The organism is Chitinophaga varians (assembly GCF_012641275.1).
GTDB lineage: Bacteria > Bacteroidota > Bacteroidia > Chitinophagales > Chitinophagaceae > Chitinophaga > Chitinophaga varians_A.
Genome location: NZ_JABAIA010000002.1, coordinates 2074366 through 2184126, shown reverse-complemented (window position 1 = coordinate 2184126; position 109761 = coordinate 2074366). Strand labels below are relative to the sequence as shown.

Annotated in this window: 117 protein-coding genes, 1 tRNA gene and 1 pseudogene (1 of these 119 only partly in view); 54 read left to right on the top strand and 65 right to left on the bottom strand. The window is 47.8% G+C overall.

Features of this window, described 5'->3' with window-relative positions; genetic code table 11:
• Nucleotides 1–303: 303 nt before the first annotated feature.
• Nucleotides 304–537, bottom strand: a complete 234-nt coding sequence (locus HGH92_RS23680) for a helix-turn-helix domain-containing protein (RefSeq protein ID WP_168873206.1) — start codon at nucleotides 535–537, stop codon at nucleotides 304–306.
• 235 nt (nucleotides 538–772) lie between these two features.
• Here HGH92_RS23680 and HGH92_RS23675 point away from each other — a divergent pair, with 235 nt between their 5' ends.
• Nucleotides 773–1567 (top strand): sensor histidine kinase, encoded by a 795-nt coding sequence (locus HGH92_RS23675; RefSeq protein ID WP_168873205.1) that lies wholly within the window; start codon nucleotides 773–775, stop codon nucleotides 1565–1567.
• Nucleotides 1568–1572: 5 nt separating this feature from the next.
• Nucleotides 1573–1872: a helix-turn-helix domain-containing protein gene (locus HGH92_RS23670; RefSeq protein WP_168873204.1), complete on the top strand. Its 300-nt coding sequence runs from the start codon at nucleotides 1573–1575 to the stop codon at nucleotides 1870–1872.
• Nucleotides 1873–2641: 769 nt separating this feature from the next.
• On the opposite strand, the gene HGH92_RS23665 is transcribed toward HGH92_RS23670, so the two are convergent.
• The 14 genes from HGH92_RS23665 to HGH92_RS23600 all read right to left on the bottom strand — a co-directional run bounded on the left by HGH92_RS23665 (nucleotide 2642) and on the right by HGH92_RS23600 (nucleotide 16211).
• The gene (locus tag HGH92_RS23665; protein ID WP_168873203.1) at nucleotides 2642–3511 is read right to left on the bottom strand and encodes a hypothetical protein; all 870 of its coding nucleotides are present in this window, start codon (nucleotides 3509–3511) and stop codon (nucleotides 2642–2644) included.
• Between the two features lie 53 nt (nucleotides 3512–3564).
• On the bottom strand, nucleotides 3565–4461 hold the full coding sequence (locus HGH92_RS23660) for a hypothetical protein (RefSeq protein ID WP_168873202.1): 897 nt from the start codon (nucleotides 4459–4461) through the stop codon (nucleotides 3565–3567).
• Between the two features lie 42 nt (nucleotides 4462–4503).
• On the bottom strand, nucleotides 4504–5346 hold the full coding sequence (traN, locus tag HGH92_RS23655) for a conjugative transposon protein TraN (protein WP_168873201.1): 843 nt from the start codon (nucleotides 5344–5346) through the stop codon (nucleotides 4504–4506).
• Nucleotides 5347–5371: 25 nt separating this feature from the next.
• Nucleotides 5372–6679, bottom strand: coding sequence for a conjugative transposon protein TraM (traM, locus tag HGH92_RS23650; RefSeq protein WP_168873200.1), 1308 nt, complete (start codon nucleotides 6677–6679; stop codon nucleotides 5372–5374).
• A gap of 477 nt (nucleotides 6680–7156) precedes the next feature.
• Nucleotides 7157–7762: a conjugative transposon protein TraK gene (gene traK / locus HGH92_RS23645; protein ID WP_247655004.1), complete on the bottom strand. Its 606-nt coding sequence runs from the start codon at nucleotides 7760–7762 to the stop codon at nucleotides 7157–7159.
• 71 nt (nucleotides 7763–7833) lie between these two features.
• On the bottom strand, nucleotides 7834–9123 hold the full coding sequence (gene traJ, locus HGH92_RS23640) for a conjugative transposon protein TraJ (protein ID WP_168873198.1): 1290 nt from the start codon (nucleotides 9121–9123) through the stop codon (nucleotides 7834–7836).
• Between the two features lie 28 nt (nucleotides 9124–9151).
• A complete protein-coding gene (locus HGH92_RS23635; RefSeq protein WP_247655003.1) occupies nucleotides 9152–9802 on the bottom strand; it encodes a TerB family tellurite resistance protein in 651 nt (216 codons plus the stop codon).
• Between the two features lie 4 nt (nucleotides 9803–9806).
• Entirely contained in the window at nucleotides 9807–10424 is a 618-nt protein-coding gene (locus tag HGH92_RS23630) for a hypothetical protein (RefSeq protein WP_168873197.1), read from the bottom strand.
• Nucleotides 10425–10430: 6 nt separating this feature from the next.
• Entirely contained in the window at nucleotides 10431–11102 is a 672-nt protein-coding gene (locus HGH92_RS23625) for a conjugal transfer protein TraI (protein WP_168873196.1), read from the bottom strand.
• Between the two features lie 27 nt (nucleotides 11103–11129).
• Nucleotides 11130–13562: a TraG family conjugative transposon ATPase gene (locus tag HGH92_RS23620; RefSeq protein ID WP_168873195.1), complete on the bottom strand. Its 2433-nt coding sequence runs from the start codon at nucleotides 13560–13562 to the stop codon at nucleotides 11130–11132.
• A gap of 41 nt (nucleotides 13563–13603) precedes the next feature.
• On the bottom strand, nucleotides 13604–13936 hold the full coding sequence (locus tag HGH92_RS23615; protein ID WP_168873194.1) for a DUF4133 domain-containing protein: 333 nt from the start codon (nucleotides 13934–13936) through the stop codon (nucleotides 13604–13606).
• Between the two features lie 12 nt (nucleotides 13937–13948).
• A complete protein-coding gene (locus tag HGH92_RS23610; protein WP_168873193.1) occupies nucleotides 13949–14281 on the bottom strand; it encodes a DUF4134 domain-containing protein in 333 nt (110 codons plus the stop codon).
• A 216-nt stretch (nucleotides 14282–14497) separates the two neighbouring features.
• A complete protein-coding gene (locus HGH92_RS23605) occupies nucleotides 14498–14929 on the bottom strand; it encodes a hypothetical protein (RefSeq protein ID WP_168873192.1) in 432 nt (143 codons plus the stop codon).
• Nucleotides 14930–15341: 412 nt separating this feature from the next.
• A complete protein-coding gene (locus tag HGH92_RS23600) occupies nucleotides 15342–16211 on the bottom strand; it encodes an RteC domain-containing protein (RefSeq protein WP_168873191.1) in 870 nt (289 codons plus the stop codon).
• A 246-nt stretch (nucleotides 16212–16457) separates the two neighbouring features.
• Between HGH92_RS23600 and HGH92_RS23595 the strand changes: the two genes are divergently transcribed.
• A complete protein-coding gene (locus HGH92_RS23595; RefSeq protein WP_168873190.1) occupies nucleotides 16458–16895 on the top strand; it encodes a hypothetical protein in 438 nt (145 codons plus the stop codon).
• Here HGH92_RS23595 and HGH92_RS23590 read toward each other — a convergent pair.
• The 5 genes from HGH92_RS23590 to HGH92_RS23570 all read right to left on the bottom strand — a co-directional run bounded on the left by HGH92_RS23590 (nucleotide 16886) and on the right by HGH92_RS23570 (nucleotide 21028).
• Complete coding sequence (locus HGH92_RS23590) at nucleotides 16886–17413, bottom strand: hypothetical protein (RefSeq protein WP_168873189.1); 528 nt, start codon at nucleotides 17411–17413, stop codon at nucleotides 16886–16888. The two genes, HGH92_RS23595 and HGH92_RS23590, sit on opposite strands and share 10 nt — an antisense overlap.
• Nucleotides 17414–17434: 21 nt before the next feature.
• On the bottom strand, nucleotides 17435–18235 hold the full coding sequence (locus HGH92_RS34225) for a HEPN domain-containing protein (RefSeq protein ID WP_168873188.1): 801 nt from the start codon (nucleotides 18233–18235) through the stop codon (nucleotides 17435–17437).
• 118 nt (nucleotides 18236–18353) lie between these two features.
• A complete protein-coding gene (locus HGH92_RS23580) occupies nucleotides 18354–19592 on the bottom strand; it encodes a hypothetical protein (protein WP_168873187.1) in 1239 nt (412 codons plus the stop codon).
• 459 nt (nucleotides 19593–20051) lie between these two features.
• Complete coding sequence (locus tag HGH92_RS23575; RefSeq protein WP_168873186.1) at nucleotides 20052–20477, bottom strand: helix-turn-helix domain-containing protein; 426 nt, start codon at nucleotides 20475–20477, stop codon at nucleotides 20052–20054.
• A gap of 17 nt (nucleotides 20478–20494) precedes the next feature.
• Nucleotides 20495–21028 (bottom strand): hypothetical protein, encoded by a 534-nt coding sequence (locus tag HGH92_RS23570; protein ID WP_168873185.1) that lies wholly within the window; start codon nucleotides 21026–21028, stop codon nucleotides 20495–20497.
• 238 nt (nucleotides 21029–21266) lie between these two features.
• Between HGH92_RS23570 and HGH92_RS23565 the strand changes: the two genes are divergently transcribed.
• From HGH92_RS23565 to HGH92_RS23555, 3 genes are read left to right on the top strand one after another with little or no spacing between them, the layout of a single operon-like run.
• Complete coding sequence (locus HGH92_RS23565; protein WP_168873184.1) at nucleotides 21267–21845, top strand: TlpA family protein disulfide reductase; 579 nt, start codon at nucleotides 21267–21269, stop codon at nucleotides 21843–21845.
• Nucleotides 21846–21879: 34 nt separating this feature from the next.
• Nucleotides 21880–25089 carry a SusC/RagA family TonB-linked outer membrane protein gene (locus tag HGH92_RS23560; RefSeq protein ID WP_168873183.1) on the top strand — a complete coding sequence of 1070 codons (3210 nt, stop codon included), beginning with the start codon at nucleotides 21880–21882 and terminating at the stop codon, nucleotides 25087–25089.
• A 15-nt stretch (nucleotides 25090–25104) separates the two neighbouring features.
• Nucleotides 25105–26469: a RagB/SusD family nutrient uptake outer membrane protein gene (locus HGH92_RS23555; protein WP_168873182.1), complete on the top strand. Its 1365-nt coding sequence runs from the start codon at nucleotides 25105–25107 to the stop codon at nucleotides 26467–26469.
• A gap of 59 nt (nucleotides 26470–26528) precedes the next feature.
• Here HGH92_RS23555 and HGH92_RS23550 read toward each other — a convergent pair whose 3' ends face one another.
• The 7 genes from HGH92_RS23550 to HGH92_RS23520 form a co-directional block, all read right to left on the bottom strand.
• Complete coding sequence (locus tag HGH92_RS23550) at nucleotides 26529–26774, bottom strand: hypothetical protein (protein ID WP_168873181.1); 246 nt, start codon at nucleotides 26772–26774, stop codon at nucleotides 26529–26531.
• 21 nt (nucleotides 26775–26795) lie between these two features.
• Complete coding sequence (locus HGH92_RS23545; RefSeq protein ID WP_168873180.1) at nucleotides 26796–27548, bottom strand: hypothetical protein; 753 nt, start codon at nucleotides 27546–27548, stop codon at nucleotides 26796–26798.
• 23 nt (nucleotides 27549–27571) lie between these two features.
• Nucleotides 27572–28408 carry a hypothetical protein gene (locus tag HGH92_RS23540; protein ID WP_168873179.1) on the bottom strand — a complete coding sequence of 279 codons (837 nt, stop codon included), beginning with the start codon at nucleotides 28406–28408 and terminating at the stop codon, nucleotides 27572–27574.
• A gap of 95 nt (nucleotides 28409–28503) precedes the next feature.
• On the bottom strand, nucleotides 28504–29019 hold the full coding sequence (locus tag HGH92_RS23535) for a hypothetical protein (protein ID WP_168873178.1): 516 nt from the start codon (nucleotides 29017–29019) through the stop codon (nucleotides 28504–28506).
• Between the two features lie 146 nt (nucleotides 29020–29165).
• Nucleotides 29166–29534 carry a hypothetical protein gene (locus HGH92_RS23530; protein ID WP_168873177.1) on the bottom strand — a complete coding sequence of 123 codons (369 nt, stop codon included), beginning with the start codon at nucleotides 29532–29534 and terminating at the stop codon, nucleotides 29166–29168.
• Nucleotides 29535–29594: 60 nt separating this feature from the next.
• Nucleotides 29595–30074 carry a MauE/DoxX family redox-associated membrane protein gene (locus tag HGH92_RS23525; protein WP_168873176.1) on the bottom strand — a complete coding sequence of 160 codons (480 nt, stop codon included), beginning with the start codon at nucleotides 30072–30074 and terminating at the stop codon, nucleotides 29595–29597.
• A 233-nt stretch (nucleotides 30075–30307) separates the two neighbouring features.
• On the bottom strand, nucleotides 30308–31312 hold the full coding sequence (locus HGH92_RS23520) for a helix-turn-helix domain-containing protein (protein WP_168873175.1): 1005 nt from the start codon (nucleotides 31310–31312) through the stop codon (nucleotides 30308–30310).
• Nucleotides 31313–31962: 650 nt separating this feature from the next.
• Between HGH92_RS23520 and HGH92_RS23515 the strand changes: the two genes are divergently transcribed.
• The 8 genes from HGH92_RS23515 (at nucleotide 31963) to HGH92_RS23480 (ending at nucleotide 35687) form a co-directional block, all read left to right on the top strand.
• Nucleotides 31963–32211, top strand: coding sequence for a hypothetical protein (locus HGH92_RS23515; RefSeq protein ID WP_168873174.1), 249 nt, complete (start codon nucleotides 31963–31965; stop codon nucleotides 32209–32211).
• 54 nt (nucleotides 32212–32265) lie between these two features.
• On the top strand, nucleotides 32266–32469 hold the full coding sequence (locus HGH92_RS23510; RefSeq protein WP_168873173.1) for a hypothetical protein: 204 nt from the start codon (nucleotides 32266–32268) through the stop codon (nucleotides 32467–32469).
• A gap of 11 nt (nucleotides 32470–32480) precedes the next feature.
• Nucleotides 32481–32957 carry a J domain-containing protein gene (locus HGH92_RS23505; RefSeq protein ID WP_168873172.1) on the top strand — a complete coding sequence of 159 codons (477 nt, stop codon included), beginning with the start codon at nucleotides 32481–32483 and terminating at the stop codon, nucleotides 32955–32957.
• A gap of 64 nt (nucleotides 32958–33021) precedes the next feature.
• The gene (locus HGH92_RS23500) at nucleotides 33022–33456 is read left to right on the top strand and encodes a DUF6908 domain-containing protein (protein ID WP_168873171.1); all 435 of its coding nucleotides are present in this window, start codon (nucleotides 33022–33024) and stop codon (nucleotides 33454–33456) included.
• A gap of 51 nt (nucleotides 33457–33507) precedes the next feature.
• Entirely contained in the window at nucleotides 33508–33879 is a 372-nt protein-coding gene (locus HGH92_RS23495; protein WP_168873170.1) for a hypothetical protein, read from the top strand.
• A 268-nt stretch (nucleotides 33880–34147) separates the two neighbouring features.
• Complete coding sequence (locus tag HGH92_RS23490; protein ID WP_168873169.1) at nucleotides 34148–34459, top strand: J domain-containing protein; 312 nt, start codon at nucleotides 34148–34150, stop codon at nucleotides 34457–34459.
• Nucleotides 34460–34538: 79 nt separating this feature from the next.
• Complete coding sequence (locus HGH92_RS23485) at nucleotides 34539–35336, top strand: DUF3560 domain-containing protein (protein WP_168873168.1); 798 nt, start codon at nucleotides 34539–34541, stop codon at nucleotides 35334–35336.
• A gap of 57 nt (nucleotides 35337–35393) precedes the next feature.
• Nucleotides 35394–35687, top strand: coding sequence for a hypothetical protein (locus HGH92_RS23480; RefSeq protein WP_168873167.1), 294 nt, complete (start codon nucleotides 35394–35396; stop codon nucleotides 35685–35687).
• Between the two features lie 87 nt (nucleotides 35688–35774).
• On the opposite strand, the gene HGH92_RS23475 is transcribed toward HGH92_RS23480, so the two are convergent.
• A complete protein-coding gene (locus tag HGH92_RS23475) occupies nucleotides 35775–36116 on the bottom strand; it encodes a hypothetical protein (RefSeq protein ID WP_168873166.1) in 342 nt (113 codons plus the stop codon).
• 7 nt (nucleotides 36117–36123) lie between these two features.
• A complete protein-coding gene (locus HGH92_RS23470) occupies nucleotides 36124–36399 on the bottom strand; it encodes a hypothetical protein (protein ID WP_168873165.1) in 276 nt (91 codons plus the stop codon).
• A 168-nt stretch (nucleotides 36400–36567) separates the two neighbouring features.
• Between HGH92_RS23470 and HGH92_RS23465 the strand changes: the two genes are divergently transcribed.
• The 4 genes from HGH92_RS23465 (at nucleotide 36568) to mobC (ending at nucleotide 41420) form a co-directional block, all read left to right on the top strand.
• Entirely contained in the window at nucleotides 36568–37464 is an 897-nt protein-coding gene (locus HGH92_RS23465) for a toprim domain-containing protein (RefSeq protein ID WP_168873164.1), read from the top strand.
• A gap of 253 nt (nucleotides 37465–37717) precedes the next feature.
• Complete coding sequence (locus HGH92_RS23460; RefSeq protein WP_168873163.1) at nucleotides 37718–38110, top strand: plasmid mobilization protein; 393 nt, start codon at nucleotides 37718–37720, stop codon at nucleotides 38108–38110.
• On the top strand, nucleotides 38095–39345 hold the full coding sequence (locus HGH92_RS23455) for a relaxase/mobilization nuclease domain-containing protein (RefSeq protein WP_168873162.1): 1251 nt from the start codon (nucleotides 38095–38097) through the stop codon (nucleotides 39343–39345). The genes HGH92_RS23460 and HGH92_RS23455 overlap by 16 nt, the downstream gene beginning before the upstream one ends.
• Nucleotides 39346–39431: 86 nt before the next feature.
• Complete coding sequence (gene mobC, locus HGH92_RS23450) at nucleotides 39432–41420, top strand: conjugal transfer protein MobC (RefSeq protein WP_168873161.1); 1989 nt, start codon at nucleotides 39432–39434, stop codon at nucleotides 41418–41420.
• 14 nt (nucleotides 41421–41434) lie between these two features.
• On the opposite strand, the gene HGH92_RS23445 is transcribed toward mobC, so the two are convergent.
• Nucleotides 41435–42592 (bottom strand): AAA family ATPase, encoded by a 1158-nt coding sequence (locus HGH92_RS23445; protein ID WP_168873160.1) that lies wholly within the window; start codon nucleotides 42590–42592, stop codon nucleotides 41435–41437.
• 344 nt (nucleotides 42593–42936) lie between these two features.
• Here HGH92_RS23445 and HGH92_RS23440 point away from each other — a divergent pair, with 344 nt between their 5' ends.
• From HGH92_RS23440 to HGH92_RS34370, 4 genes and pseudogenes are all read left to right on the top strand, one after another.
• Nucleotides 42937–43305: a hypothetical protein gene (locus tag HGH92_RS23440; protein ID WP_168873159.1), complete on the top strand. Its 369-nt coding sequence runs from the start codon at nucleotides 42937–42939 to the stop codon at nucleotides 43303–43305.
• A gap of 211 nt (nucleotides 43306–43516) precedes the next feature.
• Entirely contained in the window at nucleotides 43517–43669 is a 153-nt protein-coding gene (locus tag HGH92_RS23435; protein WP_168873158.1) for a hypothetical protein, read from the top strand.
• Complete coding sequence (locus HGH92_RS23430; protein WP_168873157.1) at nucleotides 43656–44066, top strand: recombinase family protein; 411 nt, start codon at nucleotides 43656–43658, stop codon at nucleotides 44064–44066. The genes HGH92_RS23435 and HGH92_RS23430 overlap by 14 nt, the downstream gene beginning before the upstream one ends.
• A gap of 10 nt (nucleotides 44067–44076) precedes the next feature.
• Nucleotides 44077–45015: pseudogene (locus tag HGH92_RS34370) on the top strand (recombinase family protein); the annotation flags it as partial.
• Nucleotides 45016–45592: 577 nt separating this feature from the next.
• Here the strand turns inward: HGH92_RS34370 and HGH92_RS23420 are convergent.
• Both HGH92_RS23420 and HGH92_RS23415 read right to left on the bottom strand, forming a co-directional pair.
• Nucleotides 45593–45665 (bottom strand) — tRNA-Lys (locus tag HGH92_RS23420).
• A gap of 58 nt (nucleotides 45666–45723) precedes the next feature.
• On the bottom strand, nucleotides 45724–47109 hold the full coding sequence (locus HGH92_RS23415) for a phytoene desaturase family protein (protein ID WP_168873156.1): 1386 nt from the start codon (nucleotides 47107–47109) through the stop codon (nucleotides 45724–45726).
• A gap of 104 nt (nucleotides 47110–47213) precedes the next feature.
• On the opposite strand from HGH92_RS23415, the gene HGH92_RS23410 reads away from it, so the two are divergent.
• From HGH92_RS23410 to HGH92_RS23400, 3 genes are all read left to right on the top strand, one after another.
• On the top strand, nucleotides 47214–48278 hold the full coding sequence (locus HGH92_RS23410; RefSeq protein ID WP_168873155.1) for a winged helix DNA-binding domain-containing protein: 1065 nt from the start codon (nucleotides 47214–47216) through the stop codon (nucleotides 48276–48278).
• Nucleotides 48279–48354: 76 nt separating this feature from the next.
• Complete coding sequence (locus HGH92_RS23405) at nucleotides 48355–48726, top strand: VOC family protein (protein ID WP_168873154.1); 372 nt, start codon at nucleotides 48355–48357, stop codon at nucleotides 48724–48726.
• Between the two features lies 1 nt (nucleotide 48727).
• Complete coding sequence (locus HGH92_RS23400) at nucleotides 48728–49153, top strand: MarR family winged helix-turn-helix transcriptional regulator (protein ID WP_168873153.1); 426 nt, start codon at nucleotides 48728–48730, stop codon at nucleotides 49151–49153.
• Here the strand turns inward: HGH92_RS23400 and HGH92_RS23395 are convergent.
• Entirely contained in the window at nucleotides 49124–49510 is a 387-nt protein-coding gene (locus HGH92_RS23395) for a DUF4440 domain-containing protein (protein ID WP_168873152.1), read from the bottom strand. The genes HGH92_RS23400 and HGH92_RS23395 overlap by 30 nt on opposite strands.
• Nucleotides 49497–50903 carry an MFS transporter gene (locus HGH92_RS23390; RefSeq protein WP_168873151.1) on the bottom strand — a complete coding sequence of 469 codons (1407 nt, stop codon included), beginning with the start codon at nucleotides 50901–50903 and terminating at the stop codon, nucleotides 49497–49499. The genes HGH92_RS23395 and HGH92_RS23390 overlap by 14 nt, the downstream gene beginning before the upstream one ends.
• A gap of 89 nt (nucleotides 50904–50992) precedes the next feature.
• Between HGH92_RS23390 and HGH92_RS23385 the strand changes: the two genes are divergently transcribed.
• From HGH92_RS23385 to HGH92_RS23375, 3 genes are all read left to right on the top strand, one after another.
• A complete protein-coding gene (locus HGH92_RS23385) occupies nucleotides 50993–51868 on the top strand; it encodes an AraC family transcriptional regulator (RefSeq protein ID WP_168873150.1) in 876 nt (291 codons plus the stop codon).
• Between the two features lie 51 nt (nucleotides 51869–51919).
• Nucleotides 51920–52579: a DUF2306 domain-containing protein gene (locus HGH92_RS23380; protein ID WP_211092699.1), complete on the top strand. Its 660-nt coding sequence runs from the start codon at nucleotides 51920–51922 to the stop codon at nucleotides 52577–52579.
• Nucleotides 52580–52734: 155 nt separating this feature from the next.
• Nucleotides 52735–53217, top strand: a complete 483-nt coding sequence (locus tag HGH92_RS23375; protein ID WP_168873149.1) for a YMGG-like glycine zipper-containing protein — start codon at nucleotides 52735–52737, stop codon at nucleotides 53215–53217.
• Nucleotides 53218–53343: 126 nt separating this feature from the next.
• Here the strand turns inward: HGH92_RS23375 and HGH92_RS23370 are convergent, their stop codons facing one another.
• Nucleotides 53344–53856, bottom strand: a complete 513-nt coding sequence (locus HGH92_RS23370) for a 2'-5' RNA ligase family protein (RefSeq protein WP_168873148.1) — start codon at nucleotides 53854–53856, stop codon at nucleotides 53344–53346.
• Nucleotides 53857–53904: 48 nt separating this feature from the next.
• Here HGH92_RS23370 and HGH92_RS23365 point away from each other — a divergent pair, with 48 nt between their 5' ends.
• The 3 genes from HGH92_RS23365 (at nucleotide 53905) to HGH92_RS23355 (ending at nucleotide 55608) form a co-directional block, all read left to right on the top strand.
• Entirely contained in the window at nucleotides 53905–54420 is a 516-nt protein-coding gene (locus HGH92_RS23365) for a hypothetical protein (RefSeq protein ID WP_168873147.1), read from the top strand.
• A 173-nt stretch (nucleotides 54421–54593) separates the two neighbouring features.
• Complete coding sequence (locus HGH92_RS23360; RefSeq protein WP_168873146.1) at nucleotides 54594–55010, top strand: hypothetical protein; 417 nt, start codon at nucleotides 54594–54596, stop codon at nucleotides 55008–55010.
• Nucleotides 55011–55068: 58 nt separating this feature from the next.
• Nucleotides 55069–55608, top strand: coding sequence for a hypothetical protein (locus tag HGH92_RS23355; protein ID WP_168873145.1), 540 nt, complete (start codon nucleotides 55069–55071; stop codon nucleotides 55606–55608).
• Here HGH92_RS23355 and HGH92_RS23350 read toward each other — a convergent pair.
• Genes HGH92_RS23350 through HGH92_RS23330 form a run of 5 tightly spaced genes read right to left on the bottom strand, consistent with a single transcriptional unit; the run spans nucleotide 55595 to nucleotide 59750 of the window.
• Nucleotides 55595–56281 (bottom strand): LytR/AlgR family response regulator transcription factor, encoded by a 687-nt coding sequence (locus tag HGH92_RS23350; RefSeq protein ID WP_168873144.1) that lies wholly within the window; start codon nucleotides 56279–56281, stop codon nucleotides 55595–55597. The two genes, HGH92_RS23355 and HGH92_RS23350, sit on opposite strands and share 14 nt — an antisense overlap.
• On the bottom strand, nucleotides 56278–57300 hold the full coding sequence (locus HGH92_RS23345) for a sensor histidine kinase (RefSeq protein WP_168873143.1): 1023 nt from the start codon (nucleotides 57298–57300) through the stop codon (nucleotides 56278–56280). The genes HGH92_RS23350 and HGH92_RS23345 overlap by 4 nt, the downstream gene beginning before the upstream one ends.
• Nucleotides 57300–58061, bottom strand: coding sequence for an ABC transporter permease (locus HGH92_RS23340; RefSeq protein WP_168873142.1), 762 nt, complete (start codon nucleotides 58059–58061; stop codon nucleotides 57300–57302). The genes HGH92_RS23345 and HGH92_RS23340 overlap by 1 nt, the downstream gene beginning before the upstream one ends.
• A gap of 3 nt (nucleotides 58062–58064) precedes the next feature.
• Nucleotides 58065–58838 (bottom strand): ABC transporter permease, encoded by a 774-nt coding sequence (locus HGH92_RS23335; protein WP_168873141.1) that lies wholly within the window; start codon nucleotides 58836–58838, stop codon nucleotides 58065–58067.
• A 3-nt stretch (nucleotides 58839–58841) separates the two neighbouring features.
• Nucleotides 58842–59750, bottom strand: a complete 909-nt coding sequence (locus tag HGH92_RS23330) for an ABC transporter ATP-binding protein (protein WP_168873140.1) — start codon at nucleotides 59748–59750, stop codon at nucleotides 58842–58844.
• Between the two features lie 167 nt (nucleotides 59751–59917).
• Here HGH92_RS23330 and HGH92_RS23325 point away from each other — a divergent pair, with 167 nt between their 5' ends.
• Complete coding sequence (locus HGH92_RS23325; RefSeq protein ID WP_168873139.1) at nucleotides 59918–61240, top strand: amidohydrolase family protein; 1323 nt, start codon at nucleotides 59918–59920, stop codon at nucleotides 61238–61240.
• A gap of 32 nt (nucleotides 61241–61272) precedes the next feature.
• Nucleotides 61273–62091: an SDR family oxidoreductase gene (locus tag HGH92_RS23320; protein WP_168873138.1), complete on the top strand. Its 819-nt coding sequence runs from the start codon at nucleotides 61273–61275 to the stop codon at nucleotides 62089–62091.
• A 365-nt stretch (nucleotides 62092–62456) separates the two neighbouring features.
• Here the strand turns inward: HGH92_RS23320 and HGH92_RS23315 are convergent, their stop codons facing one another.
• On the bottom strand, nucleotides 62457–63332 hold the full coding sequence (locus HGH92_RS23315; protein WP_168873137.1) for a protease complex subunit PrcB family protein: 876 nt from the start codon (nucleotides 63330–63332) through the stop codon (nucleotides 62457–62459).
• Nucleotides 63333–63677: 345 nt separating this feature from the next.
• On the opposite strand from HGH92_RS23315, the gene HGH92_RS23310 reads away from it, so the two are divergent.
• From HGH92_RS23310 to HGH92_RS23300, 3 genes are all read left to right on the top strand, one after another.
• Nucleotides 63678–64151 (top strand): response regulator transcription factor, encoded by a 474-nt coding sequence (locus HGH92_RS23310; protein ID WP_168873136.1) that lies wholly within the window; start codon nucleotides 63678–63680, stop codon nucleotides 64149–64151.
• A gap of 113 nt (nucleotides 64152–64264) precedes the next feature.
• The gene (locus HGH92_RS23305) at nucleotides 64265–64813 is read left to right on the top strand and encodes a DUF4199 domain-containing protein (RefSeq protein ID WP_168873135.1); all 549 of its coding nucleotides are present in this window, start codon (nucleotides 64265–64267) and stop codon (nucleotides 64811–64813) included.
• A gap of 12 nt (nucleotides 64814–64825) precedes the next feature.
• On the top strand, nucleotides 64826–65206 hold the full coding sequence (locus tag HGH92_RS23300; RefSeq protein ID WP_168873134.1) for a VOC family protein: 381 nt from the start codon (nucleotides 64826–64828) through the stop codon (nucleotides 65204–65206).
• A 264-nt stretch (nucleotides 65207–65470) separates the two neighbouring features.
• Here the strand turns inward: HGH92_RS23300 and HGH92_RS23295 are convergent, their stop codons facing one another.
• The 3 genes from HGH92_RS23295 to HGH92_RS23285 are packed head-to-tail and all read right to left on the bottom strand — an operon-like array spanning nucleotide 65471 to nucleotide 68018.
• The gene (locus HGH92_RS23295; protein ID WP_168873133.1) at nucleotides 65471–65884 is read right to left on the bottom strand and encodes a VOC family protein; all 414 of its coding nucleotides are present in this window, start codon (nucleotides 65882–65884) and stop codon (nucleotides 65471–65473) included.
• Nucleotides 65885–65921: 37 nt separating this feature from the next.
• A complete protein-coding gene (locus HGH92_RS23290) occupies nucleotides 65922–66761 on the bottom strand; it encodes a helix-turn-helix domain-containing protein (protein ID WP_168873132.1) in 840 nt (279 codons plus the stop codon).
• Between the two features lie 45 nt (nucleotides 66762–66806).
• Entirely contained in the window at nucleotides 66807–68018 is a 1212-nt protein-coding gene (locus HGH92_RS23285; RefSeq protein WP_168873131.1) for an START domain-containing protein, read from the bottom strand.
• A 247-nt stretch (nucleotides 68019–68265) separates the two neighbouring features.
• Here HGH92_RS23285 and HGH92_RS23280 point away from each other — a divergent pair, with 247 nt between their 5' ends.
• Nucleotides 68266–70677, top strand: a complete 2412-nt coding sequence (locus HGH92_RS23280) for a TonB-dependent receptor (RefSeq protein ID WP_247655001.1) — start codon at nucleotides 68266–68268, stop codon at nucleotides 70675–70677.
• A gap of 51 nt (nucleotides 70678–70728) precedes the next feature.
• Here the strand turns inward: HGH92_RS23280 and HGH92_RS23275 are convergent, their stop codons facing one another.
• On the bottom strand, nucleotides 70729–71100 hold the full coding sequence (locus tag HGH92_RS23275) for a DUF4260 domain-containing protein (protein WP_168873129.1): 372 nt from the start codon (nucleotides 71098–71100) through the stop codon (nucleotides 70729–70731).
• A 52-nt stretch (nucleotides 71101–71152) separates the two neighbouring features.
• Here HGH92_RS23275 and HGH92_RS23270 point away from each other — a divergent pair, with 52 nt between their 5' ends.
• The gene (locus tag HGH92_RS23270) at nucleotides 71153–71878 is read left to right on the top strand and encodes a DUF92 domain-containing protein (protein WP_247655000.1); all 726 of its coding nucleotides are present in this window, start codon (nucleotides 71153–71155) and stop codon (nucleotides 71876–71878) included.
• Nucleotides 71879–71912: 34 nt separating this feature from the next.
• Here HGH92_RS23270 and HGH92_RS23265 read toward each other — a convergent pair whose 3' ends face one another.
• Nucleotides 71913–72995, bottom strand: coding sequence for a Gfo/Idh/MocA family protein (locus HGH92_RS23265; protein WP_168873128.1), 1083 nt, complete (start codon nucleotides 72993–72995; stop codon nucleotides 71913–71915).
• 123 nt (nucleotides 72996–73118) lie between these two features.
• Between HGH92_RS23265 and HGH92_RS23260 the strand changes: the two genes are divergently transcribed.
• On the top strand, nucleotides 73119–73544 hold the full coding sequence (locus HGH92_RS23260; protein WP_410493982.1) for a secondary thiamine-phosphate synthase enzyme YjbQ: 426 nt from the start codon (nucleotides 73119–73121) through the stop codon (nucleotides 73542–73544).
• A gap of 4 nt (nucleotides 73545–73548) precedes the next feature.
• Here the strand turns inward: HGH92_RS23260 and HGH92_RS23255 are convergent, their stop codons facing one another.
• The 3 genes from HGH92_RS23255 to HGH92_RS23245 form a co-directional block, all read right to left on the bottom strand.
• Nucleotides 73549–74049: an SRPBCC family protein gene (locus HGH92_RS23255; protein ID WP_168873126.1), complete on the bottom strand. Its 501-nt coding sequence runs from the start codon at nucleotides 74047–74049 to the stop codon at nucleotides 73549–73551.
• A 93-nt stretch (nucleotides 74050–74142) separates the two neighbouring features.
• Nucleotides 74143–74586 (bottom strand): hypothetical protein, encoded by a 444-nt coding sequence (locus HGH92_RS23250; protein ID WP_168873125.1) that lies wholly within the window; start codon nucleotides 74584–74586, stop codon nucleotides 74143–74145.
• A 69-nt stretch (nucleotides 74587–74655) separates the two neighbouring features.
• Complete coding sequence (locus tag HGH92_RS23245; RefSeq protein WP_168873124.1) at nucleotides 74656–75435, bottom strand: alpha/beta fold hydrolase; 780 nt, start codon at nucleotides 75433–75435, stop codon at nucleotides 74656–74658.
• Between the two features lie 83 nt (nucleotides 75436–75518).
• Between HGH92_RS23245 and HGH92_RS23240 the strand changes: the two genes are divergently transcribed.
• Entirely contained in the window at nucleotides 75519–75902 is a 384-nt protein-coding gene (locus tag HGH92_RS23240; RefSeq protein WP_168873123.1) for a winged helix-turn-helix transcriptional regulator, read from the top strand.
• A gap of 3 nt (nucleotides 75903–75905) precedes the next feature.
• On the opposite strand, the gene HGH92_RS23235 is transcribed toward HGH92_RS23240, so the two are convergent.
• Entirely contained in the window at nucleotides 75906–76220 is a 315-nt protein-coding gene (locus tag HGH92_RS23235; RefSeq protein WP_168873122.1) for a hypothetical protein, read from the bottom strand.
• Between the two features lie 75 nt (nucleotides 76221–76295).
• On the bottom strand, nucleotides 76296–77285 hold the full coding sequence (locus HGH92_RS23230; protein ID WP_168873121.1) for a sigma-54 interaction domain-containing protein: 990 nt from the start codon (nucleotides 77283–77285) through the stop codon (nucleotides 76296–76298).
• A 465-nt stretch (nucleotides 77286–77750) separates the two neighbouring features.
• On the opposite strand from HGH92_RS23230, the gene HGH92_RS23225 reads away from it, so the two are divergent.
• Together HGH92_RS23225 and HGH92_RS23220 are read left to right on the top strand one after the other, a co-directional pair.
• Complete coding sequence (locus HGH92_RS23225) at nucleotides 77751–78782, top strand: GNAT family N-acetyltransferase (protein WP_168873120.1); 1032 nt, start codon at nucleotides 77751–77753, stop codon at nucleotides 78780–78782.
• A 52-nt stretch (nucleotides 78783–78834) separates the two neighbouring features.
• Nucleotides 78835–79269 (top strand): hypothetical protein, encoded by a 435-nt coding sequence (locus tag HGH92_RS23220; protein ID WP_211092698.1) that lies wholly within the window; start codon nucleotides 78835–78837, stop codon nucleotides 79267–79269.
• 49 nt (nucleotides 79270–79318) lie between these two features.
• On the opposite strand, the gene HGH92_RS23215 is transcribed toward HGH92_RS23220, so the two are convergent.
• A complete protein-coding gene (locus HGH92_RS23215) occupies nucleotides 79319–79750 on the bottom strand; it encodes an acetyltransferase (protein ID WP_168873119.1) in 432 nt (143 codons plus the stop codon).
• Between the two features lie 118 nt (nucleotides 79751–79868).
• Here HGH92_RS23215 and HGH92_RS23210 point away from each other — a divergent pair, with 118 nt between their 5' ends.
• Nucleotides 79869–80507 (top strand): transposase, encoded by a 639-nt coding sequence (locus HGH92_RS23210; RefSeq protein ID WP_168873118.1) that lies wholly within the window; start codon nucleotides 79869–79871, stop codon nucleotides 80505–80507.
• Between the two features lie 108 nt (nucleotides 80508–80615).
• On the opposite strand, the gene HGH92_RS23205 is transcribed toward HGH92_RS23210, so the two are convergent.
• Entirely contained in the window at nucleotides 80616–82253 is a 1638-nt protein-coding gene (locus tag HGH92_RS23205; RefSeq protein ID WP_168873117.1) for an FAD-dependent monooxygenase, read from the bottom strand.
• Between the two features lie 101 nt (nucleotides 82254–82354).
• On the opposite strand from HGH92_RS23205, the gene HGH92_RS23200 reads away from it, so the two are divergent.
• Nucleotides 82355–83320, top strand: coding sequence for a helix-turn-helix domain-containing protein (locus tag HGH92_RS23200; RefSeq protein ID WP_168873116.1), 966 nt, complete (start codon nucleotides 82355–82357; stop codon nucleotides 83318–83320).
• Between the two features lie 156 nt (nucleotides 83321–83476).
• Here HGH92_RS23200 and HGH92_RS33630 read toward each other — a convergent pair whose 3' ends face one another.
• Nucleotides 83477–84511, bottom strand: a complete 1035-nt coding sequence (locus tag HGH92_RS33630; protein WP_211092697.1) for an ATP-binding protein — start codon at nucleotides 84509–84511, stop codon at nucleotides 83477–83479.
• Between the two features lie 193 nt (nucleotides 84512–84704).
• On the opposite strand from HGH92_RS33630, the gene HGH92_RS23190 reads away from it, so the two are divergent.
• Entirely contained in the window at nucleotides 84705–85373 is a 669-nt protein-coding gene (locus tag HGH92_RS23190; protein WP_168873115.1) for a dihydrofolate reductase family protein, read from the top strand.
• Here the strand turns inward: HGH92_RS23190 and HGH92_RS23185 are convergent.
• The 3 genes from HGH92_RS23185 to HGH92_RS23175 form a co-directional block, all read right to left on the bottom strand.
• Nucleotides 85368–86300 (bottom strand): helix-turn-helix domain-containing protein, encoded by a 933-nt coding sequence (locus HGH92_RS23185; RefSeq protein ID WP_168873114.1) that lies wholly within the window; start codon nucleotides 86298–86300, stop codon nucleotides 85368–85370. The two genes, HGH92_RS23190 and HGH92_RS23185, sit on opposite strands and share 6 nt — an antisense overlap.
• A 24-nt stretch (nucleotides 86301–86324) precedes the next feature.
• Nucleotides 86325–87404, bottom strand: coding sequence for an aldo/keto reductase (locus HGH92_RS23180; protein ID WP_168873113.1), 1080 nt, complete (start codon nucleotides 87402–87404; stop codon nucleotides 86325–86327).
• A gap of 124 nt (nucleotides 87405–87528) precedes the next feature.
• Nucleotides 87529–87996: a DinB family protein gene (locus tag HGH92_RS23175; RefSeq protein ID WP_168873112.1), complete on the bottom strand. Its 468-nt coding sequence runs from the start codon at nucleotides 87994–87996 to the stop codon at nucleotides 87529–87531.
• Between the two features lie 88 nt (nucleotides 87997–88084).
• Between HGH92_RS23175 and HGH92_RS23170 the strand changes: the two genes are divergently transcribed.
• The 4 genes from HGH92_RS23170 (at nucleotide 88085) to HGH92_RS23155 (ending at nucleotide 96907) form a co-directional block, all read left to right on the top strand.
• The gene (locus HGH92_RS23170; protein ID WP_211092696.1) at nucleotides 88085–89164 is read left to right on the top strand and encodes an acyltransferase family protein; all 1080 of its coding nucleotides are present in this window, start codon (nucleotides 88085–88087) and stop codon (nucleotides 89162–89164) included.
• Between the two features lie 379 nt (nucleotides 89165–89543).
• Complete coding sequence (locus HGH92_RS23165; RefSeq protein WP_168873110.1) at nucleotides 89544–92168, top strand: ROK family protein; 2625 nt, start codon at nucleotides 89544–89546, stop codon at nucleotides 92166–92168.
• Nucleotides 92162–93583 carry a sugar porter family MFS transporter gene (locus tag HGH92_RS23160; RefSeq protein WP_262888796.1) on the top strand — a complete coding sequence of 474 codons (1422 nt, stop codon included), beginning with the start codon at nucleotides 92162–92164 and terminating at the stop codon, nucleotides 93581–93583. The genes HGH92_RS23165 and HGH92_RS23160 overlap by 7 nt, the downstream gene beginning before the upstream one ends.
• Nucleotides 93584–93592: 9 nt before the next feature.
• Complete coding sequence (locus tag HGH92_RS23155) at nucleotides 93593–96907, top strand: glycoside hydrolase family 38 C-terminal domain-containing protein (protein ID WP_168873108.1); 3315 nt, start codon at nucleotides 93593–93595, stop codon at nucleotides 96905–96907.
• Nucleotides 96908–96959: 52 nt separating this feature from the next.
• Here HGH92_RS23155 and HGH92_RS23150 read toward each other — a convergent pair whose 3' ends face one another.
• From HGH92_RS23150 to HGH92_RS23140, 3 genes are all read right to left on the bottom strand, one after another.
• Nucleotides 96960–97703, bottom strand: coding sequence for a GntR family transcriptional regulator (locus HGH92_RS23150; RefSeq protein WP_168873107.1), 744 nt, complete (start codon nucleotides 97701–97703; stop codon nucleotides 96960–96962).
• 70 nt (nucleotides 97704–97773) lie between these two features.
• Nucleotides 97774–98931 carry a hypothetical protein gene (locus tag HGH92_RS23145; protein WP_168873106.1) on the bottom strand — a complete coding sequence of 386 codons (1158 nt, stop codon included), beginning with the start codon at nucleotides 98929–98931 and terminating at the stop codon, nucleotides 97774–97776.
• A complete protein-coding gene (locus HGH92_RS23140; protein ID WP_317166441.1) occupies nucleotides 98915–103036 on the bottom strand; it encodes an RHS repeat-associated core domain-containing protein in 4122 nt (1373 codons plus the stop codon). The genes HGH92_RS23145 and HGH92_RS23140 overlap by 17 nt, the downstream gene beginning before the upstream one ends.
• Nucleotides 103037–103237: 201 nt before the next feature.
• On the opposite strand from HGH92_RS23140, the gene HGH92_RS33625 reads away from it, so the two are divergent.
• The 4 genes from HGH92_RS33625 to HGH92_RS23125 all read left to right on the top strand — a co-directional run bounded on the left by HGH92_RS33625 (nucleotide 103238) and on the right by HGH92_RS23125 (nucleotide 105990).
• Nucleotides 103238–103735, top strand: a complete 498-nt coding sequence (locus HGH92_RS33625; protein WP_211092695.1) for an NAD-dependent epimerase/dehydratase family protein — start codon at nucleotides 103238–103240, stop codon at nucleotides 103733–103735.
• 53 nt (nucleotides 103736–103788) lie between these two features.
• Nucleotides 103789–104265 carry a hypothetical protein gene (locus HGH92_RS33620; RefSeq protein WP_211092694.1) on the top strand — a complete coding sequence of 159 codons (477 nt, stop codon included), beginning with the start codon at nucleotides 103789–103791 and terminating at the stop codon, nucleotides 104263–104265.
• Entirely contained in the window at nucleotides 104266–104835 is a 570-nt protein-coding gene (locus HGH92_RS23130) for a Crp/Fnr family transcriptional regulator (RefSeq protein ID WP_168873105.1), read from the top strand. It begins immediately after the preceding gene.
• A gap of 243 nt (nucleotides 104836–105078) precedes the next feature.
• Nucleotides 105079–105990 carry a terpene synthase family protein gene (locus HGH92_RS23125; protein ID WP_211092693.1) on the top strand — a complete coding sequence of 304 codons (912 nt, stop codon included), beginning with the start codon at nucleotides 105079–105081 and terminating at the stop codon, nucleotides 105988–105990.
• Between the two features lie 6 nt (nucleotides 105991–105996).
• Here the strand turns inward: HGH92_RS23125 and HGH92_RS23120 are convergent, their stop codons facing one another.
• Complete coding sequence (locus tag HGH92_RS23120; RefSeq protein WP_168873103.1) at nucleotides 105997–106773, bottom strand: nuclear transport factor 2 family protein; 777 nt, start codon at nucleotides 106771–106773, stop codon at nucleotides 105997–105999.
• A 141-nt stretch (nucleotides 106774–106914) separates the two neighbouring features.
• Here HGH92_RS23120 and HGH92_RS23115 point away from each other — a divergent pair, with 141 nt between their 5' ends.
• Complete coding sequence (locus HGH92_RS23115) at nucleotides 106915–107250, top strand: winged helix-turn-helix transcriptional regulator (protein WP_168873102.1); 336 nt, start codon at nucleotides 106915–106917, stop codon at nucleotides 107248–107250.
• 7 nt (nucleotides 107251–107257) lie between these two features.
• Here HGH92_RS23115 and HGH92_RS23110 read toward each other — a convergent pair whose 3' ends face one another.
• The 4 genes in view from HGH92_RS23110 to HGH92_RS23095 are tightly spaced (at most 20 nt apart) and all read right to left on the bottom strand, a layout consistent with a single transcriptional unit that may run on beyond the window.
• Complete coding sequence (locus tag HGH92_RS23110; RefSeq protein WP_168873101.1) at nucleotides 107258–107668, bottom strand: DUF3592 domain-containing protein; 411 nt, start codon at nucleotides 107666–107668, stop codon at nucleotides 107258–107260.
• A gap of 10 nt (nucleotides 107669–107678) precedes the next feature.
• Complete coding sequence (locus tag HGH92_RS23105; RefSeq protein WP_410493977.1) at nucleotides 107679–108080, bottom strand: DUF3592 domain-containing protein; 402 nt, start codon at nucleotides 108078–108080, stop codon at nucleotides 107679–107681.
• Nucleotides 108077–108388: a hypothetical protein gene (locus HGH92_RS23100; RefSeq protein ID WP_168873099.1), complete on the bottom strand. Its 312-nt coding sequence runs from the start codon at nucleotides 108386–108388 to the stop codon at nucleotides 108077–108079. Before HGH92_RS23100 ends, HGH92_RS23105 begins: the two co-directional genes overlap by 4 nt.
• A gap of 20 nt (nucleotides 108389–108408) precedes the next feature.
• Nucleotides 108409–109761: the 3' end of an RHS repeat-associated core domain-containing protein gene (locus HGH92_RS23095; protein WP_168873098.1), read on the bottom strand. 2814 nt of this gene lie beyond the right edge of the window; only the last 1353 of its 4167 coding nucleotides appear in the window; its start codon lies off the right edge, out of view; the stop codon is at nucleotides 108409–108411.

Genomic DNA, 109761 nt, shown 5'->3' with positions numbered 1-109761 from the left:
TTCATGCTGCTTTAAAATAGATACAATCTGTGTTTCTGTGAATCTGGTCTTTTTCATGATACTAATTCAGTTTAAATTTAGCGATTTTTTCTAAGTTTAAACTGTCACCACAATAGGGGTACTTACATACAAAACTCGAACTTATTTGTGTTTGATTTACGAAAATTAGCAGAAATTGCCTGACAGACGCCCAAAAACGTCAAAATAACATCACTCACCATTCTTTCGCTAATATTCTGCACAATCGCAATTATTCTTATTTACAATTGTAAAGGTCGCCAGTTCGAACTGGTGACCTTTACTTTATAGCGGCTGATCCGGCCAGAAATCTTTGGGTGAACATTCCAGGGCTTTCGCCAACTCATTAAGCATTTTTGTATTATAATGTTTCCCGCGCTTAGGGCTTTCGACATTACCAATATACCCCTCTGCCTTACCAACTAATAAAGAAAGATGCTCTTGGCTATACTTCTTTGCCTCTCTAAACTCCCTTACCTTATCTATTATATATCGATCAATAGCCGATAGTTCTGCCATACATTCTTTTGACACGGAAAATCACAAACCCCTGAACAATAAATACATGCCTATAGGCATGTATTTATTTAGTATATTTACCATAAACGAAAAATCAAAAAAGGTAGACTTTTTATATTATTCATTGATTATCAGTCAAAACCTTTTGTGCAGCAAATTCGTTTATTTAAGATCAGCCCGCGCAAACTCCCAGCCGTTCTCATTTCATCAATGACATTAAAAAAACTCTATTCTAATGAATCAAACCTTTCCTCTTCTACCTGCTGAGCATAAAGATAGGATGCAGAATGACGAAACTCACCAGCGGGAAATAGAATCCCTCAACAAGACCAATCAGTATCTCCAGATCGAGCTGCGTAAAATGAAAGACTTTATGAAAGCCGTCAACCATGATCTCGGCGCGCCTTTAAATGGGATAGAATATCTACTGGATAATTTCTCCCTTCCGGCATTTACTGAAAATTGGGTTGAGTACTACCAAATGCTTCAGCTCGTTTGTATAGCAATAAAAGATTTAAGGGAAAACACCTTTCACTTCTTAAACACCGGCGACAATAGCCCGGTAATTCAAGAAGTAGATCCCATTACATTAATGGAATCTGTAATATTATTCTTAAAACCAGCAGCTTTAGCTCGTGACATAGTATTAAAACTTTCAATATCAGATAAAACCCCTGACAAAATAACCAGTGACCCTACCCGACTAAACCGAATTGTTACCAACCTTACATCAAATGCCATCAAATTTAGCCATAGGGGTACAACCGTCTTACTCTCTGCAACTGAAAACGATGGCAACTGCGTACTTTCTGTAAAGGATGAAGGCATAGGAATACCAGAAGATAAACTACAAACAATTTTTGAGGCAGGTGTACGCTTAGACAAGGATGCACCGGGCCTTGGCGTTGGCTTGCATATTTCCAGAACGTTCGCTGAGCAACTAACGGGAACGCTCACTGTTAAAAGCCAACTCAACTGTGGTAGCACTTTTACCCTCACACTGCCTAAAGAATACGCAGCTCAACATTGATTCGGATGGGAGTAGGACATGCAATACGTATTATTAGAGAGCATTACAAAATGGATCAACGAACATTTTCATATACAGTTGGTATTAGCCAAACATCGTTGTGCCTTTTAGAAACAGGGAAAACCATTCCAAAGGACGCGACGATTGAGCAAATTGCAGTCGCGTTCAACACAGATGCAGCGCTTATAAAACTAGCAGGTGTTGGCCTCCAATTAGCCAATCAGAAGTCTTTTAATAGAGCTTTTCCGAATTTTAATGAAATAGTCTTTTCCATGATTTTTAAGGAAGCGAATAATGTTTTTTAATCCGTTCTTTATATGAGTTCAGATGTATTGCAGGCCTTAGCTATAATTACCGGGTGCTTACTCTTAATACTCATTATAGGTAAACTGCTCGAAACCTTGGCAAGAAAACTAAGGTTACGGCTATTAATTTTGGATGATTTTGAGGGCAGCGGTAAGTTAATGGCACTTACTTTCGCACTCATGTGCATAATTAACATTAGTTCATATCGGACAGTCAACATCGCCTCATTTTGCATACTCGCAATATTAATATCAATAATATTGATCCGGGCCATTAGTCATGCAATTAAAAGATGGCGATCAGAGCATGGCAACCGGGAGTAGTTGTTGACCCTATACAATGCAATAAACGTGGCTATCTGAAAGTCGGATAGTTGGCTTGTAAGATTAGGGCCGAACTACCATGGCCTCCAATTTATTCATGTGTGGTTCGACTGCAAAAGGAGCAGGCACGTGCCTGCTCCTTCACACTACCCCTTCCGGCCTATTTCCCTCAAAGTAACAAGACTGCCAACGCCTGGCTTATATGACGGATTCAATTTTATATAGCCCCATTCTTTCAAATCCTTCATACAATAGTAGTAAACCCGCTCTGATCGTATTTTTGCCTGCTCCCGCAGTTGGCTGGAAAATACCATTACTGGATTAATACAGCCTTGCCGGTAGAAAAAATATAAGATAGCGAGCATTAGGCTAACGTGCGTCGGCCCCATCTTCGGATCTTCCCCTACCATATCCATAAAGTCAGCGATATAATTCTCAAAGACCATCATCCCGCTCCCTGTTTTTGGCTTTTTCTTCTAGGTTTTGTTACCCCATCGCCTTGCTGCTGGCTTTTCTTCGCAGATTGTTTCTTTCCGACCTCCTGCTTCTCGGACTGGTTCTGTGTTTCCTTATTTTCCACTTTTGTCTTTTGCTGTTGCTCCTGTTGCCTCTGTTTCAGCTTTTCGCCCAAATCCTCACTGATATAGCCCATCTGTATCTGTTTTTCAAGTGGAATTGGTTTCTTGTCCAGATCATAAAGAATGAGGCTGCCTGATCTCAACGCTGGTGAAACATACAATTCATCCTGCTTCCCATCTTTATTAAGGAACTTTTCTTTTTGCAGATTTCCACGTTCAAGTGATTCTTTCAACGAAGATTTATATACCACGGAATATTCATCAATAACCTTACTCAGATTGTAGCCGTACGCTCTATCAAAGCGCTCTGACGCATAGTTCCCATTTTCCAGTTTCTCCTTCGGTTTAATTCGCTCCCAGGATTCACTTTTAGAATGATAAACAGGTCGCCCTTGCAGGAAATTATATGCCATCTTATAGGTGAAATTGTCTTTTATCTTCCGGCCATCATCTTCATTCTTTTTGTGATCCAAATAGAAAGTATGCGTACGAATTTCACCACTACCTTCCCTCTGGGCTGACATTGTATACTTATTAAGGAAATAATCACCGGTTGTTGCTGATTTTCGCAGATGAAATACAGTATCACTTTTCCCATCAGGATACTCTTTCCTAAAGGGGTGTTCAATAACCGAATGCCCTTCCTTCATCTTAGCGATGAGATTGGGATCGTAGGCTTCCTTCATGCCTATCAGCATAAAATGCTTTTGCGTTATATTGTTATCATTTCCTTCCATAAAATATTTTTTTGCTGGTGGAACCTCCATACCGCATATTCGTCCTATACTAATTATCTTTTTCCCAGTAGTTTTTTCAGCGGTTTAATCTTTTCCAATATCTTTTGCTTGATCGGTTCACTTTCTTTTCCATGCATTTGCTGTTTTTCAGAAAGTTCATTTCGCACCGTATCTTGTATCATTTTTTGCTTCATTTTTTCCGTATAAACTTCAAATCGAGCTGCCTGCTTCTGAATTTTTTCTTCTTGCTTCTTGCTAATCAACCCAAGGTAAACCTGCTCCTTTATTGGAACTGGTTTCCTGTTCATATCAAACAAATCAAGACTACGAGATGTAATTGCAGGAGAAATATAGAAATCACGCTGACTACCATCTTTAGTTGTGAAAGTTTGTTTTTCCAAATTTCCTTTTTGCAATGAATCCATTATAAATGGCTTATTGTGAATATTAGCAAGGCCATACTCGGCAAGGACTCTTTCAAGATTGAATCCGTATTCTTTGGAAATGTTCTGCATGGCATAAACACCTTCAACGCGCATATAGGGAACTAAACGCCACCATGTTTCAATATTTGGCTTGTATATAGGTCTACCTTGAAGAAAGTTATATGCCTCCTTAAAGTTCCAAAGGCCGACATTTTCACTTGGTGGATACTTTCTATGATTAAAATAAAATACCTCCGACCTTTTAATATCTGTGTTCGTCATTATCGTGGACATTTTCATTTTGCTCACGAAGTGGTCATCCGTAGAAGCAGACTTCTTCAAATGAAAAATCGCATGTGCTATACCATCCGGATACTCCTTAATGTATTCATGTTTGATTAAAGGTTCCCGCGCTTTCAATTTATCTACCAAAATATCTGTGAGTGCGTCTTCTGCTCCAATATTGATTAGCTGATTCTTTACAAATTCCAACCGTCTTTCTAAATCAAGATCTCTCTTTTCCATAAAACCAAATTAAACCATCAGAAAAGCTACTTCAAACAACTCTCACAAATTCAGATTTCGAGCCTTCAGCAGAACTTTGTGCTTAATCCTTAGCAACAGCGCTCTTCCTCCATTCATTTCACCAATCTGAATAAGCAGCTCCTGATTTCTTGGAATGGTAAAAGAAGGAAAGGCCAGCACAATAACACCTGAACTATCGCCAGTAATACTCTCTTGATCGGTAACGTATACAGGCGTAAGCACCTTCTCCTGTATAGCTGTCTTCTTTGCTTTTTTCCTATCTTTTACGATAAACTTTATAAAATCCGGTGTGTAATTAATCGAGGAATTATTGCGGACAGCAAGTTTAAAGAACATAGTATTCTCGCGCATGTAGATGCTTTCAAGCGATAAGGTTATCATCTGTTCAGTTACACGCTTTCGTAAAAAGCTACGATTATCACGAACCTCCGAACTCGACAACTCGTAAAACTCCTTACCGTGTGCTGCCCCCTTTATCAGCACATTCCTATCTTCATCACCCATCTTGTAAAAGCGGAGGTTTAATATGTTGGGTTCTTCCGCATACCTCAGCAGAAACGAATACAATCGACCATCAGCCGTAATTACGGAAAGATTCGTTTCTGGAAAATCAACGCTGGCAGCCTTCACCTGCAATACATTTTCCGCTCCCTTCGCTTTTTGGGCGAGTATAGCACCGCTTCCACGATCAACACTTTTTATCTCATAAGGAAATACAAGGTTGCTCGTTTTGTTGAGGCTCACCTTTAAATAATATGGCTCAATATTCTCAGCCTTTACTTCTGGACGATCACTAACTCTTTGTCCAAAGGCAGTTACAAAAAGAATACAGCTCACAAGCCAAGTCACACATAACCTTTTCATATTCTCTTATTTTAGTATGTTATAATTATCGATTCTTCACATTGTTATCTACCAGCAACACATCGTAACCACTACGAATATTAACCTTAACCACCTTCAGCTTGCGGCCTACTAAAGACTTCGCCGCCTGAATCCCTGCGCTTGCGGCTTGCGCCCCTATACTCGGATCAAGGCTCGCTATACTTAAACTTTGGATTGCCTGATCGGTGGTATGCTTGGTAACTTCAGTCGCCATGTTTGCGTTCACATCTATGCCCATGATCCCATCCATATCGTATACACTGAGATCCACAGGCAAGATATTATTCCCATACTGGATGGAGGTAACGTTGATAATAAACCGGCCATCGGCCAATTTCCCTTTTCCCCAGATAAATGCGTTCTTTGGTACACGAACACCTGCAACAAAAATGTCTTCCAACAGGCGAATCTGAACCTTAGAGCCATCCATTACCTCCTTCGATTCTGCAACCACCGCACGAACAGTGTTCTGCTTCATCTCGGACTGATCGTCTTCGAGGGAGAAAAACCGATTAGATAAACCTTGTCGCGCAGTCCTCAATGAATCCAGGAACGAAGTCTTTCTTCCAGTATCGGCTACCATCAAGGTAACTACATCATCACCCCGCGAAGGTTTCACAGCAAATACCTGATTCCTGTTTGCCTCAGACATTTCCTGCACTCGATCCCTCACCCTGTCAGGATGCTGTATATCGAGTATCTTTTCTAAAACTCCTGAAATTTGCTCCATCTGCTTATCTGGCTTATCCTCACTCATTTCCTTCATCATCGCTTCCAACCGATCTATACCCTGCATATCCACTTTGCCCTTCTCACTTTCAAGAGTGGATGGCACTGGCTGCTCTTTAGCGGAGCTGCGATTTAGTTCATCATTGATGGCTGCAATCTTACGGTATACCTTTTCTTCGTTCTCATCTCTGGACGGGTAACCGTAGCTATTCGCCCGGTACTTCATCCCCATATCGCCAGTATAACCAGAAGTGTCCACACTGAAAATGCGAGCGGACATATCAGGAGAACTATAAAAAGGGTCTTTCTCCTTTAGCGTGCGCATTTTAGCAGAATCCTTATCAGCCATTTCATAATACATGAGCTTATTCCAACTGCTATCACCAGCGGCTTTAGCACCTGGTAAATCTGTATTGATCCCCTGCTTCTTAATTTCCACGATTTTCCTCGTTCCGTCTCCGCCAACTACACCGAACGAAGACAGCAGGATAGTAATAAAAGGAATCACCAAAACGGGAACCACCATCAGGAACTGCTTCTGTTTCCGCAGCTTTTCATTTACTGCACTTTCCTCATTTTTCATACAACATCATTTTCTGTTTTCCAATGTTTCCAATTGCGTAAGACTGTCAATCAACCCCGGCCTCTTCATCAAAATGCTATCATAAATCCGTCGGCCCACCTCATCCTTTTTCAAACTGTCGAGATATAACCGGAACTGTCTGAGCCTATTTGTCATATAAACAGGACTTTCACTACTTACGTTATGATCGGGTATTATTACGTTTCGGGGCTGATAAATAGGTTGAATCCGTAAGTGGCTGTCAGTACTGCTCCCGGCAGATAGTAGGACGAAGGCTGTTACAATAACGTAGCAAAAAATGAATACTATCAACACAACCTTAACTCTGAAAGCAGACCAGCTCGACACCTTCGCATTCAAGGAATCCGCAATCCGTCGCTGAATACCTTCTACTCTGCCTGAGTAACGATCAAACACAGCATGAACCAATGATGTGCGCCCTGTCTTACGTCTGAAAAATTTCCACATAAAAAAAGTTTAACGTATCACTGTATTCAAATCTTTATTCTCCAACGTAGCCCACCGTTCAATCAAAAAGCCATGCGAATTATTATCACTCCTGCTCACATTTCGGATATACCCCTCCGTTGTAAGGCTACGGGTAACAATGCTGGTAGCTCGAATTATGCTTTGGCGTGCGTAACAACGGAAGTAGTATGGGTACTGGTCGATATTTACAGAAATACTATCTACTTCAATCTTCTGCGAAATATTGCCAGAAATAACGTTGTTATAATATCCACTTTCCTTTAGGTTTTCGTACTGCCTTTTAGCGGAAATATCCGCCAAATACAAGGCCCGCACAATGTTGTTCTTTATCACCGTTTCGTCCGGATCTAACGTAAAAAAATAGAAATGGAACATCTTCACATGATCCCGCATCTCCACTGCGACGTTATCTTTCTTTTCGCTCGCAAATGCCTCAATGGCTTTTCCGTTGGCAAGAACGTAAATCCTATCTTGTGTCTTTGAGGCAAGTAGCATAGATTTATAAATGGTAAATGCACACAAACCAAAAGCTAATACGACAATAACCAACGTGAACAACCGCACATGCGCAAACGCACTTTGAATACTCTTCATTTTTTGAAACATACAAACTCACTTTTTCGTCCAACACATCGTTTCAAACCTTCAACAAACCACCGTCGCTATCAAGAAGTATCGCCTCCTTTCAGTTTATTCGCCATATGACCAAATGCACGTCCCGCACTGGCTGCAATACCTTTTCCAGTACTACCAGAATCGTAGCCTTCTTTGATATTGTCAGGGGCATTGTATAAATTCTTCAAACCCGCCTCTACAGAATTATTATCGGCAAACATCATGTGTCCGAAACCATCCGCAGCAGCACCAGCAGCTTTTCCCGCCATACCAGCAGCACCCATCGCAGCCCCGCCGGCAGCACCTGCAACTCCGCCCATTGCGGAAGTCATCTTACCGGTAAGTGCATCGCCGCCGACGAACATAATATGGTTAGCAATACTGGGAATAGTCGTATAACCATATATGCCGATTATCAGAAATACCATATAGCCCAAATCTGTCCTGCTGAAAAAAGTATCACCAGTCTGCCCAATTTGCGTCAAATCAATTTTTAGCATTTCGGCCTGAATGGTAGCAATCACGGCACCGAAAATCTGCGCTATTGGCAACCAGAGGAAAACATTTATATATCGGGCCAACCAATGCTTTATAGTATGTTGAAATCCGTCGAACACCGAGAGGCCGAAAACAAGTGGGCCTAAAATCGCAAGGATAATGAGGTTAAACGTTCGCATGGTATTGATACACAGTGACACTGCTGCGAACAATAATTGTAACACTTCCGCGATCACCTCCTTGATTGCATTTCTAAAATTGTAGGATGCTTTCGCGAACGCGAATCGAATATCATTACCGACACTCGCAAAGAACCCCTCGTCGTCGCTGGATTGACCATCATGGGTATACTTATACCATCGTTCTCTATCTCCCTCACCGGTCGGCCCAACATACATTTGCCAAACGTCCGTTTTCTTGATTGCCTCTTCCTTCTGCTTTAACAGTGCAGCCACCGATTCGTCCGCCTTATCCACCATTCTCGCCGTACCAGTCACCGTCGGCTGCATCACCCCATTTATCAGTGCAATAACTGACGGGAAAATGAGGATCGCAAAACCGAGAATAAACGGCCTAAACAAAGGATAAAAATCAATTGGCTCTGCCCTGGACAAATGCCCCCACACTCTCGCTGCTATATACCATAATGCAGCAAATCCAGCAATAGCCCTGCCTACACTCACTAACTCCTTACACAGAGGCATTAACTTACTATATAACTCATCAAGAACAGAATGCAGGCTTTTAATATCATCTGCAACACCTCCTGATCCCGCCTGCAATAGACATGGCACTCCTAATAGCACCAAGGCTACCAACAAGGATTTTAACCACACTTTCATACACCACGTTTTCTGAAATCCTTAAATATTATTTCATTCCCTCCATAGCCTTCATCCGTTCTACCTCCTTCAGCTCTTTCATCCGTTGCACAGCCATGACGGTATTCGAGCTATTGAAATGTCGTAAGAAGGTTAATTTATCCAGCATCTCTGAATGGATTTTATCAATCGCATCCAACCGTTCTTCATCCGACATGCGCAGATTACTTGCCGTAATCACCGTGAACAGATCATCCAGATTTTGCAACGAAGCATCAAACAAGCGACCGTAAACCCTGCCCATGTATTCAATCTCCGCAATCGTAAAGCTGCCCGAGGATTTTGCATACTGAAAGGCTTTCTTGTATTCCTTCACCAGCGCAATCTGATACTCTACAATATCCGCGACGCGACTGTACTTCTTTATCGCCGGGTTCACCTCCATCAGCCCATCCAGAAAGACCTTGTGAAGCTGAAAGTTTCCCTGACTGATATTCTTGATTGTGTTATACCCCCCAGATAGAATTTCATATCCCTTTTTCAAATCAGACAATATTTGACGGAACTGAGCCAACTTTTCGATATTCAGTGCCAATTGAGCAAGCTCCTTAGCCTGAGCATTGCTTCTAATGGGGGACATTGAAATCGCAACGCACATAACGCAGCACATAACAACAAAACGCAACACACCTCTTTTCATAACATCACTTTTTATCAGTTACCTTTTTCATGACTTGTACATCTCTCAACTCACGCTGCCGTTGTAATACCTGTACTTTGGTGGACGTACAGAAATTCTTTGTAAAAAGATAACAGTCCTCCATGTCAGCATGTAACGCATCAATCCGCTTAATTCTCTCATCGTCGCTTAGCTCCATTTGTCCTGGCGTTATCAACGGCACAAGATCCATCAGTATATTTTCGCAGTTTGTCAGAAGGGTTGTCCGAACTCCTCCTACATAATCCAATTCTGAACCAGCGAACACCTGACTTTCCCGCATCGCCCTCAATACACTCTTGAAATCAGATGAAATCGCCAACCCATAATTAACAATCTCAGGTATCCTTGAATAGTTGCGGATTCTTGGGTTGATAGATTCCAGCGAAAGAAAAAAATCCTTATCAATTTTGAAGTGCCCATCCTTTACGTTACCTATGAACGTTAGCCCCTGCCGCGCTATCTTATACCCTTTTTGCAGGTATTCTAAATAAACCTTATTCGCTGCGATCTGCTGTATGTACAGCTTTATCTGATTGTTCTGTGAAAGAGCCGGAAGACAGAATGAAACAATTGCGAAACACAACAACAGCATTTTTTTCATAACCAACTATTTTATTCCGTACATCAACTTTATTTGCTCCACATCTTTCTGATCTCTTGCCCGCTGCAACACCAGTTTTTTATTCTCATTATTGAATGACCGCAGGTCGTTCAGGTTCACATCAATACTTTCAGCAACACTGTTAAGGATTTCAATCCGTTTCCCGTCTGTCATTTTCGTTGTGAACGAGTTAATGACTAGAAATAGATTGTCGATGTTTTTCACGCTTTCGTCAATAATTCCGGTATACACTTTCGTCATGTAATCGATCTCCTGCGGCGTGAAGTGTTTATCTCGCCGGAACAGTTGAAACGCTTTGTTGTACTCATCAACGATTGCTATCTGCTTATTAATAATCTCCTTCACACGCTTATAGCCACTGATCGCCTGCTTCACCTTGTTCAGCTCATCGAAATATTGCTGGTACTGCTCCTTATGCTTCTTCGTCCAGTCGGATATTTCATCCAGCTTTAGCTTAGTTAGAATGTTCTCAACCTCCTTTTGAGCATTTTGTAGCCAAATGGTTTTATTCTGTAACCGTTGAACAGCCAGGTCAGCCGCCTTTATGGCGGCAATTAAAGCCTGCCGCGCAACTTCCCATATTATCGCGTGGCTCTTTTTCGTTGGCGCAAGCACCAGACAAATACAAAGACCCAACCCCACAAAAAACTTGTTCATACACACTGGTATTTTCTGTTACACAATTTATTTTCTCTCCAGTACCATCTGCTCAATTGCTTTCTCCATACTTCCGAGCCTTTCAGCATACTCCAACACTTTCACCCGTTCCTTTCCTTCCGTTGTAAATGCGAAATACTCATGCGGACACAGATCATTTTTATACACCTTCGCAACCTGGCCGCCGATCTCCATAAATATCTCGCGGTTGTCCTTATTGACACTCAGCAGAATCGACTTTGCTTTCTCAGACAGGCCTAGCGCAGCCTGCAACTGATCGAACTTGTTCATGAACTTTCGCATGTCCATCAGAATCTTCACGTCCGCATTGGCGATAATGGCATCTTTAATGATCGGCGAGGAAATCAGGTCATCCAATTCCTGCGTAATCACAATAGGAACCCCGTTAAACTTTCTGAATGTTTTGAATCCGTACTTCGTAAACTCAGCCATAGATGGCTTCGCGATGGCCTTCCATGCTTCATCGATGACAAAGACCTTCCGGATACCTGCGAGCTTGCGAACCTTGGAAATGAACAACTCCATACAGATCAGGGTCACGACACTGAAGAGGACGGGATGCTCCTTGATATTGTCCATCTCTATAACTGTGAACCGCTGATTCAGCAGGTCTTGTTTGCCTTCAGCATTCAGCAAATAGTCAAACTCGCCCGACTTATAAAAGGGACGCAACACATACAAAAAGTTGTCAATATCAAAGTCGCGATCCTTCAGGCGATGGACTTTCAGTTCATCGATGAAGTAATTTTGCAGATACTCATAGAAGGTATTGAAGCAGGGGAATATGTTACTGTCATCGGCTAGATGTTTATAGTAACCAGTGAGTGCGTTAGATAGGGCGACGTATTCCGACCGATTAAAGGATTCACTTTCTTGCTTCCAAAGGGCGACCAGTAGAGATTTCAAGCTCTCTTTCTTTTCTGTATCGAGTGTCTGCCCATCTGGAATATAGAATGGATTGAACCGAATGGGGTTCGTTTCAGTATATGTGAAATAGTAGCCACCAACAAGATCGCACAGCCCCCGGTAACTGCCTCCAATGTCGAGAATTACACAGTGCGCGCCTTGCTCATACATCGAATTAAGCATGTGGTTTACAGTCATGCTCTTACCGCCACCAGATGTACCACACACAAGCGTACCCATATTTGAGCTGATGCCCTTCATACGCGGCGCTGTGTATGGATCGACAAACACCGGCCTACCAGTCAACCGATCACAGAAACGAATGCTCTCTCTTGGATCATCAGACCGGTAGTTGCTTTCGAGATTCAAAAAACAACACGCTTGTTCGGCGAACGTATCGAACGTATCATTCGCGGGAAAGTCGGCTGCGTTCCCCGGAATACCACTCCAAAAAATCTGTGGCGCACCGATCGTCTCCTGCTTCGCTATGGCATCCATTTGCGCTAACGCGGATGTGATAAGGTTCCGAATATCCTTTTCCTCGTCTGCACTCTCAGACCACGCCAACACATTGAAATGCGCCTTTACAGGTAACCGCTGCTGGCTGATTGCTTCGTTCAGGAAGTCATTAACAGCATCGCGACTGATGGCATTCTCCCGGCTGTATGCGGCCAGTGATTGCAGGCGCAATCGCTTACCCTCAAATTTTTTCAACGTTTGCTGCGCATCATCAATGATGATGTACTGATTGTAGATGTGATTACAGGGTAACAACAAACCGAGGTGTGAAGCGAACCCAATAGAGAACTTCGTGCGGTCGGTGCTATACTTATCATAGTTAATCCGCGAGCCACAGAACGAAGGCAGGCTATCGGTGCCGGATATAGTGAACAACTGACATCGTTTATTGCCAACCTTCACATGATCCCGTAGCTCAATATCCTGCACCATCAACTCATCCTCTTTGTCCAGGAGAAAAAGGTATTTTTCCGCAAGTCCGGCGCGCCGGTCATGGCTCTTTAAATCATCGTCCTTCAACCTACTGAGAACAATTCCTACATCACTCAACACCTTCTGGAACTGGCCTGCCACATCTTCAAACTCCTGCAAAGCCACCTCACTGAGCGTTTGAGGCGGGACGATATTCGGCCTGATGAGGTTCGACATTAAAGAAGTAGATCCCTTCCGAGCGGGTGAGCGTTTCGTAATCATAATGTAGCACCGGTGATCGAGAAACGGACGATTGTTGAAGTATTCCTGACTACGTTTTTTTAGAAAACTGTCAGACTCCGAAACCTCACCTTTGTACCGGTTCTTTACAAACCAATCCTGTTTGTGAAATACGGTATTCTTCGGAAGTAACTTAATAGCTTTAATCAAGCCCTGATGCCACGTTTCAAAGTCTTCCGAATGCCCGGTAAAAATTTCCGGCAGGTCAACGCTAAACGCGATTGTTATATCACCCTGTTTGCTGAGTATGCAATTATGCTCAATGTCAGCTATGGGGAAAATTTCATTCAGCCTCTTTTCCATCTTCACAATTAATTTTAACCACCACAACAGAAAAAACGCGACTAATTCCTGCCGGAACTTCGTCGGCCCTTAAATACACTCCGGCCACTGCTCTTCACCACCTTCGGGATTCCTCTGCTGGCGATCTTCTTCATCATGCCATGCTCACCATATTTGTTACTGAGCTTATAGACGTGCATGAACAGAAAAATCGTAAGCCCTGCCACCAACACAATGCAGATATAGGAATTAACACCGGCTAAATACAGTATGGCAAACAGGAGTAAGGCCAAAACCAATCCACCACCGAGATACCATATATACTGAGCCTTCAAGCCTTTGAACTCTATGGCCTTGTTTACGCCTTTGTTGATTTTGTACACACTGTTTGCCATACCTGTAATTGTTTATATGCCGAAAAACGAACGCAAGACGGTCGCAACGATAACCAGAAATACACAGCTCCCGAACCAAGCGGCAGCAGTACTCCCGGTATCGGGATGCCCGTTGCTCCACTTTTGATATACCCGAATAGCTCCGATCAAGCCAAGAATGGCCCCCACCGCGTACATCAAATCACAACCAACATCAAAATACCCGCGCACTTTTGTGTTAGCCTCCTGAATACCAGCTTTACCGTCTTGTGCATACACACAAACCGTCATCATTAATGACACTGCTGTCAGCGCCGTACAAACCAGCAGCCGCTTTCCAAAGCGATCAATCAACTTCATTTCCATACACACTTCGCTTTTATTGTTATCAAAAAAGTAAGGACATAAAAAGGCCCTGCGCACTACCTGACCCGATTTCACAGAACCATTCAACACTATCAGGTAACGGCAGGGCCGAAACGCAGACCACTCACTGCGCATTTTTAAAGAAACACTCCGTACCAACCCCTCGCACTTGGTTTTCCTGCATCACGGTACTGACGAGTGTTTCTAATGTGGCGTTCATTCATCCCATAAAGCACTCAATTCACCCGCACTCAAATGAATGCCACACTGACTTTCTGCAATAACTTCGACCAGATTGGTGATACCGTTTTGGTAAATACTCCCTTTTGTTCGGGGGTACTTCTTTAGGAGCATCTTGATACCCGTAAGCAGCTCCGCTTTCTCCATGCCCTCTTTTCCCGCCTGAGCGACGAAGGCTTGTAGCTCATCAACAAGGGAGTGAACTGGTGCCATCGTCGCGGCATTCTGATCCCCTCCATCTCCGTCCGGCTCTTTGAAAAGAACGCTATCTGCTGCCTTCTTTTCTTCAACCCTTCTTTTCCTCTTCAGGATAGAACCACCTTTTACGCGAAAGAAAAGATGTACAACGCCATAGTAGATTACCAGCAGCAAGCCAAGCCACAACAGGTAAGTAGTCCATGTAATCATAGTGCATCGTTTTATTGCAGTACAAAAATGGCACACTTCAAATCCTGCTTTTCACACTATGCACCGAAGTGGTTGAAATAATTTTTCGGAAAGGAAAGTTCATCGGTCGAATCAACGTATAAAAGGCGATTGATGCGCGCATACGTATATTTATATATATGCCCACATGCACGCATACATACATTATTAACTGAAGTGGTACGCCATCATTCGGAAATTAGGAAACTAGAGAATGCGTGCGTCCATCCTCTTATATATACATATGGTACACGCATACATCCACAGGTAAGGTGGAAACAAAAATCCCACTTCGGGCCGAAGTGGGATTTTGAGCTTGTGACACAAAAAATGCCGTACTATATACGGCACTCGTTTTTAGTAGGGTTAGGTAGAAATGGCTACACCTGGTCAATTATTGTTTTGGATTTTCATCCCAATAGTTCATCCGATCCTCCAGTCGGTCAATCAACTGATTTAAAAAAGACACCCGATCCTTCTTGCGCAAGCGGATTTCTTGAAATGTTCGGTAGAAGTTGCCTAAGTCGATATTAAAGGTTTGCGATAGGTCAGCCACTATATCCTTCACATCGGCGTTCCCATCATTCAAAACACCCGCACTATACAGGGCGTATATCAATTCCGTAAGAGCCGTTTTTGAACCCGTCCAGCGCAGCCCTTTACTTGGCTGCTTCTCCATGAATCCAATTGTTTGCTGGATGGTATCAACCAAAGCTAACTGTCTGTACAGATATTCACAGTATGATTCGTCAGCAATAAATTCAGCTAAAGTACTATCATATAAGGTTTGAAAAGAGCTATCGACTATCAAGTAAGAATCGCCAGAGTACAATAGACCACCCGGCTTTCTGGTAAAATACACTTTGTCCAACATTGTCTCTCCCGACTTATAATAGGAATACAGATCACCGAATTTTTTATAGTGCTTTTTCACCTTGCGGATCTCACGCCTGAAGTACTTACCCGCATTTATCCTGTCTATTTTCAATGGCCTGTTTACTTCCAGATCATACAATTTCTGAAAGAAAATGAGTTTACTCATAAACTGCGGCTTCACCTCTTTGAAAAAAACTATTTCGTGTTCTTCATCGGTAAATCCGTTGTCAATAACGTGCTGCCTTAAACGCTCCAAAGCTGCTTTTGCTGTATCAATTCCACGGCGTGCGTATTCAATGGGGTTGAGTCCTTCTTTCTCCAACTGTTCCAGCTCATTTACCATTTCGCTATGGAGCGATACAAAAATTGAATATCGCTGTTTCTGCATAGGGAATAGTTTTTTAACTTTATGTAACAATAGTATTCACCGCAAATGCTGTGCAAAAAGGAATTTGGGATTACAGCAAAAAGGAAGTTAGAAACAGCAAATCGGAAATTTTTTTTACTGCTATTTACCCTTACCTCTGTTTCATTAAATTTCGGCAGGATATAAACTTCAGATAAATTACCATCGGATTGATGGCTATAAGCATAGTTTTTGTATACGGGTAGGTATACCATAAATTTTCCCGATATGGATATAAACAATAATGATCTTCCTGAAGGAGCAATTTTGTGGAGAGGGAGCAAAGAGGAATTTATAGAATTTGTACTTATAGTTACCGACTATAGTATATGCGCCAACGACGACCTAAGTGGGTTAAACAGAATGCGATTCCTGGAATTGTCTGATGCGCTGGGAGATGTGCTGGTAAAATTTTTTAAAGTGGACATTTCGCCTCATACAAACTTTAAGACAATACGTGAAAACACAAAATTAAGTAACCGCTTCACAAAACGAATAATTCGCATCATGAAGCGGTTGAAGGAAGACGAAAAGTTCTTACAGCTACTTGAACAGAGAGGCATTATGCCATCAGCAGAGTTCGTTACCGAAGAAGTAGTAAAATGGAGTAACGCTGAAAAAATTGCATCCTTCTTGTGGCTGTACTTAGATAAATTTCACAAATAAAGCAAGCTCAGTAGGGCATCTACACACATAAAGAAAGAAACTGCTCCATTTAAATGACCACGATCACCTTTTTCCAATGTAATGACACATTCAAACATCTCAACCAGTTCAGCCTTTGCATAGAGCCTTTTATACTTTTTCGAGAACAGTTTTAATACTGCGTCTGGATTTTTCTTTTCATCCTTAGACAAAACAGAACACTTATTGCACTTCTTCCATATCTTTTTATGTTCGGAAGGTATGCGCTCTAATTGTTTTTTCTTATGCTTACTTAGTACGTAAAATGCCTCTAGTACTTTCTCCAAATCCTCACAAAAACCAATCAGCATTCGGCGCTCTTTGCCACAATCATACAGGCTAATATTATTTCCTAATGCCGCATACTTCCAATACTCGAAATGGTGCTTCAGGCCATCAAGGTCATAGTCCCCGAAAACCGTTTGTAGGATTTTCTTCGGTGACCCTGACAGACCATAGACCAATGAATATTCCTTGATATTATAATCTTCTTTGTTCATGTGGGAACCGAATTTACAATTTTATCGAATTTCAGGTGCATCCAGCAGGCCAGATGTACCCGCTTCGATTAGTATACTCAATGCCAATTGGGCTTTTTCCCTCAACTTCACTACACAGGTGAATGGAGGGCTGAAGTCATAGGCATACCTTGCGCCGATATATGCCTTCTGTAGTGTTTCGAGCAGCTTCCTGTTGTCCGCCTGGTCAACAGGGAACAGGTCGAGCATACGGCATGTCACTAACCCGGCATATCTGAGCAAACGATCAATATTATGCGTATCTACGACAAAACCGCTTCCTATCAGCACCAGCGTTTTAAGACATTGCTCAAACGCTTGATGTATCATGAAACTAGCCATCTCACTTTCTTCTCGGGCAATATACAGGTCTGCACCTGCCAGAAATTCCTTAACGCGGTGAACAGTTTTCTTGTATTCCTTTTGACCATCCCTCGGCACTTTCATGTTTATCTCATTTAATTCTGGCAACACCACATTTCCTGCATCATAGAAAACAGTACCCGAGCTATAAACCGAAGTTGCAAATATGTTGCCGTCACTATATTTTTCTACAAAGGGAGACAGCTCTGTTACGATAATGGTAGTTCTCGCGATATGACCACACCGCTGTTCCAAAATATCCTCCCATTCGCCCATTCTCCGGCCTTCAGCATCCCTTATGACTACCAGCAAAAAATAATCCCCGGTATAATGTGATGCAGGCGACTTACTGTTGAAGATCGTTTCCGTCCGACGCTGGTATAATGATGAACCCAATAAATAAATTAATTCTGCGGAAACCGATCCGGTGATGATCCTCACAAGTTCGGGCTGTATATTCTGGAATAAGCTATTATGAGTAGTGTATAAATTAAACGGTCGCATTTGTGAGTATAATTTAATGGTGATTGACGGGCATTTGACCAATCAGAGAGGTAGGCTAAACGATGGTATATTTTTCTGATAGCGGCTTCAAAAGAGATTCTCTTAGCTCTTTAAAATGTTCTTTATAAGTAGTAATACAACCCGCTGATGCCAGCCACTGTACGATCGCAGCATCCCTATAACTATCGAACATATACATAGTTCCTTGATGGAGCAACAGAAATGGACATTGCACATCATAGTTCTTTATCAGCCTTCCGTTTATTTTTATCTCCATAGATACCTGACAAGTCTCTTTTGTATTGGTGGTTTTAAAGTACACTTCGGGCTTATCCATAGAAACAACAATTTTTCTAGCGCGGCTCTTTGATGGCCTTCTTTTAAACTCGCGGAAACCATAGTACCTGTACGCATAAACGAACACTTCATTATTTAATAATGGGAATATTCCTTTCCATTCATTAAATGCTGCCTCCATACTATTATTCCACTTGACCCAATGACAATAATTATTATCCTTTGCGAACGTTTCCGATTTCTCATGTAATAATCTGCTTCTAATTATCAATTCATGTTGAAATACACTAATAGACTTCTCTGTATTTTCATCAAGGGAATGCAGAAACTTCGTCCACGACATGATCTTATCGTTTCCCTTTGTTGATTTTCCGGAAGCCAAATAAACAAAAGGAGGTTGTTTCCCTGAATGCGGCAACATCAATAGAAAGGCGATTGCGTCCCGCTTTTGTACCTGTTCAGGCTTCCTTCGTTCAGGTGGTCTTTTCAATGTCAGTATATCATCCAGCGTCATAGGAAAAACGGGACTATCGAAAGGGAAGAGTGTCATAAGCTCTTTTCGTTTCACTAATTGAATACCTCGCTCGCTCTCTATTTTATCAAATCCCTGTTGGTATTTAAAAGCTAGATCAAATTGGCAATTCGGCAGCAGTTGCGAAAAATACTTTTCACCATACCAACTGGTGATTACCTCAACCGTTTTGCAGATATGAACACAAACACCTGGTCGCGCCTCTTTGCAACTACAATTCGCACGCAATTCGTCGCCTGCTGCACGAAATCCTACATGATACTGGCCCTCCCGAAATGCACACCTCAACAGGAGCTGATGATTTTTGTACTGAACAAATTTTAGTGCAGGAGAATAAAGTGCTTTTACTTGTTCAGGATCGACGCAGACCTTCATCAGTTGACTAAAGGATATAGCCTTTTCTCGGGTAAAAGGTATTGCCACCTCCTTCATCGTGGCTTTTGATAGTGATTTTGATGTAACCATAATTTCGATTTATCACAAATCACGGAGTTCTCAGACTGAAAGCCGAATTTTCATCTTTGCTTTTTACCGGTTTACAGTTGACTTTTACGCACAATGGATTATACTGGCTTAGATGAGAGCAGAACGTTTTCGGTTATTAAGATCAGTTAGGAAACTTAATCAGAAATAGATTACTTGAATTAATCGATAGAAAATGGCGCCAACAAAGGCTGGCCTATTGAGAGAATCTGCGAAAATTTCGAGGGAAAATTTTAAAGGAATTTTCAACTGTAATCGGAGTGCCTATACAGGCACTAAGCAAGTCGATTCAGGAACAAAGAAAATAATAAAGCCGGTGAAACAGAATACATACACACTTAACGACGAAACCTAAATTCATAGAAAGATTGATGAGCTAAATCACCGACTTTATACTAGGCAAATTAAACTTTAGCAAATGCGTCGATCAATAAAATAATGCTACTTCGAGGTATTTTTTGCTTTACCAGCCTTCTCAGCATTCTTTTGCAGCACCTTCTCATAGATAGACGCATGTTCCGCCGCCAGCTTTGGATCATAACCGTAGTTGTGATTCACTGTTTGTGTGCAATGACTTCCAAATGTCGCATTCTGCGCACTATTGTCATAGAAATTGTAACTGATCTGCATAATAGACTCCCTTGATAACGACCTAAGCCCCTCCAGCGTAAAACCGAGAGCTTCTGCTATTTCAGCCATTTTCTTATCATCTACTTTTTCCTTCTTTTCAAGTCTTGAAATCAACTGTTTACTCACACCAATCAAATTCCCTAATTCTGTCTGGTTTTTGTTTCGCATGGCTCGTGCCATTTGTATGCGGACACCATCTGTCATTGGCTTGGTTGTATCAAAAAGTTCTTTTTCCATATCGATTTATTAAAATACTATTTGGTAGAAATTTTTTCTAACAGCGTTTGCAATTTATTCATAAGCTCAAGGTTGTTCTCTACAAGACGTGTATTGTGCTTTGCAAGCTCATCATACTTGCGCATCAACTCTTCGTGCAACTTCTTCAGCTCGGTATTCCCATCATTCAGGATTGTGTACTTTTCTTTTTCACTTGCTACAAGACGCTCGTAAACATCAACCATCCTTTCACCAGCATTCACTATCTGCTGCCCAATTGAATAGGACTGATCGGTAAATGTGTTCTCTTTTACAACACAGATATTTCGTATTGCAGTATCAGCATCAAACTCCTTTATTAACCTGACATCAATATTGAGAGCTTTCGCTACTAATGTCAAAATATCATCCTCGATGACTTCCATTTGTTCGAGCCTGGAAACATCCTGTTGCCTTGCTCCCAGGTCCGAAAGCCTCTTTGCAAGTACATCCTGTTTCATGTCAATAGTTTTTCGGAACATCCGAATGTTCCTGCCATGATGAATTGCCGGGGTATCTTCTGTTATATTCATGATATAAATTATTTTTCGTTGATTATTAATGGTTTACCCAAAAGTAGTAAAAGTCAACAGTTTTGTAGTAAAAGTCAACCTAAAAATAAGAAATATACTGTTTACTTCCTATAATTTGCCTTACTCCGGGAGGAAAAGTGGCAAAATCTAACACACATAATAGAATACCGGAATATACCAAGTGGATTGATAGCCTCCCGGTTACTTTAAATCACTTTATAATACAATAGACACACGCATGAAGTACATTTTCTTCATCGCGCTGGCCGCCGTCTGGCCGGCACGTTATTCTTTTGCTCAGGATCTCCGCCCAACAGTGACACATCGGCTATCTGTAGGCGATACTGTACCGGACATTTCATTTACCCGTTGGAATGACAACAAAATTATCAAGCTCAGTGATTTTACCGGGCAGGTGGTGATCCTCGATTTTTGGGCGACATGGTGCGGAAGTTGCATCCGAATGTTTCCCAAAAACGATTCACTGGAAACCCAGTATGCCGGGCGAGTAAAATTTCTGTTAGTTAATAGCATCCGCTCTACCCAGGACAGCGCCCGCCACCTGAACAACTTTTTCCACCGGTGGCAAAAACAAAGGGGCCAGCCGTTCTCCCTTACTACTGTACCCTATGACACAACAGCTTTCCAACTGTTCCCCCACATATTTCTGCCGCATTATGTATGGATTTCGCCTAACCGCAAAGTAATAGGCATCACGGATTCCGAGGCTGTAACGGCAGCAAACATAAGAAAGGCACTACAAGGAATGATTCTAACCGCACCGATTAAAGGCGACCGATACGATACGGACAATTGACCCATACCATTTTTCACCAAAACACCTTTTCTAAATGAAATTGATCTTAGCAGTTTTTTTCTTTTTCCTCAGTGCCGCAGCTTTGGCACAACCCACCATCCGCGTGGAGATCAAGGGACGTGTATACTCAACTGAGCAGATGCCGCTGGCTGGCATTTCAGTATCAGCACAAAAAAACAACTCCCGGACCACTACACGAAACGATGGCACCTTCAGCCTGTCTTTATCACAGGTTCCCGATACCCTGTTGTTTACCCATATTGGCTATAGCCCCCTCCGGATACCGATTACAAAACCGGAGGAAGCCATAGAGGCTGTAATGAGTGTTATTGCTACAGAGCTTGCGCAGGTCACCATCAGTACTGGTTACCAGCGATTGAAGCCAAACCAAGTCAACGGAGCATTTGCTGTTATCGACAACAAGGTGCTGAACCAGCAGACCGGCACCAACATCCTCCACCGCCTGCAAAATGTTACGCCGGGCCTCAGCTTCAATCCCGGCTATGGCAATGCCAATAGCACCAACAACAAAACAGGTATAAACATCCGCGGACTGAGCACCATAAACGGCTCGCTAGATCCGCTGGTGGTACTCGACAACTTCGTATTTCAGGGTGACATTTCAAACATCAACCCAAACGACATTGAGAGCATCACTGTTTTAAAAGACGCGGCGGCAGCCTCCATATGGGGTGCCCGCGCCGGTAACGGCGTTATCGTCATTACTACAAAGAAGGGCCGTTATAATCAAAAACCAACCATTTCCATTTCTTCCGGTTTGATCTTGCAGGGAAAGCCTGACCTTTCCACTCTTCAAGACATGAGTGTAACGGACTACATGGGCCTTGAAACCTTTTTGTATGGCAAAAACTACTTCAACAGTGCGTTGAACCGCCGCTACGTATCTGTTCCGCAGTTGATCGAAGTACTGCAAAAGCGAAAGAATGGTTTGATTTCCGCAGCCGACAGCGCCGCACAAGTAACAGCATTACAGGCAAACGATAGCAAAGCGCAGTACGAAAAACACTTTTACCGGCCAGCCGTTACGCAGCAATACTCCTTGAACGTGTCAGGTGGCAGCAGTAATATGACGTGGTTGATGGCGGGAGCCTATGACCGCAACATTGATAACCTTAGCGCAACCTTTGACAAGATAAACCTGCGCCTGTCCAATTCCTTCAAACTATCCAAAAAACTACAGATTGATGTGAACGCATATTACACCAACAGCAAGGCTATGACCGGAAAGGAAAGTTTCAGCACAGTAGCCAGTATAAACGGCAGATACGCTCCAAATCTTGCGTTTGCTGACGCAGCGGGCAACCCGCTTTCTGTACCTAAGTATTACCGGGATGGTTACGTAGATACCGCCGGAGCTGGTCATTTATTAGATTGGAAATACTACCCGCTGGACGAATACCAGCAGCGGAGGGCCACCACCAAAACCGACGAGATAATCGCCAACATAACGGCCACCTACAAAATTCTACCATTTCTGCAGGGCAGCATCCTGTATCAATACCAGCGGCAGCGCACCGACCTGCAAAGCCTTTCAGGAATGAATAGTTTTGATGCCCGCAATACCATTAACCTGTTTAGCCAGGTCAACCGATCTACCGGTGAAGTAACCCGAATTGTTCCATTGGGAGATATTCTCCGTACAACGCTTACAAACAGGAGCAGCCAAAACCTGCGCGGTCAGCTTGATTTTAACCGGAGCTGGCAAGACCACAGCATAGTCGCACTCGCCGGTGCAGAGATACAGGAGATTGAAGCGGATAGCTACAAGAACATCTACTATGGTTATAATGCACAGCCGTTGGCTTACGCAAAAATGGACTTCATCAATCCGTACCCTACTTTTATTACTGGCCGCAACCAGATCATTGCGGATGCCGGGCTGCCGAGTAGCACCACGAACCGCTTTGTTTCTCTTTTCACCAACCTGAACTATACGTACAAAGCGAAATACAGTCTTTCCGCCAGCGCGCGGCGCGACGGCAGTAACGCTTTTGGCGTTAGAACAAATGACAGGTGGAAGCCGCTGTGGTCTGCTGGTATCGGATGGGATATTTCGCAGGAACGCTTTTATAACATACAGTGGCTCCCGCAAGTAAAGCTCCGGGCCACATATGGAACCTCGGGCAATGTAGACCTTTCTCGCACGGCCCTGCCGGTGGCGGTGTATTCTGTAGATCCTGTAACAAACCTGCCAATTGCGACCATCGCCACGCTCAACAATCCGCACCTGCGTTGGGAAACAGTTAAGCAACTGAATATCGGCCTGCAATTCTCGAATAGCTTCATTTCCGGCAGTATCGACTATTACCGCAAACAAGGCGCTGATCTATACGGGCCGATGCCCTATGATTATACGGCGTGGGGAGCGTCCAACGTTTTCATCGCCAACGTCGCAGACATGCGCGGCAATGGGATCGATGTAATGCTGAACAGCAAAAACCTTTCAGGAAAGCTGAAATGGACTACCACCGCTATTTACAACTATGTAAGCAATAAGACTACGAAGTACTTCGATGAATCTGCCCAAACAATCAACACGTTGTTAAGTGGGGGCCGGAGCATCACTCCGGTGATTGGAAAGCCCCTGTATTCACTTGCTGCCTTCCAGTGGGCCGGCCTTGATGGAGAAGGTAACCCACAGGGATATTTGAACGGGGCCAAAAGCACAGATTACGCTGCGATGCTGGCTTCCACTTCCGGAAAAGGAGAGCATCAACCGAGTATCATATATGTTGGCTCGTCCATCCCAACGTCTACCGGCAGCCTGATAAACACGTTTGCCTATGCAAATTTTGAACTGACGGTGAACATCGCATACAAACTTGGTTATTATTTCCGTAAACCGGTTATTTCGTACTCTGGCATCATCTCCGGAACAATGGGCAACAAAGAGTATGCAGATCGATGGCAGCAACCCGGTGATGAAAATCGCACCACTGTTCCTGCCTTCAAATATCCCGCAGACGGCACCCGCGATATGTTCTACGCCTACAGTACGATCAATGCCCTAAAAGGCGATCATGTCAGGTTACAGTATATCAACCTGACATATACACCGGTGCGCCCGTTCGGTATCGAATCGTTGAAGCATATACAGCTATACATCAACGTTGCTAACCTGGGCATCCTGTGGCGGGCCAACGACCGATGCCTTGACCCGGACTTTCCGAATGGTCTACCTACACCAAAAACCTTTTCCGCGGGCATCCGCGCATCACTTTAAACACACAATCGAATTATGAAAAACACCGCATTTATACTACTCATTGGCTTATTGGGCGGCCTTCTCGGAGGCTGCAACAAATACTTAGAGGTGCAACCTGACGATACGATGGTTGTTCCCAAAACCCTGTCTGATCTTCAGGCGCTGCTGGACAACACCAACCGCATGAATCTGCAACGGACACCGAATTTTTCAGAAGCATCGGCTGATGATTATTTTTTGCCGGGCAACCAGTTCGATAACATCGAAGTAGAACTACAGCGGATTTACACATGGCAGGTCAAAGACTATTTATTTCAAAATGACTGGTCAATAGCCTACGAGCCAATTTTCATCGCGAACCTTTGTCTGGAGCAGCTACAGGAAATTCCTGCCTCCAGTAACTTGTCAACATGGAATCAAATTAAAGGAGCATCGCTATTTTTTAGAAGTTACTATTACCAACAGTTACTATGGACATATGCGCCTGCATACGATCCCGCTACGGCTGCGAAAGATTGGGGTATCGTGTTGCGTAATACCTCGGATTTTAACGAACCAAGCCAGCGGGCCACCGTACAGCAGTCATATGACCGGGTGTTACACGACGCAAAGGAAGCAGCCGCCTTGCTGCCCGATTTACCTGCCCTTCCCATGCGGCCCTCGAAAGCGGCAGCATACGGCCTACTCGCACGGACTTTTCTTTCCATGCGCATGTATGATAGCGCGTATCAATATGCAGATGCGGCGTTACGGATAAAAAATGACCTTATGAATTTCAACGGTGACGCAGACATAAACGGCAGCATTACCGAACAAGTGCCGTTCCGCATGTTCAATAAGGAGATACTTTTCTATACAGAAATGGCAACAACCAATTACATAATAAATCCTTCCACCGTTGCCGTGGATTCAAACATAATAAAGCAATACAGCCCGCAGGATCTCCGGCTTATTGCGCTGTATACTCCTGTGGACAACGCCTACCACTTTAAAGGTAGTTATACTGGTAACGAGTGGCAGTATTTTACGGGCATCGCCACCGACGAACTGTTTCTGATCCGGGCCGAAGGTGCCGCCAGAACAGGTAAGCTGGAACAGGCAAAATCTGATCTACGGGCCTTGTTGATCTCCCGGTGGGATAAAACCTGCGCCCCTCCTGTGGTCGAACCAGCCAGCGCCATAGAAGCCATAGACCTGATTCTCGATGAACGTCGTAAAGAGCTTTACATGCGGGGACTTCGGTGGATGGACATAAAGCGCCTGAATAAAGAGGGCCGCAATATCACCCTACAGCGTAGTGTAGCAGGTAAGCTCTATAAGCTCCAACCCAACGACAAATATTTCGCATTGCCACTGCCAAAAGATATTGTGAGCAGCAATGTTCCACAGAACCCGTAAGACAATCCGTTAGAACAGGGAACATTCTTTAACTGACATAGACCTACAACAAGGGCGGCTCAATGGCCGCCCTCTTTTTCTTCTTTACGTTCATTGTCTTCAACCCACTTCACCAGTGCATCCCAATATGCTTTTGGCAGGTCATTGCTGTTCGGATATGCGATCCACTGCCCTCCGTTAACCCTCACGATCTGTCCATAGTGAAATCTATTTACATTTACATGGTAGGAAGTGCCACCCGCGCCGTAAGGTTTTGACACCTCAACATTGCGCCCTTTTCTATCAATGAATTTTATCCCATCCATACACAATAATTTCTACAACTGTTATTTTTCATTGTACGGGATATGGACTGATGTAGTCGGGTATCTGTCACCCTTGAACATCGCCACTACCTCATCTCGGGACTGCCCCCATTTATCGGATATATAGTGGAAATGAGGTTGGCCCCCTCGCCAGCTTTCTTCTCCCCTCAAACTTCTATATACTACGAAAAAACAATGCCACTCATTCCCTTTGTCCAGGAACTTCGCTACTACCACCCGCCTAAAATTCACGACTGCCCTTAATTGTCCTTCACTCATCGTCGTTTCCCCTGCTTTTTCAACAGTCCCATCTTCTTTAACATGAATAAACAATGGGAGTTCATCCTGATCAACATTTTTCGGTAGTTGTTCTGTGACATAATTGCTGAAAGTATAACCATGTTGGTCATGCGCAGCAAAAAGGAACGCGCAAAGCTGGAAAGCGTCAAATTCCGTTTTCTTCATCAATTGCTCCTGCTCTTTCTTAGATTTTGATCCCAAAACCTGTAGCAACGTAGGTGGTATATCCGTTTTCAAAATCTTCTCATGAATTTCTTTCCAGTTTTCTTCCGCATGTTTCTCGTAAAAGGCTTCCGATATATCCTTGGCCAGTAAGGGATTCTTATGAAACAGCAATGCTTTATACAAGGCAATTGTCTTCTTCTTTTGCCAACCAGAATAATAATCCACCGGGTTTATAAACTCTACATCGCCACCCTCAAACCCTAAAACGAATCCTTTCCCGTCATCATCTGGAATAATTGTTTCTTGCATATTAAGATACTTTTTTTACAATATTATCGTGTACACATATCACTAACAAACACCAGCAGGGAAAACGCCTTTAGCGAATTTATTTCTGTCCCGTAGTCAGTCGTTTCACCATGTAGTATACTGTGTCTGGTAAATGAAATCAGGTTAGGATTGCTCCGGTGCTTTTGAAATGCACCTTTATCGAGTAGCACCGAAAGGTATGCTACCTCTAAACTACTGACACTTGCGTGTGCATTCACCCATTTTGCAATCTGTGGCTCGAAATTCCTTGTCTTATCGTTGTCGAAGAACTTATACCCGGTCAATTCACACGACAGGCCATCAACCTGCGCAAATACTACCGGCATGGAAGCGTAGTAAAAGCCCGCATTATGCGCCTTGAATGCCTGTTCAATGGCTTCAGATCTATTCGGGTGTCTATGACATAAACGCGCTACATCGCCTGTCAATTCCCGTTGTAGCACTTCAGCCATATAAACGTTCAGTTGGTTTTCATCACCAGATGCCAAAACTCGCTTCGCCCCCGCAACATCTGCCACGTTCATTCCCAAATTCAGATACCAGCCATATTGGGAAAGCTCTTGCAGCACCGGTGCCATATACGAAAAGTCTACATCCAGCGCCCGGCGGATCGTCTGAACCATTTCATCATGCGCTTCTGCTGCCTTCATGAACGAACTCTGCATCATTTTCTGAAACTCAGTTGCAGCATGGGAAATACGTTCCTGCATTTCTGCAAATCCAGCAAAATGTTTTTCTAACGCTGCAACCCCTTTCAACAATTCAGCGGGTTCTATCGATTTTCTTATTTCGTCACTCATCTCTCTGTTTCGATTTCTATAAATATACTCTTTTTCCATAATAAAACCCGCCTTTCACTATACCGGAAAGGTACAACCGCTATGGGAGTATGCCCTACAGCAAAAAGGCTACCAGATGGCAGCCTTTAATGTCGTTATTCTCTTTCCTCCGCTTTCCATCCATCGTCAGTCAGGGAAAATCGGGCCTTCTTCTTTTCAACACCTTCCAGCTTATAGTGAGAGAGGGCCGCAAACGGCGTATTGTGTAGATGCTCCACAGTATATACCACGATGGCCTTCCCGTCGCCCTCTGGCTGAATACTCTCGATCTCTTTAAAATGCAGTTCTCCCACCTTTACCCGCTGGATGCTGTATGTCTTGTCCTTTTCTGTTACAGGTAGCAAATACTGCGACCCTTGACCGGTGAACGTGATAAGGGGCTGCCCCGCATCGCCAAGCGATTGCGTCGTTGCTACTTTGATATACCCTTCATCCACCAGCTTCGTCTCCAGGGCACGGGCAGCATGTCTAGGGTCTGCGGTGAAAACCTCCCAATCTATTGTTTTCGGATATTTCTTTGTGATGATCTCAGCGGCTTTCTCTCTTGTCAATTCTTTAGACCCGCAAGACACCAGCAGCAATGCAATCAGTACATAGAAAGTTGTTCGCATATTTATCAAATTATTTTGTTCAAATTTAATGATTTTATCCGCGCCAAATCCGCACCCTACAAAGGTTCTACGAATTTCTCCACACAAGATAAAAAGGCTATCCCTAACATAAAGGGATAGCCTTTTTTATCCTGCGTAACTACAGATCAGTCCGCTTGATTAGAATACAGATTTCCGCTGCCGGATATTCCGGTCACGTGAGCTGTAGTCCCACTTTGGGTAGCGGAGATGGAAACTCCGGCCAGCTCTGTAGGACTGTTGGGGTCATCCACATAATCGGCACTCACCAGCACGCGGCAGGCCTTCTGATTGATATTAGCGCAGCCGCTCAGGTTTTTGCCTTTGTACTCCCAATAAGCGTTTGAGGGGTTCTGCACATTGGCTTGAGTGTAAGGCTGGCTGCTCCGGAACTCGAACACGTACATATCAGCACGCTTTGAGCTTTTGGCTTCCTTGAATGCAAAACCAGTAAATGCGACCACAGCGGCAAGTATGCCGAACAAATACTTTTTCATGACATGAAATTTTTGTTGTTATCAAAATTGTTTACGATGAATACCGGACAAATTACCCCTTCATGCAGGAGGCGCTCGGCTACCTATACTGGATCGTTTACCGCTGGCCACTATTCCAAGTATCGCCAGAACGATCATCAAAAAATTGAACACAATGTGCGACTTCCACGACAAAGATTCCAGCAAGCCCGCACACATACACGGCAGCTTCGGCGCAAAGGCCATCATATAGCTCAGGTAAACGATAAATACCAACATTACTATGATGGTCGCCTTAAAACCGACCTTACGTGTTACGGGAATGAACAGCGCCACGGCTATCATGATTTCCGTTACAGGGAGTGACCATGCCAGCACATTCGCTATGTCTACCAACAGGGGAGACTTACCCAACGCATCTTTGAACTGATAATAATTATACAATTTATCAAGTCCAGTAAACAGGAAAAGGCATATGAGCAAACCTGCCGCTACCTCTGCCACTATGTGCCAACGGCTATCTGCGGATATGTATGAGCGATATGTTTTATGGAAATTCATAGTTATGATAGGCAATACAATTCCCTATAAGGGTTATCCTTATTACTATACGCTCCATTCTGTTGTTGGTAAGTTAGAGTTACTGTCCTTTGGCTAAACTGCGGTCTTCAGGATTTCTATTGTGTCTGCTAAATCTGTACTAAAGGTAGGAAGCCGCCACATTGCTAACAATATCGGAAAATTGAAATTTCCTTTTTGATGTAAAAAACTGCTTTTTTGACACATTGTATTTTTTACATCCAATCGAACAACATCAGCTCTACTAATAATTGAAAAGCCATTCCGATATTTTTATCACGCCATGCAGACAGCTTTATTTTCTCCATCGGAAAGAAAGCACGCCGTAAATTATTGTATGTACGGAATCCGCATTGTCTCGCCACCTCACTAAGCGGTAATTGTGGATTGGACAGCATGATGTGCTTCGCTGCTTTCACACGTTCGTACATCAGGTAGCGATACGGCGTAATACCGAACACCTGCCGAAACTTGTACTTAAAATCCGTGGTGTTCATGCGTGTATCTTTCGCCCATTGTTTCAACGTCATAGCCTCCGGGTACCTTTTCCGGATCATCTCCCGGACGAGATATAAGTTCTCCACCTGGTCAAAAGCTATCTTCTTATCATGCTCTTTGTTTTTGATAAGTGTATTGACGACCTCTTGTAAAATGTGCTTCGCTACAACTTCTCTTGTGGGATCTTTCAGCAGGTCTTCCATTGCTTCTAACACTGTATAACTACTCCACGCCGGCCTATCCGCAATCCACACGGGCCGATCTGATCCTATCTGTGCTGCAAAATTCTCAAACGTGCGCCCGCGTTGTTTTAGCTGGCTGAACAAAGCTGGCGATACCTGCATATCCACTACCTCATATACCTCGTTCCCCTTTAGGTGCAATTCAACATCTGTTAAAGGAAAATAGGCAAAGTGCATCTGGCCCTGCATAATTCCAATAGGCTTGCCCAGGAACACATGCGCTATGTGCTTCTTCAGCATTAGCCGAAAACCCAGCCATCGCTGATCCCGCCGCACACGCAGCGATACATCTTCGTAAGGCTGGTAGGTACTTCGCCAGATAGTGAAATGTTCCTGCTGTACTTCCTGATAAAAAAAATCGCCAAAACTGTTAGTGGACTGGAAAGCTAGACTTCCGGGAATGTGGAACTGTGGTAAAGCGTAAGGACTGTTTGGCATAAAGCTAACCACTCCGTTCGTTCGTTCGGACAAGGTAAACATATAGGGTGGGTTTAAATGATTAATGGGTTACCTACTATTAAGTTGCTGGCATCTTTCCGTATTAATTTAAAATGGTTATTGAATACGGGGTATTGTCCGGTTAAGCTGCCCCTATATAAATTTACTAAACTCCAACCATTTCAGCATATAGGCTTCGTCTACTTTATTTACATATTTATCTAGTAGTAGATTGAATTACAGGAGAAATCAGCCGAAAGCCTGTAAACATTTCTATTTACATCATTCTACCGGTAATAGCTAGGGTATTTGGGTAGTCGGCGTAAGAACATCAATATAGCATCCGTTGCGTCGCACTCTTGTACGTCCTGCTTTCCTTTCACCAGCGCCATTACTCACAGCATTTTTCCAATCACGATTACATACCACTTGTTAATAACGTCTACGTACACACGATAGTTACACAATTACAACAATACTCCAATAGATGTACTGTTTTCAGGATGCAAAAAGAACAGCCCTGGAAAAAAATCTCCACCCTCGATGGCTTTTATTGTTACGGGCCTCGGGTAGTATTTTTTTCTGGCAGGCAGTTCTTTTCTTTCCTGAAAACACTAATACGCTTTGCGTGCGAAAAAGAAGAAAGCGGCGCACACAGTAAGCCGCAATGTTTAACTCAAAACTTTTTCGTTATGCAAATTCCCAACAACTTATCAGAAATCGCGAAGATCATCCGCGCAGATTGGAAGAACGTACACTATACCGCTAAACCCTACCTGTCCGCACTGGAAACATTGGACAGCATCAACGATCACTTTTTTGAAGACAGCGCCCGCAGCATTGTTTGTTACTTTCTCGCCAATGCACACTCATGGCACGGCGAGACAGCAAGAGCGGTAAAACAGAAGTTAAACGACTTGTTGAAAAATCCCAATCAGTAGAACCACCGCCGGGGAAAGCCCCCGGCTTCCTTCCTCACTATAAACTTTTTATCGATGAAAACAACAACACTTAGCCGCCTGATGCGCATGTCATGGGAAATACAGCGCCGCCGCTGTACCAACCGTTCTACGGCCCTGCTGTCTGCGTGGGTAATCTTTAAAAATGACGATGTAGCCGTAGGCTACCTGCGCGCTAAACACAGCACCCGCAACAGTAAACCCGCACCCGCTGCAAACTATTCCCTTTTTAACTTTTAAAAATATCAGTCATGAAATATTTCAATAGCTGCAAAACCATAGAAGAAGTTAAGACACTTTACCGCGAGCTGGCAAAAGAACATCATCCCGACATGGGCGGAGATACTGCCACTATGCAGGAGATCAATAAAGAATATGCTTTTGCCTGTGCCTTCATTGCGAAGGGTTCCGGCCTCACCGATGAACAGGTAGACCAAGAGTTAAAACTGTCCGAAGAATACCGCGCAGTGATTGAAAAAATCATTCATCTGCCCGGCATCACTATTGAGCTGGTCGGCAACTGGATATGGGTTACCGGTGATACCAAACCAGTCAAGGAAACCTTGAAAGATGCCCGCTTCATATTCGCTTCCAAAAAGGTAGCATGGTTCTACAGAAATGAAGCCTTTAAAGTGCGCGGCAACGGCGCACCCCTCGAACAAATCCGCGCCAAATACGGCTCGCAGACTGTACACGGCAAATCCAAAAAAGAACTTAACGAAGCATGATTATACCGGGGCGGCACAACCGCCGCTCCGCTCATCTTTTCTTTTCACTCAAAAAATTTATCTCATGAAAAAGATCAGTCAACAGGCTACCGAAATATTTAGCCAAATCTTGGAAAAATTGGGAACTCAATCGCACGTAAAACTCGAATCCTCCGGCTTCATGCCTTTGACGGTGGAAGTGTTAAACAGGTTCATAACTACTGCCGCAGGAGAAGGCACTATCTACAGCCTTTGCCACTACTACGAAATGAACGGCGACCTGATGCGTGACCCCGAAATGTGTTTTCTCGTCGTTGATTGCCGGAAGGAACCAACAGACTTTAAAAACCTTCACGTCTGCCCCCAGATGTTCCAACAGGACAGCTTTCCACTATATGAGGAAAGCATCGAAATAGAAAATAATACAGTTGTAGCATTCTGGCCAGGCTACCAACATCAGCACTGCCTTTTTGCAAACCAATGGCTAAAGAATATCCAGCAACAAGGCTTTTTGAAATAACACCAGCGCGGAGCAATCCGCGCTTATTCTCTCACTCTAAAATTTAATCACATGCCCGCACTTAATCAAATGTACAATGTTCACAAAGCAAAATTAATCTGTGAACTTTTTCCCGAAGAAATGCCGTCGTTCCTCGATTTTACAAAGGCACTATCCGACAGGATAACCGCCGCTCCCGATGATCTCCGTAAGGACTGGAAAGAAAACCCAATCATCGGCCCCGATCATTGGTTGCGCTATGCTGCGGAAACCAGCAGCATTATTTCAGAGTACGGAAAAAAACTGGCAAAATCACCGAAAGCGTTTTCCGATCAGCTTTTCGATGGAATGATAGCACTGTACACCTGCCACTGTTTGGATCAGTACGTCCAGCACGAAACCACTAACGAGAAATTCAAGTTCGCTCACCAGCTCATTTTTTAAATCATACTTAAATACAAACGATATGCAACCGACAATATTTGTACGGCCTGAAATGGTATTGCCTGATAATGACCAATGGCAACACAGATTCAACGTAAAAAGCGAAACATCCAATCGCCTCTATGTTATCGCACAGAACAAAAAAGGCAGGTATTGGGGCTGTTCCTGTCCGCGCTGGAGAACGCACCGGACTTGCAAACACCTTTCCGCCCTCGGGCTACCGGCAAACTGTACACCGTATGAAGTGAATCTAATAAACCATTAGACTATGGCAAAGAAAAAAGGCTTCCTCGACGGTTACCAGACATACGATACAGCAGGCGGCCACGGCAATGCTCAGAGCTGGCGGGATGCGTTCAAACAGACTATGAGCAAGGAAGATGCTACCGTACTAATGAATGAAGCTGTGCAAACTCCGCATGAGATACTAGGCATATCACCGGCAGCTTCCGCAGCAGAAATAAAAACGGCATTCCGTCAACTGATACGGCAATGGCATCCTGATACCAACCAGCACCGGCTTGCTGAGGCCGAGGCTATGAGCAAAAAGATCATAGCAGCCTACACACTTCTTTCATAGAATTTCCTCAGAGACACTTTTTTCCTTAACCGGTCTGCCTTCCGTGGACATGGAGGGCAGGCCATTAAAACACATCATTATGAAACACAATTATGAAGAACGCCGACAGAACCGCATTGACTACGCAAACGAGCAGGCGGCTAAATTGAAAAAGGAATCTGATAACCTGTATAACAAGGCTATGGATATGGCCTCTTATATTCCTATGGGCCAGCCAATACTGGTAGGGCATCATTCTGAAAAGAGGGATCGGAGATACCGGGAGAAAATTCACACTACACATGGAAAATCCATTGCAGCCAGTGACAAGGCCAGGTACTATGAAAACAAGGCTGCCACAATAGAGGCGAATGATTCTATTTCATCAGACGATCCGCAGGCAATCGCCAAACTAAAGGACAAACTTGCAGTATTGGAAAGTACCCAAGCATTTATGAAAGCAGCTAATAAATGCGTCAAATCCCGTAACAAAGCGGCATTTATGAACCTTCCCCACGCCACAGAAAAAATCTGGCTGGAGATTACAACGCCTGACTATTTAAAGCGTACTGGCTTCGCAGATTACACCCTCCGAAACAACAACGCCAATATCCGTAGGGTAAAACAACGCATTGCCCAACTAGAACGTTTGGAACAGCTTATAACCGCTGAAAAAACGATAAATGGTGTTCGTGTAGTAATAAATACAGAGGCAAACCGGGTACAGCTTTTCTTTCCGAACAAGCCGAATGAAGATATTATAAACCGTTTGCGTAGCAGGGGTTTCCGCTTCTCCCGTTCCGAGGGCAACGCCTGGCAACAGTTTATCAGTAGAAGCGCCGTAGATCACGCCTATATGGTAGCTGGCCTTTATGAAACAGGAGACGGCGCACAGTAACTAATAATCAGCGGCGCCCCATCCGGCGCCGCCATTTTCCCACTTAAAAAAAACCATATGTCAATACCTAAAAGGAAAAACGCTTATAAGGTTTTCTGCCGGTCTGCGAGACGAGTAACTATGCAGGAGGCACTTTCAGATCCGGATAAATACCCATATGCAGAAAACCTGAATGAAGACGGTGATGTTTTAGCTTTTCATACATATCTCGATGGTTACTTTTTCTTTGAAACCCATTGGGAGGGAAAAATAGTTTATGAAGTTCCCACATCAACTATGAACCCGATTTACCTCGATCCAAAAGATGCAGAAAAGGATCTATTTGATATGTGGAAAAAAAATAGAACATGATCCAAAAGAAGCTGCCGCCATGCGTTAGCTCATTTGATAGAAGACAACGCATGGCGGCAGCTTACCATTACCAGAATCAAAAATGCACTACAACTCCAGGCATCGAATGCTTTCCAAAAATGGTCTGCCTTTCCGTATTCCGATTTTCAATTCATACCTATAATCCACTGGACAAAATGCAAAGTCCAACGATTCACTGTTCAGGGTATAGTTTCGTAACCGTTTGTTGAGAAATACCGTCAACTGGAACCTCAAACCTCCTTCCTGTGAAAAGTAACCATTAATCCCCATTACCTTCTTTGCCCATATTTTGAAGTCCAAACGGGCAACCACCAATCCGGTAGGAATCATTTTTGCTTCATAAGGATAATCCTTCGGACGCAGGCCCAATTGTAAGGCTGTTCCCCACGCCAGTACATTGTTTTCCATTTTCATTTCATTTCTGCGTTAACAAAGAAATTTTTTCGTTTAATTCAGTCAGCCCGGCTTTCTTCAGCAACTCGTCCGCAATGCCTTTTATCTCGGCAGCAGTATTTTCATCCATACCAGCAAGCAGACTATCTTCACGATTCTTTAAGCCGGAATCAATCACTTTCACCAAAAGCAGGATTAGTCTGCGCGGTTGGTTCACAGACAACTTCACCGAATCGCCCATTCCCGGGCTTGCGAGTAATGTTTCAAACACCACCACTACGTCTTTTGCACTTAACATACACTTGCGTTTTTATGAACAATATTTTTCTGTTGTAAAAATATTTTCTTCCATCATCACATCCATGCTTATCCTACTTCCTTATTTGCAGGGGTATGTTCCCCGCTGTGCCACAGAGTTATTTTTGTATCTGCATTATTGATTAGTGGATTTTGAAAACTGTGAGTTATGACAATAGAGCAAGCGAAAGAGCTGGACATGGTAGACTATCTTGCCAAAATAGGATTCCAGCCCAAGACGATTAATGAACCTCATTACTGGTATATTTCCCCGCTACGTCCGGATGAAAAGACACCCTCTTTCAAGATCAATCGGAGCATGAACAAATGGAAGGATTGGGGTAGTGGTGACCACGGCAACCTGATCGACTTCGGCATCCGGTTCCACCAATGCTCCGTGAAAGATTTTCTGCAAAAACTGGATGCAAACACTCCGACGTTTAGACCAACCCAGCAGAAGGAAGATCCAAACGGGCCACAGAGTGAAATTACTATCCGCAGAGTACAGCCGATAACATCACTTCCATTGATCCAGTATGTGCGACAACGCGGCATTCCCTTAGATACCGCAGAACGATATTTGAAAGAGGTGCATTACGATCTCAAAGGGAAAAATTATTATGCCATCGGATTCAAAAATGATGCTGGTGGATATGAGCTGCGCAACAAGTATATCAAAGCCAGCTCCGCACCCAAAACGTCCACATTTATAGACAACAAATCAGGTGAGCTTGCAGTATTTGAAGGCTTCTTTAATTTCCTCTCCCATCAAGCCATTAATCGCAACAAACAACAGCCACCAACCAATTTTTTGATACTAAACTCCCTCTCTTTTTTCGGCAATAATATTTCCCGCATGACAGCCCATGATCGTGTTAAATTATATCTCGACAACGACAAGTCAGGCGACAAGGTAACTAAGCAGGCAATGGCTATCGACTGCCATAAATTCAGCGACGAACGCAGGCTATATGCACCTTCCAAAGACCTCAATGACTGGCTGCTAACAAATCATCCACAACAACAGCACCAGCATAACCAGCACCAACAGCGCCGAAGCCCTTAGCATTTCCCGGCGATAGGTACTCTACTCACCTGGGCAACGGCCCATGTCCTCCATAGGCCATTGCTGCATCCAGTACTGCACTCCCATTTTGTCACCCATGACAAAATCTGAGATCGCCTGCTGCGCCGCGATCGGCCAGATGTACGGTTGTGGCACAAGCCTCAACCGAATCTGGCCGGCCCTCTCCGAAGTCGGGGCCGGGAATCGCCACAGGCGCTAAAAGAACCATTTTTTCCCATTCAATATTTATCAAATGAAAGCGCAAAAGATCAATCGCGACAAGCACCTCCATGTGCGGCTCACGCCGGAGGAATACAATAAGCTATACGCACAATTCACCACTTCGTCAAGCCAAAAATTCAGTGAGCATATTCGGAAAATCCTATTGGATAAGCCCATCAAAATGTATCACAGAAACCAGTCGCTCGATGACTTAATGGCAGTATTAATTCTGCTCAAAGACGAGCTGAATGCCATCGCCAACAACTACAACCAGGTCGTCAAAAAACTCCACATGCTCAATGATAAATCTGACCTCGCAGGTTGGCTCTCACTGAATGAAGCTGGCCGTAAAGCCTTGAACGAAAAGATCAGCGAGATCAAAGAGAAAATCGCTCAAATCAATGACAAATGGTTGCAAGAGTAAACGCCAGCAAGTCCCTGCGCAATGCACTCCACTACAATGAACATAAGGTAAAGCAGTCCGCTGCTGTCCTCATTCATTCCCGGAACTTCGCAAAGGACACACATAAGCTAGGCATCACCGACAAACTGGGAACATTACAGAACCTCGCGGCTCGTAACGAGCGCACGAAAGTAAACAGCGTCCATATCTCTTTGAATTTTGATCCATCGGAAAAAATCGACGACAGTACGCTGCAAAAAATTGCTGATTCTTACCTTCAGAAAATCGGCTTTGGAGATCAGCCATACCTCGTTTATCGTCATAAGGATGCCAGCCACCCGCACATCCATATTGTTACCACGAACATCCGCAGAAATGGAAAACGGATTCCATTACATAACATCGGCAAAAACCAGTCTGAAAAGGCCCGGAAACAAATAGAAAAGGACTTTAATCTCGTCCGGGCAGATTCAAAACAGCGGCAGCAGGTAGATGAAGTAAAACCGGTGAATGCCGAAAAAATTGTATATGGCAAATATGATGGACCAGGTACTAAGCGGGCTATCGCCAAAGTCCTCGATGCAGTCCTGCCGAAATACAAATACACCTCGTTACCGGAATTGAATGCCGTCTTACGGCCGTATAATATCGCCGCTGACCCGGGCAGTAAAGATTCCCGTATATACAAAGCCGGTGGACTATATTATAGAGCACTTAATAACTATGGCCAAAAAGTGGGCGTGCCTATCCCTGCAAGCCACATCTACAACAAACCCACACTGAAAAATCTCGAAAAAAGATTTCAGCAAAATCAGATCGACCGCCGCCCGCACATGCAGCGTGTTCGCAATGCGATTGACTACATCATTGCAACAAAAGGGAAAATGACTATCCCCGAACTGCAAACACATCTAAAGAAAGAGCGGATCGCTCTCGTGGTTCGGCAAAACGCCGATGGTATCATCTATGGGCTGACTTACGTAGATCACAAAACCCATACTGTTTTTAATGGTTCTGATCTCGGCAAAGCCTACAGTGCGAACCAAGTGCAAAATCGGATTCAGCAGATCCCGTCAGCACATCCTGATTCCCTCCACCTCAAACCCAAATCTTCTATTTCACCCAAGCCAGAGCCGACACCGGCAGACGCGGTTAAGGGCGCTATTGAATCGGTATTCGAGGTAGAAAAGGAAACCTCTCCGCAGGCTGAATTTGACGAAAGAAAAAGGAAAAAGCGAAAAAGACTATTTCATTAAACCTGCTGGCAACCAACATTCCGCAGGTGCGAATCCAGTAAAGAATACTTCGGAAGCCAGTAGATCAAGTACAAAAATATTTTGTTATGTCAATGCGAACAGGTGAAAACGAACAGGGGTTGAAAAAGATCATTGACCTCACAAGAATGATAGCAATAGTAATTCTTCTCCTTCATTGCTACCACCACTGCTATTACGCTTTTAAGCTCGTCGGGTGGACGAGCAATATATCAGACCAATTACTGAAAAACATTATAAAGACTGGGCTACTATCAGGGTACTTCAAAAGTAAACTCATTGCACTTTTGTTCCTGTTTCTTTCCTTACTCGGAGTGCGCGGCAGGAAGGATGAAAAAGCTGACGCTAAAGCCGGTGTAGCTCTTCTCTTTTCCGGATTAATAATCTACTTTATCAGTGGTCTGATATTAATTGTAGACAGACTTCCGGCGCAAGTTGTTGCTACTGTATACATATTATTAAATGCACTGGCGTTTATACTACTCATTACAGGAGGCAGTATAATAGCCAGGTCTTTAAAAAAAAGACTGAGCGGAGATATTTTTAACAAGGAGAATGAAACGTTTCCGCAGCAGGAGAAACTACTTGAAAATGAGTTTTCGATTAACCTACCTGCGTTCTATTTTTACAAAGGCTCTCGGCGGGATTCATGGCTGAACTATGTTTCGCCTGCGCGTGGCCTACTCTGTGTGGCATCGCCCGGAGCAGGAAAATCCAGATACCTAATTGAGCCTGCAATCCGGCAACTTCTTGCCAAACACCATGCAATGGTGTTGTATGATTTCAAATATCCCGACTTAACCATTATTGCGTACAATCATTACCTGAAAAACCGGAATAGCTATCCGGTTAAGCCCTCATTTTACGTCATAAATTTTGATGATCTACCGCACAGCAATCGTTGCAACCCGTTGTACCCGGAAATGATGCACGACATATCAGACGCAGTGGAGGCCGCTCGAATTTTAATGCTTGGAACCAATAAATCGTGGCTTAAAAAGCAGGGCGATTTCTTTGTGGAAAGTGCCATCAATTTTACTATATCTGTCATTTGGTTTCTACGAAAGTATCAAGATGGACGCTATTGCACATTGCCTCACACCATAGAGTTTATGCAGGTGAAAATGGATAAGCTCTTTACTGTACTCCAAACGGAGCCAGAAATTTCAGCCTTCATTTCGCCCTTCATTTCGGCCTTCGTTGAAAACACAATGGAGCAATTGGAAGGCCAGCTTGACGCTGCAAAAATTGGTCTTGCCCGGCTTTCATCTCCAACAATATACTACCTACTAAGCGGCAACGATTTTACGTTAGATGTGAATAACCCTGACGCACCGAAAATTCTTTGCCTTGCCAATAATCCGCAGAAGCAGGAAGTATACGGCCCTCTACTCAGCTTGTTCATGACCCGGATCAGCAAGATCATGAACCAGCCAGGCAAAACCAAATCAGCGGTTGTGTTGGATGAATTTCCCACCCTCACATTTCTGGAACTCTCCACCCAAATCGCTAGTGCGCGAAGCCACCTTATTTCTACCATTTTGGCAATGCAATCGGATCATCAATTAAGGCTACAGTACGGGAAAGAGTGGGCTGATGTAGTGTTGAATATATGCGGCAATATTATGATCGGACAGACCAGCGGGGAGCTTGCCAAACAGGTATCGGAACGGCTCGGCAAAACAATGCAAGATCGTGAAAGTATCTCCATCAACAGCGGTGACACGTCCATTTCCCGAAGCAAGCAACTGGAAATAGCCGTGCCAGTGAGTACGATTTCAAATTTATCGAGTGGTGAGTTTGTTGGAATTTGCGCGGATACCCCTGAGCAGCCCATTGAGCTTAAACGGTTCCATGCTCATGTAAAAGTCGATAACGCTGCCTTGAAAAATGAGAAGGACGGTTATCTACCTGTTCCAGTGGTAAAACCTGTAACCCGCAAGGACATTATGGACAATTACACCATCATAAAACAGGATGTGCAAGATATAGTTGAGGAGGTGTTGCAAACTATATTAAACGATCCATCGCAGGAGGGGTTGATTGTAAAAAAATGATGGTTGTCGATAGCTCAGTTTGCAGTCGGCGCATCCGCCAGTTCATGTTCAGCGATCGGCTGGAACAAATAGAAGGTTTCACGACTGCGCTTTTCCGATATAAATTTTCCACCTCCGTTGATGTTCAATATAAATTGATCCTCACGGCTAAGGTCTGACAGCTTACGGGCAACTGTGTTCTCGTTATAAGCACCGTTTAGCCTTTTCGCTACAAAAGACGCAAGTTCAGCACGAGGATATTCGCGTCGTTCGCTAAAGGCTTCAGCCAGGGCAGCGTGTAATTCGTTGCCGGTACTGGAGCCTTTCTTTTCTTCCTTGCCAGCGTCAGTATGTTCTATCTGTACCAAAGTTTCAAGATCTTGGTCGTACGCTACGTAAATAGGCGCGTTTCGTCGTTTAAATCGCATTTTTTTGAATACTAACTGGAATATTTCTTTATCCTCATCTTCACTTACACGCCGTATCTGCAATTGCGTTGATGCTTTAAACGTAAGTTCGGTACCTATATGCCCGCGTGCTTTTTCAGCACCGCTCATATTTTCATGTATTAGCAACAGGAATGTCATGTTATACCGGATTCTCATAACATTCATCCAGTCGTGAATCCTATTTGCACTTCCGGCAGAATTAAAGTCGTCTACGCAATCCGTCGATACATCCAGTACTACAAATATGTGTTCTTTTACTTTTTTTCGTAGGTCTTGTACAAAATGTTGTATAACTGCCAACCTATTTTCGCGCGAAACATCCAGTATTGGAACTGGATGGAAACGAGTAGAAATTGTATTCACTCTATAACCAGCATTTCGATTTAATGATCGAATAGTAACAGGGAACTCGTCCTGCGTATTCCGCTCAGTATCTACATACATCACATGACAGGGCATGTCAGGATTAGCTACTATGTTCAGGTAGTTCCCGCCCGGACTTGCGACTTCATTATCTCCGGCTATGGCAGCGGTGCAGATAATCTCTGCCAACCGGCTTTTGTGGCAGCCTTCTTTTCCTTGTATTGCATTAATTGTATATGGTCTGAAAAGTGGTTCTCCATTTATATATATTAATGCAGGGCGTTGCACTATTGGTTTACGCGAAGCCTTTTTCACTTCCTCAATATTCTTTTTGAGAACTTTAATGTCCTCTTCAATAGATCTTTTTTCTGTGTAGTTCATAGCAGTTTTAAATAACGGATAATGTAAAATACATTGATTCCAAATTCCGAATGTTAATTACTTGTAAACGCCGGTTATATTTCTGGAACCAGTCTTTCATGTTTGTGTAACAAATGCGTGTATGTGTATATGTATATATAGTCATTGAAACACGCATACATATTTATCGCAGAAGAAAGTCTGATTGGAGTGTGCGAATTTACGCCATTGAAACCATTGCGGCAATCCTTTTTACCGACCATGCTTTCATTCGGTAAAAATCAACTGTTTTTCGGTAAAAGTCAACACCCTCAAATTTAAGAAAATCTGCCGATTCGCGTACTTTCCGCATATACCTTAACGCTATGCTCATCCTCCCTCAAATTTTTGCCGACAACCGTTATAAAAAATGGTCTACACAGCAGCTCCGCCAGCAGCTCAAAACAACTGAACTGCATCTTTATGATCTTGGAAATCGCATTGCTTCCATTAATCGCATCCAACAAAAAAGCCTACTGCGAAAGTTCAAACGTCAGCTTCTTATTTATCAGATTGGCTACTACTTTGCTCTTTACGAGCATCTATACGACATTTATATGGAAAAGGAGAAACAACAACTAATCAAGGATCGCCCCGGTATGAAAGTGCTATTTGACGAGGGGATCGTAAAAGACATTCAGGACGTTATTTCTCTTCGAGAGAAAGCAAAAAAAAGGCGGTCAAATCCTCCATGAGTAAACGACAAACATTTAATTTTTTCAACGATTTATTAAACGTTTTCTAAATCTTTCAAATTTGTGGCACATAGATACATCTTGCTTTGTTCGGAACGATCGTACAGTGATTGCGAGACCTCACAGGGCAACAAAACAATGCGCTTTCATTAGTAATTTCGTTATATCCCTCGTAGCACTTGGAATTGTGAAGTATGAACAAGTGTGTGTTATGGACAAAAAAATGAAGCCGGAAACCGCAGTTAAAATACTGGGTGAACAGGGCATTACTGTATCTGTTGAAGAAGCCGCAGCCATCCTCGACATTATCTATCTATTTGCTGAAATCACAATCACCGAAATTTTAAGTCATGAAGAAAGCTGATTTATATCTACGCGCAAGGGGTGACATTTCCAACCCCAAATACTGTATTGTGCAACAGGAAAAACTACTTACTGAATACTGTGCTATCCATCAGTTAGCCATACGGGAAAAAATATACGACTACGGCTCCGCCTGTACTTTTGAAAGAAGCGGATGGTCAGAATACTACGAACGTTTGCAGTCGTCTGCTGCCAAACCGGATGTTATACTTTTCACCTCATGGGATAGGTTCAGCAGGAACTTCGAGGCTTTGCTTACTGTTAAAGCGAATCTTAACAGGATGGGTATTACCGTTATGCCTATTGATGATATGGAATCTTTTGCCGACGCTTTAAAAATATACGGGCCTCGAAACGACAATTTTGCGCGTATAATCATTGCTAATCAATTTTTTTAAAAGCAACCATATGTTAGTAGCAGATTTATACATCAGAGTGAGTACAGACGACCAACGGGACAAAGGCTTCTCCCAAAGAAGCCAGGAGGAAGTGTTGCGTAGATACTGCGATCACAATTTTATCCAAATTCGCCAAGTAATCTTTGAGGATCACAGTGCTAAAACATTCAATCGGCCTCAGTGGAATAAGCTGCTGTTCGATTGGCGGAAAAAGAAAAATCAGGTTGATCTTGTTCTTTTCACCAAATGGGATCGTTTCAGCCGCAATGCAGGGGATGCTTATCAGATGATTAGCACCATTCGCAAACTCGGGGTGGAACCGCAGGCTATCGAGCAGCCTTTGGACATGACGATTCCCGAAAGCAAGATCATGATGGCCGTGTATCTATCCACGCCCGAAGTCGAGAATGACAGGAGGGCGTTAAATGTTTTTTACGGAATGCGCCGTGCTCGAAAAGAAGGTCGATGGATGGGTACGGCTCCAATCGGGTATCAAAACAAAACGGACGAAAGCGGCAAGGTTAAATACATCTGCCCTAAGCAACCGGAGGCAGGTATTATGCAGTGGGTATTTGAAGAAATTGCCTCCAACCGTTTCAATACAGAACAGATCCTACAGATGGCACGCAGGCGCGGTTTAAAATGCAGCAAAAATAATTTTTGGGGAGCTGTCCGCAACCCGATCTACTGCGGTAAAATTCACGTTCCTAAGTTCAAGGACGAGGAAAGTATCTTTGTGCAGGGTAAACATCAGCCTATCATATCTTCAACTCTGTTTTATCTGGTACAGGAAATTCTCGACGGACGGCGTAAAAAGCAACGGACAAAGATTGTTGTTGATGACAACCTGCCGCTTCGCGGTTTTTTAGTTTGCCCTCGCTGCGGCAGGATGCTAACCGGCAGCGCGTCGAAAGGCAAATACAAGCATTATCACTATTACCATTGCATAACATCATGCGGATGCCGCTTTCCAGCAGAGAGGGCAAATCAGCTTTTTTCAAAAGAGCTTCGCAAGTTTGTGCCACGATCTCCATTCCGTGATATTTTCCGGCCTGCCCTCGAATACTATTTTAAGGCCCAAACTAAAAGCACCAATGACGAAAGGGATAGTTTAATGTCACAAATTGACACCTATACAGACCTGATAAGGGAGGCACGGAAATGCCTGTTCCAACACAAAATCACTGACGAAGATTTTAGGCAAAGTAAAGAAGAATATGAAAAAGCCATTTCAAAGCTAGAGGATAGGCTGGTGGAGATTCCCAAGAAAAACTACAACATTGAGGGGATTCTCGAAAAGGGTATGCGAAACCTTTCTCAGCTTGATAATTTATATGAAAGTGGTGCAGTAGAAACCCGGCGACAGATCATAAGTTCGATATACCCCGATAAACTGGTATTTACTGGCGACGCATATCGAACTCCTAGAGTAAATTATGCAGTTCAGCTAATATACAGCATGGATAAGGCTTTGGCAGAAAAAGAAAATGGGACAAGCCTATCTATTTTAGACTTGTCCCATCAGGTGATCCCGCTGGGACTCGAACCCAGGGCCCATACATTAAAAGTGTATTGCTCTACCAACTGAGCTACGGAATCATTTCCCCTTAACGGGAGCGCGAAGGTAGTAAAAACATTTTCATCTCCAAAAAAATTATTAAAAATCTTTTAACGCCTGTAATGCGGCGTGGTAACCGCACATACCGTGTACACCTCCTCCGGGCGGTGTGGAAGCGGAGCAGAGATAGATGCCTTTGGCACTGGTGCGATAAGGTGAGGCACTGAGTACCGGCCGGGCATACAGCTGACGAAGATCGATAATGCCACCATTGATATCGCCGCCGATGTAGTTGGGATTGTATTGTTGCATATCGGCAGTATTCATGATATGCCTGCCGAGGATACGCTTTTTAAATCCGGGAGCAAAGCGCTCGACCTGTGCTTCAATGAGGCTGGTCATATCGATGGTGCTGCCGTTGGGAACGTGGCAATAACCCCAGGCAGTGTGGTATCCATGGGGAGCGCGGGTATCATCGAATACGCTCTGCTGCGCGAATAACACGAAGGGCAACCGGGAGGCGGCTGCTATTTCTTCGTAAGTATTTCCCAGGTGTACCGTCCCTGCCTGCCGGCATTCGGTGTTGATGAAAGGTACGGGGCCGTCGAGTGCCCAGTCGATTTTGAACACCCCGGGACCATAACGGTAACGGCTCAACTGCCGGAGGTAGCGTGAGGAAAAACGATGCCCCGCTATGCCTGCTAACTGTCGGGGAGAAACATCCAGCAGGACCATTTTTGCCGGCGGCAGCTGATCGATGGTGTTGACGGTAACACCGGTGACGATAGTGCCGCCGAGCGACTGGAAGCAAGCGGCCATGGCATCTGCTATTTTCTGCGAACCGCCTTTCACCAGCGGCCAACCGGCAATATGTGCTGCAGCGCAGAGCACCATGCCGATGGCTGCGCCAGGTGAACGGTCAAATGGCAACATGGAGTGCGCGGCCATACCTGCCCAGAGGCCTCGGGCCTGTTGTGTGCGAAAACGTTTGGCCACACCTGCTGCTGATCGCAAAGCGGTGAACCCAAAGCGGGCCATCTTTAGAGGATGCCGCGGCAGGTGCAAGGGCGCCAGGATATCGGCGCCTATGCTTTCCCAGTCATCCACCAGGGGAGCTATCAGTTCCCGATAGGCGGATGCGTCTTCTCCCAATGCGGCAGCCGTGTCGGCGAGGCTGTTACGCAGAACGGCCACGCTCCCATCGTCAAAGGGATGTGCAGCTGCTATGGCAGGATGTATCAGTTCGAGGCCATATGACTGTAGCGATAAACTGCGGAAGAAAGGCGATATGGCCAGCATGGGATGAATGGCGGAACATACATCGTGGTGAAACCCGGGCAGCGTCAGCTCTTTGGTACGCATGCCGCCGCCGACAGTATCTTTTGCTTCATACAGGCATACCTGTAAGCCCCGCTGTTGCAGGGTAATAGCGGCGGCCAGACCGTTAGGACCGGCGCCTGCCACGATGGCGTCATAATTGCTCATAGTCCATTTTGAAAATATTCCAAATAAATCAAAAGGCTGCTGACATATGGTTGTCACAGACGGGGTATTTCTTTGTAATCAGAAACAGAACTACTAACTTGTCCATGATGAACGCTTTTGATATCACCCAACTGAGATTACAACAACAATGCCTGATCACACCGCAACACAGCCGTCCCGGTGAACTGGTGGCCTGGATGGGCGCCGTGCAGGCACAGGATTATGCAGCTGCCAAATGGGCTATCGGTCAACGGCTTACTGCCGCTACTGACACCCTGCTTGACGACGCTATGGGCAACTGGGAAATCATCCGTACGCATGTGCTTCGGCCTACCTGGCATTTTGTGGCGCCGGCAGACCTGCGCTGGATGCTGAAACTGTCGGCACCGAGGGTCAAGGCGCTATGTGCATATAATGATAACCGTTGGGGCATCACTAAGGCTGTTATCACCAAAAGCCAGAAAGTACTGGAGAAGCTGCTCCGCAACCGGCAACAGCTAACGCGGCTGCAGATAGCCCCTGCCTTGCAGCAGGCCGGCATTGTGACCGATGAATACCGGCTTGGCTCCCTGCTGGGACACGCAGAGCTGGACGGGCTGATCTGTAGCGGTCCCCGGCACGGCAAACAGTTCTCTTATGTATTGCTGGAAGAACATGTGCCGGCAACAGCCCCGCTCTCCAAAGCAGAATCGATAGCTGCCCTGGCCCAACGGTATTTCCACAGCCACGGACCAGCTACCCTGCAGGACTTTGCTTGGTGGTCCGGATTGACGGTTATTGAAGCCAAAAGCGGACTGGAAGCGGTAAAAGACCAGCTTATTGCCGTGGAAGCGGATGACAAAACCTATTGGACGCCACCCGTGAAAACAACAAAAGAAAAATTGTCTGTTTTCCTGCTGCCCGCTTACGATGAATTCACCGTAGCCTATAAGAAACGCGATATCCAACAATTGCATATCAACGGCAACCTGGCTCCGATGGCCAGCCTCGGGCCGGTCATTGTGGCCGATGGACAAATTACCGGCACCTGGAAACGTACGATCAACAAAAAAGATATCTCCCTTGAACTCCAGCCGATCAAACCACTGAAAAAAACACACCAGCCTGCTCTTAAGAAAGCGATCCAACAGTACAGCGCTTTCAACGGACTTCCTGTCACGATAAAATAATTTTAAAAAGAATGATCATTCGTTTTATATTTGCACTATAAAAACGAACGATCATTCTTTTTAAATATCTCAAAAAATGACACTCAACCATCTGAATCTGACCGTTAGCGATGTGGCCCATGCCAGCCACTTCTTCCAGACATACCTCGGATTCAAACCTGCTGACATGCCGCCGAACGACGCCCTGGCCGTGTTGAATGGTCCGGACGGTTTCATACTGGTACTCATGCACGACCGGTTCAATGAAAGCGGCCAATGCGCCTACCCTGACGCTTTTCATATCGGCTTCTATCTGCCGGACCAGGCTGCCGTACATCAAACCTGGCAACAGCTGCATGACGGCGGCATTCCCCTGACAGAATCACCGCGCCGGATCAGAAAGACCTTTGGTTTCTATTTCCGGTACGACAACATCATGATTGAAATAACTACCGCAAGCAAAGACTAACATGGGACACGTTAAACCTATCGGCTGGTACCTGAAAGAAGCAGACAGCCTGATCACCTCTACTTTCGACAATGCTTTCGAATGCTTTGGCCTCACCCGTTTTCACTGGCAACTGCTGAAAAACATCGCGGACAACGGAGAAATATATACGAAAGACTACTACCCACAGGTAGCCCGCTTTATTACACCGGAAACATTTCAGGCTATCATCGCCTCTCTGTTGGACAGGGACTGGATCTCGGTATGCAACGATACCTGCCGTTTTACGGCTGCCGGCGCAGATGTTTTCACTGAAATAGAAGGGCGGCAAAAACACATCCGGGAAAAAATGCTGGAAGGCACAGACCCTGAAGACTATGCCTACACCATTCTTTTCCTGGACAGGATCATTCAGAACTTAAAGGCTCTCCCACAGGTCCAGCCATAACATGCGCTCTCCATCGCGGATAAATACAGCGCTGGAATGACGGGTATTTCCACCTCGACTGTCAGCCTGCACTTCGGTGTAGGTTAACAGTACATGGTAGTCTGTCGCATATCCCTGTATATCCTTTACGGTTATACGCATATCAGGAAACTTACCCAGCAACTCCGGCATCCATTCCGTCAGATCTTCCAGGCTGCTGCGCTTCCCATGGGGTGACACCATCCGGAAATCCGGGCTGAAATTGGCCAATAGCCCCGCTGTACCGGCTGCTGCCGCCTGCTCCCCGCCCCTGAACCAGGCGGCCATCTGCTCATGAAACCGGATAACTTCTTCTTTTGCTTTACTAAGATTGTCCATATATGATCTTTTGTTTTGAAGATGATTTTAGGGTGATGACCAACAAGAGCCCCACTACTTCCAATACAGCCAGAATGCCCAGCGTGATGCTTACCGCTGCTGGTGCAGGATATGCGTCCAGCAACGCGAAGAACAAGGTCCCCAGCAAGGCCACGCCCATCACGCTGCCCACCTGTATGGCCGTACTTACGATCCCCGCCGCCTGCCCGGCTACTGATACCGCCACTTCAGAAAGGATGATCCGCATCATGGAAGGCATCACGATACCATGACCAATACCCGCGAAAAACAATCCTGCCTGTACAACACCGCCCGGCTCCGGCGAATGCCAGAGGCCCGTCACCACCAGCACAAAGCCCATTGCCAGCAAGCCCTGGCCCAGGCTCACAATATACACGCTCATCCGTCTGGCCAGCAAAGGACTGATTAACGGCCCGGTAAAAAAACCGGCGGCATACGGCAATACAGCCAATCCGGCAGACAACACGTCACAGTGCAACTCATGCTGCAGATAATAAGGATACACCAGGAAAAATGCCGCGGTATGATTATACAGGTAGATGATCGCCAGCCCCGTCACAAAATGCCTGTCCCGGAACAGTGGCAGGTGTATCAACGGCGCCTTTCCCCGTTGCAGCATATAGCGCTCCGTATACACAAAACACAGTCCCGCCACCACCGATGCCGACAAACAGCCGTATACCCACAGTGGCCAATGCGCTTCCCTTCCCATGATCACCGGATAAATAAACAGTCCCAACGTCAGCGTGATCAGCAGCATACCAGGGATATCCAGTCGCTGCCGCACCGGCGGACGGTTCTCTTTCAGTATATACATCCCCACAATACCCGTGACCACTCCCACGGGTATATTAATCATAAATACACTTTGCCACGTCCAGCCAAAAATACCGGCTTCAATCAGCATGCCGCCCAACAGCTGTCCGCCTATGGCCGCCAATCCAAATACTGACCCGAAAATCCCCATAGCCAACGGTTGCTCTTTCACCGGAAATATCACCCGGATAGTGGACAACACCTGTGGTGCCAGCAAAGCCGCTGACAACCCCTGCACAATACGTGCAGTAATCAGCACCCGGATATCCCCTGCCATAGCACAAATACCCGATGTCAGCGTAAACATCGCCATGCCCGACAGGAAAATACGCTTGCGGCCATAGATATCTCCCAGCCGCCCGCCTGTTACTACCAGTACGGCATACGCCGCGCCATAACCGGCAATGACCAGCTGCAAACCTCCCTCTGAGGCGTTTAGACTGCTCTTAATGGCCGGCAACGCTACATTGACAATAAAAAAATCCAACGGCGACAAAAACGCGCCCATACATAGTACCGCTAATGCCCACCAACGGCGGCTTTCCATCGCTTCCATACAAATCCTTGCTTTTATGGTTGCAAAGGAAACCCCATTTGTACAATAAAAAATTGCACTTTAACGGGTTTTGCCAGTACTTTTGCAACATGTTCAACAAACTGCTGCACGAACCATACGACATTGTGCTGGAAGAGAAAGACTCCTGGGAAAACACACGGCACCCGCAAACCTCCTTCCAACTGGTATACGTCCGCGAAGGAAAAGGCCATCACCATATCAATGACAACCAATATGATTACTGCCCGGGCAAACTGTTCCTCGTTGCCCCGGAAGATCGTTACCATTGCGATATCACAGAACACACTGCTTTTACTATTATTCGCTTCACACAGCTTTTTATCACACAATTAAAAGATGATGCTGAACGGCTGGAACTGTGCGACTGGATAAAAAAGACAGACTACATCTTCAATAACTATCACGCCAAAGCGGGCTGCATCTTTCGCGACGCCGCAGACGGCGCCATGGCCCAGGCACTACTCAGCGGCATCGCCCGCGAACATCAACAGCATGGCAAGGGTTATCAGCTGATCATCCGCCAGTCCATCTCCATTCTGCTCAATCTCATTGCCCGCAACCTTCTCATGTCGGAAAATCCTGACGTACAGGAAAACAGCGGCCAGTTCTCCATACTACGCATGATCAGCTACCTCCAGGAACATGTCTATCAACCGGAAATGCTGCGCATGCCGGCACTGGCTGCACACTTCAACATGTCGGTGCATTACCTCGGCGAATACTTTAAAAAACATACCGGTGAAAGCATACAGGATTATATCATCGGTTACAAACTAAAACTGGTGGACATCCGCCTTTGCTATAGCAACATGCGGGTACGGGAAATAGCGCAGGAACTGGGTTTCACCGATGAAAGCTACCTCTCCCGCCTGTTTAAAAAATACCGCGGCATAACACCGGGCATATACCGCAAAATGAACCGGAAGCAGGAAACCCCGCATTAACCTATCGTGGTCAAAATCACCGTTGCTAATCCGGGGATTTCTTTGCAACTTATGGAAGTTATAAATCCCTGGACCATGACCACCCCTTCTTCCACGGCAAAATATTTCCGGATCTCCGCCTGGGCACTCCTGTCCCTGCTGGCTGTTATCGTTGGTCTCTATCCCTCCCTGTATTTTATTCTGGGAGAAAAATTCGGCTTGCTGCGTTCCAAACCACCCGCTCTGCTGAGCAACACACTATGGCGTATTGGTTTTTACGCTCATATTATACCAGGTGGAATAGCACTGCTGACGGGCTGGCCACAGTTCAGCCGCAGGCTGCGTGAACGCAAAGTACAGTGGCACCGGCAACTGGGCAAGGTATACATCATCACCACCCTTATCAGCGGGCTGGCGGGCTTCTGCATTGGCTTCACCGCTACCGGCGGCCCCATTGCGCAAACCGGATTTATTTGTCTCGCTGTGGTATGGTCCACCACTACCTTACGGGCCTACACGGCTATCCGTCAGGGTAATACCGCCCAACATGAAAAACTGATGATATACAGCTACGCCGCCTGCCTCGCTGCGGTTACCCTCCGGCTATGGCTCCCGCTGCTGGTATATGAACTGCACTATTTTGTCATCGCCTATCGGGTAGTAGCCTGGCTTTGCTGGGTGCCCAACATCGTCGTGGCCTGGCTGATTGTCCGCCGGATGCCCAAAGCATAATTCCCTCCAGATATAAAGTCCTAACGGTCAATCATATATTAAATTTCAACCAACCATAGACCTCATAAAATTAAAATTTTATAACACTTTTTAAACATATGGCATAATTTTCGCTAACAGCTGGTTAAACCTAGAATTTTCAAAAATTTTGAACCATGAAACAGATAGTTTTAGCCTTGGCCACTGTAGTAACTCTTTTCGCCTGTAACAGTAACAGCACAGACACTGCCGCAGCGGTTGAAAAGGCCAAAAAAGAAACGATCGATTCCATCAACGCCATCAATGTAGCGAAACAACAGGTAATCGATTCTATCAACACTATCCACCACTCTGCTCATAAAGGCCAGCGGATCGAATCGCCGGAACGTAACAGTTACGCAGCGCCCAACACCGTAGCAGCCGACAATACTCCCGCCGCGGCACCCGCTCCGGCCCCTGCTCCTCAAAAGAAAAAAGGATGGAGCCATACCGCTAAAGGCGCAGTAGTTGGTGCAGGCGCTGGCGCCATCACCGGTGCCATCGTAAACCCTGACCATGTGAAAGGTGCAGCCATCGGTGCCATCATCGGTGCTGGCGTAGGTGCCGGTACCGGCGCGATCGTTGATCACTCCAAAAAGAAAAAAGCAGCACAGCAATAGTTGACAAGATTATTTCATTATAAAAACGCTTCCTGAAGGAGGCGTTTTTTTTGTGCCGGGGCGGAAAGCCCTGGAACATCAACGCGGACTAAGACCTTCCGATGACATCGCGATCATCCGGGCCATCTATTCCTGAAACATAAATTTGTCCAGCGCTTTCCATGGGCCGCGCAGATACTCCCAGGTACCAAAGCCGGTAGCGGTAATATCGAAAGGAGTGAATGTAGCGGAGAGCTGTGCATGTAACTGCGCCGCTTTAAAAGAAGTCACTTTGTTTTGTATGGTAATATGCGGACGAAGGGGCTGCCGGTCCTGCCGCACCAGCCAGGGCTCAAACGCCACTTGTAATTTTTTATGCAACGCCTCTAATGCCGGTGCATACAACGTATAGGCTACCCCGGTGCCAAAGTTCACAATGCCATTTACCTGAAGGGCCATAGGCGCCCTTCGGCTGTACTGCTGCAACGTTTCGGGGATAACAGCTTCCATGCCGGGTAACCGGTAGAACAAGGTAAGGTGCGCCTCCAGGTAATTGGCGTGGGACGGGAAATACAATTCCCGCAAGGTATTGAACCGTGCCATATCAGAAGGGGCTATCTCAAGTGTTACGATTACCGGTTTGGATTGCAGTTGGAACATATGCCCGTTTGTCTTTACTTTACAAAGTAACAACCTTATGCGTTAACTATGGAATACTTCCGGAACTTTCTCCATCACCTGATAGCCGGTTTTATACTATCGACCCTCCTGTTTTTTATTGCGTGTGACTACCGGAAGTCACTCCGAGCTATTCGTCCGGCTTACCTGATGATCGCCAATAAAACGATTGCGGCTATTGTACTGCTGAAGACCGTCATCATGTTTATGATACTGCCGAATCCATTTGATGCCAATAACATCCTCTTTTATTTTCCGCTACCGGTATTTCTTTTTGAGATAGTGCTGCCCTGCACGCTTTCGGTGATAGCACTTCGCGGAAAACGCGCCGCAGACAAAGGCTTCACTTGGCTGTTGGTATTTTCTCTGCTAATCACAAAAGTGATAGAATATGTTTTGCTATGGAACGCTGCACAGAACGGCAACGCAGCAGCCGCGAAACAGGCATCTGATTTCCCTTACATCCGGATAATTATTGCGACGGTAGTATTTTTCGGAGGATGCTATTATTATACCTTGCGCAAAATCGGAAAAACATCCGGCTAACGGTATAGAATACACGCTTTCGTTTTTTTATCTGTACAAAAAATATCATCATGGGAATCATTTGGTACATTCTTACCTAACTGACAGATGGCTGTGCCATTTCAATACTTCTTTTCCTGATTGGTTCTATATTTATACCTGCTTTAAGAAGCTTACGGCCATCATATCTTCGTATGGCCAATACTATCTTTGCCATTGCCGGCCTGGTGGCATTGGGGATTTCTATATTCTTGTACAGTATCGTGGTCATCGAGCTCCTGCACAAAGAAGAGTTTAAGTTCTATTCCTTCATAGCAAAACGTATACTGGCCGGCGTGGTATTGTTAGGCATTGTCCCCCTATTTGCCTTCTCCCGCAAATGTGCGATAAATATCGGTTTTACATGTGTTTTGTTGATCAGCATTACGCTCATTGTCCATGCTGACCTGATTGCACAACAGCTTGTCGGTTTATCAGGGTTTAATTTGTATAATTCCTTCTGGCAGGAAGTGGCTGCCGCAAAATGGTACCGTATTGCCTTTGCGTTGCTGTTCTTTCTGCTCTGCTACTGGTTTGCCCGCCGTAAAGTAAACCGGGCTGCGCAATCATAACAAAGACTGACGCCTAGCTGCAGCCGTTTTCCCTATTTTAAGGGACAACCTATATACCATGGTATTTATCTGGACCATTACCATCTACCTGCTGGAAGGCTGTATCATTTCGCTCTTTCTTTTTCTGATAGCATCAGCTTTCATACCCGCCCTGAAAAAAATACGCCCGCATTATCTTCACAATGCCAATATTCCTTTTGCCATACTGGGCTTAATAATGTTGGTATCATCAGTCCTGCTGCATCTTATCGTAATATACTTCGCCAGTGTCGAATATTACAAGGAAGTTCCCCCTCGTCGGAATTATCGTGCAGAGATGATAGTAATGATATCGCTATTATGTGGCATCGTTCCTGTATTGGCCTTCTCCCGTAAACGCAATACCAGCGTTTGGTTTACCTGTCTACTATTAATCAGCGTCAGCATCATTGCACATATCATAGAAATAATGCAATGGCTACTCAATGTAACCGGAATAGAGCAAACTAATTATCCGGACTTCTACGGACCGGAGGCTAACTGGTACCGGATATCTGCCGCTGTGTTGATCTTTGTGGTTCCCTACTGGTTTGCCCGCCGTAAAATCAGCCACGCGTAATCAGAGCATAAAACTGTTTGCGGTATGTCTCGGATACCGGAATGGTAATCCCGGCGATACGGATACCTTCTTTCTCAATACTGTCTATTTTGGAGATGGCCACCATATAAGACTTATGCACCCGGCAGATCTGCTGGGGCGGCAGTTCCTGTTCAAACCAGCCAAATGGCTGCAGGGTCATGATCTGTTTCTGCTGCGTATATACTTTACGGTAGTCGCGACGGCCTTCTATATAAATAATATCACTGAGTGACACTTTTTCCAGTCGCCAGGAGGTTTTTATGAAGATGTAATCCGGTATGGAGGGTGCCTGCCGCTGCAGGTTATGCTGTACCTTGTCCATCGCCAGCACAAAGCGGTCGAACGTATAAGGCTTCAACAGGTAGTCAGTCACATTCAACTCATACCCTTTCAACGCATACTCCTCATAAGCAGTGAGCAGCACTATTTCACAGCGGGTATTGGCCGCTTCCAGCAGTTGTATGCCGGAAATACCGGGGATATTGATGTCCAGCAGGATAAGTTGCACAGGATGCAGCCGCAGGTATACCATGGCATCCATGCCATTGTCAAACGTGGCCAGCAGGTGCAGGTAGGGCAGTTTCCCAACGTACTCCTTCGCCCTTTCCATGGCCAGCGGCTCATCTTCTACTATAATACAACTGATCTTCATGCGTCCCGCAATATAAGGTTTACCTGATAAACACCTCCTTCGCGTGTAATATCCAGCTCGTGGCGGCCTGGATACAGTAGCTCCAGCCGCTGTTGCAGCAGCTCGTTGCCCAGCCCATTGTGTTCCTGCTTCACCGGCGCTTCCACACTATACAGATTGCGACAGGAAAACACCAGCCGGTCGTCTTCTATCTGCAACCGGATACGGATCGCGTTTTCCGCCTTCTTATGTTCCGCATGTTTAAACGCATTTTCGATATAGGAAATAAAAAGCATCGGGGCAATCATCCTGTTGCCAGGCGTACCTTCTACTTCATAGGTGACATATCCGGCATGGGAGGACCGGATACGCTGCAACTCAATATACTGATCGATGTAGGCCATCTCCCGCGACAGCGGTATAATCTCCCCCCTGGTCTCATACAACATAAACCGCATGATACCGGACAGTTTATTGAGATATAATGAAGCTTTCCCTGCATCTTTCGAGATCAATACGTCGATGTTATTAATGGTATTAAATAAAAAGTGCGGGTTGATCTGCGCTTTGATCAACGCCATGGAGGTCTCATAATTTTTTTTATTGAGCGCTTCTTTCAGTTGAATGTCTCCATACCAGCTGATGAATCCCTTTAATACGAAGGCAATAATGCCATGAATGGCCGCCATTCCGGATGTGACCAGCCACATTACCACTAGCTGCCGGCCGGAGGCAAGACCCTTGTAAGGCCACAGCAGCAGCAGGGAAATGGCGCCACAACAAAGTACGGTAACAATGCCGGCAAGCAATAACGTTCCTACCCGTTGAGGATGCAGGTAACGGTTAAACAACAAGCCATAAAAGCTATAGAAACCCAGCAAAGCGGGCGCAAAACAAAAAATAGCCATTGGCGCTGACCCTCGCAGGTTGGCGGAACGGAGGTTGCCTTTGGCTATGATCGCCAAAAAAAGTAAGATCAGGAAGAAGTACATCATCCAGTATCCAATATGGAGCAGTACAACGATTACCTTCTTTGTCATTATCCTTTCTCTTTTTTTCTGACGTACAGTATATAAGCCAACACGCCAAACAATACAAAATACCCTGTCGACATGATGTAAACACCAGATGGTATTGCCCCCTGATTGGCTAACATCATACAATAAATATAAGGAATTGTGCAGGCATACTTCCACGGGAGCGCTATAACTGATGCAATGTACAGCCCCAGTCCTATTCCCAGGGGCAACATGAAATTTCTGAAGAGCAATCCCTGCAAATATTGTAACGCCAATACCGGTAAACCGGCCAACAGAAAGTGTGTGCTGCCAACCAGGTATTTCATCCGGGGGAAAGGAGCCACAGGGTAGGGCACATCATGCATCACCCATGCAGGCGCCACGCCAGTCAGGTAAATACCGACGTTAAACAACAGTAGGCAGCACAACAGCATCATCAGGATAACCGTCAGTTTAGCCAGGAAAATAATAGTGAACCGCTGTGGCGTTACATGCAATAACTTCCAGGCATTACTGCGGGTTTCCAGCTGTGTGACCAGGCTCGTTACCAGGATTATGCCTATGGGCAGCAGTAGGAAGCCCATGTATTGCCAGCCTTCATGATATAACCGTTCCCATAGATCGGCCGAGGCGTTCTGACCGGCCAGCTGGTCGAAATGATATAACCGTACGCCCAGGATGATCAGTGGCACAAATGTACCGCCCAAAACGGTAAGCCAGGTAGCGGCACTGTTTTTTCTTTTGAGCCATTCACTCTGAACACTGCAGATGTATGTCGACATGATCTATCCTTTCTCACTTTTATTGATATATAACGTATACGCCAATACGGTGAACCCCACAAAATAAGCGGTCGACAACAAATAGATATTCACCGGTCTTACTGTATGATGCATACCATCGATAAATGTCAGTATACTATAAATGTAGGGAATAAAATAAGCATATTCCCATTTGAACGCGATGAAAGACACAATATACAGGCCCAGCCCCACTCCCAGCGGCGCCATAAAATTCCGGTAGCGCAATCCTATCAGGTACTGAAACGCCACTATCGGCAGACAGGCAACCAGGAACGTTCCGTTACCATACAGATATTTCAGCCAGGGGAAAGGTGCTGTGGGGAAGGGCACCTCTTTTACCAAAAGCGCCGGCAGCACGCCCGTCAGATAAATGCCGATGTTAAACAACAGAAAAAAGGATAACAGCATGATCAAAATAACCGTCAGTTTAGCAAAGAAGATGGTCGTCAGCCGTTGCGGCGTTATATGCAACAGCTTCCAGGCATTGCTGCGGGTTTCGATCTGCGTAATCAAACTTGTGACCAGAATGACGCCCATGGGCAACAGTAGGAATCCCATGTACTGCCAGGAACGGTTGTACAGCTGCTCCCATATGTCGGCCGATGCGTTTTGCGTGGCCAGCAGTTCAAAATAATAAAAACGGTAACACAGTACAATCAATGGCACCAGCACGGCGCCCAAAACGGTAAGCCAGGTGGCGGCACTGTTCTTTCTTTTGAGCCATTCACTCTGAACACTATGGAGATATGTCAACATAATTTAAGGTTGAATAAGGTCCATGAAAATTGTTTCAAGATCATTTTTAACCGGCTGGATGCCATATACGCCGATACCACGCTGCACCAGCTGACTGTTCAGCTCCGTGATGACCGCCACCGGCAATGCCGGCAGCTGTATTCCTTCCGTGTCTGTCACAATGGGGATGTCCCTGGCTGATAAAAGCTTCGCGGCAACGGCATTGTCTGTCGTTTCCAGCAGGTAGCCTCTCACCTGCCGCCGCAGGCCTGACAATTGCTCCAGGCTGCCTTCAAACACCATACGGCCTTTGCTGATGATACCGATATGGGTGGCCAGCTTTTCTATTTCGGGCAGCAGATGGCTGGAGATCAAAATACTGATGCCCTGCTCCCGGTTGATCTTCTTCAGTAACTCACGCATCTCGATGATACCATTGGGGTCCAGGCCGTTGGTAGGCTCGTCCAGTATCAGCAGCCTGGGGTGGTGCAGCAACGCCATGGCCAATGCCAGCCGTTGTTTCATGCCCAGCGAAAACTGACCGGCTTTTTTATCGCGCACAGCCTGTAGCCCTACTGTGTTCAATGCCTCCATGATATTGGCTTTGGGGCATTGATAAATACGTTGCAATACCAGCAGGTTGTCTGCGGCGCTCAGATGTTCGTAGATAGCCGGACTTTCGATCAGGCAGCCCGTCTGCCGCAGGATCTCCAGCCGGTGCTGCCGGAAAGACTTGCCCAGGACCTGCACGTTGCCTGTCTGCATGCGCAGCAGGCCGGTGATCAGTCGCAGCGTCGTCGTTTTGCCGGCACCGTTAGGTCCCAGAAAACCATAGATAGCCCCTTGCGGCACCTTCAGTTGTATATCCTGCAGCACAGGTGTTTTGTCTCTAAATTGGTAGGCCAGACCGGCCACTTCAATGCAGTATGCCATAAAAAATGATTGCCGGTCAAAAATAGCCGCTCAGGCCGCGTCAGCAAACAGTATTGTGCAACACCGCCTGGTTTCTCTGCAAAACCGGTAAAATGTCCTGCAAAATTTTACATGGTAGTTTATACAGTCTGGGGTATATTTAAGACAGATCCATAAAACAAAAGAGGATGACAACAAACTTTTCTGCGCTGCTGATAGCAGCCTTGTTATCAGGAACAGCGGCGTCAGCGCAGACCACCCTGCTTAAAAATGCCACCGTGATAGATGGCACCGGCCACCGGTCCCAACTGTATACTGATATCCTGTTACAGGGAGATACCATTGCCGCCGTTGGCAGCCACCTGAAAGCGCCGGGCGCCACCGTGGTAGACCTCACAGGCAAGACCGTCATGCCCGCACTGATCAGCGTTCATACACACGTAGGCACGCTGAAAGGCACCACTACCAATGCCGTTAACTACACCCGGGGAAATATCCTGCGGCAGCTGCAACAGTATGCGGACTATGGCGTGCTGCATGTGCTGGCCATGGGCACCGACAGGCCCATGCTGTTTGAAAGCGGTCTGCGGGATTCATCGCTGACCGGACTGTTGCCTGGCGCACGCCTGCATTCTGCCGGTTATGGCTTCGGAGTGCCCAACGGCGCACCGCCGCTGGAGTTTGGCATGGACCTCGTAAACCGCCCCGCTACGGCCGCCGATGTGGCGCCGGCCATGGACAAGGTTGCACAGGTACGTCCCGATGTGGTGAAAATGTGGCTGGATGATTTCAGCGGCCGTTTTAAAAAGATGGAGCCTGCCGTATACAAGGCAGTGATCAGCGAAGCACATCACCACGGCATCAGGGTGGCCTCCCACCTGTATTACGCAGCAGACGCGCAACAGCTGGCTGATGCCGGCATCGATATTTTCGCTCACAGCATCCGTGACCGGGACATCGACGACAAACTGTTGCAGACCATGAAGGCGAAAGGCATCGTGTACATCCCTACGTTGTCGCTCGATGAATATGCCTACATCTACGCACGCCAACCCGAATGGCTACACGACGAATTCTTTAAACGTTCGCTGGAGCCGGGCGTATATGAAATGATCACCTCACCGGAATACAAACAGCAGCTGGAGCGCTCTCCCGCCTTTGCCAAAAACAAGGCGGCCTTTGAAACAGCGCTGCGCAACCTTCGCCGCATATACCGCGCAGGCATCTTCGTGGCCATGGGCACCGACTCCGGCGCTACGCCGCTACGTACACAGGGCTTCTCAGAACACCTGGAACTGGAGCTGATGGTACAGGCAGGACTGACGCCGCTGGAAGCCATCAGCGCAGGCACCCGCAACGCAGCCAAAGTACTGAAGCTCCCCAATACCGGCACCATCGCACCCGGCCAGGTGGCCGATCTGCTGGTGCTGGCAGACAACCCGGAGTCAAACATCAAAAATACCCGTCATATTGTGACTGTATACAAAGCCGGTAAAAACATCCGGCCATAAATATTTCTTACACCCAACAAAAGCAGCCTGACATGACCTTTCAAAATCGCACCATCTTTATCACCGGCGCCAGCAGAGGCATCGGTGAAGCCATTGCCCTGAAGCTCGCGGCAGCCGGCGCTAATATCGTTATCGCCGCCAAAAGCACCGAAGAAGATCCCCGCCTCGGTGGCACCATCTTCTCCGTGGCGGAAGCCGTGGAAAAAGCCGGCGGAAAAGCCCTGCCCGTCAAAGTGGATATCCGCGAGGAAGAACAGATACAACAAGCCGTGCAACAGGCAGTCGAAAAATTTGGCGGCATCGATGTGGTCATCAACAACGCCTCCGCTATTCAACTCACCAACACCGAGCAAACACCGGCCAAACGTTTCGATCTCATGTACGACATCAACGTCAGAGGCACCTTCCTGGTAACACAACATTGTATCCCCTATCTCAAAAAAGGGAACAACCCGCATATCCTGACACTGTCGCCACCGGTAAACCTGTCCCCCAACTGGCTCGGTCCGCACGTGGCCTATACTATCAGCAAATACAACATGAGCATGCTCACCCTGGGATGGGCGGAAGAGTTAAAATCATACGGCATTGCGGCCAATTCATTATGGCCGGCTACCACCATCGCTACAGCGGCCATTAAAAACCTGCTCGGCGGCGAAGCCCTGATGAAAATAAGCCGTAAACCGGACATCATGGCGGATGCAGCGTTTTACATACTCGGGAAACCGGCGGCTTCCTGTACGGGCAATAACTTTATTGATGAAGCAGTATTAAAAGCAGAAGGGATAACTGATCTGGCGCATTATGCTGTGACGCCGGGCGGGAAACTGCAGCCGGACTTGTTTCTCTGAGACAAGGCCTACCAGCCGGGAAAGAAAGCACTGGTACCACCTTCAAAATTATCAATGAAGTTTTCCCGAAAATTGCGGAGGGTCTCTTCTTTTGCACTTTTCCGGGGCTCTGTATAGTGCCGGTGAGCAGCCGGTAGTCGTCATGTTTACCGAATAGTTTTTCGAAAACATGCACCTGTTGCTCACCGGTAAAAATAAAGACAGAAAAAATATCAGGCGGGACGGCCACCTGCACCATCAAATGCCGATGCTTTTCGATGAATGCTGCCGGCGCTGCTGCCAACTTCTCCATCGAAAAAAAAGCGTCGGATCAACGGGTGTCGCGCAAGGCTTTAAATGGTACAGGTCCAGTCCCACGATATCAGTTATTTATCCTGTTGTATAACTACCTTATAAGCGCTGCCCACGAAAGTTTCCGCTTTGGGCTCAGTAATCATCTGCATGTACATTTTGCCGGGCTCGGGGTTGGTAAGCCTGTAACGTACGGTGGCAGTGCCTTCTGCAAAGTCAATACCCGTAATGGCGATCTGGTAGCCGGAATTGGGCTGGCTGCCTCTTGACAGGACCACGCTGTTCACCTGCGCATTTACCGGTGTAGACGTTACCGTTACTTCGCTCTGTTGTTGATGTTCTTCCACGCGTTGTTTGTGTTCTTTTACAAATTTGGCCGCCTTTGCCACCATAGCATTGGCTTCAGCAGGTGTAACATTCGCTCTCGGGCGGAAATTGTTTTTCTCCAGCGATACCACACCAAATTTAATCAGCGCCTGTACGGCATTATTCGCTTTGTCTTTGTTGACGAAAGCTGCGGCATCTCCGATGTTGATCCACATCATGTTCATCGGATAAGGACCGGTGTGTTCAATGGCTTCTTCCAGTGCCAGCGCGAACTGCTCACGTGTCATAGGCGTATTGAAACGCTGTTTGCGGTCCAGCGTAATGCCGTTGTTGGCCGCAATGATCACGGATGAAGCGTAGGGAGCCTTGTTATCGGCATATTCGCAGTAATCGGTAGCCTTCGGCTCTTTGATAAACCGGATATTGTCAATATTGAGGCCCAGGGCTTTTACGATCAGGTCTATACCCTGACCGTAGTTGATCACTTTGGCAGCTTTGTTTTGGTCTGCCATGGCAGTAACAACAGTTTCAGTTGCGGGGTAAACATTTGCAGCCCGGCTTGCGAGGGAACTGTGAAGTGTCAGGCAAACCAATGGCAATGCAATAACAGTACGTCTGTTCATGGGAAAATTGAATTTTTCTGGTGTCAAATGTAATTTATTTTATCTTGTATGTAATTGAACATTCATGCGTTAAAATGAACAATTGCTGTCATTTTATGATAAATAATAGATTAATAATCATGCCGGTTTCTTGTCAGAGGCCGTCAAAAGCAGTGTAACGCACAAGAATACTTAAATGTTACTCCGGGATGTCCGGCGAATAATAATTTAATACAACAGACCATCCGGAAAAGTTTTACTGAATACAGACCTCTCTATAACGCATGTCTGGCAGCAAAAGGATGGGCGCAGACTACTGCTTTTGCATCAAATATGTAACTTTATGCCAACAGCAAACCATTGCGCATGAAGTGGCACGCCATCACCAGAAACAAACATAATATCCTTTACGGCCTTTCGCTGGCCCTGCTGCTCTTTCTCCTGAAATGGCTGGAGCTGCGTTTCCTGATCATTCATCATGCCATGGAGGTATATGTCGGCATGGTGGCCCTCATTTTTACAGCACTGGGGATATGGCTGGCCTTAAAACTCACCAGACCGAAAGTGGAGACTGTGATCATCGAAAAACCGGTGCCTGTTACTCCGGCAGCCGCCTTCTCTTTAAATACCCCTGCGCCGGACCACCCCGGCCTGAGCAACCGCGAACTGGAAGTACTACAGCTGATGGCCGATGGCCTCAGCAACCAGGAGATCGCCGGCCGCCTGTTCCTGTCACTGAACACGGTCAAAACCCATGCATCACGTTTATTCGAAAAACTGGACGTAAAAAGAAGAACACAAGCCATAGATAAAGCTAAGCGACTGAATATCATACCATAATCATCATCACCCGAAAGCAGGAAAAAAGGTAAGAAAGGTAAAATCACCCTAAAGTATGAACGGAAAAAGATGCAGGACCAGCATTTTTGTACTCACTACCAAATCCTGACCAGATGAAAAAAAATGTGCTCGTTTTCGGATTGATCTCCGGCGCCATCGTTAGCCTGATGATGGTGTTTTCCGTTTTAATGTGTTACGGCGACCCCAACTATAAGGGGAATATGGTGCTCGGCTACGCCGGGATGCTCGTCGCTTTCTCTTTCATTTTTGTGGGCGTCAAAAACTATCGCGACAAATACAACAACGGCGCCATCAACTTCGGCAAGGCATTTAAAGTAGGCCTGTTGATTGCCCTCATCGCCTCTACCATATATGTAGTGGTGTGGCTGTTTGACTATTACCTGTTTGTTCCGGATTTTATGGACAAATACAACGCCCACCTGCTGAAAGAAGCCAGAGAAGCAGGCGCCGACGCTGCAACACTGTCTAAAAAGACGGCCGAAGCGGAAAATTTTAAGCAGCTCTATAAAAACCCGCTGTTTGTTATACTGATCACCTATTCGGAAGTACTGCCTGTCGGCATCGTGATAGCGCTCATCAGCGCCTTGATATTAAAGCGTAAACACGGGAAAGACACCTCCACCATGATCACTCACCACTAAAAACATATCCATATGAAAATAGCCATGGCAGGGGTCCACGTCAACGACCCCCTGGAAGCATTTCGCTTTTACACAGAGAAACTGGGCTTTAAAGAGAAAGTTTATATGCCCGAAGCATTCCTGGCCGTAGTGGTCTCTCCTGAAGATCCCGAAGGCACCACCCTGCTGCTGGAACCGTCCCAGCATCCGGTGGCCAAAGCCTATATGGAAGGGCTATACGCAGCAGGAATACCTGCTATCATGCTGGGCACAGCTGATATTGCAGCCGAATACGAACAGCTGACAGCCAAAGGCGTGGTGTTCCGGAAACCACCTACCAAAGCCGACTGGGGCATAGAAGCCGTTTTCGAGGATGAATGCGGTAATCTGATTGCTTTAGGGCAGATTTTCTGAGGAGCCCGGGGGCTCAGTCCCGGGGCCAAGTCCCGGGGCTGAAGCCCTGGGTTACGTTCTGTTCTTCAGGCTGTTTCAGAGCGGAACTTCTCAATGAATTGGCTTTAACCCATCAATTTCGGAAACTTAGCATCGATAACCTGGATGATACCAGATAATCTCCTATTGCCAACATTGACCCTGTCTCATCAATTGGAGGTTATCTATAAAAGAGAAAGAACAAATCGTAGCCCAGGGCTGAAGCCCTGGGCTACGATTTGCGAATCAGCAATTCACCATCCATTTAATGCCGTATTTGTCCGTAAGATTACCATGCCAGTCGCCCCAGAACTGTTTTCCGAAAGGCACGCCCACTTCGCCGCCTGCGGCCAGTGCGTCAAAAGCTTTTTGTGCGGTTTGTTCATCGGGGAAAGTGAGCGACAAAGACACATCTCCGCTGTTGCCTTTCGTTTCTTTACCGGGAAAAGTATCGCTGGCATAAATAGCCAGGTCATTAAAATGCAGCCTGCTGTGAAGCACCTTGTCACGATAGGCTTCCGGCGCCTTCATGTTGGGGTTGTCGTAGCGGGTCCATACTTTAAAAGTGGCGCCCAGTGCTTTGGCATAAAAGTTCATTGCTTCTTCACAATTGCCTCCGAAAGTGAGGTAGGGAATCAGTTCATATTTTTTTCCTTCCATGACATATATTTTTTACGAAGATGATAAATGCGGGCGGTTATAAATTGTACGATTTAGACAGCCGTGCTGCGAGGGCCGGTTGTATTACCTGTACAATGGTATATTGTTCCTTGAGGAAATGACGCGGGGTGGTGCCGGAGAGCTGTTTGAATTCGCGGATAAAATGAGACTGGTCGTAGAAGCCACAACTGTGTGCTACCGCGGTGAGGGATTCGTGGCGACAGCTGTACATGGCCAGTATGGCCTTGTTGAACCGCCGTATCTTTAGCATGTCTGTTGGGGTAAGGCCTGCCACCTGGTTAAACCGGCGCTCCATCGCTTTGTAGGAAACACCGAATACCCGGCAGGCATCGGCCACGGAAACACTCTCCTGTTGCAGCATCCATGTGGTGCATTGTTGCAGAAAACGATGGGGGATATTATCAAATTGTAAGCGGCTCAACAGAAACTGATCGGTGAGCTGTACGCGTTGTTCATCGGTGGCAGCCTCAAACAGCTGTTCTTCCAGCAACGAATAATCTTTTCCCAGCACATCGGGGAGGCACCAGAAATCGTTGGCCAGCAGGTGGGCCGGGATGCGGAACAGCGGGTAAGTGCCTCCCAGCCGGAAGCGCACGGAAAACACATGCTGATGGGCTGTTTGAGAGATCCGCAGCGCATGCTGACGGATACCGATAATGTGGGAGCCTTTTACCGGCTGACGGGAGCCGTCTTTGATGCTGGCATAGTGGTCACCAAAATTAAACATCAGCTCGATGGTGCCATCGGGGATCAGCGATTCCTCGTCCCGGAAAGGGGGCCTGTCGGCATCAGCTTTCCAGTAACATTCAATATATGGCGCCAGTTGCGGATGAGGTGCAAACTCCCTGTAGATCATTCACCAGAGGTTTCTCCAAAAATAATCAAATACCGCACAAGTTGATCAACGCTTCTCCAGGATGCTCCTGAAGGTGGACATGGTTTCAAACATGTTGTTCCGTACAATGGGATCGGACACCCATCTTGGTATCCGGGCGCTGCGATTGGTAGTGATGGTGTAGGTTATCTGCATATGGTTGTTGCCCAATTCCTCCATCAGCCATTTGCCTCGGGTGCCGGTGATGCGGGTCACATCACCGGAAACGGGGAACCGGTTGTTCTGCGTGCTTTCGAAGCTGATCTCCCCGGAATGTTCGTTACGCATGTTCAGGCGGAACAGCAGGCAACAGTCCTGGTCACCGAAAGGCCAGGGAATGTTGTATTTCAGATAGGTGATCCACCGGCCGTCGTCTACCGGCAGCACCTGGTAACTTTTAGCACGGGCATTCCATACCACGCCCTGTTGCTGGTCTGTCAGCAGCCGCGCCACTGCGGGAACATCGGACCTGACGGTAAATACTGCCTTGATTTCCCGCACACTTTCTTCATTACCTGCGGTAATCCATCTTTCGTACAGCGAAATGGACTTATCCCTTTTCACCAGCCGGTACTCCCCTTCGGCCTGCTGGTGGGCGTAACCGGCAGCCGACAGACTCAACATCAGACAGAGCGTGAACATGGTCCGGAATACCCGGTCCCATAAAGTAGAACTGACACCAAAACCCAGATCGTCATTTTTATAGTGATGCAGGTGGTGGTTGCGCCAGAGCGGTTTAAGCCATTTAAATGGCGGCGCCCAGGCATGGATAGCGTAGTGCATGCTGCCGTACAACAGGTACCCGGACACAAATCCCGGGAAGAAGACGAACGCATTATTTTTCATGAGGAGATAGAAGATACAAAACAGAACAGAAGAGATGATGACGCTGGGCACCGGCGGCATAAACAGCCGCTGCCGGTCGCGCGGATATTCATGATGGTTGCCATGCAAGGTATACACCACGCGACGGACGGACGGCTGGTCGCTGACCCAGTGGAAAATAAACCGGTGCGCCACATATTCAAACAATGTCCAGTAGAACATGGCGCCGAAGTAGGTCAATAAAATACGGAGCAGTGAATATCCCACGTTGGCATGGCTGTAATAGAGCATATACCCGATAACGGGCAGGTACATACCAAAAATCACCACAGGGTGTGTTTTGGTCAGCATTTCCAGGTAACGGCTTTTAAAAAGCCTCGCCTGCCCTTTGTTATGCACTTTTTCAAATTTCATGATGTGTTGTTTATGGACGGTACAAAAATGCATTGTCCCCTCAGCCTGGCCGCCCATTTTTTGCCGAGTTGTCAGATAACTGGGTTGAACCGTCAATGTATAATTCCCGAATGCGTAAACTTTTTTCCCGATTTGATGGTGCAACTTCTTTTTGCTGATAGAATTTTGCGCCCGGGATTGTCATTTAGCATCTTTAGATCAATATTATAGCACAGCAATGGTCAAAAAATTATCAGCATTATTGATAATGCTTGTTAGCATAACAGCCGGTGTAAGCGCGCAGAGCGGCACCGGTGGCATTAAAGGGAATATTGTCACCAGTGAAGGAGAAGCAGCAGCTTTCGTGAGCGTACGCATAGAACAACACAGCCGGGGCACTGTTACCGACGGTAAGGGCGACTTCGCTTTCCGTCGCCTCGATCCGGGAAAATATATATTACAGGTGTCCCTGCTGGGCTACGAACCGATGGCAGAGACAGTAACGGTAACGGCTAACCAGACGGCCACCGTGCATTTGAAGCTGCAGGTATCTAAAACACAGCTGTCGGAAGTAACGGTGACAGGCGGACAGAACAAACTGGCCAACAAGGAAAGTGATTATATCGCGCGCCTGCCCATCAAAAACCTGGAAAATCCGCAGGTATATAACGTAGTAGGCAAGGAACTGCTGAAAGAACAGGTTGTCAGCAACTTCGACGACGCGCTGAGAAATGCGCCCGGCGTAACCCGGCTGTGGTCCTCTACCGGCCGTGGCGGCGATGGTGCAGGTTACTTCACCATGCGTGGCTTTGCCGTGCAGCCTACCATGGTCAACGGTATCGCCGGCATCTCCAACGGTAGCCCCGATCCGGCAGACATAGAACGGATCGAGACCATCAAAGGCCCGTCCGGCACCCTGTTTGGCAGCAGCCTCATTTCCTTCGGCGGTCTGATCAACATCGTCACTAAAAAACCGTACGACGCATTCGGCGGCGAAATCAGCTACACCGGCGGTACCTATGGCCTTAACCGCGTAACGGCCGATATCAATACGCCGCTGAACAAAGACAAATCCGCTGTCCTGCGCACCAATGCGGCCTATCATTCCGAAGGCAGCTACCAGGACGCAGGCTTCAAACGCTCCTGGTTCCTGGCCCCCAGCCTCTCCTACCGCGTGAACGACCGCCTGTCTTTCCTCATCAACACGGAATTCTACAGCGGCGAAAGCACCAATCCCACCATGGTGTTCCTGAACCGTCGCCGCCAGCTGATTGCCAGAACGCCGGACCAGCTGGGCATCGACTTCAACCGGTCTTTCACCAGCAATGATATCACCATGAAAACGCCGTCCGTGAACCTTTTCGGTCAGGCCAACTATCAACTGTCCGATAAATGGACTTCGCAGACCACCATCTCCAGGAGCACCCGCCGCAGCAACGGCTACTACTCTTACGTGATGTTCCTCGATCAGGGCGATGCTTCCGTACAGAAACCCAACGATACGCTGCTGAGCCGCTACGTAACAAATCAAAACTCCACCACCACTGCTACCGACGTTCAACAGAATTTCATCGGTGACTTTAAAATCGGCGGCCTGCGCAACCGGCTCGTAGCGGGACTGGATTTCCTGAGCCAGTACACCGAAAACAACAATTCACCTTACCTGCTCTTTGACCTGGTAAATGCCGTGAACCCGAAAGACCCACGTTACTCCCAGCTGAACAAAGCCGCTGTAGACGCCCGTCTGGCACAGGTAAAAGACGGTCAGGTGAAAAATGCCACCACCGACTATACTTACAGCGCCTACGTATCAGACGTGCTGAATATCACTGATCAGCTGATAGCCATGGCCAGCTTACGCGTAGACCATTTCGTCACCAAACCCACCAAAGACTACGTGACCGGCGAGAAAGGCAACGATGATTTCAGTCAGACCTCCGTCTCCCCGAAATTTGGTTTGATATACCAGGTGGTAAAAGATAAAGTGAGCCTGTTTGCCAACTATATGAACGGCTTTAAAAATTCAGCACCAGTGACACAGTCGCTGCCCGAATACAGCGGCGTACTGAAACCGCAACAGGCCAACCAGTTTGAAGGCGGGGTGAAACTGAATGTGCTCAACAACAAACTGAGCATGAGCGCCAGCTACTATAATATTCTCGTTACCAACATGACGCGCAGCATTGACGTGGAAAAAAACGGCAACCTTTACAATGTGACGATCCAGGATGGCTCCCAGCGCAGCAAAGGCGTGGAACTGGACCTGATCGCCAACCCGTTGCCCGGATTAAACATTGTGGCCGGATATGGTTACAATGACAGTAAAATGGTGAAATCAGATTCGAGCGTGTTAGACCGCCGTCCAACCAGCGCAGGCCCTGAGCATGTGGCCAACTGGTGGGTGAGCTACACCGCTACCAGCGGTAAATTGCATGGCCTTGGCCTCGGCTTCGGTGGCAACTACGGCAGCGAAAACATGATCACCAATTCCAAAGCCACCGGTGTGTTCACGCTGCCTTCCTATGTAGTGCTGAATGCAGGTGTTTTCTATCAGGTAAATGCTTACCGCATTGCGTTGAAACTTGACAACCTTACTGACAAGGCATATTACAGCGGATGGACTACCGTGGAAAGAATGATGCCCCGTCGCTTCTCTGCCAGTGTGGCGTTTAAATTCTAAACCTTACAATCAATTTCATAAAAAAGGCGGTGTGTTTCCACACCGCCTTTTTTATGCAGTTCGTTTTGCCTTCGGGCCTATTTCACCCAGATGGGTGTCTTTGAAAGCGGTGAGATATTTCAGGCCATAACCGAAAACCCTGTCCATACAGGAGTGGGCAAACAGGATGATACCGGTGAAGGCGAGCCAGTCCAGTGCCAGCGCATGGCCGGCTAAATATACCAGTATGGCGATGCCTTTGTGGTGAACAAAGTTGTACACCCAGGCGCCCACTTTGTTTCCTGCGGCATAACCCAGCATGCTGAGATCAGGCAGCAGCAGGCATAGCGGGAAGAGCCACCAGGCATAGGGAGACTGTACATTAAAGAGTACCACGGCGGCCAGGAACATGGCAATTTCTTCGAGATTCAACAATGTTTTCATATAAAATTTTCAGACAGCAAAAGTAATTAATTAGTTTTGCTGACCTCGATTTATGAATACGATGTTTCAGTATTACGGCCTCTTTATTTTCTTACTGGCAAGCTTTATAGTGGTCTGTGTCCGGACCGGCAAGCTGTCTGTCCCGGCAGCAATGGCGGCGGGCCTTACCGGACTGGTGGTCTTCGCCGGGGCGGGATATTCCGGTATTGCGCAGCTGGGAACATTCTTTGTATTGGGCACACTGGCCACCTCGCATAAAAAAAATATCAAAGCAGCTATTACTGCTGACGGCGCACATCCTGAAAAGCGGAAGGCCGGGCAGGTATTTGCCAATGGTGGCGCCGCCGCCCTGATGGCCCTGATGATGCTTACAGACCCGGAGCATGAGGGGTTGTATGAGCTGATGCTGGCAGGCAGCCTGGCATCTGCCACCGCTGATACTTTATCGTCTGAACTGGGCACCGTTTATGGCCGCCGTTTTTTTAATATTCTTACTTTCAGAAAAGAGCCCAAAGGGCTGGATGGCGTTGTGAGCCTGGAAGGCACGCTGCTGGGGGCTGCAGGCGCTGCGGTTATTGCCGTCGTATATGCGTTGGCGGAAGGGTTCGACCAGCGTATAGCCTTTATCGTAGTAGCCGGCATATTAGGCAACCTGGTGGATTCTGTATTGGGAGCTGCGCTGGAGCGTAAGCACTACATCGGCAATGATGCCGTGAATTTTGCCAACACGCTGTTTGCCGCTTTGGTGGCCGGTGTGTGCGGCTGGTTATGGCTGTAAAGAAAAGCCCGCCCGAAGGCGGGCCCGTATTGGTTTATAACGTTACAATTTTTCCGGTACGAACGGATTCATCGCAGGCGAAGGCGATACGCAGACTGTTCACCGCGTCCTGCACATGGTCCGTCAGATCAATATTTTCACGGACAGCCTTCAGGAAATAACGCTGTTCCCTGTTACACAGCTCCTGGTGGTCCGGCTCATCCTGCATGTTAATCCAGGTATCTTCTTTTGCAAACTCCCCTTTTTCATTCAGCACAGCATGGTGCAGCCGCAGGGACTCTGTTTTCGTATGTGCCTCGATGTTATCTGAGTTGCCGGTGCTGCCGGATTCTTTGGCAACGATAGACACGCAGCCCTGCGGGCCGATCACGTCTTTCACAAAGAAAGCCGTTTCGCTGATCATTGGTCCCCATCCTGCCTCGTACCACCCTACAGAACCGTCTTCAAAGCGGATCTGCAACTGGCCGTAGTTGTAGTTGTCTGCCGGGATGTCATTGGACAGCCGTGCGCCGATAGCGCTCACCTGTACCGGTTTGGAACGGGTCATCTGGCACATCACATCGATATAGTGAACGCCACAATCTACAATAGGGCTCAGGCTTTGCAGCAGGTTGCGGTGTACGCCCCATTTGCTGCCGGAGCTCTGCTGATTGAGGTTCATGCGCATCACCAGCGGTTTGCCCAGCTGGTGTGCTATTTCCACGAAACGTTCCCACGAAGGATGATGCCGCAGGATATAACCCACCACCAGCTTTTTGCCTGCCTTCTGTGCAGCTGCGGCCACCCGTTCAGCGCCGGCCACGGAATCTGCCAGTGGTTTTTCTATAAATACATGACAGCCACTTTCCAGCGCCTTGATCGCATAACTTTCATGCGTATCAGGATAGGTGGAGATGCAGACAGCATCCGGCCGCGTGGCCGCCAGCGCTTCCTCGTAGTTGCTGTACAGCGTATAACCGCCGCCCAGTTTATCATTTAATACCTGCTTGCTGGAGCCTGTAGATACAATACCACAGATATCAAATCCTTCCAGGGTATGGTAGGCCACCGCATGAGACGTGCCCATATTGCCACAGCCCACTACGAGTACCCGTAAAGGTTGTACGTTTTCCGCCATGAGTAAATTTCCGGTTTAGTTTTTCATCAATCCCGGTAAGATACAGTGCAATGCAGTGATTTACAAGCAGAATTTTATGCAGTACAGAAATCTTACTTTTGCAGAAAATACAGCAGCATGGAAATTTTTCAGCAGGCATTGCGTTTAAAAGCCCGTCCCAGGGGGTTTCACCTGATCACGCACGAAGTGTTGCAGGCCTTTCCGCAGATAGGCACGTTGCAGTCCGGTATGTTGCAGGTATTTATCCAGCACACGTCTGCCGGGCTGACGATCAACGAAAATGCAGACCCTACTGTGCGTATAGATTTTGAAACGTATTTTAATAAAGCTGTTCCGGAGAATGATCCGGACTATGAACATAATGACGAAGGGCCGGACGATATGCCCGCACACCTGAAATCTTCGCTGCTGGGTTGTTCTGTGATGGTCCCCATCCACAACGGCAGGCTGGCGCTGGGCACATGGCAGGGCATTTACCTGTGCGAACACAGGGACTATGGCGGGCCCCGCAACCTGGTGCTGACCGCCTGGGGCAAACCGATGCCCTGATAAATTATTTACCCGTCGGGAAACGGTCCCCCACGAGGTTCAGCTCCAGCTGATGTTCGAGGTAAGCCTTCAATCCGGCCAACACCCAACAGAAGCCACCGTTGGAGTCAAGTGCTTTCTGGCATACAGTGGCCGCGTCACCGGAGAATCCATCGTTCACTACCTCTACAAAAGTGGCGTTGTCTCCATGTGGCGTAAACGTCCATACCACGCGGGTGGCGTTCTCGCGGGTGCCGGGGTCTCCGGCTTTCATGTCGAAGCCGTCAAACCAGCGGACCTCTATCCTGCTGTTGGGCACGATGTCCACCGTCTGCACTGCGGAGGCCACATTGTACATTTCCCAGGACCAGATCACTTCTTTGCCTTTCTCCAGTTTGCCCGTGCTCCTGGTGAACCAAAAGTGAGTGGTGACAGCCGGATCAATAAACGCGTTAAACACTTCAGCGGCCGGTTTTCTGATCAGCATGCCGGTCTGTGCGACTGCTGGTTGAGATGTTGTTGCCATGAGCGTGGTTTTAATCAATAAAAAAATGCATAACCGTTCGGTTACAAATATAAATATAAAACCGAACGGTTACGCATTTTTTTTTAAGGGAGATTATTTAAAGTAGATGTCTACATAATCTACCACGTTATTGCCTTCACAGTTGTCCATTTCCTGGAGCCTCCAGTATTTTCTGGCGCCTTTGGACACGAAGTGGTAGGTACCGTTTTTTTCGCACACCTTGCCACCGTTGACATTGCTGTACTGCGTGCGGATAATGCCATTAAAGGTCAGTTCCTTTGGCGAGTCTACGGTAAGCGTTCCGTCGATGGTCACAAAATCACCGCTTTTGGCATCACGTTGTTCTCCCTTTACCGTATAGGTGCCGTCTTTTTGTTTTTTAATTATGACCTTTCCGGGGCGGTCCCAGCTGATCCATTGAAGGGTAAGATCATGCTTTCCTTCGCGGAGTGTATTGGCTGCCGGCTGTTGCGCATAGGAGGCATATCCTGTAAAAAGGGCGGCGGTCAACAGGCATGCGCCAAAAAATTTCTTCATAATAAGTACAATGTATTGGTTAAAAACAGTGTATCAAATATAAGCGCATTACGTCTTCCGCCAAAATCCCTAACGGCTTAACGACACCAGCAGGTTGGCCAGCTCTTTCGGCCGGGTGATCATGGCGTCATGGCCTGTTTTCATTTCGTAATATTTCCATTGGGGAGATTGCCGGGCCTTGTCTGCAAACTGGCGCAGCACTGGCAGCTGTGGCTGGGTACAGGCGATGTAGATCAATGGCAGGCCATTCCCGTATGGATGCTGTAACATCAGTGGTTGGGCAAAAGTGTGGTAAGGCTGTAAAGTAAGACGGCTGTCCACCCACTGCCGGTCTTTATGGTCGCTTACGCCAAACAGGCTGGAAGGCCGTACTGACAAGCTACGCATGCCATGTTGCGAAGCATCTTTCTCAAACTCTTTCCGGACCTGTTCCGGATGTACTGATATGCAGCTCTCCCCGTTCTCTGCCAGCACCGCGTCGAGGTAAACCAGTTTACTGATTCTTTCCGGGATACGGTCCGCCACCCCTGTAATCACCACGCCGGCGTAGCTGTGGCCTACCAGCACCACCTCATGAAGGTCCTCCATGTTGAGCAGGTTCACAATGTCCGTGATGTGAGTATTGAGATCAATGCTGTCATGCGGTTGATTGTTATGTTCACCCAGACCGCTGAGTGTGGGCGTATAGACGATATTACCGTCCGTCCTCAGCTTTTCACTTACCCTTTGCCAGCACCAACCGCCATGCCAGGCGCCGTGCACCAGTACATACACTTTGTGGGACTGTGCCATCAGGGACACCTGTACCAACAGGAATACAATGATTAATTTGACTAACTTTGACTGCATGAAATATAATTTTCTGCAATTTTAGACAGACCTATCATCATCAACAATAACTCACCCGGAAGTGAGTAAGCAAAACGTGACGTATGGCATCGAAAGTAAAGGGTAGTTCCACGAACGCCCATAATCTGAAAGCACTGGCATCGTACTGCGACGTAAATGAAACCCTGCTGAACATCAGCCAGCGCTGGAAAGTACAGATACTGCACAGTATATTCACCGGCCTGCAACATTTCAGTCAGCTGAAAAAGGCACACCCGTCTTTATCCGACCAGGTGCTGGGCAAAAGGCTCGGGGAACTGGTAGCGCAGGGACTTGTCAACAAAACATGCATCACCACCACTACGCCCGTACAAACCGAATACAGCATTACCTGCAAAGGGAAAGGATTGCTCACTGTTATTTTCGAGCTGCAGACCTGGAGCAAAAAGGACTGGGCCGCACAGCAGCTGCAGTGCTCATCACTTTAATGGTCAATGCAGGTACTGTAACGCAAAATTCTCCAGGAAAAACTGCATCATCTCTATCGCCTGCCGATGGTCATCCGCACAATGAATACGGCAGCAAATGATGTCGGAGTCATCATCATCTGTACAAAATTGTAGTGCAATCGTTTGCTCCCCCGCCAGGGAATAGTCAAACCAGCAATCATTTTCGAGGGAAGTATCGGTTAACCCATAAGACACTGCAGCTGTATCGGCATCATTAAAAGCATGGTGACAGATATGGGACAGTGCTGACAACAGCGCCGGCAGGTGATCTTTTCGAATCCAGTCAATAGCAATCATACGGCAACGGGTATATTTACCCGGTAAATATACAGCTGTAGCAGGTTATTATTTTGGGAGAAAAGAGCTTTGGTGTTAGTTGTTGTGGACATGTTCTCTGGTGATGCCCAGTTTTTTCATTCTTGCTTCCAGGGTAGTGGGCTTTATCTGTAGAATGGCCGCAGCGCCGTTTTCTCCGCGGATACGTCCATTGCAGTGCTTCATTACACGAATAATCAGTTGTCTTTCCGCTTCTGCCAGACTGGTGAGAGGCGGGCTGGAATCGGTGTTCCTGGCGTTCTCCGGCGGGGGCAGTTCCACACAGATCACCGGCGCATTGCCGATGATCACCGCTCTTTCCACGAGGTGTTGCAGTTCCCGGATATTGCCAGGCCAGTGGTAGTTCATCATAGCATCCAGGGAGCGCTGGTTGATAGCGGCCATAGGCTTGCGGAAATGTCGGGCAGCTTTTTCCACAAAATATTTCGCAAGCAGGGGGATGTCTTCTTTCCGCTCGCGCAGCGGCGGCAAATGTATGGGAAATACATGGAGGCGATAATATAAATCGTAGCGAAAGCGGCCTGCCTGGCACTCCGCTTCCAGTATACGATTGGTGGCAGCGATGACCCGCACGTCTGTTTTGACGGTTGCGCCACCAATTCGTTCCACTTCTTTTTCCTGCAGCACCCGTAACAGTTTCGGCTGCTGTTCCAGGGGCAGCTCTCCTATTTCATCGAGGAAAATAGTGCTTTGGTGTGCCTGTTCGAACTTACCGGTGCGGCGTTGCAGTGCGCCGGTAAACGCGCCTTTTTCATGGCCAAACAATTCGGATTCTATCAGTTGCAGCGGCAGCGCAGCGCAGTTTACCTTCACCATCGGACGCGCCCGGAGGGCTGATAATTCATGAATGGCCTGCGCTACCACTTCCTTGCCCGTACCGGTTTCACCGGTTAGCAATACCGTGGCGTCGGTGGCGGCCACCTGCCGTACCTGCTGTACCACAGCCTGCAAAGCAGGCCCCCCTATCAATGGTCCGTATGACGTTGATAAATACGTAGCGTCATGTTCTGACTGTTCACTTTTCATTTACTATCGGGTCAATGAGTTGCCGGGACAACTCCGGTTAACAATCTCCAATATTTCGTATATCCATTTGGGTAACTCCAAAATATTGGACGGGAGCATAGACCAACATCCTTTATAAAGAACTGGTTAACAATAACTTACTCACATGGCATAGTCATTGAATTCCGGATGGAAAATTTTTAACCCGGAAAAAATTACAGAAGGTGTGTAATACAAACTGAAGCCCAAACAGCACATACAAAAAATAATAGCAGATTTCAGCGATAGTAACAGGTAAAGATTTTTTACATCAATAGCAGGCTGGATTACACAAAAAAGATACCAGTTGGTCTCTGCAGGGATGCTATGCGCCTATGCCAAAGCCTGTACGAACTTCTTTCCTGTTACGCCAAATATCCTGTCGTCTATGGCCTCACCGGCCAACACATAACCATCAAATCTATATGTTCAAAAACCTCATTTGTTATGCCTTACTTTACAGTTGACATCTCGGAACAGGAACAATGGGACCAGCTCATTCATGCAGCGCACAGCTACGATTTTCACCACACCTGGTATTATCATCAATTGTCAGCGGGAGACAGCCATCCATTTATTTTTGTATTTGAACAGGCGGGGCATTTTGTGGCAGTGCCGCTGCTGAAGCGGAACATAGAAGACACGAATTATTTCGATTGCACTTCCGTGTATGGCTACGCAGGACCTGTTTCCAATCTGGATTTCAGCGACATACCATCATCGTTGATGCAGCAATTTTTGCAGACCTTCCTTCATTTTCTGAAAAAAGAGAAGATCGTGAGCGTGTTCACACGGCTGCACCCGTTGATTCACCAGCACTTTCGGCCCGGCCAGACCGGCGGCCTGTATGACAACGGAAAAACAGTGACCATAGACCTTACACTGCCTGTGGCAGAACAGCGGCAGCAGTACCGCAAGGCTTTCCGTTCCAAGATCAACCAGCTGCGGAATAAAGGCTACAAGGTACGCCAGGGCATATACGAAGAAGATATTGCATCATTTGCAGCCATCTACCTGCAGAATATGCAGCGGCTGGGGGCTAATGCGAATTATCATTTTGATAAAAATTATTTCAGGCAGCTGTTACAGGCCACCTCGTTTCAAAGCAACATACTACTGGCATCTTTTGAAGGAAGGGACACCGCCGGCGTGTTCACTACCTGTTGCAACAACATTATGCAGCTGCACCTGGCAGCCACGCATGAAGATTTCATTCACGATTCCCCCATGCGCCTGCTGGTGGAAGAAGCCAGTATTTTCGGGCAGTCCAAACGCATGCAGCACCTGCACCTCGGCGGCGGCGTAGGCGGGCAACAGGATTCCCTGTTCCATTTTAAAGCAGGGTTCTCTGAACACTTCCTGGATTTCAAAACGTGGCGCCTGGTAGCCGATACAGCCACGTACAAAGCCCTGACGCTGAAAAAGGCGCCCACCATGCTCAGAACAGATCTGCCTTTTCCGGTTTACCGCTTTCTCTAGTTATAGTTGATAAAAAATTTTACCATATCTTTTTTTAAAACCTTCATGACTTATGCATTCCAACATCATTATAGCGATAGACTTTGACGGTACCTGCACCTATCACCGGTTTCCGATGATAGGGGAAGAAATTCCACACTGTATCCATGTGTTGCAGAGATTACAACAGCAAGGAGTGAAACTTGTCCTCAATACCATGCGCTCGGGAAAATATCTGAGAGATGCCGTGAAATGGCTTAATGGCAGGGGCATTACCCTGTACGGTGAAAACAGAAACCCGCTACAGCGCCGGTGGACCGGCAGTCCGAAAGTACAGGCTGATTACTACATCGATGACGCGGCACTGGGCTGCCCTGTGGAAGAAGACATCTTCGGAAGAGTATCTGTAAACTGGTATAAAATGGAAACCCTTTTGGAAGCGCGGCAGATACTCCCTGCTCGCGCCAGGGTCAAAGAAAAAGCCTGGCCACTTCAGCCAGCAAAGTAAGCATAGCTGTTCCTAAGTTAAAAAGCCTGCGATCACGCAGGCTTCTTTTTTACAATGTCATATGTAATACCGGGTAGGGTTTGCCCATAGCATCCTCTTCTGACCGGCCACTGACTTTAAAACCCATCCGCTCGTAAAAGCCCGCGGCCTGCCCGTTTTGTTCATTCACATCCACTTTACGAATGTTCAAATCAGTAATGGCATAGTTCACAAGATGCCTGCCTATCCCCTTTCCTCTTGCCGTATCATGCACAAACAACATCTCCAGGGAATCTTCGTGTACACCCAGGAAAGCCACCGGCATGCCTTTCTCATCCAACAACACATAGGTGTCCACCTGAGGGAAAAATGCGTCTGCCAGAAGTCCTTTGATGTGGTCAAAATCCTCCTCCTTTAAAAAATCATGGGTGGCCCTGACAGCAGACTCCCATATACGTACCATCTCCGGGTAATCTTCGGCGGTCGCTCTTCTTATCTTCATCTTCCAATGCTTTTAAAATCAATAATGAGTTTCTGTGTTTTGTACCAAATATCCAACGGTAAGTGTCATAAATGCCAAGTACCCCGATGGTAAATTTGTACTTCCTAATTCAAACAAAATGGATACAAACGTAATATTTTTCGGCATCATGGCAGCGCTGGGTTATATAGTGCTGCAATCTCTCTTCATCCTGGGCGTACGGGTGGCCGCAAAAGGCGCCGTGGAAAAACTGCCCAACGGAAAAGACAAGGACAGCGAAATGATCCTGTTTCCCATCTTTAAATACCTCACCCGCACAGCGCGGACAAAAATCTATTACATCGACGGGCAGTTCGAACTGCTGATACAAAAATTACGTGTGCTGATGCCGGAATCACCCTTACAGACGGAAGGTAACCACATCCTGCTTCCTTTGGGCGATGCCTCCCGCATTCCCGTGCTAAAAGAGCTTAACAACATCTTACCAAAGATCGATGGGAAAATACAGGTGGAGGCAGATGACCACGGCGTCCGGTTTTTTAAGATAGACGAGGTGTTTAAAGTCAATAAATACCTGCGCAAACCGGTCATCCAGTGCCCTATCTGCATGGCATCGTACTGGAGCGTGTTCAGCTACTGGATTCCTGTTATTTATTTCTACGGGTTTAGCTTCTGGGTATTATACGCCGGCGTGATCAATATCTGCGCGGTGGCCAGTATGAACTGGCTGCTCTGGATGCGCGGTTCCGCTTACGAATCACAAATCATGAAAGGATAATTACAAGTCCTGCAAACTATTGCGGACCTGATATTACCGGCACAGCTCCTCCATTTTCTTTGAGAAAGCCTGCCGGTAATATGTTTGTCCGGATTAATCTCCGTTCGTCTATGACAGCAGCTCCTTCAGTGGCAGCTGTGCACACGCCTTTACATTGCCTCTCCAGGCCATGAAGCCGTCCGGGCGTACCAGCAGGGCATCGCCGGGAGCGGCGCCGGTAGCTTCGGTCCACTGCGCCGCCAGGTCTCCATCTAACGGCAATACCTGTACGAATACACGATGCCCGTTCAGCATCTTCTGCCAGGGGGCGGTATCGCCATGAACAAAGAGCGTGAAACGTCCTTTCAGCATATCGAGGGTAGAGCGCTTACGTTCCTCATCCAGCCACAGATGCGGCACTCGTGTACCAGGGAGGCCATACAACACTTTGTCTGCCGGCAATGGCGGACATTGCGAAGGCACTGTTACCGGGTATTGATAGTCCGGAATACCGATCAGCGTGCGGATGTTTTGTGTCAGTGCTATTTCCGGCTGCTTAGTCTCTTCGCCTTCCTTCAAAGGCGCGGTTACCGCCCGCTGCATGATCTCCCTGTCTTTCAGGATGCCGCGTTCATCTGCCAGCATGGCCGAAGACATGGCATTGGACAGACCTATGGGCTGCCTTTCCGTGGTGTAGGTGTTCAGCAACGAAGGGGCTGCATGGCCTTTTAACACCGCGGCTATTTTCCAGGCCAGGTTCTGCGCGTCCTGGATGCCGGTATTGGCACCTTTGCCGCCGTATGGCGTCATTACATGCGCCGCATCGCCGGCCAGGAAGATACGGCCGCTTTGCATGGTGTCTGCCACGCGGACGGTCATCTCCCAGGGCAATACGCTCAGGATACGGATTTGCAGATCTGGCATGCCCAGCGCGGTATGCAGCAGATTGACCAGTCTTTCTTCCGTATAATCGGTCACCCGCTCCCCGTTTTCGGGATAGTACCGCAACTGATACACCCATCGGTCGCTGTTATTGATAGCGGTCACAAATCCGATAATGCCCGGCGTATCGATGATGCAGATACTGAACTCCCTGTTGAGCACCAGTTCAGCCATGTCCGCTTCAAAGTAAATGTTGAGGAAATCGGCCAGCACGCCCGGACCGGCAACGGGCAATTGCAGTTTTTGCCTGACGGGGCTGCCGGCGCCATCTGCCGCGATGAGATAGTCGGCTGTGACGGTAGTCGTCTCACCGGTTTCCCTGTTTTGCAATACCGCAGTTACGCCACTATCATCCTGAGAAAAAGAAATCATCTCGGTATAAAACAACAGGGTGGCGCCCCGCTCTTCGGCAGCGGTCCGCAGTACGGGTTCTGCAAGGTCCTGTGTACAACGGGCACCGGATTCCGGCGTAAGCGCCGCCAGGCTCTCCAATCCTTTTAATTGACTGGGATAAGTAATAGGGCCTCCTTCCCGTGGTTTTAAACCCTTCAACGCTTCTGCCAGCGTATCGGCACGCAATACGCCCCAGGCCGGCCCCAGCGCCTTACCTGCTTCCCGCACGGCCTCGCCCACGCCCAGCTCCCGGAACAGCTCCATGGTGCGGATATCAAAACCCCTGGCCCTTGGATGGATAGAGGTGCTGCGGTGCCGTTCCACCAGCAACGGCCGGACACCCTGTTGTAAAAGAAATAATGCCGCCGAAAGACCGGTAATACCACCACCGGCGATCAATACCGGCACATGCAGCTGATGTTGTGTTGTCATGAAAAAATGTTTTTACAAAATTGCCGGTTGAGCCGTGGGGCCGGGTGCATAAAACGGATAAATAAGTACCATTTTTGTAACCGTTTCATGCTACATTTGTCATGATGCAATCATCCGCTAACCATACCGCCGCTTTCAGAGACGCTTTCCTGATACCACAGGGAGAAGTACACCAGTACCGGTTGCCGATGCCCGACATTGATGGCAGCGGCAGGTTTGTCCTCTGTGAGGATATGGCCATTGCAGATGGCAGCGTGGTGGCCGGACCACCGGAATTTTCGTGGCAGCACTATAACGAAAAGACTTTTGTGGAGCTCAATTTTGTGATGGCAGGAAAGCTGTACCAAACCCACGAAGGGTTGATCTCCCGGCAGCTGTTAACACAGGGATATGCCAATATCCTGTTCAACCCCTGCTCCTGGGAAAAAAATGAACTGGCCGACGCCAAAGGTTTCCGTAACCTGGGCGTGCATATTACCCCCGAACGGATGATAGCGCTGCTCAACAGCTATGCTCCGGAACTGCATCAGCTGACAGACAAAATAGCGAAGGGCACTCCTTTCGTCATACATTCACCTTCCGGCTATTTCGCGCCACGGTTGCAGCACACGCTGGACCATATATGGGAAAGCCCTCTTCCGCAAGGGCTGAAACGGCTGCATTTTGAAACACAGGTACTGCAGTTGTTCGCGTTGCAATGTGAGGCTTTGCTTTCCTCTTCCAGATCCGCCGCCACGAACCCGCTGCGTGCCGCCGACCGCGAACGCCTCCATCACGCCCGGCAATACCTGTTGGAACACCTGGCGTCTCCTCCTTCTTTGGCGGAGCTGTCACGCTTGTGCGGGCTGAATGAATTCAAGCTCAAAAAAGGATTCCGGCTGCTGTTCGGACAGAGCGTCTTCGGTTTCGTGAGCAACGAAAGACTGGAAGCCGCGCGGGAGCAGATACTGCAGGGAGAGCATAACATATCTGAGATCGCCTACGGCCTCGGCTATACGCATCCGCAACATTTCCACCGGGCGTTTAAAAAGAAGTTCGGCATTACGCCCATGGGGCTGCTCAAATAATGATAATGGATACTGACACAGTACAATATATTCTGAAATACTACCGTCATCTCATGGGCAGCAAAGAGAAGTGTAGCCCCTTTATGGCCCCTTCAAAGCCGTTTTGGCCCCTCTATGGCCCCTTTAAAGCCATTTTGGCCCCTTTCCATGACCCCTTTATCGTTTATACAAAAAGGTATAAAAAGTACCTTTACCAGTAGTGCCTGATTTTTGAATAAGTTCCATTCCGATTAATAATTGTAAATCTCTTGACGCCGTTCTTTTAGATATTGCGGCTAACTGTTGGTATTCTATATTACTGATACGGCCATGTTCCAAAATATAAAACATCACCATTTCTAACTTTTTACTTAGTCCCTGACTTGCAATAAATTCCCGGGTATATCTATTCTTATAAAACACAATACTAAACCCACCTTGTTCCTCTACCATCAATGGCTCCGGCAACCCAGCCTCCACACAGGCTTCCACAATTCTGTTAATGCCTCTTCCCCACGACTCAATATACCCGGCTTTGTAGAATATATTGGCGATATTTCTGTTTCTTGGGTAAGACGAGTGGTTCTCTTTTAATGCATCAATCTTGAGTTCTTCCGGGAGGCAGCCCGGGTTCCACAAGTGCAGGCGGTCGTCGAACACGCGGAGAAAGGTGTACGTGCTCGAATAGTCTCTGTGTATGATGGCATTGCAGATCGCCTCCCTGAGTGCTTCTTCCGGATACTCCAGCGGTTCCAGCCGCTGCAGCCCGCTATAGGAAACAGGACGGATCAGGTACTTCCGGTCCAGTAACTCTATCACGCTGTCGGCCATACTGAAAATGTTGGTTTCGATCATGTCATGAAACAGCAGATCCTGGTTTGACTTTCCAAACCTGCCGATCTTAAAGCTTGCGGTAATGGAAACCCGTCCCAGGTGCTTCCCAAACAATAATAGCGCCGCCTGTGAGAACTGTCCTGCGGGTGCCATCAGGCCCAGCTTTTTCAGCAAAGACAGGGTGTCCAATTTTAACGCCTCCGCCGGTATACGTTCTTTCATCCTGGCTTTCCGGAGAAAAGTATCAATCGTTTCCCGGTCAAAATCTGCTATCGTAACTCCTTCTACCGGCAATTCCTCCCATTTTTTACCACAGATCCATTTGAGATGTTCATCCCTCCAGGATGTTTTGTATTCGATATTTTGTTGTTCAGGCATAACAATATGGATAAGGCGCGAAAGTATGTTTTGCCATTCCGCTAAATCTCCTGTTCCCGTAAATCAGTCTGTATTAACAAATTTACCGGCCGTTGGACCACCCGACTGCCGTAATCTCACCCGTAAAAAGTCGCATTTACACAGCGTTCCCGTTAACTGCCGTTTGTACTTTTGTTGTACAAATCCAAACATTATGCGCAAGATCATCCTCGTTAATTTTATTACGTTAGATGGTGTTATACAGTCACCAGGGGGGCCGCAGGAAGATACCTCCGGCAATTTTCAATGGGGTGGCTGGGTAGCGCCTTTTGGAGATGATATGCTCCACAAGAAGCTGATGGCGGTGATGGAGCAGCCGTTCGACCTGCTGCTGGGCAGACGTACCTACGACATCTTTGCCGCCCACTGGCCTCATTATGATGATTTCGTCGGTAAAAAATTCAACGGTGCGGAAAAATTTGTCGTTTCCCATCACAACATTCCATTGCCCTGGGAACATACGACATTGATTACCGGCGATGTGGTGGCCCAACTTCAGGCACTGAAAAAAACGGATGGACCTGATTTGCAAGTCTATGGCAGCAGCGGGCTGGTGCAAACACTACTGAAACATCAATTGGTGGACATCGCACATTTGTGGCTCCATCCTGTCACTATCGGTTCCGGCAAGCGCCTGTTTGAAAATGGTACGCTGCCCGGTAGCTGGAAACTGACAGACGCCATTCCTACTTCCACCGGCGTGATCCTGATTACATACGAAGCGGCGGGAGCATTACAAACACGGGCTATTGATGCGAAACCGCCATCTGCAGCGGAACTGGAGAGAAGAAAAAAAGTGCAGGAAGAAAATGCCAAATCATAGGGTATCAGTTCCCGCTTTGAGGGATTGCCTGTAGGCCAGCGGAGACATACCTGTCTTACTCTTAAACAACCGGTTGAAAGACTGTGGTTGCTCAAAGCCCAGTTTGTACGCGATATCAGCCACGCTCCACTCGCCGGCGCCCAACAGGTCTTTGGCTATTTCCAATAATTTCCGGTGAATATGTTGTTGTGTGTTCAATCCGGTATTGGCCCGCAACAAATCGCTGAGATAATCGGGCGAAAAATGTAATTGCGCTGACACGTATTGCACGCTGGGTAATCCTGAATGGGAAGGTGCATCGCTGTCGAAGTACTGCAACAGTACGGTGTCCAGCCGGTTCAACAGTCCGTGGTCATCGTCGCGCTGTGCCGCAAACTGCCGGTGATAAAAACGGTTGCTGTAGTCGAGCAACAGCTCCAGCCCGGACACCAGCAGGTCCTGGCTGAAGCGGTCGGCCGGCGTGTCCAGCTCCATGCCTATCTGATCGAATATTTTCAGGACCACCGCCTTTTCTTTCTCTGTCAGATGTAATGCTTCAGACACGGCATACGAGAAAAAACCATATTGGCGGATTTTCTTCGCCAGCGAATGATGCCGGATAAGGTCAGGATGAAAAAAAATGATCACGCCTGAAAGGCTCTTTTCCGGAGAGGCGCCGGAGATCAGTTGCCCTGGCGCCATAAAACACAGCCCACCTTCTTTGAAATCGTAGTAGTGCTGGCCATAACGGACCATGCCGTTGGTTTTATGAATGAAAGAAACCTTGTAAAAATTGAGCATGATACGGGAAGAAAATTCACGCTGGAACTGCATCCCTTCGTAGCTGACATAACTGATCAACGGATGTTGCGGCGCCGGCAGTCCCAGTTCGTTGTGAAAAGAGGCGATATCCGGATATATCGCCGGTGATGGCATCGTTTTCTTCATGCCATAAAAATAAGACATATCACGTCAATAATGATCGTTCTCCTGCTGTGGCAGGATGGCGGGCAACACGGAGGCCTGTCCGTTGATCGTGGCGCCCCCCTGCGCTATATGCCGGGCGTTGGCCAGCAGGTTGTAGGGAAAAATGAGATCCGGCGCTGACAAGGCATCCAGTGCTGCAATCACCTGTGGAGAAAGAGTTACCGCCAACGCCTGCATGTTCTGCTGCAATTGTTCCGTTGTGCGTGCGCCGATGATAGTAGAGGTTACGCCTTCCCGTGCCATCACCCAGGCCAGCGCCACGGCCGATGCCGGTACGCGATAATCTGCCGCAACAGTGTTCAGCATGTCAATCACGTCATAGGCCTTTTCACTGACAGGTCCTGTAACCGTGCGTTTACTAAGGACCTCCCCCTTGTTCTGCCTGGTATATTTCCCCGAGAGAAGGCCCTGTTTCAGCGGAGACCATGGCATAACGCCCAGCTGCATTTCCCGGGCCATCGGTACCAGTTCCGCTTCCACCGTCCTTTCCAGCAGCGAGTATTCTATTTGCAGACCGATAAATGCAGGCCAGCCCCTGAAATGCGCTATGGTCTGCGCCTCCGCTATCTGCCATGCCGGCGTGTCTGACACACCGATATACCTGATTTTGCCCGACTGTACCAGGCTTTCCAATGTATAAAGCGTTTCTTCTGTTGGTGTGTGGGGATCGAAGGCATGCATCCAGTAGAGGTCTATATAATCTGTTTGCAGGCGGCGCAGCGATGCTTCGAGCGCCTGTACCATGGCTTTTCTGCCGGTACCGCCGCTGTTGGGGTCTCCGGGCCGCATGCTGCCAAAAAACTTGGTAGCGATCACCAGCCGGTCCCTGTTGACATTACTTTCTTTCAGATAATCCCCGATAATTTTTTCGGAATGCCCCCTGGTGTAGATATTGGCTGTGTCTATCATATTCCCGCCCTGTTCCAGGTAGGCCGTCAGTATTTCTTTGGATGTTTCCGGTGAAGCGCCGTAGTGCCAGTCCGTTCCGAATGTCATAGTGCCCAGTGTCAGCGGACTTACTTTCAGTCCCGACCGACCCAGCGTACGATAATGTGTCAATTCCATCTTTTCTTGCTTTGACACAAAAGTCCGTCAACCGTAAAACGGTAAAGTAGCCGGATCAGGGATTAATATCACCGGAAACAGGAATTGCGCTTATTTGTCTGTTCAACTGCCCTAAAGGAAAGGCTCATGCCTCTTTTATTATTTTTTTGATGACCACGATTTGCCCGAGATGATAATGCGTATGCTCGATGATGCCCGCCAGGTTGCGATACCAGGTGCCATATTTCCCATCCGTAAAATCTTCTGACAGCTGCTTTTCCGCCAGTCTTTCCACTAAACCGGCAAAGGACTCTGCCTGCACCAATGTTTTGTTCACCAGCCGCTGCCAGTCTTCTTCCGATGTAACAGGAGGCAGATCGAAGCTCAATTTATCACTGGCCTGTAACGGTTCTCCCTGGAGGACTTTCAGCACCGCATCTACGTAATAGTTGACATGAAACACCAGTACGGCGATAGTATTAAGGCCGTTTATCCGGGTAGTGGCCACCTGCCAGTCGACATCAGCGAGTGCATCCTTCAGGTTAACGGCAGTCCAGTTCCCTCCGAAATGCACATCACGGAAATGTTTGGCTATTTGCTGTACAGTGGTCATCTTTTTTCTAAAAGATACAAATAATTCCTATTTGTAGTTCCCGTACGTGGGTGTTATCTTGTGCGGATTCAATATGGAAACAGGAACAATGACCACAGCAGCCCGGGCACATACACCTACCGGCAAACAACATTATGCGATACTGGACGGACTGCGGGGCATAGCCGCCATCGTAGTGGTGATCTTCCACTTCATGGAAATAGTATATACCGACTATAGCAAAAACTTTGCGGGACACGGTTTTCTTGCAGTAGATTTTTTCTTCTGCCTGTCCGGCTTTGTGATTGCCTATGCCTATGACGACCGGATGCCGCACCTGCGCCTCCGCGATTTCTTCCGGACACGGCTGGTACGCCTTCATCCGCTGGTAGCGCTGGGCGCTGTACTGGGCCTGCTCACCTTTCTGTTTGACCCCCTGATGGCACCTCCTGCCGGCTACAGCTTCGGTAAAGTAACCATGTTGTTTATCACCACCCTGCTGCTGATCCCCTACCCGGTAATGCCGGAGCGCTTTTTTAACCTCTTCTGTATGAACGCCCCCGCCTGGTCTCTATGGTGGGAATATATCGCCAATATCTTTTACGCCCTGGTATTATGGCGCCTTCGCCGTAACACACTGCTCGTGCTGGGCCTCATAGCCGCAGCGCTACTGGGCATAGTAGCCTGGAAAGCCGGTAACCTGATGGGCGGCTGGAGCAAAGACACCTTCTGGCAGGGCGGCGCACGACTGTTTTATTCCTTTACCGCCGGCATGCTGGTCTACCGTTTCCGGCTGATCATCCCTAACCGACTCGGTTTCCCCGGCGTCACACTGTTATTGCTGCTGGCGCTGTTCATGCCTTATTTTCCGCACAACTGGCTGATGGAGCTGGTCATTGTGCTGTTTTATTTCCCGGCACTGGTGGCCCTCGGCGCCGGCGCACAGCTGGTACCCTGGCTGGAAAAACCCTGCACGTTCTCCGGAAAAATCTCCTACCCGCTATATATGACCCACTACGGCTTTATGTGGATCTTCGCGCATTATCTCGAGACATACAAACCGGATATGTCCACCCTGGCGGTGGTAATACCGGCTGGCGTGGTGGGCCTGATTACATTAGGCTGGGCAGCGATGGCAGGATACGACGAACCTGTCAGAAATTATCTGAAAAAACGGTCCCAGGGCTGAAGCCCTGGGCTACGATTAGATTTCTATTTCTTTCGCCGGAAAGGCTGATCAACATGGAGGCATTGGCTTTTTTGCCCGATGCCCCAAGGCTTTCAGCCCTGGGTTTTATGGATTTATTCGTTTGATTCGTTCGTTTGATCCACTCAACCCCGCTCCACTCCCGGGGCTTGTCCACACGGCCTGCTTCCCAATCCGCGGCAGTTTCAGGATCTCCCTTTTGCTCATTCGCCCACCCATTGTACCGCCAATCCCCTGACGCAGCAAGGCTTTTCACGTTGTGGCCGCCAACCGCTGCCGTTCTTTCCGCTGACTGTTGACCAAATTAATTTGCCACTCCAAAAACTTTTATTATGTTTGAACATATGAACATTAAAAAATAATGGGAACGGGGAAAAAAATAGCGATCGACATTGGCGGCAGTCATGTATCTGCCTGTATAGTAGACACCACTCGTCCCGGAGCGGCTCCGGGAACGATCATCACCAGAAGTTTACAGGCCGGCGGCAGCGCAGCGGACATTATCTCCACGATAGCCGGCTGTATTACGGCGTTTAAAGACACCGCAACTGACGGCATCGGGATAGCGATGCCGGGGCCGTTTGACTATCAGCAGGGCATCAGCGCCATCACCAAAGTAGGCGGAAAATTCGGCCGCCTTTTTGGGCTGCACGCACGACAGGCATTGCAGGACGCTGCCGGCACCGGCGACCAGCCAGTCCATTTCAACAACGACGCCCACTGTTTTGCGATCGGCGCCCGGCATATACTGGGCCTCAGCGGTGAAAAGGCCATACTGCTGACACTGGGCACCGGCTTCGGATCGGCCTTCCTGGAAAACGGGGAACTGGCCCAAGGCCCGGCAGGACTGGCTTCCGCAGCCTTCTATGATTGTCCCTTTCAGGATGGGCTGGCAGACGACTACTTCTCCACCCGCTGGCTGCTGAACACTTTCCAGCAACAGACAGGCGTAATGGCCCCCTCTGTGAAAGCAATGGCGGAACAATATGAAACAATAGCCCGGCCGGTATTTCACGCCTTCGGCGGAAACCTGGGCGCTTTCCTGCGGCCCTGGCTCTCTCAATACGGTTGCACTGAGCTGGTGATCGGCGGTAATATCGCCCGCGCCTATACGCTGTTCTCCGGTCCGCTGGAAGAACAGCTCAGCGATCTCCCTGTAAAAATAACCTACTGCCAGGACACTGAACGCTGCATTCTGGCAGGAGCCGCCATGGCGCCCGCTCTGCCGGAACCTGCGGAACTACGGCGCACCAGCCAGCCACTACTGCCGGTTTCAATAACGAATAACAGCGAAGACACTTATACCGTCTTCCCTTCTTTCCATACAGATCATCCGGTACAGGCGGGCTACGCCTCACTGGCAGCCGCTATCAAAGAAGATAACCTCCTTATCATAGATGGCTATGAAGGCGTGCTGTGGGAACAGTTCAGAACAGAGCTCCACCAGGCGCTGCTCACCCATAACCGGACCGTTTACTGGTACCATGCCGGCGCATGCCTGCAAACGCCTGCTGCCATACACTCTATGCTGGAAGGATATTCCGGCACGCCAGATCCTGTATTCGGCAAACGATTTGACGGCAGCCTGGCCGACTTTTTTGATGCGGAAAAATTATCCTTAATACAACCGGAGAATACGGCCGGCCTGCATATTATCTACGGTACCGGCGCTGCCCTTACCGGCATCAAAGGGAAATTACTGTACGTGGACGTGCCTAAAAATGAGGTCCAATACCGCCTGCGCGCCGGCAGCGTTACCAATATCGGCACACCAACGTATACGTATAAACGTTGTTACTTCGCCGATTGGCCGGTATTGAACAAACACAAACAGTCCTTGTTACCGCATATCGATATGATCATCGACGGTCAGCGGCCGGACACCATCACCTGGATGGAGGGAGACCAATTACGTGCATCCCTTGATGTGATGCTCACCCAACCTTTCCGCGCCCGGCCCTGGTTTGAAGCCGGCGTATGGGGCGGCGACTGGATGAAAAAACACCTGCCAGGCCTTAACCCCGATGAAGTAAACTATGCCTGGTCCTTTGAACTCATCACACCGGAAAACGGACTGGTACTGGAAGGCAGCGGTAACCTTCTGGAAATCACCTTCGACATGCTGGCATTTCACGACAACCACCGGCTGCTCGGCAAAGCCGCACCACGCTTTGGTACCGCTTTCCCCATCCGCTTCGATTTCCTCGATACGTTCAACGGCGGCAACCTGTCCATACAGTGCCACCCTCGCCCGGAATACACGCTGCAACATTTCGGAGAAGATTTCACACAGGACGAAACCTATTACATACTCGATTGTGGACCTGACGCCGAGGTGTACCTTGGTTTCCAGGAAGACATACAACCCGCCGCCTTCAGAGGCGCGCTGGAAGCTGCCATCAACGAGGGCACACCACTACCCGTTGAAAAATACGTACAGCAGTTCACCGCCAATAAACACGATCTGTTCCTGATCCCTAACGGCACGGTACATGCCTCCGGCAAAAACAACCTGGTACTGGAGATCAGCAGCACGCCGTATATTTTCACCTTTAAGATGTACGACTGGCTGCGGACAGACCTGAACGGCCGTCCACGTCCTATCCATCTGGACCGCGCGTTCGACAACCTGTACTTTGACAGGAAAGGCGCAACAGTGCCAGATACATTGATATCCAAACCACAGCTGCAGGAAGAATGGCCATCGGGCAAAAAATGGCAACTGCCTACCCACCCGGAACATTTTTATACGGTAGACCGTTATGAGTTCTCCGGTGAAATGCACATACCCACCAACAGGCAATGTCATATCTGTATGCTGGTGGAAGGCCATCAGCTGGATGTTACCGCCGGTGACGGCACGCAGCGTTTTCAGTATGCGGAGACCTTTGTCATTCCGGCAGGGGCGGACAGCTATACCTGTCGTTATGAAGGCGAAGGCAAAGCCATGCTGGTAGTAGCTTATGTAAAAGACAACTATTGCTGATTCAAATATTTCACGTCATGGGAAACAGTAACACACGCCTGTTCATCACTACCGTCACCCTGATCGCTGCATTGGGAGGCCTTCTTTTCGGCTTCGACATTGCTGTTGTCAGCGGCATTATTCTTCCCGTAAAAACACAATACCAGCTGACCGCCTCACAGGAGGGCTGGTTCGTTTCCTGTGCCCTGCTGGGATGCATTGCAGGTGTAGCTTTTTCCGGCGCGCTCAGCGACCGCATCGGCCGCAAGAAAGTACTGGCCCTGGCAGCATTCCTGTTTCTGGTCAGCGCCATCGGCTTTGCCGCGTCTGCCACCTATCCCCTGCTGATATTTTTCAGGGTGCTGGCAGGCATGGGCGTAGGAGTAGCCTCTAATATATCGCCGCTCTACATCTCGGAGCTGGCGCCGGCTTCCCGCCGGGGACGGCTGGTCACATTCTACCAGCTGGCCATCACCATCGGCATACTGGTGGCTTATTGCTCCAACCTGGCGATACAACGGCACGCTGCAGCAGCAGGTGATATGCCCGGCGGATGGCTGCACCGGCTGTTTGTCACCGAATACTGGCGGGGCATGTTCCTCGTCGGCGTAGTGCCTGCCGCCGCGTTCTTCGCGCTGCTGGCCATTGTGCCGGAAAGCCCGCGATGGCTGGCCCGCTTTGGCCGTCAGGCGGAAGCGCTGCATATCCTGGAAAAAATCAACAGCAGCCAGACGGATGCTGCCAATGAACTGCAGGCCATCATGGCAGTATCTGCCGATCAGGCCAACGGCGGGCTGCGTGCCCTGTTGCAGCCACCGCTGCGGCATTTGCTGGTAATGGCCTGTGTATTGACCGCCTTCTCCCAGTTCAGCGGCATCAACGCGGTGATATATTACGGCCCTACCATCCTGCGCGCTTCCGGCGTAGTGGCAAATGACACGCTCCTGTACCAGGTGATGCTGGGCGCGGCCAATATGCTTTTCACTTTCGTGGCCATCTGGAAAGTAGACAGCCTCGGACGCCGTCCGCTGTACCTGGCAGGCTCCATCTGTGCTGCCGCCGCCCTAACGTTAACGGGTATATGCTTTTTGCTGAAGGTCAACGGATGGCCGTTGCTGGTACCTATCACATTTTTCCTGCTGTTCTTCGCCTTTTCGCTTGGACCACTGAAATTTGTGATTGCCACTGAGATATTTCCAACACCGGTGCGGGGCCTCGCCCTCTCCATCTGTATCCTGGTGATGTGGATCTCTGACTGGCTGCTCAACCTGCTGTTCCCCCTCATGCGGGAAGGCATGGGCATCGCCGCCACTTTCTTCCTGTTTGCCGGCTGTTGTCTTTTCTCTTTTTTCTACGCGAAAAAATACCTGTTTGAAACCAAAGGCCAGTCGCTCGAAAACATCACCATCAAAGAAAAAACGATCATCCACCACTAATCATTTGTTATGAGAAAAATATTCTGTTGTGTCACTGTTTTACTTGCCAGCGTACTGGGCGCCTCCGCCCAGAAAACGGTACCTTATCTCGGCAAGGTAGACTGGATCAATGGCTACGACCATGAAACGGAAGGCGAAAGCATGCGCTACTATTCGGCTTTCCCGGACTATGCCACTACGGCGCTGCTCACACGCGCCACCGACGGCCACAAGGTGATGGCCTGGGAAACTGCCGCCGTTCCAACACATATCAAAGGCCCTTATGTGTACTTCAGCTGGGTGGCAGGGCATTCCTCCGCTACCAGCAGTGGTGACCGCCACTTCGACCTGTACGTGGACGGGGAAAAACTGCTGACCTTCACCACCAAACCCGGCAACCAGTCGCCCACATGGACATTCGGTGCGCCCGACAGCAGCCGCATCGTGTTTCAGCAACTCCGTAAAGACGGAGCCAACGACTCCCATGGCCTGATGTTTCTCCGGCTGCCGGTAAGCCGCATCACACCCGGCAAACCAGTTAAACTGAAAATCATCGGTCAGGCGCAGCAAAGCAATGACTGGCTCATGACCTTCAAATTCTCTTTTGAAGAAAAGGTGGACATCCACCCGCAACCTTTTATACTTAAAAACGGGCAACAGCCGGTAACACTTACTGCGCTCCACTTTGGTACGCCACGTACCTTCAGGGTGACCGTGGACGGCAAAAAAGTATATTCCTTCCCGGTAGCCGACGGCGTCAATAATTTCGACATCCCCGTTCCTTCCGTGAAAAAGCCGGACAGTATTCGTGTAGTCGTTGCCGATGCCGGCAAAGTGCTGGCAGACCGCTTCGTTACCCTGAAACCTGTCACCTACCGGGAACTGCATTTTATACACCATTCCCATACAGATATCGGCTACTCGCACCTGCAACCGGAAGTACTGAAAATACACCTCCGCAATATCAACGACGCATTGGACATGATAGCCGCCACCCGCAGCTATCCGGAAGAAGCCAAATTCAAATGGAACATAGAATCCCTGTGGGCGGTAGACCATTTCCTGCAACAGGCCACACCGGAGAAAAAAGCAGCGTTCATACAAGCCGTGAAAGACGGCGACATCTGCCTGTCGGCTTTATACGCCAATATCCTTACCGGCCTTACCTTGCCTGAAGAAACCTTCCACTACACCGACTTCGCCGCACAGCTGCGCAAAGCCTACGGCCTTCACATCCCCAGCGCCATGATCTCCGACGTGCCGGGCTATACCTGGAGCACAGTGACGGCGCTGGCCAAAGGCGGTGTGAAATATTTCTCCAGCGGACCTAATTATCTGGGTGAAAACCATCCTTACCTGGGCGACCGTGTAGGCCACTTTGTGCGCAGCTGGGGCGATAAGCCCGTATGGTGGGAATCTCCTTCCGGCCAGGAAAAAATACTGTTCTGGACAGGTGGCAAAGGTTACTCTTCCTGGCATGGCACCGCTCCCGGCGCTGTTTTCGAAAGAGGCCCGCAGAAGATAGCCGCCTACCTCGATGAGCTGGACGAGAAACATTACCCTTATGATATTGTTCAGTGGAGATACAATGTGGTAGCCGATAACGGGCCGATAGACACGTCTGTGTCCCGTTTCGTTAAACAGTGGAATGAAAAATATTCATCTCCCAAAATTGTACTCAACACCACCGATAAACTCTTTGAAACTTTTGAACAGAAATATGGTAAAGACCTGCCCGTGGTAAAAGGGGACATCACCCCTTACTGGGAAGATGGCGCCGGCTCCACGGCCAGGGAAGAAGGGCAAAACCGTATCAACAGCCTGCGTTTGTCTCAACTCACCAACGCCTACGCCATGCTGGCCCCCGGACAATTTAATGCACAGCAGTTCTACCATGCCTGGACCAACGTCCTGATGTTCCATGAACATACCTGGGGCGCGCATAACAGTATCTCACAGCCGGACGTGCCGTTTGTAACAGAACAATGGCGCATCAAAAAACAGTTTATGCTGGATGCTGACAGTATCATCAATATACTTAGCGCCCAATTGTTCCAACCCATTACCGATGAACAGTCCCGCAGCATAGCCGTAGTGAATACGCTCTCCTGGCCCCGTAGCGGACCGGTGAAAATCAAAGTCGGCGGAAAATCCGTGAAAGATACACGCGGCCGGAAATACCCGCTGCAACGCCTCTCCGACGGTTCCTTCGTATTCCTGGCCAGTGACGTGCCCGCCTTCGGAACAGCCGTGTACACGGTGAGCGATGAGCCGGCAAACACCGCCAACACGCTTAAACAGACCGGCAACACCCTTTCCAACGGCAACGTTGCCGTCACCTGGGACAACAACGGCAGCATCACCCGGCTTGCCGCGAAAGACGGTCACAACTACGCCGGCACTTTCCGCGGGCAGGGGCTGAACAGTTACTGGTACGTACCAGGACAGAACCCCGCCGATGCGGAGACTAATCAGCCTGTACAGGCACAGGTCATCGAAAACGGCCCGGTGGTAACGACCGTCGTGTTGCGTGCGCAGGCGCCCGGCGCCAACGCGCTGGAGAAAAAACTGACACTCTATGCCAACAGCAACGTGGTACTGATTGAAAACATCATTGACAAAAAACCGGTCAGACAAAAAGAAGCGCTGCATTTCGGGTTTCCTTTTGAAGTGCCTTCCGGACAAGTGACGCTGGACGCAGGTTACGGCACCATGCGTTACCTCCAGGACCAGCTGCCCGGCTCCAATATGGACTTTCTGTTCGGCCGCAGATGGATGGACATCTCCAACCAGTCCAACGGCTTGCAGTGGATGCTGCTGGAAACGCCGATGGCAGAACCAGACAGCATGATCGATGAACGTTTACAGGTAGCCCAAAGCCATAAAGAATGGCGGACGAAAGGGCAACCGACCAGCCGCTGGTTTTCCTATGTCATGAACAACTACTGGCATACCAACTATAAAGCCGACCAGTCGGGTAGCAGCAGCTATCATTATGCGCTGCAGCCACATGGCAAGGCTGACGGTGCCGCGCTGGAAACCGCCGCTGCGGACTTCACACAGCCGCTTATTGGTTTCCCGGTGAAGAAAGGCGCTACGCTCCAGGCAGGGCTGTTCCGCCTGACCAATACCGCCGTGGTGGCCACCGCCATTGTGCCACAGGAAAACGGTCAGTATATGGTACGCCTCTTTAACCCCGGAAAGACCACTCAAAGCACCGGATTTGACTGGGGCACGCTGAAGCCTGCACGAATGAAGATAGTCAGGAATGGTGAAGAGAAAGACGCGAAGGCGACTGTTAGCCTGCCTGCGATGGGAGTGGAAGAATATCTGCTTATTCCGTAATTCAAATGGTATAAAAGAAAATGCCGGATGAAAATCATCCGGCATTTTTTATTTACAGTTGTGGTCTTTTTAGTTCGATACTATACGTAAAACAATCACTCCGGTACCAGCAGATGTTAAACTCCAGCGGTCGCCGGCCCGCGTCCAGCACTACTCTGCGGCGTTCAAGCACCGGGGCGCCTTTTTTGATTTTCAGCAGCCCGGCGATTTTTTCATCCGCTCCTATCGCCCTGATTTCTTCCTGGGAATACACAGGCACCACATGAAAATCCGCGTCCAGCATCTCATACAGCGGGCGGTCAAAATTCTCCTTGCCGGTAAGGCCTATCCTGGGATGAAAGAAAGATTCAAAATACACCATGGGGCTTTTCTCCGTACTGCGGATACGTTCCAGGCAAACCACCGGCTGCACCGGCTCCGTTTGCAGCATCTTCGCCACTTCTTCTCCCGCTTTCAGTACCGATACTTTGCTCTTCAGGGTTTTGAAAGGAATGCCTTTGTCTTCCATTTCATGCGTGAAGCTGTACCAGTTATCGAGGTTCGTCGTGATCTTTTTCTTTTTCACTACGGTGCCATACCGCTTCTTTCTTTCCAGCAGCCCATCTTTAACCAGGTTGCCGATGGCCATGCGTAAGGTGTTCCGGGAAATGCTCCATCGTTTGGCGAGGTCTGTTTCCTTTGGAAAAATGTCTCCTTCCCGGAAATAATCCTCGCGGATCAGCTTCCGTAATAGCTCTTCCGCCTGCTGATGCAGGGGAATTTTGCTATCGTGGTCCAATAAAGGTATCTTCGTCATATATGTACGAACATATCGCTTTTTTGCGACCGGGAAAAATTTTTATGCCTGGAAGCTGAGAGGCGAGGCCTTACTGAGGCAGCCATTCTTTCATTTCTTCTTTCTCTGCCGGCAGTCCCATATAACTTTGCAGGTAGGTGTATATACCCATTTCGCGGGACAGTTTACGGAGGATGTATTGCTGATTTTCACTCAGCGAATCCCACGCAACTTTCGTCAGGCTTGCCCAGTGTTCAGAGAAGAAACGGGCTACCAGGTACTCTGCCATGATCTGATGCGGCAACCATCGGGGCCCGTCAGTGGGATATTTTTTACTATGGTTTCTTTGAAATTTGATCGCCTGCAGGATCACATCGATCTCTTCTTTACTTTCCCGTTCATGCAGGAGAACGCCCGCACAGGCCATTGCGGCGAGGTAACCATCCGCCCAGGGATGACTGTCGTATTGTTGTTCCTGCGATTGCAATAAGAGCTCTCCTTCCACTACGTCTTCCGTAGTAGGGGTAGCGAACAACCGGGCGATGTTCAGGTAATGTCCCGGAATCACCAGGCTTTCCGGCAGTTGTGCCACACGTTGTTGCAGTACAATCGCTGACCCTATCAACAGGTTTTCCAGTGCTGCGTCGCCTCTGGCGGCTATCAGTTCCCTGATGGCAACGATCTTTTCCAGGGCCGCTTCCGGTGTTTCCACATAAAGGACCAGTAAGTAGAGTTTCACAGCGAGCGCACTCACAGCAGGGTTTTCATCCGCAATTATATCCCGGATGAGGTCCGCATTTCTCCTGATTTCATCGTAGTATTCGAGGCGTTTGTTGATGCTGGCATCCGTCTGCTCCTTTGTCGTATATACGTCACCGATAAAGTCCAGTTTTATAGGCTTCAGTCCCAGCAGGCGATAGCGGAGATATAAATGTTTTTCTGCTATGTCGGTGAAAAACTCCAGTACCTCGGCGCGGTAATGCAGTTTACGCGTTTTCGTTAATACCAGCAACGGGTACACCAGTTTCAATATGACTGGCAGTGCATGGAACTGATGATAGGTCTTTGCCAGTATTTCGCCCAGCAGCTGTTGTTCTTCTTCCTCGGGAACACCGGCTGCCAGCGCCTCAAATGCTTCCCCTATGTATTCACACGTATCAAAATGATCTTCTTCCGCTGCCCAGTCAACCGAGGCCACATAGTCTTTCAGTGACTGTAACAGTGCTGTGTCGTTATTTACATTTGCCATATTTCCTGATTTTAAATTTGCCTTTATCAGACCATGTATAGATGATGCGCATATTGTGTTTTTCCGCCAGTTCCGTTAACGCCTTATCACAGCCACCATCTACTTTTTTACAAGGCGGCAGCGGGAATCGTAACAACCAGTAACCGGCGTCCGGTTCACCGAGGGATTTGATCACGAGTGTTTTCCCTTGTAGCTCCTCCGGTGGTATTTTAGATATATGGTCTTTGAGGAGATAGTATTCCGAGTGCCCTTTCACCCCATGTTCTGTCCACACTTTTTCTGTTTCCTTGCTGCCGATCTGACCGAAATTGGTGCTTTTACCTGTTTGCGGATCTACCAGTCTCGCCAGGATCTGGTGCAGTCCCAACGGGTCAGTAGCAGTGAGCACATCATCCACATAACCATAGAGTTTAATACCGGCGGCCGTTCTGATAGGGTCCTGGCTGATATAGACGCCATCCTCCGGGCTATAGTAGCGGAACCGGTTATAGTATAATCCGGTTTCCCTGTCTTCATATTGTCCGGGGTAACGGAAGGGTATAAACGTGCTATCACCTGCTAACTTACGTACTTTGCCATATATATCCAACTCGCATTCCCACACCTTCTCTCCTGTTTCATCGTATGCCGCACAAGGCGTGCCCAGGTAATCATTGATGATTGAATACTGTTTGCCGCCGGCGATTTTTGCGGCGGGCGAAAAGGTACCATCTTCAAATACCCAGGTGATCAGCTGTTCGGCCGGTACCGGTTCCGGGTGGCTTTGTTTCACCTCGCCCCATTCATCAACAGTCAGTACCGGGCGCTCTTTCGCAGGGTAATGCCATTCGTGCAACAGCTGTCTGCCGTCCCACACAAACCGGGTGATAATGCCGTTATATACTTTTTCGATACGGCGGCCCAGCGCATCATATTTAAATTCCACGGTCCTGCCATCGGGGCGGGTGACTTTCTTCAGCATGCCATTGCCACACCAGTCGTATTCCCAAACGTTGCCCGTAGCGGAGATGATTTTCCGGGCGAGGTTACCTTCCGCGTCATAGACATACCGGGCCTGCTCTGATGCTGTCAATTGCCCGCCGGCAGCATATTTGCGGCCGCTGCGTGTTTGTTCGCGGAACAGGTTTCCCGCTTTATCGGCGGTACGGTAGTCATAGGTCCCGTCTTCATATTGCGCCCAGGCAAGATTAGCGAAATCATTATGCCCGAACTTGACAGTGGCGCCGTTCATGCCGTTGACGATGCTTCTGAGCTGCTGTGCCGCATCCCAGCGGTAATAACGTTTGCGGCTTTCCCTGCCATTGCCGGCCACGATATGCGATGTTGGCATTCCTGACAGGCCATAGCTCCAGCTGCTTTTAATACCGCCCGGCAATATGCGTTCCAGCTCCTGGCCGGTAGCACTGCGTTGTATGGTGGCGCTCCAGAGGCCTTGTATTCCTTCCATCGCCGCCGTTATCCCTGTCAGGTCGCCCAGTGCATTGCGGGCCATCCGGACCTTTGCGCCCAGGCTGCTTTCCAGGCCCTGGCGGCGGCCACTGGCATCATAGGTGGCTGCAACGGTATAACCGTTCTGCCATTCCATCGTTACACGGCCGGCGCTATCGCGTTGCAACCGTACGGTACTGTGTTCATTGGCAGCGGAAATCAATTGTCCACTACCGTTATAGGCAAATATTTCTTTGGTGCCGTCGCTATGTTCAGCCCTGGTAAGCCGGCCGTTGTAGTCATATTCACATTCCGTCCAGCGGCCGCCGGGCCGTTGAATGCGAATGATATTACCGGTGGCGTCCAGCTGGTAATGGCGTGTCAGTCCGTCGAAGCCTGTTTCCTGGATAATATCGCCCCGTCGGTTACGGCCGAAACGATACATCTCTCCGTGTTCGTTGACGAGGCTGGTCAGCTGCTCGTCCCTGTTATATACCAGGTGTACTTTGGCACCGTTTTGTTCCTTCATTTTGAGGCTGCCCAGCGCCGTATAGGCGAAACGGGCATGCTGGTATTTATCCTGCACTTCCACTACTTCATCGTAAGCATTGTAGTGAAACAGTATGCGGTTGTCGTCAGGCAATTCAATTTCGGTCACCCTGCCGAGGGCATCATAGCGGAAAGTCTGCTGTTGTTCATCCGGGTTGCGGTTGGCCACGCACCGGCCCCATACATCGTACTGCCAGGTGGCATGACCGCCATCCGGCAGGGTGATGGACGCAAGGTTATAATCCTCATCATATTCCAGTTTTGTGATGCGCTCCTGTTCATCTTCCGCCTTGTATAACAACCGGTGTTTATTATAACGGAAGATGGTGATGCGTCCGTCAGGTTCCGTGAGGGTATGCAGCAGTCCTTTATCAGGCCCTTCACTGTAATAGATAAACGTGCGGCTTCCGCCGCCGGGTTCTGTGGCCAATATCAGCCGGTCTTCATCATCATAATTGAAAGTATCGGCCGTTCCGTCGGGATGCACAATGCCGGTACGGTTTCCCCGGTCATCGTAAGTATAACCGGTGAGCCCCGCTTCTTCATCGATCTCTCTGTATATCTCCCCGTCTTCGGTGTATTCCGTAAAGCGGGAGTAGCCCAGCGGGTCTTTTATCTGAGTCACCAGGTATTCCGGAGTGTAATAATACGTTGTCGTTTGTCCTTCGGCGTTAGTAACGTGGTTGTGGCCTGCTTCCGGATGGTAGGTAATGTGGCCTTCCATGACGCCATTATCGCCGCGGGTATGGATACAGCGGCCTTTGCCGTCGTATTCCCAGAAAAACGAGTTCCCGTTACGGTCCGTTTTCTTCACCATATGATGGTGCTGGTAGTGAATATAGGTAGTTTGCCGGAGCGCGTCTGTGATCTCTGTGAGATCGCCGTCCTCGTTGTAGGCATAGCTGACCAGTCGCTGTACATGGTCCCGGTGATGGGCTGTCACCGCCGTTATACGGCCTTCCGTATCACTATCGATATGCAGGTGCCGGCCTACGCTGTCGATGACACGCAGTAATGTCCCTTTGTTGTTGAAATGGAAACTGATGAGAAAACCCGCTTCATCGCTGATGGCCGCCAGCCGGCATTCCGGGTCCAGCGGGCGCAGGCGTTTAAAAAGATAGTATAGCCGTTCCCGGTGGTCGAACAGCTGGTATTCATCCTGGCTGGTGCGGGTCAGCGTCATTTTTTCGTGGCGGTTATATTCGTTGTCGCCGGTATAGGGCAGCAGGTCAAATATCACGCTGCGGCCGTCTCCCAGCAATAACCCCGTGGCTTCTTCCGCCGTAAACTCCAATATCCGCATGTCAAAGGCCAGATGGTTGCCATGCCCCAGCAGTCCGTGGTGCGCGCTGTCACTGTTCCAGGAACGGGCCCACCGCAGCGGAACAGGGCCAGGCAGTTCAAAATCGACGCCGTCGTAGATAACAATGCCCTGTACCAGGTCTACCGGTTCAAAACCCAGTTTACACAGTGTGCGGCTGAGCTTATCGCTGCCACCGATCTTTTTCTGGTGTGCCAGGTTGAACTTGGTGATTTTGTTTTTCGCCTTTTTAGCGGCCTTGCCCAGTTTCTTCATGCCTTTTCCCAGTCCTTTCATCATAGCGCCGAAGCCGAACGACATGACCAGGTTCAGCAAGGCACCTGCCCAGTCGGGGACAAAAGGACCGCCCACCATCACCGGTTTACCGAAGGAGAGCGGGATAGAAAAAGAGGTAGGCAGATATAGGCTGGGAATGGGTTTGAATTTCTTTCCCGGCGTCAGCGACAGTGGCAGGCCAATATCATTGCAGGTCATCAGCATATGGCCCGAAGGGCTCATCAGATTACCTTCCACCTTCACTTTTTTACTGCCGAAGAAATTCACGGAATCATGGCCTATCATAGGCGCCAGCAGAAAAGGGCCGCCCATGGGAATATGAAACAGGAAAATCAGGAATCCGGAAGTATCGCTTTTCCCTCTCGGCACATGGTTGATTTTTGTGGTGGCTCCAATGAACGGGACATAGTCCATCGGGTCTACCACCAGTCCGATGAACGGATGAGGCAGCGGAATAGGAAATCCAAACAGGATCACAATATGAAGATCCAACCCTAAAACAGGCGTAAAGTGTTTATTACTGACCAACATAGGTTAATGCGTTCTCGTTATGAAAGGTTTTCGGCAGGAACAGGGAGTAAAAAGACATGGTTTATAGGTATAAATATAGCAAGTATATCCTATTTAATTGCATTAACATCGCAGTGAAAATGTAAGCATCCTGTGAAATTTCTTACCAAATGGTAATTGCCGGTTGGCGTGGCCGTATCAATTTTGTTTAAAATTAAAATCATGAACAGCCAACGTGTTTTATTAACCGGCGTGACCGGCTTTCTGGGCTCTCATACCGCTATCCGGCTGCTGGAAAAAGGATACCAGGTGACAGGCACCCTCCGGGATATGGACCGTGCGGCGGCCATCAGGGAAGTGATCGCCCGGCATACCCCGCATATTCACCGTTTAACGTTTGCACAGGCCGACCTGCAGGATAAAACGCAATGGTTTGAGCTGACAAAAGGCATCGATTTTGTGCAGCATGTGGCCTCCCCTTTTCCCCGTGAGTTGCCCGGACATGAGGACGATATCATTGTTCCCGCCAGAGAAGGCGTGTTAAACATCCTGACAGCGGCAGCCGCCAACAAGGTAAAACGGGTTGTGCTGACCTCGTCCAGCGCAGCCGTTACACATGGCAAAACACCGCAACAGCTGGGGAAAGTGTATACCGAAGCCGACTGGAGCAACGTCAACAATACCAAAGATCTCACCCCTACTTTAAAAGTAAAGCGATAGCAGAAAAGGCAGCGTGGGACTTTATCCGGGAAGACCAGTCGGGCCTGGAGCTCGTGACCGTTTTACCCGGCGCCATCCTGGGACCTGTACTGGAGAAGGATTTTGGCACTTCCGCCAATATTATTATCAAGATGCTGGACGGCAGCATGCCCGCCCTTCCCAAAATAGGATTTGAAATAGTGGACGTGCGCTCCGCCGCCGATGCGCTTGTTCTTGCCATGGAAATACCGGAGGCGGCGCATAACCGTTACCTGGCCTCTGCCGGGTTTCTGATGATGAAAGACATCGCGCAGATATTGAAAAAAGCCTACCCTGGAAGGAAGCTCCCATCCAGGGAGATGCCCAATTTTCTGGTCAGACTGTTGGCAAAATTCGACGCCACGCTGGCCCCTATCCTTTTGGACCTTGGTGTCAAAAGGCAGGTAGATGCCGCCAAAGCCAGACGGGAACTGCAATGGCAACCGGTGTCCACGCAGGAGGCAGTATTGTCGTGCGCAAAAAGTATCTTTGAAACAGGAATCGTAAAATAGATGGACAAACTCACTTCATCACTGGCATTTGGCGGTATCCTCTCTCCAAAGGATATTGAATATTTTTCCCGTCAGTTCAGAAAGAAGCAGCTAAAATCGGGGGAACACTTTCAGAAGGAAGGTGATATCGCCCATGAAATTGCCTTCGTGGAAAGTGGTATCCTGCGGCTGTATACGGTGACGCCCGCCGGTGACGAGGTGACGAAATACTTCGCCAGGGAAAAACAGTTTCTCGCCGACCTGGAAAGTTATTATTCCTTAAAGCCCTCTCCCAATCCAATACAGGCCGTGGTAGACACAATGGTTTACGCCATCCGCAAATCCACCATCGAGAAGCTGAGCCTTGAAATACCTAATCTGTACATCTTCGTCAAAACAGTTTCAGAAGCCGCGCTGCTGACTAAAATAAAAGACAACGATTTCCTGAACTTCGGCGATGCCAAAACAAAATACCTCGAGTTTTTGAAACGTTATCCGGACCTCGCCCTGCAGGTACCACAGCAATTTATTGCATCGTACTTACAAATTACGCCGCAATCGCTCAGCCGGATCAGGCGGGAAATCAGGTAAAGCACTCCCACTTGCCTGATAATGGCAACTATAAAAACACCAACGGCCGGGGTGTACCGGCCATTGGTGTTTTTATGAAAATAGTCCCCAGCACAGCCCGCTTTGACGTGCGGCCCACTGCAATCCAATAACAGTCCCGAACTATTAAATTCGCTATCGTAAATGTGACATGTTCCTCATTTTAACCATCGTAAATGTTCGGCCCATATGGAAATCCCATTGCTAATTTCCCGTTTTCCCGTTATGACGCATGCACACATGGAGGAAATTACCACTGACATCAAAAATTTCTTTCAAACAGATGCCTTTCATATCTTAAACCGGAACACGGCGCAATACGGAGACTATATGGCTGCCGGCGCACTGTATTGCATATATATCTACCCGTTGGGAGATACCCAAAAGCTCAAGGCCATCAGCAGGTACTTTGCCTACTGGGCCCTGATAGATGACCTGTATTTCGATAATTCCATAGATCTGGACCACATTCAACAAATCAGCGACAGATATACCGCCGCGCTGGAAGGAATACCCAACGGAGATAAACTGTTTGCCCCAGTGACTGAATTTTGTGCACGTACCGACTGGCAGGAGGACGCGAAAAATCTATTCAGGAATGAAGTAAAAAGGTACCTGAATGCTGTCATACAGCTGCGCATTACAGAAGCACACAAGAAAGTCATCAGCGTACAGGAGTACCTGAGCTACCGGCATTTTAATGTCGCCATGTGGGTAATATTTTCGCTGTTGTATGACACACAGGACGATCTGGAGATGTCCATGTTTTATAGCCCGGAATTTGCGGAAATATTTGAATACTCCAGCATGTGTATCGGCATTCTGCTGGACCTCTATAACTTAAACGCCCACAAAGCAGAAATCTCGGATTATACCAACCTGGTCTATGTGGTCCGCAGGGCCGATCATTGTAGCGAAGAAGAAGCCATCAACAAAAGCATCCGGTTATTCTATGACTATGAAGCCAGGATGGAAGAAGCCTGTAACCGTTTAGCCGCAACCTGTCCGCGCGCCGTGCTTTATTTCAAGTATGTTCAATCCGGCTCTGTCAGGTACTGCAACGAAAGCAGGAAGATGCGTTACCTGCAAAAATCCGATATCGATGAAGACCAGGCTAACGGGCGGACAATCCTTTAGGCAGTTTTAGAATTTACCATTGTCGTTTTTTCGTTTATCCATTGGCGGTATTTCCTCAACAACATCCCAGTGTTCAACGATCCGGTCGTTCTCTATCCGGTACAAGTCATAAAAAGCGGAATGTAGGCCATGCAGGTATCCTTCACTCAGTACCAATACAAAATTTCCTTCTCCCAGTACGCGATGTATGGTATGGTATACCTGTGGCCGCTCTTCTCTTTTCCATTGCTCCAGCACCCGAAAAAATTCACTGACGCCATCTCCCATATGCGGATTATGCTGAATAAGCTCGTCCCCCTTAAAGTAGGCGGACAGGCGTTCGGCATTGCCTTCGATCAGCACTTCCTGCACAAAATTCCGGGCAAGCGCTTTGTTGGATGCCGTTTTGTGGTGGTCTGTCGCCTTGGTTTTACCGTCTGTCATGGTCCTTCCGCTCTTATTGCGTTTTAAGGGATTTGCCTGGAGATTGTCCCAATGCTCTACGCTTATCCCTTCTTCAAAACGGTGAATATCGAAAGCCACTGTAGGTCCGAACAGGTAATAATCCACATGTACAAACCCGATATCGCCGTCCTGGAACTTGCGCACCACATTGGTATATACTTTTTCCATCGGCATCTGTTCATGCAATCCGAGGATGGCCTGGAGGCCGGTCGCCACGTGGGGATTATGCTGTTTGTATGACACAGGGTGTATTAATCCGGTTTCTTCCAGTGTGGCTGTTTCGATACTGTTTTGGATCGCCTCTGCTTTGTCCCTGTTGGACAACGTTAATAATTCCATCTGTCTGATATTTAGTGGAACAAAGGTATCGCCGCGTCACAGCGCAAAAAATAAGGGCAAAAATATTGTCATAGTGAAAATTTTGCCCCTATGCCTGTTTCGGGACATATCCCCTAAATTTGCAGTCATAAGGGTAAAAAGATGTACGAAAAGAAAAATCCAAAGGACCTGAGTTGTGGTATTGGCATGACACTGGAGATTATCGGGGGGAAATGGAAACCCTGTTTAATTAATGCGATCCATAAGGGCATACACCGGCCCAGCGAGCTGGCCCGGCAAAACCCTGCCGCCAGCAAGCGTGTGTTAAACCTGCAGTTAAAAGAACTGGAACAGCATGGTGTTGTCAGAAAAATCATCTATCCGGAACTGCCGCCGAAAGTGGAATACTTTCTGACCGAGCTGGGCGAGTCACTGCTCCCCCTGGTGGACATGATGGAAAAATGGGGGGACAATCTGCTTACAAAGGGAGCACAGTAGCATACTACTAAAAGCCAAAGAGGCCACGTATCAGGAAATAGCCTCCGCCAATCAATAAAAGATCGGCTGCAGTCGCCAGCAGCAACATCGGCCCCCAGAAAATCTCCGTGTATTTAAGAAACCGTACGGTGTCCGGTTTGCCCGGCATGAAAATGAATACAGCCGTATCCCCTACCTGCCAGACAGGGGTGGAACGTCCTGTGGAATGGCTGTACGTCATTATGCCATGTTTGGCGGAAGGGATGTCAAAAACAGGGTAATAGTAAGTGCCGTCTTCGTCTGTTTTTTCATCGACCCGTACAATGGTGCCCGTAGCGCGTTCTCCGTTTTTTACAAAAGCCAGTTTACTTTTCAGCCCCGCTACAGCACTCATGAACAATAAAGCGCCAATGATTACCACAATGAGATATATGACCATCTGCTTTGCATTAAATAGTGAGTAACGGCCTGAGAAGAAAATAACCGGCACTGAGAATCAACAACGGAAGGGCAATGGCCATTAAAACGATGGACCAGCCGAACAGCCAGAAATAGCTCATCATGGTAATGGAATCCGGACTGCCCTCTTTGTACAGAAAATCCGCCCCTTCTCCCACATCCCATGCAGACGGACTGCTCCCTGCCAGATGGTGATAAACGATCTGTCCGTCCGTTTTAGTGTCTATTGTAAAAACCGGGGAATAGGTATCGTCATTATCTTTTACCAGCGATGTGACCGTACCCCTCACCTGTTCGCTGCTTCGGATGAAATCAACAGATTGCTTCAGTTTATATCCTGAAGCCGCCATTAAGATAAGACCGATAAATAAACATATTCTGTGCTGCCTCATTCCTTAAAAATCTTTAAATCGTCCCGGTAGGCTTTTTTATAATAGAGGATAATTTTCTGCACGATCTCTTCGCGTTCGGCGTCGGAAATTTTATCGCCATTGTCCCACTTTTTGATGGTAGCAGGGTTTATCAGCGCATATCTTGCCGACACATCACATATCAACGCCTTGTCATTCTCCTGAAAAAACAACAGCTCTCCCCTGGCGATAATCAACAGGCCATATTTATTTTCACCATCCACAAACCGGTGTACACCGTTAACATCCGATTTCAGTTGTTGTATTTGTGCTAATGCGTCCTTGTTCATAACGAATGTTTTTATACTTATTACCGGCACTTGACATGTCCTGTTTTGGATTTGGTGCCATCTTTTTTCATCCTGAAGATATTGTTAACTTTTGTATTCTTCAACAATGCCGGCAATTCGATGCGCCACCATGTTCTCAGGTTTCCCCATTTGTTTATCTTTTTGGCATTCGTTGAAAATACATGTACATCGCCGGACGCATCTTCCGCAAATCTTTTAGAGGCGATGTCCCACACTTCTGCGGCTTCCTGGCCTGTTAGCGTGCTGTGTGGCCCAAACAGATCGAGGTCGTTCAGATACTGTCCGCCGACCGTCTGTTCCAGCGTTGTTTTGCCATTGGCGGCGGCCCATTGCTGAGCGGCCAGCATATTGGTGTGGGTGTTATTGCCAGACCAAAACACCGCGCCGTCTTTGGCGGTGGAGAAATCGAGCGTATGCTGTGCCGCATATTTGAGGTCAGCCAGACTGGGTATGGCAGCCAACCCTGCAGGGTCTACCCAGCTAAGGGGATCGTCCACATATCCATAAGGCCTGATACCGCCGGCCAGCCCAATCGGGTCCTGGCTGATGTAACAGCCTTCTTCCGGGCTGTAGTACCTGAAGCGGTTGTAATACAGACCTGTCTCTGCATCCTCATATTGCCCCTGGTACCGGAAGGGAACAAAAGCCTTGTCCCCGCTCAATTTACGCACCTTCCCATAAATATCCAACTCACAGGACCACACCTGCTGGCCGGTTTCATCATATGCCTCGGTGGGCGTGCCCAGGTAATCAGCGATAATGGAATACTGTTTTCCCCGGACGATTTTGGCGGCCGGCGCCTGCCTTCCTTCTTCAAACACCCAGGTAACAAGGGTTTCAGATGGCACGGGCTCCGGGTGGCTCTGTTGTATATTTCCCGCCTCGTCAATCGTCATCGTGGGGATATCTGCTGCAGGATAACTCCATTCATGCAATGGCGTGTTCCCGTTCCAGACGAACCGTGTTACCTCACCTTTGTACTTTTTGCTGGTCCTTCTGCCTAACGCATCGTATTGAAAGGTGAGTGTCTGACGGTCCGGGCGCGTCACCTGTTTCAGCATCCCGTTGCCATACCATTCGTATTCCCATACTCCGGTGCCTGCCGGGGCCGTATTCACGATTTTCTTCGACAGATTACCTTCTTCATCATAGATGAACCTGGTATTTTCAGATTCCTGCAACCTGCCGCCCGCGCCATATTTACGGTCTTTCCGTATCTGGGTCTTATGCAGATTGCCTGTTTTGTCGGGCAGGCGGTAATCGTATTGTCCATCTTCATATTGACCCCACGCCAGGTTGCCCAGATCATCATATCCAAATTTCGCCGTTCCTTTGCTGAGGCCATTGACGAT

Bases quoted from the DNA above. Each gene is read 5' to 3' on its own strand.
- HGH92_RS23680 (WP_168873206.1), bottom strand. From the start codon at position 537: ATGGCAGAACTATCGGCTATTGATCGATATATAATAGATAAGGTAAGG.
- HGH92_RS23675 (WP_168873205.1), top strand. From the start codon at position 773: ATGAATCAAACCTTTCCTCTTCTACCTGCTGAGCATAAAGATAGGATG.
- HGH92_RS23670 (WP_168873204.1), top strand. From the start codon at position 1,573: ATGGGAGTAGGACATGCAATACGTATTATTAGAGAGCATTACAAAATG.
- HGH92_RS23665 (WP_168873203.1), bottom strand. From the start codon at position 3,511: ATGGAAGGAAATGATAACAATATAACGCAAAAGCATTTTATGCTGATA.
- HGH92_RS23660 (WP_168873202.1), bottom strand. From the start codon at position 4,461: ATGGAAAAGAGAGATCTTGATTTAGAAAGACGGTTGGAATTTGTAAAG.
- traN (WP_168873201.1), bottom strand. From the start codon at position 5,346: ATGAAAAGGTTATGTGTGACTTGGCTTGTGAGCTGTATTCTTTTTGTA.
- traM (WP_168873200.1), bottom strand. From the start codon at position 6,679: ATGAAAAATGAGGAAAGTGCAGTAAATGAAAAGCTGCGGAAACAGAAG.
- traK (WP_247655004.1), bottom strand. From the start codon at position 7,762: ATGAAGAGTATTCAAAGTGCGTTTGCGCATGTGCGGTTGTTCACGTTG.
- traJ (WP_168873198.1), bottom strand. From the start codon at position 9,123: ATGAAAGTGTGGTTAAAATCCTTGTTGGTAGCCTTGGTGCTATTAGGA.
- HGH92_RS23635 (WP_247655003.1), bottom strand. From the start codon at position 9,802: ATGAAAAGAGGTGTGTTGCGTTTTGTTGTTATGTGCTGCGTTATGTGC.
- HGH92_RS23630 (WP_168873197.1), bottom strand. From the start codon at position 10,424: ATGAAAAAAATGCTGTTGTTGTGTTTCGCAATTGTTTCATTCTGTCTT.
- HGH92_RS23625 (WP_168873196.1), bottom strand. From the start codon at position 11,102: ATGAACAAGTTTTTTGTGGGGTTGGGTCTTTGTATTTGTCTGGTGCTT.
- HGH92_RS23620 (WP_168873195.1), bottom strand. From the start codon at position 13,562: ATGGAAAAGAGGCTGAATGAAATTTTCCCCATAGCTGACATTGAGCAT.
- HGH92_RS23615 (WP_168873194.1), bottom strand. From the start codon at position 13,936: ATGGCAAACAGTGTGTACAAAATCAACAAAGGCGTAAACAAGGCCATA.
- HGH92_RS23610 (WP_168873193.1), bottom strand. From the start codon at position 14,281: ATGGAAATGAAGTTGATTGATCGCTTTGGAAAGCGGCTGCTGGTTTGT.
- HGH92_RS23605 (WP_168873192.1), bottom strand. From the start codon at position 14,929: ATGATTACATGGACTACTTACCTGTTGTGGCTTGGCTTGCTGCTGGTA.
- HGH92_RS23600 (WP_168873191.1), bottom strand. From the start codon at position 16,211: ATGCAGAAACAGCGATATTCAATTTTTGTATCGCTCCATAGCGAAATG.
- HGH92_RS23595 (WP_168873190.1), top strand. From the start codon at position 16,458: ATGGATATAAACAATAATGATCTTCCTGAAGGAGCAATTTTGTGGAGA.
- HGH92_RS23590 (WP_168873189.1), bottom strand. From the start codon at position 17,413: ATGAACAAAGAAGATTATAATATCAAGGAATATTCATTGGTCTATGGT.
- HGH92_RS23580 (WP_168873187.1), bottom strand. From the start codon at position 19,592: ATGGTTACATCAAAATCACTATCAAAAGCCACGATGAAGGAGGTGGCA.
- HGH92_RS23575 (WP_168873186.1), bottom strand. From the start codon at position 20,477: ATGGAAAAAGAACTTTTTGATACAACCAAGCCAATGACAGATGGTGTC.
- HGH92_RS23570 (WP_168873185.1), bottom strand. From the start codon at position 21,028: ATGAATATAACAGAAGATACCCCGGCAATTCATCATGGCAGGAACATT.
- HGH92_RS23565 (WP_168873184.1), top strand. From the start codon at position 21,267: ATGAAGTACATTTTCTTCATCGCGCTGGCCGCCGTCTGGCCGGCACGT.
- HGH92_RS23560 (WP_168873183.1), top strand. From the start codon at position 21,880: ATGAAATTGATCTTAGCAGTTTTTTTCTTTTTCCTCAGTGCCGCAGCT.
- HGH92_RS23555 (WP_168873182.1), top strand. From the start codon at position 25,105: ATGAAAAACACCGCATTTATACTACTCATTGGCTTATTGGGCGGCCTT.
- HGH92_RS23550 (WP_168873181.1), bottom strand. From the start codon at position 26,774: ATGGATGGGATAAAATTCATTGATAGAAAAGGGCGCAATGTTGAGGTG.
- HGH92_RS23545 (WP_168873180.1), bottom strand. From the start codon at position 27,548: ATGCAAGAAACAATTATTCCAGATGATGACGGGAAAGGATTCGTTTTA.
- HGH92_RS23540 (WP_168873179.1), bottom strand. From the start codon at position 28,408: ATGGAAAAAGAGTATATTTATAGAAATCGAAACAGAGAGATGAGTGAC.
- HGH92_RS23535 (WP_168873178.1), bottom strand. From the start codon at position 29,019: ATGCGAACAACTTTCTATGTACTGATTGCATTGCTGCTGGTGTCTTGC.
- HGH92_RS23530 (WP_168873177.1), bottom strand. From the start codon at position 29,534: ATGAAAAAGTATTTGTTCGGCATACTTGCCGCTGTGGTCGCATTTACT.
- HGH92_RS23525 (WP_168873176.1), bottom strand. From the start codon at position 30,074: ATGAATTTCCATAAAACATATCGCTCATACATATCCGCAGATAGCCGT.
- HGH92_RS23520 (WP_168873175.1), bottom strand. From the start codon at position 31,312: ATGTTTACCTTGTCCGAACGAACGAACGGAGTGGTTAGCTTTATGCCA.
- HGH92_RS23515 (WP_168873174.1), top strand. From the start codon at position 31,963: ATGCAAATTCCCAACAACTTATCAGAAATCGCGAAGATCATCCGCGCA.
- HGH92_RS23510 (WP_168873173.1), top strand. From the start codon at position 32,266: ATGAAAACAACAACACTTAGCCGCCTGATGCGCATGTCATGGGAAATA.
- HGH92_RS23505 (WP_168873172.1), top strand. From the start codon at position 32,481: ATGAAATATTTCAATAGCTGCAAAACCATAGAAGAAGTTAAGACACTT.
- HGH92_RS23500 (WP_168873171.1), top strand. From the start codon at position 33,022: ATGAAAAAGATCAGTCAACAGGCTACCGAAATATTTAGCCAAATCTTG.
- HGH92_RS23495 (WP_168873170.1), top strand. From the start codon at position 33,508: ATGCCCGCACTTAATCAAATGTACAATGTTCACAAAGCAAAATTAATC.
- HGH92_RS23490 (WP_168873169.1), top strand. From the start codon at position 34,148: ATGGCAAAGAAAAAAGGCTTCCTCGACGGTTACCAGACATACGATACA.
- HGH92_RS23485 (WP_168873168.1), top strand. From the start codon at position 34,539: ATGAAACACAATTATGAAGAACGCCGACAGAACCGCATTGACTACGCA.
- HGH92_RS23480 (WP_168873167.1), top strand. From the start codon at position 35,394: ATGTCAATACCTAAAAGGAAAAACGCTTATAAGGTTTTCTGCCGGTCT.
- HGH92_RS23475 (WP_168873166.1), bottom strand. From the start codon at position 36,116: ATGGAAAACAATGTACTGGCGTGGGGAACAGCCTTACAATTGGGCCTG.
- HGH92_RS23470 (WP_168873165.1), bottom strand. From the start codon at position 36,399: ATGTTAAGTGCAAAAGACGTAGTGGTGGTGTTTGAAACATTACTCGCA.
- HGH92_RS23465 (WP_168873164.1), top strand. From the start codon at position 36,568: ATGACAATAGAGCAAGCGAAAGAGCTGGACATGGTAGACTATCTTGCC.
- HGH92_RS23460 (WP_168873163.1), top strand. From the start codon at position 37,718: ATGAAAGCGCAAAAGATCAATCGCGACAAGCACCTCCATGTGCGGCTC.
- HGH92_RS23455 (WP_168873162.1), top strand. From the start codon at position 38,095: ATGGTTGCAAGAGTAAACGCCAGCAAGTCCCTGCGCAATGCACTCCAC.
- mobC (WP_168873161.1), top strand. From the start codon at position 39,432: ATGTCAATGCGAACAGGTGAAAACGAACAGGGGTTGAAAAAGATCATT.
- HGH92_RS23445 (WP_168873160.1), bottom strand. From the start codon at position 42,592: ATGAACTACACAGAAAAAAGATCTATTGAAGAGGACATTAAAGTTCTC.
- HGH92_RS23440 (WP_168873159.1), top strand. From the start codon at position 42,937: ATGCTCATCCTCCCTCAAATTTTTGCCGACAACCGTTATAAAAAATGG.
- HGH92_RS23435 (WP_168873158.1), top strand. From the start codon at position 43,517: ATGGACAAAAAAATGAAGCCGGAAACCGCAGTTAAAATACTGGGTGAA.
- HGH92_RS23430 (WP_168873157.1), top strand. From the start codon at position 43,656: ATGAAGAAAGCTGATTTATATCTACGCGCAAGGGGTGACATTTCCAAC.
- HGH92_RS23415 (WP_168873156.1), bottom strand. From the start codon at position 47,109: ATGAGCAATTATGACGCCATCGTGGCAGGCGCCGGTCCTAACGGTCTG.
- HGH92_RS23410 (WP_168873155.1), top strand. From the start codon at position 47,214: ATGATGAACGCTTTTGATATCACCCAACTGAGATTACAACAACAATGC.
- HGH92_RS23405 (WP_168873154.1), top strand. From the start codon at position 48,355: ATGACACTCAACCATCTGAATCTGACCGTTAGCGATGTGGCCCATGCC.
- HGH92_RS23400 (WP_168873153.1), top strand. From the start codon at position 48,728: ATGGGACACGTTAAACCTATCGGCTGGTACCTGAAAGAAGCAGACAGC.
- HGH92_RS23395 (WP_168873152.1), bottom strand. From the start codon at position 49,510: ATGGACAATCTTAGTAAAGCAAAAGAAGAAGTTATCCGGTTTCATGAG.
- HGH92_RS23390 (WP_168873151.1), bottom strand. From the start codon at position 50,903: ATGGAAGCGATGGAAAGCCGCCGTTGGTGGGCATTAGCGGTACTATGT.
- HGH92_RS23385 (WP_168873150.1), top strand. From the start codon at position 50,993: ATGTTCAACAAACTGCTGCACGAACCATACGACATTGTGCTGGAAGAG.
- HGH92_RS23380 (WP_211092699.1), top strand. From the start codon at position 51,920: ATGGAAGTTATAAATCCCTGGACCATGACCACCCCTTCTTCCACGGCA.
- HGH92_RS23375 (WP_168873149.1), top strand. From the start codon at position 52,735: ATGAAACAGATAGTTTTAGCCTTGGCCACTGTAGTAACTCTTTTCGCC.
- HGH92_RS23370 (WP_168873148.1), bottom strand. From the start codon at position 53,856: ATGTTCCAACTGCAATCCAAACCGGTAATCGTAACACTTGAGATAGCC.
- HGH92_RS23365 (WP_168873147.1), top strand. From the start codon at position 53,905: ATGGAATACTTCCGGAACTTTCTCCATCACCTGATAGCCGGTTTTATA.
- HGH92_RS23360 (WP_168873146.1), top strand. From the start codon at position 54,594: ATGGCCAATACTATCTTTGCCATTGCCGGCCTGGTGGCATTGGGGATT.
- HGH92_RS23355 (WP_168873145.1), top strand. From the start codon at position 55,069: ATGGTATTTATCTGGACCATTACCATCTACCTGCTGGAAGGCTGTATC.
- HGH92_RS23350 (WP_168873144.1), bottom strand. From the start codon at position 56,281: ATGAAGATCAGTTGTATTATAGTAGAAGATGAGCCGCTGGCCATGGAA.
- HGH92_RS23345 (WP_168873143.1), bottom strand. From the start codon at position 57,300: ATGACAAAGAAGGTAATCGTTGTACTGCTCCATATTGGATACTGGATG.
- HGH92_RS23340 (WP_168873142.1), bottom strand. From the start codon at position 58,061: ATGTCGACATACATCTGCAGTGTTCAGAGTGAATGGCTCAAAAGAAAA.
- HGH92_RS23335 (WP_168873141.1), bottom strand. From the start codon at position 58,838: ATGTTGACATATCTCCATAGTGTTCAGAGTGAATGGCTCAAAAGAAAG.
- HGH92_RS23330 (WP_168873140.1), bottom strand. From the start codon at position 59,750: ATGGCATACTGCATTGAAGTGGCCGGTCTGGCCTACCAATTTAGAGAC.
- HGH92_RS23325 (WP_168873139.1), top strand. From the start codon at position 59,918: ATGACAACAAACTTTTCTGCGCTGCTGATAGCAGCCTTGTTATCAGGA.
- HGH92_RS23320 (WP_168873138.1), top strand. From the start codon at position 61,273: ATGACCTTTCAAAATCGCACCATCTTTATCACCGGCGCCAGCAGAGGC.
- HGH92_RS23315 (WP_168873137.1), bottom strand. From the start codon at position 63,332: ATGAACAGACGTACTGTTATTGCATTGCCATTGGTTTGCCTGACACTT.
- HGH92_RS23310 (WP_168873136.1), top strand. From the start codon at position 63,678: ATGAAGTGGCACGCCATCACCAGAAACAAACATAATATCCTTTACGGC.
- HGH92_RS23305 (WP_168873135.1), top strand. From the start codon at position 64,265: ATGAAAAAAAATGTGCTCGTTTTCGGATTGATCTCCGGCGCCATCGTT.
- HGH92_RS23300 (WP_168873134.1), top strand. From the start codon at position 64,826: ATGAAAATAGCCATGGCAGGGGTCCACGTCAACGACCCCCTGGAAGCA.
- HGH92_RS23295 (WP_168873133.1), bottom strand. From the start codon at position 65,884: ATGGAAGGAAAAAAATATGAACTGATTCCCTACCTCACTTTCGGAGGC.
- HGH92_RS23290 (WP_168873132.1), bottom strand. From the start codon at position 66,761: ATGATCTACAGGGAGTTTGCACCTCATCCGCAACTGGCGCCATATATT.
- HGH92_RS23285 (WP_168873131.1), bottom strand. From the start codon at position 68,018: ATGAAATTTGAAAAAGTGCATAACAAAGGGCAGGCGAGGCTTTTTAAA.
- HGH92_RS23280 (WP_247655001.1), top strand. From the start codon at position 68,266: ATGCTTGTTAGCATAACAGCCGGTGTAAGCGCGCAGAGCGGCACCGGT.
- HGH92_RS23275 (WP_168873129.1), bottom strand. From the start codon at position 71,100: ATGAAAACATTGTTGAATCTCGAAGAAATTGCCATGTTCCTGGCCGCC.
- HGH92_RS23270 (WP_247655000.1), top strand. From the start codon at position 71,153: ATGAATACGATGTTTCAGTATTACGGCCTCTTTATTTTCTTACTGGCA.
- HGH92_RS23265 (WP_168873128.1), bottom strand. From the start codon at position 72,995: ATGGCGGAAAACGTACAACCTTTACGGGTACTCGTAGTGGGCTGTGGC.
- HGH92_RS23255 (WP_168873126.1), bottom strand. From the start codon at position 74,049: ATGGCAACAACATCTCAACCAGCAGTCGCACAGACCGGCATGCTGATC.
- HGH92_RS23250 (WP_168873125.1), bottom strand. From the start codon at position 74,586: ATGAAGAAATTTTTTGGCGCATGCCTGTTGACCGCCGCCCTTTTTACA.
- HGH92_RS23245 (WP_168873124.1), bottom strand. From the start codon at position 75,435: ATGCAGTCAAAGTTAGTCAAATTAATCATTGTATTCCTGTTGGTACAG.
- HGH92_RS23240 (WP_168873123.1), top strand. From the start codon at position 75,519: ATGGCATCGAAAGTAAAGGGTAGTTCCACGAACGCCCATAATCTGAAA.
- HGH92_RS23235 (WP_168873122.1), bottom strand. From the start codon at position 76,220: ATGATTGCTATTGACTGGATTCGAAAAGATCACCTGCCGGCGCTGTTG.
- HGH92_RS23230 (WP_168873121.1), bottom strand. From the start codon at position 77,285: ATGAAAAGTGAACAGTCAGAACATGACGCTACGTATTTATCAACGTCA.
- HGH92_RS23225 (WP_168873120.1), top strand. From the start codon at position 77,751: ATGCCTTACTTTACAGTTGACATCTCGGAACAGGAACAATGGGACCAG.
- HGH92_RS23220 (WP_211092698.1), top strand. From the start codon at position 78,835: ATGCATTCCAACATCATTATAGCGATAGACTTTGACGGTACCTGCACC.
- HGH92_RS23215 (WP_168873119.1), bottom strand. From the start codon at position 79,750: ATGAAGATAAGAAGAGCGACCGCCGAAGATTACCCGGAGATGGTACGT.
- HGH92_RS23210 (WP_168873118.1), top strand. From the start codon at position 79,869: ATGGATACAAACGTAATATTTTTCGGCATCATGGCAGCGCTGGGTTAT.
- HGH92_RS23205 (WP_168873117.1), bottom strand. From the start codon at position 82,253: ATGACAACACAACATCAGCTGCATGTGCCGGTATTGATCGCCGGTGGT.
- HGH92_RS23200 (WP_168873116.1), top strand. From the start codon at position 82,355: ATGATGCAATCATCCGCTAACCATACCGCCGCTTTCAGAGACGCTTTC.
- HGH92_RS33630 (WP_211092697.1), bottom strand. From the start codon at position 84,511: ATGCCTGAACAACAAAATATCGAATACAAAACATCCTGGAGGGATGAA.
- HGH92_RS23190 (WP_168873115.1), top strand. From the start codon at position 84,705: ATGCGCAAGATCATCCTCGTTAATTTTATTACGTTAGATGGTGTTATA.
- HGH92_RS23185 (WP_168873114.1), bottom strand. From the start codon at position 86,300: ATGAAGAAAACGATGCCATCACCGGCGATATATCCGGATATCGCCTCT.
- HGH92_RS23180 (WP_168873113.1), bottom strand. From the start codon at position 87,404: ATGGAATTGACACATTATCGTACGCTGGGTCGGTCGGGACTGAAAGTA.
- HGH92_RS23175 (WP_168873112.1), bottom strand. From the start codon at position 87,996: ATGACCACTGTACAGCAAATAGCCAAACATTTCCGTGATGTGCATTTC.
- HGH92_RS23170 (WP_211092696.1), top strand. From the start codon at position 88,085: ATGACCACAGCAGCCCGGGCACATACACCTACCGGCAAACAACATTAT.
- HGH92_RS23165 (WP_168873110.1), top strand. From the start codon at position 89,544: ATGGGAACGGGGAAAAAAATAGCGATCGACATTGGCGGCAGTCATGTA.
- HGH92_RS23155 (WP_168873108.1), top strand. From the start codon at position 93,593: ATGAGAAAAATATTCTGTTGTGTCACTGTTTTACTTGCCAGCGTACTG.
- HGH92_RS23150 (WP_168873107.1), bottom strand. From the start codon at position 97,703: ATGACGAAGATACCTTTATTGGACCACGATAGCAAAATTCCCCTGCAT.
- HGH92_RS23145 (WP_168873106.1), bottom strand. From the start codon at position 98,931: ATGGCAAATGTAAATAACGACACAGCACTGTTACAGTCACTGAAAGAC.
- HGH92_RS23140 (WP_317166441.1), bottom strand. From the start codon at position 103,036: ATGTTGGTCAGTAATAAACACTTTACGCCTGTTTTAGGGTTGGATCTT.
- HGH92_RS33625 (WP_211092695.1), top strand. From the start codon at position 103,238: ATGAACAGCCAACGTGTTTTATTAACCGGCGTGACCGGCTTTCTGGGC.
- HGH92_RS23130 (WP_168873105.1), top strand. From the start codon at position 104,266: ATGGACAAACTCACTTCATCACTGGCATTTGGCGGTATCCTCTCTCCA.
- HGH92_RS23125 (WP_211092693.1), top strand. From the start codon at position 105,079: ATGACGCATGCACACATGGAGGAAATTACCACTGACATCAAAAATTTC.
- HGH92_RS23120 (WP_168873103.1), bottom strand. From the start codon at position 106,773: ATGGAATTATTAACGTTGTCCAACAGGGACAAAGCAGAGGCGATCCAA.
- HGH92_RS23115 (WP_168873102.1), top strand. From the start codon at position 106,915: ATGTACGAAAAGAAAAATCCAAAGGACCTGAGTTGTGGTATTGGCATG.
- HGH92_RS23110 (WP_168873101.1), bottom strand. From the start codon at position 107,668: ATGGTCATATATCTCATTGTGGTAATCATTGGCGCTTTATTGTTCATG.
- HGH92_RS23105 (WP_410493977.1), bottom strand. From the start codon at position 108,080: ATGAGGCAGCACAGAATATGTTTATTTATCGGTCTTATCTTAATGGCG.
- HGH92_RS23100 (WP_168873099.1), bottom strand. From the start codon at position 108,388: ATGAACAAGGACGCATTAGCACAAATACAACAACTGAAATCGGATGTT.